This is a genomic window from Pseudomonas sp. CBZ-4, assembly GCF_000346755.1.
Lineage (GTDB): Bacteria > Pseudomonadota > Gammaproteobacteria > Pseudomonadales > Pseudomonadaceae > Aquipseudomonas.
Genome location: NZ_ANNV01000150.1, coordinates 1 through 115,343, shown reverse-complemented (window position 1 = coordinate 115,343; position 115,343 = coordinate 1). Strand labels below are relative to the sequence as shown.

Below are 115,343 nucleotides of genomic sequence, written 5' to 3'. Positions count from 1 at the left end.
TTCGCCGAAGTGATAACGGGTGACGGTTTCCGGATTTTTGAAAGGGGGCTTTTCCAGCAATGCCTTGATCGACTGGCTGGCGGCTTGGGTGGTCACTGGTGTGGACGGCGGCGCATCATCGGCCATGGCATGTCGGCTGAACGGGGTTGATACCAGCACGATCATCAGCAACGCCAGCGGCGCCACGCTGCCCAGGCGTTGACGCAGGCGGCGGAACACCAGCTCCAGGTCCCAGGCTTCCAGAGCGGTGCGGCGATTGAGGTAAAGGCTGAAGCCGCATGCCACGTAGATAGGCTCCCAGAACACCAGGATCAGTGCGTAGAACCCATTGCCCAGGTGTTCCAGCCAGAGCGCCTCTGAACCGGTTGCCAATGCCAGCCGTCGCCAGTCCCAATCCAGTTCAAGTTGTTCGGGTATGAATAAATAAAACAGGGCCATGCAGCCAAGCCACAGGCCCATTTCCAGGTGCATCCCGATAAGAGTCAGCCAGCGCCCGGCCCCGGCGTTGCGTTGCTGCAATACGCCGAGGCGGCGTTGGCGGTCCTTGCCATCCAGGCCTTCGAGTTGGCTGACGGGCATTGCGAAGCTGCGGCTCAGGCTGAAGCGCCGCCAGGTCAGGCTGGCCAGCAATTGGCCTTTGAGCAGGTGCGGCCATTGGCGTACGGCTTGGCCGATACTGGGCGTTTCTGCAAATAAGGTTTTGGACAGGATATACAGCGGCAGACGCTCAAAGGCCGGCTTCAACCACCAGAACAGGAACATGACCATGGAGGGGTACTTCCACAGCAGTGCGGTCAGCAGCGCGAAAATCGGCAATGTCACCAACGCCCAACTGCCCATCAGCAGCCAGCGATGTTCCTGCGCCATGAGCACCCCAAGGTCCATGGCCTCCCTGGAGGTGCGAGGGCGAATCACCACGCTTGCATTACTCAGGCGCATGGCGAGTCCGTCCGGCAAAGATCAGGTAAGTGGCCACCAGCAGCCAGAGCAGGGCGCCCACGAGGTATTTGAGCCACGGCGCAATGCTGGTGGTGGAGGACCAGTAGGCTTCGATAAATGCAGCGATCAGGAGGAACACCATCACGCCGCAGAGCATCTGCACGCTTTGATGGGCCGCCAGCCTCAGGGATTCACCGCGGGTCAGTTGCCCGGGGGCGATCAACGCCCAGCCCAACTGCAGGCCGGCCGCGCCGGCCAGGGCGATGGCGCTGAGTTCAAAGGCACCATGACCGATCACGAATGACCAGAACGTCTGGCCGTAGCCGATTTCGGTGAGGTGCCCGGAGATTGCGCCGATGATCAGGCCGTTGAAAATCAAGAAGAACACACTGCCCAAACCCAGGAGCAAGCCCGCGGCAAAGGTCTGGAAGGCGATGCCTGTGTTGTGCATCACGTAGTAGCCAAACATCATCCAGTCTTCGCTGGACGCGCGCTCGGCGGCCCGCCCGAGGTGGCTGGCAGCAGGGTCATACATGCTTTGCATCTCGGCCACCTGCTGGGGGCTGACGATGCTGTAGATCAGGTCGGGAAACAGGAACACCAGCAGTGCTACGCCCACCAGACTGCCGAAGAACAGCAGGCTGGCGGCCAGCACAAAGCGCCACTGGGCGCGCACCAGGCGAGGGAAGTCCGCGAGTACGAAGCTCAATACCTTCGCCCCCAATTGGCTGCGATGGCGATACAACTGTTGATGGCCACGCAGGGCCAATTGCTGCAGCGGGTCCACCAGGTAACTGCTGTAGCCACGCTCCTGAGCCAGGGCGAGGTGTTGGCACAGGCGTCGATACTGATGGGGGAAGCCGGCCAGGTCACCGGCCTTGGCCTTGCCCTGCTCCAACTGTTCCAGCTGTGCGGCAAAAGCCTGCCATTGGGGCTGGTGGCGGTGTTCGAAAAGGCTCTGTTTCATGTCGGCCCCAATAGCCCACGGGCCACGCCGTTGAGTTGCTCGACGGCGCGGGCCGGAGACACTTGCAAGGGCGTCGCGAGGATGGAGGCGAGTTCGTGAACCCGCTCCGCGGACAGTTCGCCCTGGCGTTCGGCAAAGCCGAGAATGGCGCGCTGCTCGTCGAGGTCCAGGGCGAAAGGCAAGCGCAGGGCGGCGGCCTGGGGCACTTTGGGGCGTGGCAGGGGGCGTTCGTGGTAGATCACCAGGGTGCCGGCGGCCAGGTCGCCGAGCCGTTTGAAATGAGGGTGCTGCAGGCAACTGATGGCCCCGAGAAAATAACCGAAAGGCAGCATGTCGATAAAACGCAGCAGGTTGCGAATCAATGAGGCTGACCAACTGATGGGCGTGCCGTCGTCCTGTACGACACGCAAGCCCATCACCTGTTTACCTGGCGAGCAGCCCTGGTTGAGCACTTCGAACAGCACCATGTACCACCAGCTGACCAGGAACAGCAGCAGCGAACCGATGCCGATGCCGATGTTGCCGAGCAACGCCAGGGGGACGATGAGGATGCCCATGACCAGCCCGCGCAAGCCCAGGTCGAACGCAAAGGCCAATGCACGAGGCGCAAGACCGGCGGGGCGCAGCGGCAGGTCGATGCCCTCCGGGGTCTCGATCTGGTAACGGGTGTCCAATGGGGCTGATGGCATCGCGATCCTTGGCAGTGCTGTATGGCTGGCAGACACGGATGCTAGCAGTGTCGGCGCTGGAAGCAACCACTCAAGCTTTTGCTGGATGTTTGTACAGGCGAGATCGCGCTGGCTTCGAGCGCCTTGCAGCGCCTAGACTTTGCGCATCATCAGCACAGGAACAGCCCGTGACCTCCATTTTCTGGTACGACTATGAAACCACCGGCATCAACCCGCGCAGCGATCGCCCGCTGCAGGTCGCTGGTATTCGCACCGACCTCGAACTGAACGAAGTCGGGCCGCCGGTCAACCTGTACTGCCAACCCAGCGACGATATCCTGCCCCATCCTGCGGCTTGCGCGATCACTGGCATCACCCCCGACATCCTCGCGCAAAAGGGCTTGGCCGAGGCCGACTTCATGACGCGGGTGCACGCGGAGCTGGCAGCCCCCGGTACATGCGGGGCGGGTTACAACACCCTGCGGTTTGACGATGAAATGACGCGCTACAGCCTGTATCGCAACTTTTTCGACCCCTATGCGCGTGAGTGGCAAGGGGGCAACAGCCGCTGGGACTTGATCGACGTGGTACGTACCGCCTATGCCCTGCGCCCGGAAGGCATCGAGTGGCCGCAACAGGACGGGCGCGTCACGCTCAAGCTCGAACGCCTGACCGCGGCCAACGGGATTGACCATGGCCAGGCCCACGATGCCTTGTCCGACGTGCGCGCCACTATCGCGTTGGCGCGCCTGGTGCGGGAAAAACAGCCCAAGCTGTACGACTGGCTGTTCGAACTGCGCAGCAAGCAGCGTGTGATGGACCAGGTACGGCTGCTGCAACCGATGGTGCATATTTCCGGGCGCTTTTCTGCCGAGCGCCATTACCTGGGCGTGGTGCTGCCGTTGGCGTGGCACCCACGCAACCGCAATGCGTTGATCGTGTGCGACCTGGGCCTCGATCCTCAAGGGTTGCTGGACCTGGATGCCGAGACGCTACGCCAGCGCCTTTACACGCGGCGTGATGACCTGGCAGAGGGCGAGTTGCCGGTGCCCCTCAAGTTGCTGCACATCAATCGTTGCCCGGTGGTGGCGCCATTGAGTGTGCTGCGGGCGCAAGATCGCGAGCGGTTGCAATTGGATATGGACAGTTATCAGGCGCGTGCGCTGCGGCTAACTGACGCACAGGAAGTTTGGCGCGACAAGTTGGCGGCGATTTATGCCGAGGAAGATTTTGCGCCGACCCAAGACCCGGAGCAGCAGCTTTATGATGGTTTTATCGGTGATCGTGATCGTCGCTTATGCGAGCAAGTGCGTAACGCCGAACCGGCACAATTAGCGAGCCAGCCGTGGCCTTTCGATGATCATCGCCTACCCGAATTATTATTTCGCTACCGTGCGCGTAACTTTCCGGAGACCTTGAACAGCGAGGAGCAACAACGCTGGAAACTGTTCTGTGCGCAGCGTTTGACTGATTCTGAGTGGGGGGCGCCGATTACCCTTGAGGCATTTAACCAGGCACGGCTGGAGTTGGCGGTAAGTGCTACGCCGTATCAGCTTCAGGTGTTGGATCAGTGGCAGCACTATGCCGATTCTTTAGCGGCACGCTTCAATTTGTAATCGGGGTATTAAAAAACCGGCAATAAAAAACGCCAGCAAGCTGGCGTTTTCAATGTGTCGCGTATCAGGCCTTGGCCCGATGAGGCTTAGCCCAGCAGGGTAGCCCAGCCTTCAACCACGTCACCGCCCCACTTGGCTTTCCACTCTTTCAGCGTTTTGTGGTTGCCACCTTTGGTTTCAATCACTTCGCCGTTGTGCGGGTTCTTGTATTGCTTGACCTTGCGTGCACGCTTGGTGCCGGTAGTTTTCACGGCGCCACGTGGGGCCTTAACTTTCGACTCCGGGTCCAGCAGCGCGATGATGTCACGCAGGGACTTGGAGTATTCACCCATCAGGGTGCGCAGTTTGCCTTCGAATTCCAGCTCAGTTTGCAGCTTGTCGTCTTGGGACAGGTTCTTCAAACGGGCTTGCAGCTCTTTGATAGCTTCTTCGGTGGCGCGGTATTCGTTGATCAGGGACATGTGGACTACCTTATGTAGAGCGCTGATTGACAGGAAGTGGGCCAATAATAGTCAGGCCAAATCCTCAAGTAAACATTTAAGGGTGTATTTATGTGAATTACGTTGAATGTTTGTGGGAGTGCCCTGCGTTCGAATTAATTAATAGGGCGTAGGCGCAAAGATAATTTCCTTAAAACGCCTAACTGCGCAATCTTGCTGTTAAGCGTTCATATAACGGTGGGAAAAACCATGCGCAGTTAAGGGATGTGTCCGGGGTGCAGGCTCAGCATGGGCGCAACGGATACTGCAGTTTTTCTGCGTTGTCGCTAGAATGGCGGCCTTTGCGAAGTTCTGGAGTTTCCCCCTAATGCGCACTTTTCGGCTGGTGATTGCTTGCCCGGACCGGGTTGGTATCGTTGCCAAAGTCAGTAATTTCCTGGCCTCCCACAACGGCTGGATCACCGAGGCGAGCCATCACTCGGACAATCTCAGCGGTTGGTTCTTCATGCGTCACGAGATTCGTGCCGACTCGCTGCCCTTTGGTCTTGATGCCTTCCGCGACGCATTTGCGCCGATTGCCGAAGAGTTTTCGATGACCTGGCACATCACCGACACCGAGCAGAAAAAACGCGTGGTGCTGATGGCCAGTCGCGAATCCCACTGCCTCGCCGACTTGCTGCACCGCTGGCACAGTGACGAGCTGGACTGCGAGATCGCCTGTGTGATTTCCAACCACGATGACCTGCGTAGCATGGTCGAGTGGCATGGCATCCCGTACCACCACGTGCCGGTCAACCCGCAGGACAAGGAGCCGGCCTTTGCCGAAGTCTCCCGCCTGGTCAAGCAGCATGAAGCCGACGTCGTGGTGCTGGCGCGCTACATGCAGATCCTGCCGCCGGAGCTGTGCAGTGAGTACGCGGGCAAGGTGATCAACATTCACCACAGCTTCCTGCCGTCGTTTGTCGGCGCGAAGCCTTATCACCAGGCTTCGCTGCGTGGCGTGAAGTTGATTGGCGCGACGTGCCACTACGTGACCGAAGAGCTGGACGCCGGCCCGATCATCGAGCAGGACGTGGTGCGTGTCAGCCACAGCGACAGCATTGAAGACATGGTGCGCTTCGGCCGTGACGTCGAGAAGATGGTACTGGCCCGTGGCCTGCGCTATCACCTGGAAGACCGCGTATTGGTCCACGGCAACAAGACCGTCGTGTTCTGATCAACGCGTTGTGATTGAAGAATGAAGGGCCTGGGCGTTAAATCGTCCCAGGCCCTTTTTCTTTGCCTGCCATCAAGGAGTGGAGCATGAGCGATCCGCTGGACAAAGCCACGTCCAAAGCCCCGGCGACGTTGGGGGAGGGTTGTTTGAGTCGGTATGACCCGGATGACCTCGACGCTGAAGACGGCACCGAATTTCCGGGTGCCGCCGAGCTGTGGGAGCGTGAGCGGGGCAAGGCCGAAGACGACAAGGCGTAATGGCTTGCCCTTGATGAACATAGGTATCTACACAACTACTGACCTGACAAAACCCGAAGCTCTGGCTCTGGCTCTGGCTCTGGCTCTGGCTCTGGCTCTGGCTTTTGATTTGGCTTTTGATCTTAGGCGCCCCGTTAACCACGCTGGCCGAACGCAGGCTTGAATTCGTGGGTAACCCGGCAGGACGCCGGGTTAGCCGTCCTGGGCCAAGGATGGCCCATGACGGCGGCCCACGGATTCAAGCCGGAGAGAGGGCACACCGAGCCTAGGCGAGGTGCCGAGTGGTGGGGCAAGAGCCCTTTTGGTTACTTTTGGGGCTCTTTTCCAAAAGTGACCCGCCGTAAGGGCGGAACCAATACCAGCCGTTACCTAAATAACGGATATGTACTCCGCCCAAGAAGCCTCAGCGCCTAACACATAGCTATCGCAGGCAAGCCAGCTCCCACATTTTGAACCGGTTTACACCCGGTAAAAATCGCCCGACTGTCAGGCCGTCACGGGAGCAAGCTCCCTCGCCACAGGTCCTGCAGCAATGCTCAAAGTTGTGTCGATACCTATGCCTTGATGGGTCAGATACGGAAACTGCCGACCAACTGCTTCAACCGCCCAGCCTGTTGCTCAAGGTCAGCGCAGGCACGCAAGGTCGATTGCAGGTTTTCCACGCCTTCCTGGTTGAGGGTGTTGATCTCGGTGATGTCCATGTTGATCGACTCCACCACCGAGGTCTGTTCCTCGGTGGCAGTGGCGACCGACTGGTTCATGCCGTCGATCTCGCCGATGCGCTGGGTCACGCTGTTCAGGCGTTCGCCGGCGAGGTTGGCAATCTCCACGCTGTCCTGGCTGTGGCGCTGGCTCTCACTCATGGTGCTGACCGAATCCCGGGCGCCGACTTGCAGCTCTTCGATCATGGTTTGCACCTGTTGCGCCGACTCCTGGGTGCGGTGCGCCAGGTTGCGCACTTCATCGGCGACCACGGCAAACCCGCGTCCCGCTTCCCCGGCACGGGCCGCTTCGATCGCGGCGTTGAGCGCCAGCAGATTGGTTTGCTGGGAGATGCTGGTGATCACTTCAAGGATCTGCCCAATGTTCACCGTTTTGCTGTTAAGTGCCTCGATATTGGTGCTGGAAGCGCTGATCATCGCCGATAGCTGAGTCATCGCCTTGATATTGCGTTCCACGACCTGCTGGCCGTCTTCCGCCAGGTTGCGTGCATCGCTGGCCTGGCTGGAGGCTTGCGCGGCGTTGCGGGCGATTTCCTGGGCGGCGGCGCCCAGTTGGTTGATGGCAGCAGCGACGCTGTTGGTGCGGTTGGCCTGTTCGTCGGAGTTGAGCATCGACGAGTTGGAGGCGCTGACCACGCGCAGGGCCACTTCATTGACCTGCCCGGTGGCCGAGGACACTTCACGGATCGAGGTATGAATGCGCTCGACGAAACGGTTGAAGGCATTGCCCAGGGTGCCGAACTCGTCGTGGTTCTGGATGGTCAGGCGGCGGGTCAGGTCACCCTCGCCATCGGCGATGTCTTGCATGGCACGGGTCATCAGGTGCAGCGGTTGCAGCAGCACGCGGATCAGCATGCCGAGCAGGGCGATGATGATCACCACCGCAATCACCGTCGCGATCACCGCCGAGGTGCGGAATTCGCTGAGCATGGCGAAGGCTTTGTCTTTGTCCACCGAAATGCCGAGGTACCAGTTCACCGACGGCAACCCTTTGATCGGCGTGAAGGTGATGATGTTGTCCTTGCCGTTGGCCTCGACTTCGCTGAAGTCGCTGCTGATTTTCGGGGTGTTGTTTGGATAGACATCGGCCAGGGACTTCATCACCAGGTTCTTGTCCGGGTGTACCAGCACCTTGCCGTCGGCGCTGACCAGGAACGCATAACCCATGCCGCCCAGGTCCAGTGCGCCAATGTTGTCCACCAGGGTTTGCAGGCTCAGGTCACCGCCCACCACACCGATGGCCTGGCCGGCCTTGGTGCTCGGGGTGGCGATGGAAATGATCAACTTGCCGGTCGCCGCATCGATGTAGGGCTCGGTCAGGGTTGAACCGTTGCTGGTCTGGGCGCCCTTGTACCAGGGGCGGGTGCGCGGGTCGAAGCCGTCGGGCATCTTGGTATCGGGGCGGATGGTGAAGGCCCCGCTGCTGTCGCCAACGTAGGTTGCCATGAACGAGGAGGTCAGGCTTTTCTGGTCCAGCAGGCTGGCGACCACGTTGGGTTCCGGGTTGATGGCGATGTTTTGCGCCGCGTTCTCGACCAGCGCAATGCGCCCGCTGAGCCAGGTTTGAATATTGCCGGCGGTGACATCGCCCATTTCATGCAGGTAACTGTTGAGGTTGTTGCGGATCGCGTTGCGTTGCAGGTAGTCGTTGTAGAGGGTAAACAGCGCAAAAGCGGCGACGACGATAAGGGAGGCTGCAAGCAGGATTTTGTGGCTGAAGCGTAGATTTTTATTCATGGCTTGTAGGGTCCGCTAAGGTCTTGATATCCGATGCGCGCCCTTATGGGGGCGCAGAATGGCAGCGTCAAAAAAGGTGTGTTATTGCTTGTGACAGTTCCGCTGGCTCCTGTGGGAACGATCTGACCTATTTTTAGACTTTGTGGGTCTCACATCTGTCTATATCGACCTTGCAGCACTAAAGCTTAACCACGGGTGAGAAAATGTCCGACTTCACGCAACTCCTGATCGGCGCCGACCTTGAAGGCCAGCCCATCGCCCAGGCCATGCGCCTGGCCAACCGTCATGGGCTCATCGCCGGCGCCACCGGCACGGGCAAGACCGTAACCTTGCAGCGCCTGGCCGAAGCGTTCAGCGATGCCGGTGTGGCGGTATTTGCCGCCGACATCAAGGGCGACCTCTGTGGCCTGGGCGCCGCCGCCAACCCACAGGGCAAGGTGGCCGAGCGGATTGCCGGCATGCCTTTCCTCAACTACACGGCCAAGGCATACCCGGTCACGTTGTGGGATATCCACGGGCAGTCCGGTCATCCGTTGCGTACCACTATCAGCGAGATGGGCCCTTTGCTGCTCGGCGCCTTGCTGGAACTCACCGACAGCCAGCAGTCGGCGCTCTACGCGACCTTCAAGGTGGCCGACCGCGAAGGCCTGTTGCTGCTGGATTTGAAGGACCTCAAGGCACTGCTCAACCACCTGCGTTACCACCCGGAACTGCTGGGCGACGATGCGGCGCTGATGACCACCGGCTCCAGCCAGGCACTGCTGCGCCGCCTGGCGGTGCTGGAACAGCAGGGCGCCGAAGCCTTGTTTGGCGAGCCGGCCCTGCAACTCGAAGATATTCTGCAGCCGGCCAGCGACGGCCGGGGGCGCATCCATCTGCTGGATGCCAGTCGCCTGGTGCATGAGTCGCCGAAGGTCTATGCGACCTTCCTGTTATGGCTGTTGGCGGAACTGTTCGAGCAATTGCCGGAGCGCGGCGACGCGGACAAACCGCTGCTGGCGCTGTTTTTCGATGAGGCGCATCTGCTGTTTGCCGATACGCCCAAGGCCCTGCAAGAGCGCCTGGAGCAGGTGGTGCGGCTGATCCGTTCCAAAGGCGTTGGCGTGTATTTCGTCACGCAATCCCCTGGGGACCTGCCGGACACGGTGCTGGCGCAACTCGGCCTGCGTATCCAGCATGGCCTGCGGGCGTTCACCACCAAGGAGCAGAAGTCCCTGCGGGCGGTGGCGGACGGTTTCCGTCCTAACCCGACGTTTGACGCCTTGGCGGTGCTGACCGAATTGGGCACGGGTGAGGCATTGGTGGGGACGTTGCAGGAAAAAGGCACGCCGGAAGTGGTCCAGCGCGTATTGGTTGCGCCGCCGCAATCGCGGATCGGGCCGCTGAGCGAGGCTGAGCGCGCGGCGCTGATCGCCAGTTCGCCGCTTGCAGGGCGCTATGACAAGCCGGTCGATCGTGAATCGGCCTATGAAGTGCTGATGGCGCGTAAGGAGTTGGGGCCGACCGAAGAAGCCAAGCCGGCCGCTGAGGAACCGAGCTTTACCGACAAGGCCGGCGCATTCCTGGGCACCACGGCAGGCAAGGCGCTGAAGTCCGCGATGCAACAGGCCGCCAATCAGATGGGCCGGCAGTTGGTGCGCGGGTTGTTGGGGTCGTTGCTTGGCGGCAGCAAGCGCAAGTAGTGGTTCAGGCCTTCGGCTTGGCGTGGGCGGCGAGCCGTTCCAGTGCGGCGCGCAGGCCTGGGTCGCTGATGCCGTCGGCCGTTGCCTGAATGGTTTCGGCCGCGTTTTCCGACAAGTCCATGGTATGCCCCACCGCGCCTTGCTGGACGGTGGGTGGTTGGACCTTGAACTGGATGCGCATCAGGCTGGCGAACTCATCAAAGGCCATCAATTGCCGTTGCAGGCGTTTTTGCTGGTAGCGCAAGCGGGTCGCCCAATGGCCGTCTGTGACAATTAGCAGCAGGTTACCTTCGCGCCAGGACGCCACGTGACAATGTTCACGTGCAGCGGGTTGCAGCTGGGTTTCGAGCAGGCGTTGCAGATGGCCCAGGCGTTGCGCATGGCCAAAGATGGCTTTCAACGGCTTGGCTTCGCGAAGCAACGCGCCGGGAGCGCGGGCTATTAGGGGGCGAAATGCCATTATTGGACACCTTAAGTAACAGAGCGGCCATCTTAGCAGAAAGCGCCTGAATGCCCCCACGCAACGCATCGGCCGGGCAAAACCTGCGAAATCAATAGGTAACTTCTGTGCTCCATGGGTTGAAGTTCCAGCAAAAGCCCTTATTTTAAACAAGCCCTCTCACAGCACCATGCCAGCATCGGGGAACAACGCCACTTTCCTCACCCACGAATCCGGGTAGAATGCGCGTTCGCATGCGGCCGTGAGGGCTGCTCGGGCCACTCACGGTGCGCCCTCCATCCCTATGTGTGGAAGAACCTGCCGATATGTTTGCGCCTTTGTTAAAGAAACTTTTTGGAAGCAAGAATGAGCGCGAAGTCAAACGCATGCTCAAGACGGTGCAACTGGTCAACGGCTTCGAAGAGCAGATGGTTGCCCTTTCGGACGACCAATTGCGCGCCAAGACCGAAGAGTTCAAGGCCCGCATAGCCAAAGGTGAAACCCTCGACAAGCTGCTTCCCGAAGCCTTTGCGGTCGCCCGTGAAGCCGGTAAGCGTGTCATGGGCATGCGCCACTTCGACGTCCAGTTGATCGGCGGCATGACCTTGCATGAAGGCATGATTGCCGAAATGCGTACCGGTGAAGGCAAGACCCTGGTGGCAACCCTGGGCGTTTACCTCAACGCACTGTCCGGCAAGGGCGTGCACGTTGTGACGGTGAACGACTACCTGGCCCGCCGGGACGCCAACTGGATGCGTCCGCTGTATGAATTCCTTGGCCTGACCGTCGGCGTGGTTACGCCGTTCCAGCCGCCGGAAGAGAAGCGCGCCGCCTACGCTTGCGACATCACCTACGGCACCAACAACGAATTCGGCTTCGACTACCTGCGCGACAACATGGCGTTCAGCATGGATGAAAAATTCCAGCGCGAACTCAACTTTGCCGTGATCGACGAAGTCGACTCCATCCTCATCGACGAAGCCCGTACCCCGCTGATCATCTCCGGCCAGGCCGAAGACAGCTCGCGCCTGTACACCGAGATCAACAAGTTGATCCCGCGCCTGGAGCAGCACATCGAGGAAGTGGAAGGCGTGGTGACCAAAGAAGGTCACTTCTCCATCGACGAGAAGACCCGCCAGGTCGAGCTCAACGAAGCCGGTCACCAGTTCGTCGAAGAGATGCTGACCCAGATCGGCGAACTGGCCGAAGGTGAAAGCCTGTACTCGGCACACAACCTGGGCCTGTTGACCCACGTGTATGCCGGCCTGCGCGCCCACAAGCTGTTCCATCGCAACGTTGAATACATCGTGCAGGACGGCCAGGTTGTACTGGTCGACGAGCACACCGGCCGTACCATGCCGGGTCGTCGCCTGTCCGAAGGCCTGCACCAGGCCATCGAAGCGAAGGAACACCTCAACATCCAGGCTGAAAGCCAGACGTTGGCGTCCACCACCTTCCAGAACTACTTCCGTCTGTACAACAAACTGTCCGGCATGACCGGTACAGCCGACACCGAAGCGTTCGAGTTCCACCAGATCTACAGCCTGGCCGTGATGGTGATCCCACCGAACAAGCCGCTGGCCCGTAAAGACTTCAACGACCTGGTGTTCCTGACGGCCGAAGAGAAATACGCGGCCATCATCAACGACATCAAGGACGGCATGGCCCAGGGTCGTCCGATCCTGGTGGGTACCGCCACCATCGAGACTTCCGAGCACGTATCGAACCTGCTCAACAAGGAAGGCATCGAGCACAAGGTCCTCAACGCCAAGTTCCACGAAAAAGAAGCCGAGATCATCGCCCAGGCCGGTCGCCCAGGCGCACTGACCATCGCCACCAACATGGCCGGTCGTGGTACCGACATCCTGTTGGGCGGCAACTGGGAAGTGGAAGTCGCTTCCCTGGACAACCCGACCCCTGAGCAGATCGCCCAGATCAAGGCTGACTGGCAGAAACGCCACCAGGCCGTGCTGGAATCCGGTGGTTTGCAGGTGATCGCTTCCGAGCGTCACGAATCGCGCCGTATCGACAACCAGCTGCGTGGTCGTGCCGGCCGTCAGGGTGACGCCGGTTCCAGCCGCTTCTACCTGTCCCTGGAAGACAGCCTGATGCGCATCTTCGCCTCGGATCGGGTGAAGAACTTCATGAAGGCCCTGGGCATGCAGTCCGGTGAAGCGATCGAGCACCGCATGGTGACCAACGCCATCGAGAAGGCGCAGCGCAAGGTTGAAGGCCGCAACTTCGATATCCGTAAGCAACTGCTCGAGTTCGATGACGTCAACAACGAACAGCGTAAAGTGATCTATCACATGCGTAACACGTTGCTGGCCGCCGACAACATTGGCGAGACCATCGCCGATTTCCGTCAGGACGTACTCAACGCCACCGTCAGCGCACACATTCCGCCACAATCCCTGCCTGAGCAGTGGGATGTTGCCGGTCTGGAAGCCGCGTTGAAGAGCGACTTTGGCGTGGACTTGCCGGTTCAGCAGTGGCTGGACGAAGACGACCACCTGTACGAAGAAACCCTGCGCGAAAAACTGATGGCCGAACTGCTGGCCGCGTACAACGAGAAAGAAGAGCAGGCGAGTGCCGAAGCACTGCGCACCTTCGAGAAGCAAATCGTACTGCGCGTGCTTGACGACCTGTGGAAAGACCACCTGTCGACCATGGACCACCTGCGTCACGGCATCCACCTGCGTGGCTATGCCCAGAAGAACCCGAAGCAGGAGTACAAGCGCGAGTCGTTCACGCTGTTCTCCGAGCTGCTGGATTCGATCAAGCGCGATTCGATCCGCGTGCTGTCCCACGTTCAGGTGCGTCGTGAAGACCCGATCGAGGAAGAGGCTCGCCTGCGCCAGGAAGCCGAGGCACTGGCGGCGCGCATGCAGTTCCAGCACGACGAAGCACCGGGCCTGGACGCGCCTGAAGTCTTGGGCGAAGAGGTCGATGTGGCCTTGGCTCAGACGCCAGTGCGCAACGACCAGAAACTGGGCCGCAACGAGCTGTGCTACTGCGGTTCGGGCAAGAAGTTCAAACACTGCCACGGCCAGATCGAATAAGATTTCGCCCTGACGCTGCAACACCCCGCGCCGCGACCGGCCTTTGCCGTCGCGGCGTTTTGCCATTAATTTCACCGTCGCTTACGACGGCACACACATCATCTGATTTTTAAGGAGCGCATTCATGGCTGTTGGTCTTGGTCCTTTGCCCACTTTGCACCCGGTTGCCGGTTTTGAACTCGGTATCGCTTCGGCCGGCATCAAGCGTCCGGGGCGTAAAGATGTGGTGGTGATGCGCTGTGCCGAAGGTTCGACGGTCGCGGGTGTGTTCACCCTCAACGCGTTCTGCGCAGCGCCGGTGATCCTGGCCAAGCAACGCGTGGCGGGCACGATCCGCTACCTGCTGACCAACACCGGCAATGCCAACGCGGGCACCGGCGAACCAGGCCTTGTGGCGGCTGCGCGTACCTGCGCCAAGCTGGCCGAGTTGACCGGCGTCGATGCCAGCCAAGTGCTGCCGTATTCCACCGGTGTGATTGGCGAGCCGCTGCCCGTCGAAAAGATCGAAGGCGCCCTGCAAGCCGCGCTGGATGACCTGTCGGTAGACAACTGGGCCGCCGCTGCCACCGGCATCATGACCACCGACACCCTGCCCAAAGGCGCGAGCCGCCAGTTCGTGCACGATGGCGTGACCGTTACCGTGACCGGCATCAGCAAGGGCGCGGGCATGATCCGCCCGAACATGGCCACCATGCTCGGCTACATCGCCACCGACGCCAAGGTTTCCCGCGAGGTGCTGCACAGCCTGATCCTCGACGGCGCGAACAAGTCGTTCAACCGCATCACCATCGATGGCGACACCTCGACCAACGACTGCTGCATGCTGATCGCCACCGGCCAGGCCAACCTGCCGCAAATCACCGAGGCAAGCGGCCCGCTGTTCGCCGCGTTGAAGCAGGCTGTGTTCGAAGTGTGCATGGAAGTGGCCCAGGCCATCGTGCGCGACGGCGAAGGCGCGACCAAATTTGTCACCGTTGCAGTCAACGGCGGCGGCAATCACCAGGAATGCCTGGACGTGGGCTACACCGTGGCCCACTCGCCGCTGATCAAGACCGCGCTGTTTGCTTCCGACCCGAACTGGGGCCGCATCCTCGCCGCCGTTGGCCGTGCCGGCGTGCCAGATCTGGACGTGAGCAAGATCGACGTGTTCCTCGGTGACGTGTGCATCGCCAGCCGTGGCGCCCGTGCTGAAACCTACACCGAAGCCCAGGGCTCGGCGGTGATGCAGCAGGAAGAAATCACCATCCGCATCGAGTTGGGTCGCGGCGATTGCAGCGAAACCATCTGGACCACCGACCTGTCCCACGAGTACGTGAAGATCAACGCGGAATACCGTACCTGATTGCCAAGAGGATAAGCGCGGTGAAACGAGTGCATGTAGCAGCAGCGGTGATCCGTGGTGTCGACGGCAGGATTCTGCTGGCGCGCCGCGCCGATACCCAGCATCAGGGCGGCCTCTGGGAGTTTCCCGGTGGCAAGGTGGAGGCCGGTGAATCGGTCGCCACCGCGCTGTCCCGCGAGTTGCAGGAAGAGTTGGGTATCCAGGTCACCACGGCGCGGCCGTTGATCAAGGTGCAGCATGACTACCCGGACAAACAGGTGTTGCTGGATGTCTGGGAAGTGTCGGCGTTTACCGGCGAGCCACACGGTGCCGAAGGGCAGCCGCTGGAATGGGTCGCCGCGCGGGACTTGCCCAACTACGAATTCCCGGCGGCCAATGCGCCGATTGTGGCGGCGGCGCGTTTGCCGGCCGAATACCTGATCACCCCAGGCGAGCTGGAAACCCCGACGTTGTTGCGCGGCATCCAGAAAGCCATTGCTGGCGGGATCAAGCTGGTTCAACTGCGTGCGCCTAACGGTTACGACCCGAAATACCGTGACCTGGCAGTGGACGCGGTTGGGCTGTGTGCGGGCAAGGCGCAGTTGATGCTCAAGGGGCCATTTGAATGGCTGGGGGATTTTCCTGCGGCCGGCTGGCACATGACCTCGGCGCAACTGCGCAAGTACGCGAGCAAAGGTCGGCCATTGCCGAAGGACCGCTGGCTGGCGGCGTCTTGCCACAATGCCGAAGAACTGGCGCTGGCGGAATTGATGGACGTGGATTTTGTCACGCTGTCGCCGGTGCAGCCGACGCAAACTCATCCTGATGCGCAGCCTTTGGGCTGGGAGCAGGCGGCAGAGTTGATCAGTGGGTTCAGCAAACCGGTGTTTCTGCTGGGTGGGGTTGGGCCGGCCGAGCGGGAGAAGGCTTGGGAGGCGGGAGCCCAAGGCGTTGCGGGAATCCGGGCGTTCTGGCCTGAGGTTTGAGGTGGCTTTGCCGGCCTCATCGCAGGCAAGCCAGCTCCCACATTTTGAATGTATTCACAAACCCAATGTGGGAGCGGGCTTGCCCGCGATAGGGCCGGATCAAACACTACAACATCATCAGTGCGGCTTGGCCGCCGCCTGCCACAAAACCTCCGCAACACCCTGACGCTTGGCAATAATCCGCGCCGCCACAAACAACAAATCCGACAACCGATTGATATACGCCAACCCCACGCCTTCCAACGGCTCAATCGCATTCAACTGCTGGCAGCGTCGCTCCGCAGTGCGCGCCAGGCTGCGGCACACATGGGCCTGGGCGATCAACGCCGAGCCACCGGGCAGGATGAAGTTCTCCAGCGGCCCGACTTCCTCGTTCCAGCGGTCAATTGCCGCTTCCAGCCGATCCACTTCCGCTGCATTCAAGGCCTTGTACACCGGCATTGCCAGTTCGCCGCCGAGGTCAAACAGGCGATGTTGGCAAGGTGTCAGCACCTCGATCACGTCCTTCAATTCAGGATGTTTGCCGCATTGTTCTTCCAGGTTGGCCAGCAACAACCCCAACTGGCTGTTCAGGCTGTCCACCTCGCCAATCGCCTCGACCCGAGGGTGGTCCTTGGGTACGCGGCGGCCGTCGCCAAGGCCGGTTTCGCCTTTGTCACCGGTGCGGGTGTAGATCTTCGACAGGCGAAAGCCCATGGTCATTGCTCCAGTTGAGTCAGTTCGTAAGGTGGCAGTTGGCTGCCGGCCAAGGGCAGGCGCAAGGTGAAGCAGGTGCCTTGGCCGAGGGTGGAGTGCACTTCCATCTGGCCCTTGTGGTTGTTGGTGATGATGAAATACGACACCGATAGGCCAAGCCCGGTGCCCTGGCCGATTTCCTTGGTGGTGAAGAACGGCTCGAAGGTGCGTTTGCGCACGTTTTCACTCATGCCGATGCCGTTGTCTTCCACCTGGATTTCCGCCCACGGCGGGTTGAGGCGCGTGCGCAGGATGATGCGCCCCGGCTCGCGGTCGTCTTCACGCAGGTGGATGGCCTGGGCGGCGTTTTTCAGCAGGTTGAGCAACACTTGTTCAAGCTCGTTGGCGGTGCCGGGCACGGGGCCCAGTTGCGGGTCGAACTGGCGGACGATGGCTTGGCCCTTGAAGTCGAAGCCGATGGTCAGGTCGAAATCATTGCCGGCGATTTCCACGGCCTGATCGATCAGCGCGGGCAGGTCGCACGGCGCCATCTGCCGATTGCTGCGGCGGCTGAAACTGAGCATGTGCGTAACGATTTTCGCCGCCCGCGCACCGGCCTGCTGGATGCCGTCGAGCAGTTGCGGCACTTCGCGGCTGCGCAGGTAACGGTTCACGACCTCCAGTTCCACACCTGCCTGCTCGGCGTGTTCGAGGTTCTTCGGCAGGTCGGGCGAGAGGCGGCGGCGGATGTTCTGCACGTTATGCAGGATCGCCCCCAATGGGTTGTTGATCTCGTGGGCCATGCCAGCGGCCAGTCCGCCGACGGAGAGCATTTTTTCCGACTGCACCATCATCTCTTCCAGGGACAGGCGCTGGGTGATGTCGTCGATACGGATCACCACGCCGCGCCCGGCGCCGCCCATCAGCGGGTAGAAGGTCAGGGCGTAATGCTTGGGTTCGTCGTCCTTGATCCAGGTGACACGCTCGATACGCTCCACGGTGTGCTGTTCAACGGTGGCCTTGATCTGTGGCAGGTACGGTTTGAGGGGCTGGAAGGCGAGGAAGATCGGCTGGTTCAGCGCCTCATCCAGGCGCGTGCCGGAGAGGGCGCTGGCCTCCTGGTTCCACTGGGTGACGTAGAGTTGCTCGTCCAGGGCGATCAGGGCGGACGGCATCGAGTCGATGATGCTGTTGAGGTAGTTCTGGAAGCCCGTCAGCTTTTTCTCGATCTTGCTGCGCACCTGGACTTCGAGTTCCAGTTTGCGGTTCGTGTGGCGGGTTTCTTCGGCCAGGCCCTGGGCTTGGGCGTAAGCTTCTTGGGAATCGTCCCGGGCGCGCTTGAGCTGCTGCTCGCGGGCTTCGATGCGTGACAGCATGGTGTTGAAGGCTTCGGCCAGGCTGCCGATTTCATCGTGGTTGCCACGGCCGGCGCGCAGGGCGTAGTTCTCTTCGCGGGTGACCTGGCGCGACAGTTCTTCCAATTCGTGGATCGGCCGGGTGATCAGGCGCTTGATCTGCCGGGCGATGATCAGCCACAGCAGCACGCTGAAAATCAGGATGCCCAGGCTGGCGGTCAAGGTGCCGGTATAGAACGCCACCGGCAGTTCACTGCTGGCCACCAGCAGCAAGTGCCCGGACGGCTGGCCCGGACGGGGCAGGGTGATGATTTGGTTGCTGCGAAACTCGGTGACGCGCCAGGCTTCGATGTGCCGGTAGTGGTCCGGCAGGTGCAGACGGTCGCCGTGTTGCATCTGCGCCAGGCGGTTGCCTTCACCGTCATACAAGGCTGCGGCGCGCAGGGGCGAGTAGCTGGTCAGCTCATTGAGCAAGGCGTCGGCTTTGGCCGGTGACTCAAGGGCTTCGGCCGCCAGGGCCGGGTTGGACACCAGCCGGCCAATGGCCTGGAGCGCCTGGGGCGCCATGCTTTCCTGGGAGATCCAGTAGGCGGCGCTGATAAAAGTGAGGTTGGCCACCAGCAATACGGTGGTCAGCAGCACCAGCAGGGCGGCCAGCAGTTTCTGCCCGACCGGTAGATTTTCAAGACGCTGGCGCAGCGGCATCAGGGTTTTCCCAGGTGATAGACAGGCGGGCAGGGTAGCGCGTGGCTCAGTCTTGGGGCAATCCGCGTACGCGTAACTGCTCGACCAGGCGCACTTGCAACTGTTGCAGATGGGGCAGGTTCAATTGGTGACGGGCCGCCGCCTGGCAAGCATAGCCCAATAGATAGCTGATTTCGGTGCGCCGGGCATTGGCCACGTCCTGATACATCGAGGAGTAATTGGCCGCGGTCGCTTCGATCACCCGCGTCACTTCGCTGTGCAGGTCCTGGGCGGCGGCGGGTTGGCCGCAGCATTCGAGCAGCTCGCTCAGTTCCGCGCAGAGCGTCGCGACTTCGCACGCGTGGGCCTGCAAGCCGCCGTTGCGGCATTGGTAAAGCACCGTCAGCGGATTGATCGCACAGTTGAGTGCGAGCTTGCGCCACAGGCGGGTGAGGATGTCGGTACTCCAGTCGTGAGGAATTGCGGCAGCGTGCAGGTCTTCCAGCCACAGCGGCGGGGTGGGATGGCCTACGTCACCCAGCCAGGTGTAGCCGTGGCCGGCGAACACCACGCGCCAGTCGCCGTCGCGGAAGGCGCCTTCGGTGCTGGAGGCAAAAATGCAGCGGGCCAGGGGGAATTGGGCGGCCACCGCATCCTGGCTGCCGAGACCGTTTTGCAGGAGGATCAATTCGGCGTCCGCAGCTAAACGCTGTTGCAGCTGTGCGACGGCACCTTGAGCGTCGTAGGCTTTGCACGCGACCAATAGGCGATGGATTGGCTCCGGGCTGTCGGATGTTTCAGCGATCACTGGGTAGGTGTGTGGGATGCCGTGTTCCACCAACGTCAGCCCTGGCCCGGCCTGATAGCTGGCCAGGCGCGTTTTGTCGCGCACTATCAACCTGACCGGCACGCCCGCCCGCGCCAACCGTGTAGCCCACAGGGTGCCAAGGCTGCCGGCGCCGAGAATATGCCAGGTGATCGACATCAGTTTTTGCTCCGTAGGGTCGCCCGCAGTGAACGGGGCGAAAGAACCGCTATAATGCCCCGGCATTTTAGCTCGGGCGCGCTCCATCTCTACTGAGCCCGCCCCTTATATTGGAGAAATGACATGCCTTCGTTCGACGTGGTATCCGAACTGGACAAACACGAAGTCACCAACGCCGTCGAGAACGCCGTCAAGGAACTGGACCGTCGCTATGACTTGAAAGGCAAGGGCAGCTTCGAATTCAAGGAAAAGGACCTGACTGTCAACCTGACCGCTGAAGCCGAATTCCAGCTGGAAGCGATGATCGAGATCCTCAAGCTGTCGTTGGTCAAGCGCAAGATCGATGCGCAGTGCCTGGAAATCAAGGACGCCTACGCCTCCGGCAAGCTGATGAAGCAGGAAGCCGTCCTCAAGGAAGGCATCGACAAGGAGCTGGCGAAGAAAATCGTTGCTCACGTCAAGGACGCCAAGCTGAAAGTCCAGGCGGCCATCCAGGGTGAGCAGGTGCGTATCACCGGCAAGAAGCGTGACGATCTGCAAGAGGCGATCGCCGCCCTGCGCGCCAAGACCTTCGACATGCCGCTGCAGTTCAATAACTTCCGCGACTGATGGCCATTTGGGGAACCTGAAGGCGTTTTTGACGTCCCACGCCCCAGAACCTGCGCCTGCCATTGAGCCCTACGGGGCTCAATTGCGTTACTGGGTACTCAATTTAACGTCGCACACCCGCGAGACAGGAGAATGTAGATGGATTTGAACGCTGAAGTGGATCAACTGATCAAGACGTCGCAGTCTTGGGTTCCGATGATCATGGAGTATGGCAGCCGCGTATTCCTGGCCGTGTTGACCCTGGCCATCGGCTGGTGGCTGATCAACATCTTGACCCACCGGGTGGGGCGCTTGCTGGCCCTGCGTAATGCGGACCTGGCGCTGCAACACTTCATCACCAACCTGGCCAACATCGCGCTGAAAGTGATGCTGATGGTCAACGTGGCCTCGATGATCGGCGTGGCGACCACCTCGTTCGTTGCCGCAATCGGCGCCGCGACCCTGGCCATTGGCCTGGCACTGCAAGGCAGCCTGGCGAACTTCGCCGGTGGCGTGCTGATCCTGTTGTTCCGCCCGTTCCGTATCGGTGACTGGATCGAAGCCCAGGGCACTTCCGGCACCGTCGACAGCATCCAGATCTTCCACACTGTGCTGCGCACGGGCGACAACAAGACGGTCATCATCCCGAACGGCAGCCTGTCCAACGGCATCATCACCAACACCAACCGTCAGCCGACCCGCAAAGTGGTGTTCGACGTGGGCGTGGACTATGACGCCGATCTGCAGAAAGCCCGTGAGGTGCTGCTGGAACTGGCGAAAGACCCGCGCGTACTGGCCGACCCGGCTGCGGTGGCCGTGGTGTCGACCTTGGGCGACAGCTCTATCACGGTTTCCCTGCGTTGCTGGACCAAGACGGCGGATTATTGGGATGTGGTGTTCATGCTCAATGAACTGGCGCGTGACCGTTTGAAGGCCGCCGGGATTGATATCCCGTTTCCGCAGCGGGTTATTCGCGTGATGCAGGAAACGGCCGCGAAGTAATAAGGTGTTGCAGTGTTTAACCTGGTCAAACGGTCAGGTTTAAACTTTTTGATGTCGCTAGTTAGTTAGCTTGCTAGTTAATTTCGCATTGAAATAAAACCGCAATAAAAAAGCCGCTCCCTTGTACACAGGGGAGCGGCTTTTTATTTAAGGCCGAAGCCTTAAACCATCATTGTAATCAAATAGCCGATTACATGATTTTCAGCGGGTACGACACGATCAGACGCAGTTCGTCGATAGACGACGAGCCGTAGTACACACCATCAGACGAACGATAAGTTGCTTGACGTACACGCAGGCTCAGGTCTTTTGCAGGACCGCTCTGGATGACGTACTTGCCTTCGATGTCGCGTTCCCACTCTTTGCCGTTCGACGTGGTTGCGGTGTTGGCGCCGCTACCGGTGATGTAGGCAGCGCCAAAGGTCAGGCCTGGTACACCGAAGGATGCCATATCGAGGTCGTAACGAGCCTTGAACGACTTCTCGCCTTCGGCGTTGAAGTCGGAACGGGCAACGGAGTTGGCCAGGAAGACTGTGCCGCCGCCATCGATACCGTAGCCGTAGTCGCCATCGCCGCTGACCTTCTGAGCCGCCAGGGTGAAGGTGTGCGCGCCGAGGGTGTAGGCACCCTGCAAGCTGAATGCACGGTTGTCGAGCTTGGTCACGTCGTCTTTGTAGGCGCGCTGCAGGCCTTCGCCCGAGCTCTTGGTGTCGTAGATGTTGAAGTCCACGGCCACCGACTGGTCATCTCCCAGGGCGTGAGTCCAGTTGACGTTGGCGTAGAGTTTGCGCCAGTAGTCTTCGACTTTGGAGTAGTAGAGGCTGGTGGTGAACTCTGGAGTCCAGGAGTACACGCCGCCGAAGAAGTTGGCCTGCTTGATGCCTCGGCTGGTTTCAGGGAAGTCGAGGATACTGTCCTTGAAGGTCTGGGACTGCGCGACGCTGGAAGTGAAGTGGCCGCCTTCGAGCTTGAGGCCCTTGATCTCGGTGCTGGTCAGCGAGATACCTTGTGGCAGTTCCGGCAGCAAGCGGCTGTCGTCGGAAGCGAACACAGGTGCGGTGGTGTATTGGTCGCCGATTTTCAGGACAGTATTGGACACGCGGAACTTGATGGCGCCGCCGCCTTTGGAGTAGTCATCCTGGGCGCGACCATCCGAGCCGTTGGGGAACAGGCCGGTGCCGTTACGGCCCTTGCCGCTGTCCAGTTTCACGCCCAGCAGGCCGATCACGTCAACACCCACACCGACGGTGCCTTGGGTGAAGCCCGATTGGTACAGGCCGTTGAAGCCCAGACCGGTCTCGTTCGTGTAGCTCTTGCCGGAATCGTTGTTACGGAAGTCCCGACGGAAGTTCAGCAAACGGGTGTTGATGCTGAAGGAACTGTCGTCAACAAAGCCTTTGGAATCGCTTTGGTCGGATGCCATTGCGAACTGTGAGGTGCCTGCTGAAACAGCCAGGGCGATCATGCTCCACTTCATCACGCGCATCGTGATTTGCTCCTTTGGTTTTTAGGAAGAGTACTGCCGTCCCACCTGTATTTTTGTCTGGGCGGCTCTTTCTTTTTGTGTCGGCGCAAAGGTATATCACGCTGACAATACTTGGCGATACTTGCCTATCTTTCCTTTCAGCTTCTTTACGAGGCTGTCGTAAATTGCTAGATCCGTGTCGCAAATTCACAGTCCTTAATGTAACGGGACTGACAACTTCAATGCTGTTTTCAAACAGTTTTCAACCGTTGAATCCTTCCTTGGCATGCATTGAAACGCTGCTGTTTTTATCGCGTAACACCTACTTCCAGGCAGGGGTTGTTGCCGACGATATGAGTCTGAATGCAACAAGCGTGCACAAAGCGGTAACCGAATGTCATTTTTTCGTGAAAACTGTGATCCCCGTGTAAAAACCGCATAAGCACGGGGTTTTTACGCCGTTTGGTTTGGGCTTGACGCTGGGGTATTACGCCTGTGCATTCATCCGTAAACAGTATCCCAAAGCAAAACGTTACCGGTTCACCCCTTCAAGTGGGTAATTGGCGGATCTCTATGAGGCACAAGTGAGTCATTTTGGTGCGCCCCGCTGAAGCCCGACTTAGCGTAGTCGAAATATCCGCCTGCATCGAAAAGGTGCAGGTCTTTTTGTCGGGTGGCGTCTTCGTCGTGAAGGCGCACGCATTCGAAGGTATGCTGGGCGCCTGAAACTGACCTGCCGAATGGAGTGCCCGCGGTGTTTGCCCTAGACCAACGCCTGCAACAAGACACGCTGGCCATTGGGGATTTCCCCCTGTGCCGCCTGCTGCTGTCCAACGACTCGAATTACCCCTGGTTCATCCTCGTGCCCCGCATCAACGCTATCAGTGAAGTGTTTCAACTGGATGTCGCCGACCAGCAGACTTTGTGGCAAGAGACGACAGCCCTCGCCCAATTGCTGAACGAAGGCCTTGGCGCTGACAAGATGAACATCGGCGCGCTCGGTAACGTGGTCAGCCAGTTGCATGTGCATGTGATCGTGCGCAGGCGCGACGACGCCGCCTGGCCGGCACCGGTATGGGGCAAGCATCCCGCCCGGCCTTACACCGACGCGCAAGTGACGGCCATTCGTGCGCGCCTGCGTGAACTGCTGCCTGCCGACTTTATCTTTACCCAGGGCTGAACCATGGACTTGCAAGACCGCGTCAACGACCTGGAAAGCCGCCTGGCCTTTCAGGACGACACCATCGAAACCCTCAATGACATCCTGGTCACCCAGCAGCGGGCGGTCGAACGCCTGCAAATGCAGATGACCGCGCTGCTCAAGCGCCAGGAAGAAATGGGCGGCCAGTTCGAGACCGCCGAAGAAGAAACCCCGCCGCCTCACTATTGATTGGCGTGCAATAAAAAACCGCGATCCAGCCAGTGCTGGATCGCGGTTTTTTTGTTGCGAAGGTTAAATCAGCGACGCGGCAGTGCCGCGATCACATCTTCAGCTTGCAAGCCCTTGTCGCGGTTCATCACGGAGAACTCCACGCGCTGGCCTTCCACCAGGACGCGATGACCTTCGCCACGGATGGCCCGGAAGTGGACGAAGATATCGTCGCCCGAATCACGGGAAATAAAGCCGAAGCCTTTGGAGGTGTTGAACCACTTGACGGTGCCGGTATCGCGGTTGGTCATGTCGTAGTTTTGCGACGCGGCCGCAGGCGACGAACGGTAGAAGCTGATCGCCAGGTGAAGAACGATGGCGACCACTGCAATCACCAGGCTGAGCAGGATGGCCGGGTGGCCACCGACTTCAGGCATGGGTGCCAGGAGGGTGAGGGTTTGCACGACAACGGTCAGTACCAGCAGCGCGCTGACCAGGTTTTGCAGTTGATGACGTGTGCCTTTGTTCCAGTAAGGAATCACCGGTGCCAGCGTCAGGTTAAGAAGGCCGAACAAGGCCAGGTACAGAGCGTCATGTTGTTGCAGGTAGGGCAGGCTTTCAGGCTGCAGGCTCGGGATAAAGGACAGCAGCAACGCTGCAACGCCCGTTAGCAGGTGGACGATTTTCAACATTTTGATTAACTCACGTTAAGACGGATCACAAGGAAGAGCTGACTGGCACGGTTCGCTTCTGAACAATGGGAGGCGTTGAGCACGTGCGCGGGTATCAGCCTATGTAACGTGCCGCAAACATTAACGGCAGCTACACGCCGTCTATTTAACAGCAAAGGCTGTGCCTACTCAAATCAAGCATTTCAGGGTATTGCGACGGCGTGGGCATTTCTGCGGTAAAAGCTTGTCCTAGACGGGTGTGGGTGTTTTTGAGTGGGGTTTTGAGAGTTTTCCTACATGGTCGGCGGCTAGCCCTGCGTCGGTCAGTACCGGTTGGAAGGGTCAATTTGCCGCATGTCCTGCCTGGGGTCTCGGCTGCACAAGGTCGACTCTCTTGCTAGAGTGGTCCTGCACCTGATCAATGAACGTTCGTCAATTGAAGGGGAAAAACATGGCAATCGATATTGGTATCAGTGAAGAAGACCGTAAATCCATCGTCGATGGGCTTTCGCGGCTGCTGTCCGATACCTACGTACTGTATCTGAAGACCCACAACTTCCATTGGAACGTCACGGGCCCCATGTTTCGTACGCTGCACTTGATGTTTGAAGAGCAGTACAACGAACTGGCGCTGGCGGTGGACTCCATCGCCGAGCGTATCCGTGCCCTGGGCTTCCCGGCACCGGGCGCCTATTCGATCTATGCCCGCCTGTCTTCGATCAAGGAAGAGGAGGGTGTTCCCAGCGCCGAAGAGATGATCAAGCAACTGGTGGCGGGCCAGGAGGCGGTTACCCGTACCGCGCGGGGTATCTTCCCACTGCTCGACAAGGTCAGTGATGAACCGACCGCCGACTTGCTGACCCAACGTATGCAGGTTCACGAAAAAACCGCGTGGATGCTGCGTTCCCTGCTCGAAAATCAGTAAATACGCACCCACAGTGGCGCCGTCCTGGCGCCACTTGCCGTTTCCCTTCGCTTCCTGGCGTTGTCCTACAACTATCAACTCCACGTCTTCTGGTCGCCAGCGTCCTCCTGCTGTTTTATAGGCCCACTGTCCCATGGGACAAGCCCATGGGCTGTTGTTTGGCAATGGAGTGTCAGGTGTATGTCACGCGGAGTGGGTAATGGAGTGATGGAGGCGTGTGGCTTCCATAAGATAAAGGTCGATCCCTTTGCAAAGGGGTTCGACATGGGCCTGGCCAGGCCCTTGTCCCGATCGGTCAGGCTCAACGGGTTTTCCACGTGCCTGCGGCTTGAGCAGATCTATTGGAACATCCTCACGGAAATCGCCAGGATCAATGCCTGTTCCGTCAGTGCGTTGCTGTCTTATGTCGATCGGGAAGTGCATTTGCGTTACGGGGGAGTGAAGAACTTCAGTGGCCTGGTCCGGGTAGTGTGTGTAGTTCATGCTTTAAGGGGCCACGTAGATCCACAGAACCACGGGTAAACCTGCGGCTCCGAGCGCGGCCTGCTGTCCAGGCGGGCCGCGCCTCCGGCACAAAGCCGGCTGCGCTGCCTTGATTTACCCTATATAATCCCGCGCTTTGCTGCGTGTGCCTGGTCTACTCTCCAATGGGCAGGCGTGGCGCAGTAATGATCTGATCGCCGAGACATCGCCATGCCCATGTACGACTATCAATGTGCTTCCTGTGGTCATCAGTTGGAAGCCATTCAGAAGATCAGCGCAGCACCGCTGGTCGATTGCCCAGCCTGCCAGGCGCCGGAGCTCAAGAAGATGTTGTCCATGCCAGGCTTCCGCCTGAGTGGCAGCGGCTGGTACGAGACCGACTTCAAGACCGGCTCGAAGAAGAATCTGGCCGGCGGCGACAAAGCAGACTGAGTTGAACTCTACGCGCAGGCTCCTGCATTATCCGTCCCCTGGCTTAAATGTACGGTGACGAGGCAGGCCTCCACCGAATTTCGAATTACGAGAAGTGAAACCACTACCATGATGCGCAGCCACTATTGCGGCCAACTGAACGAGACCCTGGAAGGTCAGGAAATCACTCTTTGCGGATGGGTTCACCGTCGCCGCGACCACGGCGGGGTAATCTTCCTCGATATCCGTGATCGTGATGGTCTGGCCCAGGTGGTGTTCGACCCGGACCGCGCCGAGAGCTTCGCCGCCGCCGACCGCGTGCGCAGCGAATACGTCGTGAAGATCACCGGCAAGGTGCGCCTGCGTCCGGCCGGTGCCGTGAACAAGAACATGGCTTCTGGCGGCATCGAAGTGCTGGGCTATGAGCTGGAAGTGCTGAACGAGTCGGAAACCCCGCCGTTCCCACTCAACGAGTTCTCCGACGTGGGCGAAGAAACCCGCCTGCGCTACCGCTTCCTCGACCTGCGTCGCCCGGAAATGGCCGAGAAGCTGCGTCTGCGCTCGCGCATGACCACCAGCATCCGCCGCTTCCTCGACGAGAACGGCTTCCTCGACGTAGAAACGCCGATCCTGACCCGGGCCACCCCGGAAGGCGCGCGTGACTACCTGGTGCCGAGCCGCACCCACGCCGGTTCGTTCTTTGCCCTGCCGCAATCGCCGCAGCTGTTCAAGCAGCTGCTGATGGTGGCCGGCTTCGACCGTTACTACCAGATCGCCAAGTGCTTCCGCGACGAAGACCTGCGCGCCGACCGCCAGCCGGAATTCACCCAGATCGACATCGAGACCAGCTTCCTCGATGAAAAAGAGATCATGGGCCTGACCGAGCAAATGATCCGCAACCTGTTCAAGGAAGTGCTGGACCTGGAGTTCGGCGATTTCCCGCACATGACCTTCGAAGAAGCCATGCGCCGCTACGGTTCCGACAAGCCAGACCTGCGTAACCCGCTGGAACTGGTAGACGTTGCCGATCAGCTCAAGGCCGTCGACTTCAAGGTGTTCAGCGGCCCGGCCAACGACCCTAAATGCCGCATCGCCGCCCTGCGTGTACCCGGCGGCGCGAGCATGCCGCGCAAGCAGATCGACGACTACACCAAGTTCGTCGGCATCTACGGTGCCAAGGGCCTGGCGTACATCAAGGTCAACGAGCGCGCCAATGGCGTTGACGGCCTGCAATCGCCGATCGTGAAAAACATCCCGCTGGACAACCTGAACGAGATCCTCGATCGCGTTGGCGCGGTTGACGGCGACATCGTGTTCTTCGGCGCCGACAAGGCCAAGATCGTCAGCGAAGCCCTGGGCGCACTGCGGATCAAGCTGGGTCACGACCTGAACCTGCTGACCTGCGAATGGGCGCCGATGTGGGTCGTTGACTTCCCGATGTTCGAAGAGAACGACGACGGCAGCTTCAGCGCCTTGCACCACCCGTTCACCGCGCCGAAGTGCACGCCGGCCGAGCTGGAAGCCAACCCGGCTGGCGCTCTGTCCCGTGCCTACGACATGGTCTTGAACGGTACTGAGCTGGGTGGCGGTTCGATCCGTATCCATCGCAAGGAAATGCAACAGTCGGTCTTCCGCCTGCTGGGCATCAACGAAGCAGAACAGGAAGAGAAGTTCGGCTTCCTGCTCGACGCCCTGAAATACGGCGCGCCGCCCCACGGTGGCCTGGCTTTCGGCCTGGATCGCCTGGTGATGCTGATGACCGGCGCCCAGTCGATCCGTGAAGTGATCGCCTTCCCGAAAACCCAGAGTGCTGCGGACGTCATGACCCAGGCTCCAGGTGTGGTGGATGCCAAGGCGCTGCGCGAGCTGCACATCCGCCTGCGCGAGACGCCGAAGGCTGAGTAAGGCTGCGGCGTGCAAGCGCATTGAGTTCCACGCAGTCTAAAAAGGCGCATCTTCGGATGCGCCTTTGCGTTACAAGGGTTGCATCCTGCCTGGGGCAGGGTTGACAAGGTTTCTACAGAATTTCGGAGTTGTGTTATGGCTGGCCATTCCAAGTGGGCGAACATCAAGCACCGCAAAGAGCGTCAGGATGCCAAGAAAGGCAAGATCTTCACCAAGTGGATCCGCGAGCTGACCGTCGCTGCCCGCCAGGGCGGTGGTGACCCGGGTTCCAACCCGCGCCTGCGCCTGGCGCTGGACAAGGCTCTCGGCGCCAACATGAGCCGCGACATCATCGACCGCGCCGTGGCCCGTGGTGCCGGCGCTGCCGATACCGACGACATGGTCGAGCTGACCTATGAAGGCTACGGCCCGGGCGGCGTGGCGGTGATGGTCGAGTGCATGACCGACAACCGCAACCGTACGGCCGCGGCGGTGCGCCATGCGTTCAGCAAGTGCGGCGGCAACCTTGGCACTGACGGTTCGGTGGCTTATCTGTTCGAGCGCAAAGGGCAAATCACCTTCGCCCCAGGCACGGACGAAGACGCGCTGATGGAAGCGGCGATGGAAGCGGATGCCGACGACGTGGTGACCAACGAAGATGGTTCGATTGACGTGTTCACTTCGTTTGCCAGCTTCTACGCCGTGCGCAACGCCCTCGAAGCGGCGGGTTTCAAAGGCACTGACGCGGAAATCGTGATGCTGCCGACCACCAGTGCCGAGCTGGACTTGGACGGTGCGCAGAAGGTGCTGAAGCTGCTGGATATGCTGGAAGACCTGGATGATGTGCAGAACGTCTATTCCAACGCAGATATCCCGGAAGACGTAGCTGCACAGCTAGTCTAAGGGTTGATGTAGATCAAAATGTGGGAGCGGGCTTGCCCGCGAATACGGTGTGTCAGTCGCTGAAAATGTTGGCTGACCCACCGCCTTCGCGGGCAAGCCCGCTCCCACAGTTGATCTTCTTTGTCGCAAGAATTGTGTTTACCCAACCCGCAGGCGTTATGACTTTAATCCTAGGTATCGACCCCGGTTCGCGCATCACCGGTTTTGGCGTGGTGCAACAGACCCCGCGCGGCTGCATCTATGTGGCCTCGGGTTGCATCCGTACCGGCGCGGGCGAGTTGGCCGAGCGCCTGCAGATCGTCTATCGCGGCGTGCGTGAAGTGATCCAGACCTACGGGCCGGTGACCATGGGCATCGAAAAGGTGTTCATGGCCAAGAACGCCGATTCGGCGCTCAAGCTTGGCCAGGCCCGTGGCGCTGCCATCGTCGCCGGGGCCGAGGAGGGCATGGAGATCGCCGAGTACACGGCGACGCAGGTCAAGCAGGCCGTGGTCGGTACCGGTGCAGCCAACAAGGAGCAGGTGCAGATGATGGTCATGCACATGCTCAAGCTCACCTCAAAGCCGCAAATCGACGCCTCCGACGCTCTGGCCATCGCCATTTGCCATGCGCACACCCGCTCCAGCCTGTTGCCCCACGGCCTGGGTACGGCACGCAGTCGTGGCGGGCGGCTGCGTCTCTGATAGCATCAGCGCAATCGTTTTTCCCGGTCTGGTCTGTGCCTGACCCTCAAGCTTTAAGGATTTGAACCGTGATTGGACGCTTGCGCGGCACCCTGGCTGAGAAACAGCCGCCGCACCTGATTCTGGATGTCAACGGGTTGGGGTATGAGCTGGAAGTGCCCATGACCACCCTGTATCGCCTGCCGTCGGTCGGCGAGCCGATTACGCTGCACACCCATCTGGTGGTGCGTGAAGATGCGCAATTGCTCTATGGTTTCATTGGCAAGCGCGACCGTGACTTCTTCCGCGAGTTGATTCGCCTCAATGGCGTCGGCCCGAAGCTGGCGCTGGCCTTGATGTCGAGCCTGGAAGTGGATGAACTGGTGCGTGCCGTATCCGCCCAGGACACCTCGGCGCTGACCAAGGTGCCGGGTGTCGGCAAGAAGACTGCCGAGCGCCTGCTGGTGGAACTCAAGGACCGTTTCAAGGCCTGGGAAGTCGTGCCGAGCATGTTTGCCCTGGTGCCGAACCAGCCGGACATGCCAGCGGCCCAGGTCGCCAGCGCCGAGAGCGATGCGGTCAATGCGCTGATTTCCCTGGGCTACAAGCCGCAGGAAGCCAGCAAGGCCGTGTCGGCCATCAAGGACAAGAACCTGAGTGCCGAAGACATGATCCGCCGCGCCCTGAAGGGAATGATTTAAGTGATTGAAGCAGATCGTCTGATCGCGGCCACCGGCCCGCGCGACCGTGAAGAAGTGCAGGACCGCGCCATCCGCCCCCTGAGCCTGGCCGACTACATCGGCCAGCCCACCGTGCGCGAGCAGATGGAGCTGTTTATCCAGGCCGCGCGCGGGCGCAGTGAGTCGTTGGACCACACGTTGATCTTCGGCCCACCGGGCTTGGGCAAGACCACGCTGGCCAATATCATCGCCCAGGAAATGGGCGTGTCGATCAAGTCCACCTCCGGCCCGGTGCTGGAGCGTCCGGGTGATCTGGCGGCGCTGCTGACCAATCTTGAGCCGCACGACGTGCTGTTTATCGACGAGATCCACCGGCTGTCGCCGATCGTCGAGGAAGTGCTGTACCCGGCCATGGAAGACTTCCAGCTCGACATCATGATCGGCGAAGGCCCGGCGGCGCGCTCGATCAAGCTCGACCTGCCGCCCTTCACACTGGTGGGTGCCACCACCCGCGCAGGCATGCTGACCAACCCGTTGCGAGACCGTTTCGGCATTGTTCAACGTCTAGAGTTCTATAGCACCGCAGACCTGGCGACCATCGTCAGCCGTTCGGCGGGCATTCTCGGCTTGCCGCTGGACCCGGAAGGCGCGTTCGAAATCGCCCGGCGTGCCCGTGGCACACCGCGGATCGCCAACCGTTTGCTGCGCCGCGTACGTGACTTTGCCGAAGTGCGCGCCAAGGGCCATATCACCAAGGCCGTGGCCGACCTGGCCTTGAACCTGCTGGATGTGGATGAACACGGCTTCGATCATCAGGATCGGCGTCTACTCTTGACCATGATCGAGAAGTTCGACGGCGGCCCGGTGGGCGTCGACAGCCTGGCGGCCGCGATCAGCGAAGAGCGCCACACGATCGAGGATGTGCTGGAACCGTACCTGATCCAGCAGGGTTACATCATGCGCACCCCAAGGGGCCGAGTGGTGACGCGGCATGCCTACCTGCACTTTGGGTTAAACATTCCGTCACGATTGGGTGAGATGCCCGTGGTAGACGAATTCCTCGATGCAGTGGACGATTAAAAGCATTACGCAAGTCGATTTATTCGACGTTTGTGCTGTCCTAGTGGCTGGTGTCGTCATTCAGTCAGTGGAAATGTTTCAGGGAATGAAAAAACAGTTGCCCAGCCGGATTGGCAACCTGAGGAGTAAGCACTAGAGTATGCGCGCGCAAAACGGGGATCAGTCGTTCGCACATCGCTGTCGCGTTTATTACGAGGACACCGATGCGGGCGGCATCGTGTATTACGTCAATTATCTCAAGTTCATGGAGCGGGCTCGCACCGAGCGGCTACGGGAGCTGGGCTTTGCCCAATCCCAGCTGGTAGGGGAGGACCTGTTGTTTGTCGTGCATTCCAGCGAGGCGCGGTATCACGCGCCGGCGCGGTTGGACGATGAACTGCTGGTCAGCGCTGAAGTAATCGAATTGAACCGTGTCAGCCTGCGCTTTAAACAGCAGGTCAGGCGGGCAACGGATGCAACGCTGCTCTGTGAGGGGCAGTTCCTGGTGGCTTGTGTGCGCACCAATAGTTTGAAACCCCGGGCCATTCCCGAAGCTCTACGTGCGGCCTTTGCCGGCGTAAGCGGCGCGGGTAAACAATCAAAGCAGGAGATTTAGCGTGGAACCTACCGTCGTCGACCATTCCTCCATGTGGAGCCTGGTCAGCAATGCCAGTGTCGTGGTTCAACTGGTAATGCTGACCCTGGTAGCCGCATCGGTTACCTCTTGGGTCATGATTTTTCAGCGCAGCAACCTGCTGCGTGCCGGTCGACGTGCCCTGGAGAGCTTTGAAGAGCGCTTCTGGTCGGGTATCGACCTGTCCAAGCTGTACCGCCAGGCGGGCAGCAACCCGGACCCGGATTCGGGCGTCGAGCAGATCTTCCGCGCCGGTTTCAAGGAATTCTCCCGTCTGCGCCAGCAGCCAGGCGTTGACCCGGAAGCCGTGATGGAAGGCGTGGCCCGCGCCATGCGCGTGGCCATCTCCCGCGAAGAAGAGAAGCTTGAGCAAAGCCTGCCGTTCCTCGCAACCGTCGGTTCCGTGAGCCCGTACATCGGCCTGTTCGGTACCGTGTGGGGGATCATGAACTCCTTCCGCGGCCTGGCCCAGGCCCAGCAAGCGACCCTGGCCACCGTGGCCCCGGGTATCGCCGAAGCCCTGATCGCCACCGCGATCGGCCTGTTCGCTGCTATCCCCGCAGTAATTGCCTACAACCGTTTTGCTGCCACCAGCGAAACCCTGATTGGCCGTTACTACACCTTCGCCGATGAATTCCAGGCGATCCTGCACCGTAAAGTGCACACCAGCGAAGAATAAGCAGGTAATTCACAATGGCTTTAATCGCTCGAGCTCGCAAAAAGCGCAAGCCGGTCGCCGAGATGAACGTAGTGCCCTACATCGACGTGATGCTGGTACTGCTGGTTATCTTCATGGTGACCGCGCCGATGCTCAATCAGGGCGTGAAGGTTGATCTGCCCAAGGTTTCCAGCGAAGCCTTGCCGCAAGACAACAACACCCAGGTCCTGACCATTTCGATCAAGGCTGACAAGACCTACTACTGGAACCTTGGCAGCGAAGTCGATACCCAGAAACAGCAGGACAAGGCCATGACCTTGCCGCAGATGACCGACGCGGTGACCAAGATCATCCGCTCCGGCAACGAAGGCGGCAAGCACACCCAGGTGTTCATTCGTGGCGACAAGGTTGTCGACTACGGCTCTGTCATGGGCGCCATGGGCGGGCTGCAGAAGGCCGGCGTCGGTAACGTTGGCTTGATTACCGAGGCGCCCTGATGCAGCAGCAGCGAGAGCCGTCCGCCTCGGAAAGCTACTTCTGGCCTAGCGTCTGGGCAATTGCCCTGCACGTCCTGGTGTTTGGCATGCTGTTCGTCAGCTTTGCCATGACCCCGGACCTGCCGCCAGCCAAGCCGATCGTGCAGGCGACCCTGTATCAGCTGAAATCGAAAAGCCAGGCCACCACCCAGACCAATCAGAAGATTGCGGGTGAGGCCCAGAAGTCGGCTGCGCGCCAGACTGAAGTCGAACAGATGGAACAGAAAAAGGTCGAGCAGGAAGCGGTGAAGGCTGCTGCGGAACAAAAGAAAGAAGAGGCGGCTCAAAAGGCCGAGGAATCGAAAAAGGCTGACGAAGCGAAGAAGGCCGACGAGGCGAAAAAGGCTGATGAAGCCAAGAAAGCCGAGAAAGCTGCCGAAGCCAAAAAAGCCGAAGAGAAACAATTGGCTGATATAGCCAAGAAGAAATCTGAAGAAGAAGCCAAGAAAGCTGCCGAAGAAGAGGCCAAGAAAAAGGCCGCTGAGGAAGCCAAGAAGAAAATAGTCGAAGACGCGAAGAAGAAAGCCGCCGAAGACGCCAAGAAAAAAGCTGAAGCAGACGAGGCGAAGAAGAAAGTCGCCGATGATGCGAAGAAGAAAGCTGCCGCCGACGCCACCAAGAAAAAGGCTCAGGAAGCAGCACGCAAATCCGCCGAAGAGAAAAAGGCCCAGGCCTTGGCAGATTTGCTTTCCGACACGCCGCAGCGTCAGCAAGCCTTGGCCGATGAACGTGGTGATGAAGTCGCGGGCAGTTTCGACGACCTGATTCGGGCACGGGCAGCAGAGGGTTGGACGCGTCCACCTTCGGCACGCAAAGGCATGACAGTAGTGCTGCAGATCGGCATGTTGCCGGACGGTACGGTGACTTCGGTCAGCGTGGCCAAGTCCAGTGGCGATGGTTCGTTCGACAGTTCGGCGGTTGCAGCGGTCAAGAACATTGGCCGGTTGACCGAGATGCAGGGAATGAAACCAAGCGACTTCGCTCCCTATCGTTCATTCAAGATGACATTCACACCTGAGGATCTAGCCTTGTGAGAAACCTTCTTCGAGGAATGCTTGTCGTTATTTGCTGTATGGCAGGGATAGCGGCGGCGGATGAAAAAAACATCCTGGTCACCAGCGGTAGCGATCGGGCCACCCCGATCGCGGTAGTACCGTTTGGCTGGCAGGGCGGCAGCGTGCTGCCGGACGACATGGCCCAGATCGTCAGTGACGACCTGCGCAATTCCGGTTACTACGCGCCGATTCCAAAAGGCAACATGATCAGCCAGCCGAACCAGGCCAGCGAAGTTGTGTTCCGCGACTGGAAAGCCGTGGGCGCGCAGTACCTGATGGTCGGCAATATCGTGCCAGCCGGTGGTCGCCTGCAGATCCAGTACACCTTGTTCAACGTGGCCACCGAGCAGCAGGTCTTGACCGGCAGCGTGTCGGGCACAGCTGAACAACTGCGTGACATGGCTCACTACATTTCGGACCAGTCGTTTGAAAAGCTCACCGGTATCAAGGGTGCTTTCTCGACGCGTCTGCTTTATGTAACGGCTGAGCGTTTCTCGGTAGACAACACGCGCTACACCTTGCAGCGTTCGGACTACGACGGTGCTCGCGCCGTGACCCTGCTGCAATCCCGTGAGCCGATCCTGTCGCCGCGTTTTGCGCCGGACGGCAAGCGTATTGCCTACGTGTCCTTTGAACAGAAGCGTCCGCGCATCTTCGTCCAGCACATCGATACTGGCCGTCGTGAGCAGATCACCAACTTCGAAGGCCTCAACGGCGCGCCAGCCTGGTCGCCGGATGGTTCGCGCCTGGCGTTCGTGCTGTCCAAGGATGGCAACCCGGATATCTACGTGATGAACATGGCTTCGCGCCAGATCTCCCGCGTGACCAGCGGCCCAGGTATCAACACCGAGCCGTTCTGGGGCAAGGATGGCTCGACCATCTACTTCACTTCCGACCGTGGCGGCAAGCCACAGGTCTACAAGGCAAGCGTGGGCGGCGGTGGTGCGGAACGTGTGACCTTTATTGGTAACTACAACGCCAATCCGAAGCTTTCGGCTGATGAAAAGACGTTGGTGATGATTCACCGTCAGGATGGTTTCACTAATTTCCGGGTTGCGGCCCAGGATTTGCAGCGCGGAACCGTAAAAATCCTCACAGATACCAACCTTGATGAGTCAGCCACTGTTGCGCCCAACGGCACCATGGTAATCTACGCCACCCGCCAGCAGGGCCGGGGAGTCTTGATGCTCGTATCCATTAATGGACGCGTAAGGCTCCCACTTCCTACCGCTCAAGGCGAAGTCAGAGAACCATCCTGGTCCCCTTACCTGAACTGACGCGGCGCTACAAAAAGAAGTACTTAACACACTGGGGTTCATTAGGAGTTTCACGATGGAAATGCTGAAGTTTGGTAAGTTTGCTGCTCTGGCTCTGGCTCTGTCCGTAGCCGTTGGTTGCTCGTCTAAAGGCGGCGACAATGCCGGTGAAGGCGCAGCTGTTGATCCAAACGCTGGTTACGGCGCTAACACTGGTGCAGTTGACGGCTCCCTGAGCGAAGAAGCTGCTCTGCGCGCTATCACCACTTTCTACTTCGAATACGACAGTTCGGACCTGAAACCAGAAGCCATGCGCGCTCTGGACGTTCACGCGAAGGACCTGAAAGCTAACGGCGCTCGCGTTGTTCTGGAAGGTAACACCGACGAACGTGGTACTCGTGAGTACAACATGGCACTGGGCGAGCGTCGTGCGAAAGCCGTTCAGCGCTACCTGGTACTGCAAGGTGTTGCTCCAGGCCAACTGGAACTGGTTTCCTACGGTAAAGAGCGTCCAGTTGCTACTGGCCACGACGAGCAGTCCTGGGCTCAAAACCGTCGCGTCGAACTGCGTAAGTAATTCGTCATGCGAACGTGCCGTCGTGCTCTAACTGTATTGGCTCTCAGCCTCGCTCCGCTTGCGGTGTGGGCTGCGGTTCCTGTGGAAGATAGCAACTCTGGCTATAACAATAGCGGGAGCAGTTATCCGCCAGCGGGTTATGGCACGAACGGCGCCTATGCGGGGGGAGCGGCTACGTCCGCTCCCTCGGCACAGGGCGAACTGTTCAACCAGCTGCAACGCATGCAGGATCAATTGGCGCAGCAGCAAGGCACCATTGAAATTCTGCAAAATGAAGTGCGTCAGCTGAAGCAAGAAGGCCTGGAGCGTTACCAGGATCTTGATCGACGCATTGGAGCCGGCGTTGCACCTGCCGCAACTCCTGATAATTCTTCTGTCGGTGGCGCGCCTAGCGCAGCCATCGGCGGCGCAGCAGCAGGGGCGGCTGCCAGCCAAGCCCCTGCCGCGAGCAGCGAACCGGGTGATCCTGCGAAGGAAAAGCTGTATTACGATGCAGCCTTCGACCTGATCAAGGCCAAGGACTTCGATAAAGCCAGCCAGGCATTTAGCGCTTTCCTGCGCAAATACCCGAACAGCCAGTACGCGGGCAATGCCCAATACTGGTTGGGCGAGGTCAACCTGGCCAAAGGTGATCTCCAGGGCGCTGGCCAGGCATTTGCCAAGGTCAGCCAACTGTATCCCAAGCATGCCAAGGTGCCAGATTCGCTGTACAAACTCGCTGATGTAGAACGCCGCCTGGGTCATACCGACAAGGTCAAAGGCATTCTGCAGCAAGTGGTTGCCCAGTATCCGGGGACTTCCGCTGCCCAGTTGGCCCAACGGGATCTGCAACGCTTGTAAGCAAAGCAGCCCGTTTAGAAGAAACCCGCGCCTGGCGCGGGTTTTTTCGTTAGAATCCACGCCCTTTTATGAAACACGCTTTTGGGGGCCCACGCGTTGGCGGGGTTTCTTGAAGTGCCTGACGGAGGCGGACAGCCTGTTTAGCTGTTACGCCCGTGGCGACTATGCAAGACACATTACGTATCACCGAAGTTTTTTACTCGTTGCAGGGTGAAACGCGCACCGCTGGCCTGCCCACCGTATTTGTGCGCCTGACCGGTTGCCCGCTGCGCTGCCAATACTGTGACAGCGCCTACGCCTTCAGTGGCGGCACTGTGCGCACCCTCGACGACATCCTCGAACAGGTTGCCGGCTTCCGGCCACGCTACGTCTGCGTGACGGGCGGTGAGCCCCTGGCGCAACCCAATGCCATCCCCTTGCTCAAGCAGTTGTGCGACGCCGGTTACGAGGTGTCCCTGGAAACCAGCGGCGCCCTGGATATTTCTGCGGTCGACCCACGTGTAAGCCGGGTCGTCGATCTCAAGACCCCAGGTTCCAAGGAGTCGCATCGCAACCTCTACGAGAACATGGACTTGCTGACGGCCAACGATCAGGTCAAGTTCGTTATCTGTTCCCGTGACGATTACGACTGGGCGAGCTCCAAGCTGATCCAGTACGGCCTGGACCGTCGCGCAGGCGAGGTGCTTTTTTCTCCCAGCCACCACGACCTGAACGCCCGCGACCTTGCCGACTGGGTCGTGGCGGACAACCTACCGGTGCGCCTGCAATTGCAGTTGCACAAATACCTTTGGAACGACGAGCCAGGACGCTGACATGACTGCACAAACCAACGATCAAAAACGCGCCGTAATCCTGCTGTCCGGCGGCCTCGACTCCGCCACCGTAGTCGCGATGGCTCAAGCTGAAGGCTACAGCTGCTATACCATGAGTTTCGACTACGGCCAGCGCCATCGTGCCGAACTCAACGCCGCTGCCCGTGTAGCGCGCGACATGGGCGTGGTCGAACACAAGGTCATCGGCCTGAACCTCAACGGCATCGGCGGTTCTGCCCTGACCGACAGCAGCATCGACGTGCCGGAAGCGCCGAGTGAAGGCATTCCGATCACCTACGTGCCGGCGCGCAACACGGTGTTCCTGTCCCTGGCCCTCGGCTGGGCAGAAGTGCTCAACGCCCGCGACATCTTTATCGGCGTCAACGCCGTGGATTATTCCGGCTACCCGGACTGCCGCCCGGAATTCGTCGAGTCGTTCGAACGCATGGCCAACCTGGCGACAAAGGCCGGTGTAGAAGGGCAGGGCTTCCGCATCCTGGCGCCGCTGCAAAACCTCAGCAAAGCCGATATCGTCAAGGCTGGTGTAGGACTTGGCGTCGATTACTCGCTGACAGTTTCCTGCTACCAGGCGGACGATGACGGCCGTGCTTGTGGGAAATGCGACAGCTGCCGACTGCGTGCAGAAGGCTTCCAAGCGGCCGGAATTACGGACCCAACGCGTTATTTCTGATTTATTTAAAATAAGGTGTTGAATAATCCTTAGAAATCAGTATTATACGCGCCACCACACAGCGGGTCGTTAGCTCAGTTGGTAGAGCAGTTGGCTTTTAACCAATTGGTCGTAGGTTCGAATCCCACACGACCCACCATTTTTGGCGGTTTAGAAAATCCGGAAGGCCCACGCAAGTGAGGATTTCCGGGTTTTTTTTTGTCCGCGATTTAGCGCGGTCTACCTGGCTGGGCCATTTCGCAAAAGTCGATAGCCCCACGTCAGGAAGACCCCATGCGTCACCTCAACCACATCACCCGCGCATTCCAAACCTCGTCCATCGGCGACATCACCTTCCATTTCGACCCCCGCCATCAGCCTGAACTGTCCACCCTGGTCCAGCGCTTCCTCGCCGCACCGCACCAACACACCACCCTCGACCTACCCGAAGCCACCCGCGGCGTGTTCCTGCTGGAGGGCGAGCGCCGATGGGTGTTGAAGCACAACAAGCTTGAGCACTGGAAAAAACAGCTGCAAAACTACCTGGGGCTCAAGCGCGCGTTCGGCCTGCACGATTTGACCAACGAGTTCATCAACCTGTCCGTGGTGTCTGCCAAGTCCGCCAGCGTGCCGCGTGTCGCCGGGTTCGGCTATAAAACACGCTTCCCGTTCCTGAAAGAGGAATACCTGCTGGTGGGTTTTTTTGAAGATCATTGCAGCGTGGATGATCGACTGATCGCGCACCCGGAGCAGGCCGGTGAGCTGCTTCCACGGGTCTTCCGATTGTTTGCGCAGATGCTCGCCGAAGGGTTTGTGCACATGGATCCGCACCCCAAGAATATTTTGATCGCACCGGACGGCCAGCTACGCCTGATCGATTTTGAGTGCTGCGCCCATTCGGTGATCGATCACGATTTCAGCCTGGGTTTCCTGATGGGCTATTTCTATCACTTCTGGATCAAGCGCTTCGTCACCCTCGACGCCTATCGTGTGCTCTGTGAGCGCTACCTGATGGACGAGCAGCCGAACCTGCAACGCGCCACCTTCGATCCGGTATTCGAACGCTTCCTCACCCACAAAGTCTCGCGCACCACACGCTACAGCATTCTCACCAACCCCAAGGCCCAGGCCGCCTTCAAGCTGGCTCCCGCCACTCACCCTTGACGCACTCAGCGGCGTTTGCCAAACACTGACTTCGGCGTCTTGCCGAAGAATCGCGTAAACGCCGCGCTGAAGTTGTTCGGGAATTTGTACCCCACCTGGTAGGCCGCCTGCGCCACCTGGCAGCCGCTTTCCAGCAGGGTGTAGGCCTTGCGCATGCGAATCTCGTTGAGCATGCGGTGCGGGGTGGAGTTGAAGCGGTAGTGCAGGCCTTCCTTGAGCTTGAACTCGTTGAGCCCAACCGCCGCACAGAGATAGGGGATGGTCAGCGGTTGGTCCATCTGCTCGATCATGATGTCGCGCGCACGCTCCAGTTTCTCGATGTCGGTGGCGCTGAATTGCAGGCTTTCCGGGAGGGTGGCGGGGCTCAGCAACTTGAGCTGTTCGGAGAGCAGGCTCAGGGTGTGGATATGCATGTCCAGCGTGCCGGTCACGCCGTGGTTGAGGTAGCGGGTGAGGGCGCTGGCATGGCTGGCACTGGCGGCCGAGGTCTTCTGGAAGGCCAGTTGGCGCACGTTGCCGTTGCCGAGGATCTGCTGGGTACGCTGCTCGCCGATGTACTTGTTGAGCATGCTCTCGCCAATCAACAGGCGCAGTTGCGACACCGTCGCGCCAGCTTCATAGCAGCGCTCGCCCAGGCTGAGCTGGAACGACGTGATGGTGGTGAAGCCCGCCCTGAACGACACCGCCGCGCCATCTGCACCCTTATAGCCAGAATCACCCTGCATGCCGAAGGTAATCACCAGCATGTGGCGGTTGTGCGGGCTGACGGTTTCTTCAATCAGGTTACGCGTCGGGCGATAGCGCGAGCGCACCACCATCAGGTCGTCATCGAAGCTCAGGCGTTCCGAATAGCACTCGCCCAGCTCTTCCGGCAACTGCTGGCGCATCCAGCCGCAGTCTTGCGTGCTGACCAGCCGCGAGTGCGTTGACGCGACTCGATACGACTGGGAAATCTTTTGTAAAGCCGACACGTTCAACGCCCTCCCTAGATTTGGCTCCGATTCGCATATGGATTGATCCGAAATCCATACGGACATACATGATAAGCATTCGCATTAATGAATAGCATGTTTCCCCATCAACTGCCATCGCCACGACGCGGCCATGGGGCGAATCATTGAAGGGGAAAGCGTTTGAACACAGGGGTTTTCAGCGGTGTGCTGGTGTGTTGCCTGGGCAGTGCAAGCGTTGCCGTGGCACAGACCGAACTGGCACCGGTCAAGGTCACGGCCAACAAGATCGAGCAGGCGCAGGAAGAAGTCCCGGCGAGCCTGTCGGTGATCACCGGCGAAGACCTGCGCAAAGGCAACATTGACGACCTGGAACGCCTGGCCCGTACCACGCCGGGCTTCACCTTCCAGCCGTTCGGCCAGTCCGGCACCAACTTGCCGGTGGTGCGTGGCCTGAGTTCCGGGGCGACGGCGTTTTCTTCCTCGATGCTGATGCTCGTGGACGGCGTACCGACCCTGATGGGGCAGGGCTTCGACCACAACCTGCTGGGCGTCGAGCGCATCGAGATCCTGCGCGGTCCGCAGTCCACCCTGTACGGGCGCAACGCCGAAGCCGGGGTGCTGAGCATTCACACCCGCCAGCCCGGCGATACGCCTTACGCGCGCCTCGAAGCCGGCACCGGCAGCCGCGACCTGCGCACGCTGAGCGCGGACGCCAGCACGGCGTTGGTGCCCGGCACCTTGTATGCCGGCGTGTCCGGCCAATGGCGCGAGCAGGACGGCTTTATCGACAATGCCTATAAAGGCGGCCAGGCCGATGACCGTGAGCGCCACAGCGCGCGCATGGTGCTGCGTTGGACGCCAACCCTGGCCACCGACGTCAACCTGCGCTACAGCCGCCAGGACTACCGCGACGGCGGCTCACAATGGGGCGCCGCCACCTCGACCCGGCGCGAAGTGCGTTCCGGCACGCCCAGCTGGAACCACTCCAGCGGCCGCAGCCTGTCGCTGGACGTGCAGCACACCTTCGACTCCGGCGTGACACTGCGCTCCATCACCGCCCGCAACGACTTCTACGACCGCCTGCAACAAGACACCGACTTCCAGCCGGCCGACCAACTGCACCTGGCCCGCGACTACCACTTCAACACCCTGTCCCAGGAATTCCGCCTCGAAGGCCAGTGGCACGACAACCAGTGGCTGCTCGGCGCCTATGCCGACCGTGACGACCACGACCTGTCCTATCAGCAAAAACTGCCTCTGCGCCTGACCGAGACCGCCAGTCAGTTGGGCGGCAACACCAGCGCACTCTTCGGCCAATGGCTGATGCCCCTGGCCGAGCGCTGGACTCTCACCCTCGGCGCCCGTGCCGAGCAGGACAACGTGCACATCGACCCCGCCATCGGCACCCGCCAGAGCGCCAGCTGGCAACGCTTCACCCCCAAGGCCGCGCTGCAATACGAATGGCAGCCCGACGCCTACGTCTACGCCAGCTATGCCGAAGGCTTCCGCGCCGGCGGCTTCAACGCCTTCTCCAGCGCCGCCAACTACCCCGGCTACGACCCGGAAAAAGTCAAAACCTACGAACTCGGTGCCAAGGGGTGGCTCGCCGACAAACGCCTGCGCTACTCGGCCGCGGTGTACTTGATGGACGTGCGCGACATGCAGGTGCAGCAGATCATCCAGCCCGGCGTGGTGTACATCACCAACGCCGCCACCGCGCGTTCCACCGGGCTTGAATTGGAGGCCGACTACCTCGTCGCCGACAACTGGCGCCTGGTCAGTTCCGTGGGCCTGAACCGCACGCGCTTCAAGCAGTTCAGCGAAGGCAGCAGCGACTACAAGGGCAATCACAACCCCTACGCGCCGGACCTCACCGGCCACCTCAGCCTGCGCTACGACGCGCCTGCCGGCTGGTACGCCCAGGGCGGTGTCAGCGCCGTCGGCAAGACCTACCTCGACGCCGCCAACCAATACAGCCGTGGCGGCTACGGCCTGATCGACCTGACGGCCGGCTACGACTTCAGCCACTACGGCATCAGTGCCTACGTGAACAACGCCGCCGACAAGCGCTACGACGCCGTCGGCTACCTGAATGGCACCACCCGCGTGTACAGCCCGGGCCGCGAAGTCGGCCTGCGGCTCAGCTATGAACTGTGAGCGATAACCCTATGAACCTGTCCACCCCACATGCCCTGCAACCTTTCTGGGACCTGACCCTGTCCGCCGTGCGCGCCGACGCCCTGCGCATCGCGCTGGAATGGAAACTCTTCGACCTGCTGCAAGTGCCCACCTCGGCCCACCTGGTCGCCCGGCAACTGGAACTCGACCCGGCCAACACCGGCTTCTGGCTCGAAGCCCTGTGGAGCATGGACCTGCTCCAGCGCGACGAACGCCAGCCGCCGCTGTACCGCAACACGCCGGTGGCCAGCGACTACCTGCGCAGCGATGCCACGGACTATTGCGGCGATGCCTGGACCTTTCGCCTGCGCGGCATGCGCCGTTTCGGCAGTCAACTGGGCGAGCAAGTGCGCGCCGGCCAGCCCGACAGCCAGCCCACCGACATGACCACCACCATCGACAACTGGACCGCCGCCGCGCGCCTGCAAATCGCCCAGGAGCAGCGCGCCGTCACCGTTGACGTGGCCCTGCGTCTGACAGCCCTGGTCCCCGAGTTCAGCCAGGCGCGCCGCCTGCTCGACCTTGGCGGCGGCCCCGGCCTGGTGGCAATTGCCCTGGTGCGTGACAACCCGCTGCTCAGCGGCGAAGTCTTCGACTTCGAAAAAACCGTTGAAGTGGCCGCCGCCAACATCCAGCGCGCCGGCCTCGAACAACGCCTCGGCGTGCGCGGCGGCAACCTGGCCAGCGACCCGATTGGCGACGGCTACGACGTGATCTGGTGTTCCTCGGTGCTGCACTTCGTCCCGGACCTGCGCGCCACACTGGCCAAGATCCACGCTGCCTTGCGCCCTGGCGGCGTGCTGATCAGCGCCCACGCCGAGATCCCCGCCGACCCGGAACACGCCCAGCGTGTGATGCCGTATTACCTGTCGATGCAGATGCTCGGCCGCCATGTCACCGAGGCCGGCGGCCTGAGTGACGCCTTGCAACAGGCCGGCTTCAGCCACATCGACAGCTACCCCGAAGTGGCCTTCGCCGTGGCACCCGTCTCGGTGCTGGTCGCCCGCCGGAGCGCCTCATGAACCCTTCCATGTGGCGTCTGCAATTGCTGTTTGGCTGGCTCGGTTTTGTGCTGGTGGTGCCGAGCATCTACCTGCTGCTTGGCCTGCCGTTGGTGATGCGCGAACACGGCTGGTCGGGCACCGACATCGGCCTGTTCCAGCTCGCCGGGTTGCCGGCGGTGTTCAAATTCCTGCTGGCGTTGCCCGTGCAGCGCTATCGCTTCCAGCGTGGGCATTACCGCAACTGGGCGATGCTGCTGTGCCTGCTGCTGGCGGTGCTGCTGGTAGCGGCCAGCCAACTGTCGATCACCGGCAACCCGCTGTACCTGTTCGGCCTGGCGTTCGCCGCCTCGGTGCTGGCGACCTGGGCCGATATTCCGGTCAACGCCCTGGCGATCAAATTGCTGCCGCAATCGGAGCAAGTGCGCGCCGGCAGCATCCGTTCGGCCGCGCTGTTTCTCGGCGCGATTGTCGGCGCTGGCGTGATGCTGCTGGTGCAGAGCCGCTGGGGCTGGCAAGCGCCGTTCCTGTTGATGGCCGGCGGTTTGCTGCTGGCGTTGCTGGCCCTGGTCTGGCTGCGTGAAGGCGACGCACAAGCGCCCAACAGCCAGCCGGTCAACCCGGCGCTGGCCGACTGGTCGGGTTACTTCCGCCAACCCGGCGCACGCCTGTGGACCTGGGTGCTGCTGACCAGTTTCCCGTTTGTCGGCGCGGCGTGGCTGTACCTCAAGCCGCTGCTGCTGGACCAGGGCATGGTCGCGCCGAAAGTCGCGCTGATCGCCGGCGTCGGCGGCGGCGTGGTCGGCGCCGTGGCCAGCTTGCTTGGCGGGCGCTTGATCCAGCGCATCGGCCCGGGCCGCGCGATTCCGCTGTTTATGTTGTGGGCGTTGATTTCGTTATTAGCACTGACCGCCGCTGTCGGCCTGCGCGCCGACATGGTCTGGCTGGTGGCGGCGGCGTTCCTGCTGGCGACGGCCATGGGCGCGGTATCGACCCTGGTCTTCGCCCTGATGATGTTTTTCTCCCGCGAGCATCGCCAGGCCGCCGACTACGGCTTGCAGGCCAGCCTGTTCGTGTTGACGCGCATGTTGGTGCCGATCGGCGCAGGCGTGCTGCTCGACCGCAGCGGCCACGTCGGCATGCTCGCCGGCCTGTCGCTGGCGATGGCCCTGGTGTGCGGCGTGGCCGTGCTGGGTCGGCGCTCGATTGCCTTGGCTACCGGCGATCAGCAGCGGCCGGTCATTTGATCCTCAGTTTGATTTGAATAGGGATAGGTTCATGAAGGCCACGTTAGGAATCTGCTTGATTACCCAGGCGCAGCCGCTGATTGAGGACGTGACGTTTGTCATCGAGCATTTGCAGGCCGGTTTGCAACCGCTGCCGAATGCCGCTGACTGGCCCGTGACCGCTGGCGATTGCGAAGAGATGCACCAGGCCCTGGGCCCCCGGCCGCACAGCGAGGCGGTGCTGGAAACCCTGATGGTCCAGGCCCAGCGCTACCTGCAAGGCAGCCCGGCGCATGCGGCGGCGTTGCCGGACATGTGGCTGATGAGCTTCGATTCGGTGGCGGCTGCGCAGGCCCGCTTGCGTCAGCAAAGCCCGCCACTGTCCAACGAGCTGTTCATCCTCGACCTTGGCGAACAGGCCGAGGCGGGTGTGGACGACCCGTTCGACGCGCTGATCGCCGCCGCGCCGAATGCACGCCTGTCACCCCATTCGGCCGTGCTGTACTGCGCCTTGTCGGCCTTGCCGGGCTGGATGAACCGCGTCGGCGGCAACCGCCACCTGCGCGTGGCCAACGACGACCGCGCCGCGCGCCGTGCCGATCTGCTGCGCATCATCCTCGACCATCTGGAGCATGCGCACTTCAACCGCTTGCTCGCCCGTTCCATCAGCGGGCCGTTGCTTTCGGTGAGCCTGGCCACCGAGGTCACGCGCTTCATGCACAGCCGCTGGCAGGAACGCTGGGACTTTCACGCCTACACCGGTTCGATGGTCGCGGGCCTGATCCAGTCGATGCAGCAGAACGTCGCCGGTACTGGCGTGCGTTGCCTCAGCGGCTGCAACGAACACAGCCTCGCCGTGGGCGCCATGGCCGGCTGGCAACTGTTTGGCCGTGCCTATGTGATCACCGTGACCTCGGGCATGATCGACGAGTTTCGCGGCACCCTGGCCAACCTCAAGCGTATCGGCGCGCCGGGCCTGATCATCTGCGCCGACAGCCCGGAAAACGTCTGGTACGCGTTCCAGGGCACCCACGACAACGACAACGACGGGCGCCAGGTCATCGAAGCCAAGGGCTTGCGCCAGGTGTTCATCCGCAAGGTCGAAGAGATCGGCGCCTGCCTGGAACAAGCCTTCGCCATGCTCGCCGAACGTGCCGAGCCGGTGTTTATCCTGGCCACCCAAGGCGTGCTCGAATCCCGCCCGCAAGTGCCGCTGAATGTGACGCTGCCGGCCTTGCCATCGACTGCCGAAGTGACTCTCGGCAGCGCGCAAATCGAGGCGCTGGACCAGGCCTTGGACCTGATCAACCGCCAGCCGCTGCACCTGCTCTGGCAGTGCGGCAAGCTCAACGAACAGCAGCGCCGACGCGTGCATGCCCTGGCCGAACGCGGCGCGATTGCGCTGTCCGACAGCATCACCCAGCCGGGCAGCGTCGGCCCGTATCACCAGGGCCGCAAGGTGCCGAACTACCTCGGGCCGCTGTCGTTGTATGGCTTCAGTCGCCGGGTCTACCAGTTCGTGCACACCGACCACGAACTCAACGGGCCGCACAGCCACTGCGTGTTCTTCCTCAAGGGCAAGGTCGACCAGGCCGCCACGCCGTTCTCCGAAGGCAAGCTCAAGCGCCAGTTGCGCGTGGTGCAGGTCAACCATGAGCCGCGGCACCTGTCGCCATTTACCGACCTGGCGCTGGACGTGCCGCTCGACGTGTTCCTCGACCACATCGAGCGCGGCTTGCAGGTCGAGCCGGTGGTGCTGGCCCTGCGCCGCGCCAAGCTGGCGCAAGTGGCTGCCACCAGCGAAAGCGTGGCGGCGGACCATATCGAAACCCTGCCGATGACCGCCAACTACTTCTTCCGCCGCCTCGGCAACCTGGTGCGCGAGTTGATCGAGCAGCACGACTACCGCTACATCGGCGTGTACGACGTCGGCCGTGGCGCCATCTCGGCGTTGCGCAACGTGCCGCGCACCGACCCGGGGTTCTCCGGCTGGTACGGCCGCGCGCTGATGGGCGATGGCCTGATGGCCTTGCCGTATATCGCCATGACCGGCAGCGGCAACGTGCTGGCGTTTGTCGGCGACGGCGCCCGGGCGTTGGTGCCGGACATCGAAGCGCGCCTGGCCCAAGGCCTGACCGATCCTGCGCGCAACGTGACCTTGTTCTACCTCAGCAACGGCGTGCTCTCGCTGATCCAGACCTACCTCGACAAACGCTACGCCCACAACGGCGCGCACCAGGTCGCGGTCAGCACCCGCGCCGCCGCGACGCAGCCCGTGCAGCGCATCGGCACGATCAACCTGCACCGCGAGCGCCTGGTGAGCTTCGATGAAGCGCACCTGCGCAGCGCCCTGACCCAACCCGGGCAACTGAATATTTTCGACGTGTTGCTGGCCCACAACTCGGAAGGCGACGGCTTGAGCCTGGTCTCCGAAACCGCCTGGAACCGTCAATGAAACACCAAGGATACGCTCCCATGAAATTCGGCTTTATCGCTCACCCGACTTCCATCGCGCTGCAACGCCAAGTGAAGATCATCGACCTGCTCGACCGCACGCTCGCCGAGCAGGATCGCGGCTATCAGCCCGAACTGTGGCAACCGCGCAACCTGGTGCCGTTCGCCGATTTCGGGCGCATCGTCAGCGCCACCGGCGCCACCTGCGAAGGCATCCTGCATTACCTGCCACTGACCGCCGAGCAGATGCTCAGCCAGCCGCGCAGCATTGCCGCGCGGGTGCTGGACGGTGTGAACAGCCTCAAGGAGCAGGGCGCCCATCTGGTTGGCCTCGGCGGCTTCACGGCCATCGTCGGCAACCGTGGTTTGCAGACCCAGGAGCGCAGCGGCGTGGCGGTCACCACCGGTAATTCGCTGACCGCTTACGCCGCCTACAAGAACGTGCTGGAAGCCATGCAGCGCCTCGACGTAGACCCGGCCGACAGCGAAGTCGCGGTGGTCGGTTACCCCGGTTCCATCGCCCTGGTCATCGCCAAGTTGCTTGCGCGCCACGGCTGTCGCCTGCGCCTTGTGCATCGCGGCAGCGTCGAGCAAGGCCTGGAAAGCCTGGCCTATCTGCCGGGAGAGATGCACGCCCAGGTGCGCCTCACCGCCGAGATCGAAAGCTGCTACGACGACGTGCGTTTCTACGTCGCCGCCACGTCCAGCGGCGGGGTGATCGACCCGTATCGCCTGGCCCCCGGCGCGGTGGTGATCGACGCCGCATTGCCCCGCGATGTGCTGGCGTTCAACCACGACCGCAACGACATCCTGATCGTCGACGGCGGCCTGGTATCGGCCAGCGACGCGGTGCATTTCGGCACCGAAAACCTGGGCCTCGCGCCGAAGAAATTCCTCAACGGCTGCCTCGCCGAAACCCTGGTGCTGGCCCTGGAAGGGCGTGCCGAGGCATTCTCCATCGGGCGTGAATTGCCTGAAGAAAAAGTCCTGGAAATCGGCCGCATCGCCGAGCTGCACGGCTTCTCGCCGTCGCCCATGGCCTCCTACGGCGAGCGCCTGCGCGACGAAGACTTCCAGCCCCTGCGCCGCTTCCACCGCCGCCAGGACGTGGCGCCACCCGCCGACCTGCGCGCCGAAGCCCTGCGCTGCTTCGGCCAGCACATCAACCCGGTGCTGCGCGAGTTCTACCAGTTCAACCATATCGAGCGCGTCTTCACTCAAGGCGAAGGCTGCTGGCTCACCGACCTGGACGGCGGCCGCTACCTGGATTTCGTCGCCGGCTACGGCTGCCTGAACACCGGGCACAACCACCCCAAGGTCAACCAGGCGTTGCAGGCATTCCTGCAAAACCAGCACCCGACCTTTGTGCAGTACGTGTCGGTGCCGCTGCACACCAGCCTGCTCGCCCAGCGCCTGAGCGAACTGGCGCCGGGAGACCTGGAGCGGGTGTTCTTCAGCAACTCCGGCACCGAGGCCATCGAAGCCGCGTTGAAATTGGCCATGGCCGCGATGAGCCGCCCGCGTGTGCTGTATTGCGACAACGGCTACCACGGCAAAACCCTCGGCGCGCTGTCGGTGACCGGCCGCGACAAACACCGCGACCCGTTCAAGCCGCTGCTGTCGCGCTGCGATTCGATTCCCTTTGGCGACCTGCACGCCCTGGAAAGCGCCCTGGAACAAGGCGATGTCGGCGCGTTCATCCTTGAGCCCATCCAGGGCGAAGGCGGCGTGATCTTCCCGCCGGCGGGTTATCTGCAACAGGTGCGGGCGCTGTGCACCGCCCACGATTGCGTGATGATCCTCGACGAAATCCAGACCGGCCTCGGCCGCACCGGCAAGCTGTTTGCCTGCGAATGGGAAGGGGTGGTGCCGGACATTCTGGTGCTGTCCAAATCGCTTTCCGGCGGCGCCGTACCGATCGGCGCGACGCTGTCCAGCGCAGCGCTGTGGGACCGCGCCTACGGCAGCATCGACACCTTTGCCCTGCACACCTCGACTTTCGGCGGCGGCAACTTCGCCTCGGCGTCGGCCCTCGCCACTTTGGAGGTGATCGCCAACGAAGACCTGGCCGGCAACGCGGCGCGGGTCGGTGCGCAACTCAAGGAAGCCCTGAGTGAAGCGGTCAGCGGCTACCCGTTCATCCGTGAAGTGCGCGGCCAGGGCCTGATGATCGCCATCGAGTTCGAGTACAGCTACAAGGGCGGCGTGGAGGCATTTGTGCGCGAGTTTGCCAGCCGCATGCCGGGCAACGCGGCGGGCACCTATCGCATGCTGTCGGGCAAGGCCAAGCGGCATATCGACGAGGCCATCAGCGAGATCGAGAAAAACTTCGAGGAGATGTTCGTGCTGCGCTTCGTCAGCAAACTGTCCCGGGAGCACGGCGTGTTGACCTTCGTTACCGCCAACAACAACCGGGTCATGCGCATCCAGCCGCCGCTGGTGCTCAGCGAGTCCGAGGCGCGGCATTTTGTGCAGGCGTTCAGCGCGGTGTGCATGGACATGTCGACCTTCCTCGGCTGACGTCCTGACTCAAAGCCCTCCCATGAGGGCTTTGAGTTTATTTAAACGCATACAAAAATATCCCTTATGAATATGAATGTCCTGATTTGTTGAATTGATTAAACCAAGTGTTTACTTGAGAATCACTTGCATTCAGAAACAGGTATTCGTGATGAAACTTCCTGCACTTGTAGAGCCACTTGCCCAACTAAGTAACGACGAAATAACCCGTTATAGTCGGCACTTGTTGATTCCCGATGTCGGCATGGACGGCCAGCGCCGTTTAAAGACCAGCAAAGTGTTGGTCATTGGTGCCGGTGGTCTCGGTTCGCCCGCGTTGTTGTACTTGGCGGCGGCCGGTATCGGCACCTTGGGCCTTATCGATTTTGACGTGGTGGACGAATCCAACCTGCAGCGCCAGGTGATCCACCGCGTCGCCACCGTCGGCCAATTGAAGGTCGACAGCGCCGCCGCCGCGATCCGCGATCTGAACCCCCATGTGCAGGTCAACTGCTACAACCTGCGCCTGGAATCGGAAACCGCCGTGCAGTTGTTCAGCGAGTACGACCTGATCCTCGACGGCACCGACAACTTCGCCACCCGCTACCTGGTCAACGACGCCTGCGTGCTGGCCGGCAAGCCGTACGTGTGGGGTTCGATCTACCGTTTCGAGGGCCAGGCCTCGGTGTTCTGGGAAGATGCTCCCGGCGGCGTCGGCCTCAACTACCGCGACCTCTACCCCGAGCCGCCGCCACCGGAACTGGCGCCGTCCTGCTCCGAAGGCGGGGTGCTGGGCATCCTCTGCGCGTCGATTGGCGCGATCATGGCCACCGAGGCAGTGAAGCTGATCACCGGCATCGGCGAAAGCCTGCTGGGCCGATTGATGGTCTATGACGCGCTGGAAATGTCCTACCGGCAAATGCCGCTGCGCCGGGCGCCGGGCCGTCAGCCGATTACCGCCCTCAGCGATTACCAGGCGTTCTGCGGCCTGTTGGCGCCCCACGGCGTGCAGCCGTCGGACATCCCGTCCATCAGCGCCCGCGAGCTGCACGCCCTGCGTGAACGCCGGGAAAACCTGCTGCTGATCGACGTGCGGGAACAGACCGAATGGGACATCGTGCGCATCCCCGGCGCGCAACATATCCCCAAGGGCCCGAACACTGCGCACGTCATCGAAACCCGCTTCGGCAAGCACGCCAACCTGGTGCTGCATTGCAAATCCGGCATGCGTTCCAAGGCGGTCTTGCTGGAGTTGCAGCAGCGCGGCTTCAGCAACGTGCGCAACCTCGACGGCGGCGTGCTGGCCTGGGTGCGTGATGTCGAACCGACGTTGCCGAGCTACTGACCGCCATGTTGAAGCTGCGTGCCGGCCTGCTGGAGGCCATGCTGGAACAGGCGCACCGCGATCACCCGCAGGAAACCTGCGGCATCATCGCCGCGCCGGTGGGCGAGCCAACCGCCGAACGCCTGGTGGCGATGGAGAACGCGGCGCGCTCCGCAACGTTCTTCAGCTTCGCCCCCAAGCAGCAATTGGCGGTGTGGCGCGAACTGGATGAACGGGACGAGGAGTGCCGGGTGATCTACCACTCCCACACCGCCAGCGTGGCCTACCCCAGTGCGGAAGATGTGAGTTATGCCGGTGATGCATCGGTGCACTACGTCATTATTTCAACACTGCCGGAAGTTGAAGTTGCAGTGCGCAGTTTTCGTATCGTGCAACGCAGAGTGACTGAAGAAGTTATCTGCATCGTTAATTAAACCGAAGTTAATCAATGGGCCAACTAAGGCCCAGGGAGTTCTGCATGTCGATTTCCGTGATGGTGCCCACTTTGTTGCGCTCTTTTACCCAGGATCAGAAGCGCGTGGAAGTGCACGGCAACACAGTTCTGGAAGTGATCGAACAGATGGAACGTGAGTATCCAGGCGTCAAGGATCGCCTGATCGGCGACGGCCAGGTGCATCGCTTCGTGAACATCTACGTCAACGATGACGACATCCGTTTCGCCGACAACCTGGGCACCGCGCTCAAGGCCGGCGACGCCATCACCATCCTGCCGGCCGTCGCGGGCGGCTGATCGGCGAACACGTCTCAGGGCTGGCGCGGCGTACCTCACCCGAGGTCGCGCGCGCAGCGATCACTCACCTTTCTGGCGAATGTCGAATGTCTGCACTTCTACACGGCTGTAGCCTCAGCGGCACGTTTACCGGCGCATCGGCCGGGATGGCCAGCTTGGCCGCGTCCCTGCGCTACCAGGCGACGGCGCTGGGCCTGGCGCCCCACGACAGCGACAGGCGCGATGCCATGTGCATCGGCCTGCATCATCCTGACCTCAAGTCGGTGCAGGGCGTGATTCAGGGCTGGGCCGACGGCACGTCCGCCGGCGCCACCGAACACACGCTGCAAGCGGCCTGCGGCCTGATGTCGGTGCACGGCCGCGCCAGCGGCAAGGCGCAGGGGCTGGGGGTGGATTACGTCTCCACCCTCGGCGCCAGCCTCGCGCTGCAAGGCGTGTTGGCCGCTGCCGTCGGGCAATTGCGCGGCGGTGATTTCAGCCGCGTGGACACGTCCATGGCCGGTGCCGGCGTGTTGAGCATCGCCCAATACCTGGCCGGTGCCACGGCGGGCGCTGAAGCCGAACGCCTGCTGCCCGGGGCGACGTGCGCGAAGAATCGCCCGCCGTTCATGTCGGCTGACGGCGTGTATTTTGAGTTGGAAACCCTCGACGCCGAACCTTGGCGGCGCTTCTGGGCGCAGGTCGGCATCGACGGCGAACAGGCCGGGCAGGGCTGGAAAGCCTTCCTGCTGCGCTATGCCAAAGCCGTCGCGCCGATGCCGCCGGTGTTCCGTCAGGCCATGGCGCGCTTGTCCATGGCGCGCATCACTGCGTTGTGCGCTTTGAGCGGCATGGCGGTGTGCCCGTTGCGCAGCCTTGCCGAGCGCCGTGGCGATGCGGACCTGCCCGCGCAAATCGCCCAAGGCCCGTGGAGTTTTGCCGTCGCTGCCGGCGGCCAGCCACTGCGCGCCCTCGACAACCCGGCGCTGCCGTTGAGCGGCCTCACCGTGATCGAATCCTGCCGGCGTATCCAGGGCCCGCTGGCCGGGCATCTGCTGGCGCTGCTGGGCGCCGAAGTGATCCGTCTCGAATTGCCCGGCGGTGATCCGTTGCGCGGCATGCCGCCGTGTGTGGATGGCGTGTCGGTGCGCTTCGATGCGCTGAACCGGCACAAGCAGGTGCGCGAGTTGGATATCAAGTCCCGCGCCGGTCGCGACGAACTGTTTGAGCGCGTGCGTGACGCCGATGTGTTCCTGCACAACTGGGCGCCGGGCAAGGCCGCCGAGCTGGGCTTGGACAGCAGCGACCTGATGCGCGTCAACCCGGCGCTGGTGTACGCCTACGCCGGTGGCTGGGGCCACGACCGCCCGGGCGAACCGCTACCCGGCACCGACTTTATGGTGCAGGCGTGGTCCGGTGTCGGCGCACAGATCGGCCAGGCGTCGGCCACGCCGGGTGGTTCGTTGTTCACCGTGCTCGATGTGCTCGGCGGTGTGGTCGCGGCGCAAGGCGTGAGTGCGGCATTGCTGCACCGGGCCCTCAGCGGCCAGGGCGCGCGCGTCGATAGCTCGTTGCTCGGCGCCGCCAACCTGCTGACGGTGCAGGACGTGCGCGCAGCAAGCCTGCTCAAGGGCGTCTACCCGACTGCCGACGGTGTGCTGGCCATCGACTGCCAGACCGCGCAGCAACTTGAACAACTGGAAAACATCCTCGCCTGCGACCTGCACAACGCTCCTGAAACGCGTGACGCAGCCATCCGCAGCGCCTTGGCGTCGCAACCCGCCGCTACCTGGCAACAGGTGCTGGGCGCCGCCGATATCCCGGCCTCAGTGGCCGTAGAAGACCTGTCAGCCCTGGCTCAAGACAGGCGATTGAAGACGTGTTTAAGCGTGAATGCCTATACCTCGGTCAACGCTCACTGGAGTTTTCGATGAATAACGCAGGCATTATCGATCTGGTTCCCGCCGCTGTGCGCAGCGTGTGGGAACAGGACGGCACCTACCCCAACCGTTCGGTCTACCAACTGTTTCGCGAGCACGCCGAGCGTGATCCGCACAAACCGGCGGTGCTCGAACCCGACAGCCGCATCACCTACGGCGAGCTGCACGCCGCGGCGCTGCGCATGGCTGCCAGTTTGCGCAACGCGGGCATCGTTGCCGGCGACGTGGTGGCGTACCAACTGACCAACAGCTGGCGCAGCTGCGCCATCGACCTCGCCGCTGCGGCGCTGGGCGCGGTGGTCGCGCCGTTTCCACCGGGGCGCGGCAGCCTCGACATCCAATCCCTGGTGCGCCGTTGCGATGCGCGCGCGGTGATCGTGCCGGCGCAGTACGCCGGCATCGATTTGTGCCAGGTCATCGAAGCCCTGCGCCCGACGCTGTTGTCGCTGCGCGTGCTGATCGTCGAAGGCGAGGCGCGCAAAGGCTGGCTGAGCCTTGCGCAGATGTTCCAGGCCGAGCCCCTGAGCGAAGCGCAATTGCCCGAGGTGTGCCCGAATTCTCCGGTGCGCTTGCTGGTGTCCTCCGGCACCGAGTCGGAGCCTAAATTGGTCGCCTATTCCCACAACGCCCTGGTCGGCGGGCGCGGGCGTTTCCTGCAACGCGTGCACCCCGAGGGCGGTACGTTCCGTGGCCTGTACCTGGTGCCGCTGGGTTCGTCGTTTGGTTCGACCGCCACCTTTGGCAGCCTGTCCTGGCTCGGCGGTTCGATTGCGGTGCTGCCGCAGTTCGATGTCGCGGCGGCCATCGACGCCATCGCCCAATTGCGCCCGACCCACATCCTCGGCGTGCCGACCATGCTGCAACGTATCGCCGCCGATGCGCGGTTGGCGCAGGTGGATAAATCCAGCCTGCTCGGCCTGATCTGCGGCGGTTCGCTGATCGACGAAGTCACCGTGCGCCGCTGTGTCGAGGCGTTCGGTTGCGGCTTTATCAGCCTCTACGGTTCCGCCGATGGGGTGAACTGTCACAACACCCTCGACGATGCGCTGGACGTGGTGTTCTACAGCGTCGGCCGGCCGAACCCAGCGGTGTGTGCGATCAAGATCTTTGACGAAGACGGCGTGGAATTGCCCCAGGGCAGCGTCGGCGAAATCAAGGCGCGCGGCCCGTTGAGCCCGATGCAGTACGTCAACGCGCCGGAGCTCGACGCGCAGTACCGCGACGCCGAAGGCTGGGTGAACACCGGCGACCTCGGTTACATCGACAGCGACGGCTACCTGATTTTGGCCGGGCGCAAGAAAGACATCATCATCCGCGGCGGCGCGAACATCAGCCCGGTGCAGATCGAAACCCTCGCCACCAGCCACCCGGATGTGGTCAGCGTCGCCTGCGTCGCGGTGCCCGACCCGGACCTCGGCCAGCGCGTGTGCATCTGCGTGACCTTGCGTGACGGCGCGCCGCGTTTCTCCCTCAGCGAGTTGACCGACTACCTGCGCGAGCAAGGGCTGGAAGTGAACAAGCTGCCGGAATACCTGCGCTTCTATCGCCAGTTGCCGCTGACGCCAGCGGGCAAGATCGACAAGAAATCCCTGGCCGCCGAAGTGGCGTTCCTCGAAAGCGGGGCGGGCATCGCATGTTAAGGGCGCAGCGGGTACGGCAGTTTGTCGATGAGCGCATCATCCCTTTGGAAGGCGAGTTGGCCAGCAACCCGCAGTTGCTGGCCGAGCTGAGCGAGCAGGCGCGGGCCGAAGGGTTGTGGGGCAATTTTTATCCGCAAACCGGCGGTAGCCTGCGCGAGTATCTGGCGGTGGCCGAGCAGGAGGGGCGTTCGGAATACGCCCCGGCGATCTTTGGCGATGACGCCACCCTGGATCTGCATATGCTCAGCCGCCACGCCAGCGAGGCGGTGCGCCAGCGTTTCCTGGAGCCGTTGGCGTGTGGGGCGATGGTGTCCAGTTACGGCATGTCCGAGCCGGACAGCATCGGCTCGATCCCGGCGACCATCACCGCGCAGGCGGAACTGATCGACGGCCAGTGGCGCTTGAATGGGCGCAAGTGGTTTATCTGCCGCGCCGAGCGGGCGGCGTTGGTCACGGTAGTGGCGCAGACGGCGCAGGGCTTGTCGATGTTCCTGGTGCCGGCGGATGCGCCGGGGTTTCGCGTGGTGCGGCCGTTGTCGATCCTTGGCCGTTTCAGTGGCCAGGGCGAGTTGGCCTTTGACGATGTGCCGGTGGCGCCCAGCTATGTGCTGGGCCAGCCGGGGCAAGGGCTGGCGCTGATGCAGGAGCGCCTGGGGCTGGGACGCATCCTGCGCTCGGTGCATTGGCTGGGGTTGGCGCAGCGTTGTTTTGACCTGATGTGCGCGCGTATTCATTCGCCCCGTGGCCAACAGGCGCGCCTGGCGGACAAGCAGTTGGTGCGCCTGCGGGTGTTCACTGTGTACCAGGCCATCGCCAGTGCGCGGTTGTTGTTGCAGGACGCGGCGGCCAAGCGTGATGCGGGCGTGGCCAACAGCGTTGAAGTGAATATCGCCAAGGTCGCGGCGTCCCAGGCGTTGAGCGCGGCGGCGGATTCGGCGATCCAGATCATGGGCGCCGAAGGCTTGAGCGCGTGGTCGCCACTGCCGGGGATCTACAACACGGCGCGCACCACGCACATTCTCGACGGCACCGACGATGCGCTGATCAGTGCAGTCGGCCGGCAGCTGCTCGACAGCTGTGGCGTGGACGGGTTGGACTTCGACCAGCCGTCGTCGGGAGCGCGGGGATGAGCAATAGCCTGTGGTTGCGCGTGGTGCTGACCTGCGCCATGGCCCTGCCGATGCTGATCTTCTACGCGGTCGGCACCCTGGGCCCGCTGATGGTCGCCGACCTTGGCGTGCCGACGCCATGGCTCGGTTGGTTGATCACCAGCACCTTTGGTTTTGCCGCGTTGCTGTCGTTGTGGGCCGGGCCGCTGGTGAATTGGCTGGGCAGTCGGCGCGGTTTGGCGTTGTTGTTTTGGAGCACGGCGTGTTCCTACAGCCTGCTCGCCGCTTTGCCGGGATTTGCGGGTGTGGTGCTGGCGCTGACGGTGTGCGGCATCGCCCAGGCGTTGGCCAACCCGGTGACCAATCTGCTGATTGCCGAGCGCGTGGAGCCAGCGTTCAAGGCGGCGGTGGTGGGGTTGAAGCAGTCCGGGGTGCAAGTCTCAGCGTTGTTTGCCGGTGCGTTGTTGCCGGGCTTGGCGCTGGGTTTTGGTTGGCGCGGGGCCTTGGCTTGCCTGCTGCTGCCAGCGTTGTTGCTGGCGGTGTTGGGGCCGCGTGTGGCGCCAGCGTCGTCGGCGCGTAAACCACTGAGCTTGCGGGTGGCACGGCCGACTGGGCGCCTGGCTGTGTTGATGAGTATCCAGTTGTGCGTGGGCGTGGTGTTGTCGTCCTTCGTGACTTTTCTCGGTGTGTTCGCCGCCGGGCAGGGCATGTCGGCCACGGCCATCGGTGGCTTGATCGCCGGCTTTGGCGTGATGGGCATTGTCGCGCGCACGCTGTTGACGCCGTTGGGCGCGCGCATGGCCGATGAGTCGTGGCTGTTGCTGGTGTTGCTGCTGCTGGCGAGCGTGGCGTTGTGGCTGACGTCCCAGGCTACGCCCGCGCGTCACTGGCTGTTGTGGGCCGGTGCGCTGGGCATGGGCCTGACGGCGGTGGCGACCAATGCCATCGCCATGAGCATGGTGCTGCGTGACCCCGGTTTCGGCGCACCAGCGCCCTCGGCCGGTCTACTCTCGGTGGGCTTTTTCGGCGGGTTTGCGCTGGGCCCGCCGTTGTTCGGGTTGGTGTTTGGCCAATCCTGGTGGATGCCCATCGGCGTGGTGCTGCTGGCCTGTGGGCTTAGCCTGGTGTTGACGCGGGTGCGTGCTGCGCCGGGTTTGCAGGTGGTCAAATGAGTGCGTTTGAAGTGTTGGACCGGCCGCTCAACAGTGCCGAGACGCAGCGCGCCATCGAGGCACTTCTGTCTCGACTGGAGCAGATCGAGGCGGTTTGTGGTGAGGGTTTCCCGCTGTACAACGACGGCGCCTGGAAAGTCTCGGCCGGTGGCTCGTGGCTGGGTGGTTTCTGGGCGGGTGTGTGGTGGCTGCGCGCGGTTCATTACGGGCGCCAGGCGGATCGGCAGCACGCGCTGAGGATTGCCGAACGCCTGCGGGACAAGCTCGACAGCGACACCCATCACCGCGCCCTGATCTTCTGGTACGGCGCCGGTCTTGGTGCGCAGTTGTTGGCGGATTCCGAGGCTGCCGCACTGGCGGGCGAGGCCGCACAGCGACTGGCCCATGGGTTTGATCCGGTGTTGTGTTGCATCCCCTTGGGCCGAGAAATGGGCGGTGGCGCGCTGGGTGATCGGTGCTTGAGCATCGACCCGTTGGTGGCGACGTTAAACCTGTTCGCATTGGGCAACACCCCTGACTTGCTGAGTTTGGGGCGCCAGCACTTGCAGACGTCGTTTCGCGCCTGTGCGGGCGCGGATGGCGCCTGGAGCAGTCACGCACTTCATGAACAAGGCCAATGGCACGCGGGCGACCCGGCGGGCGACTGGTCCCGTGGGCAAGCCTGGGCCATGCTCGGCCTCGGCGTTGGTGCGCGTCTGTACGGTGTGCCGTTTCGCGAGGACGCCCAGCGCGCCAGCCAATACTGGCTGCGCAGCCGCTCGGTGCAAGCACCGCTCAATCGCCAGGCTCAGCCCGACGGGCCAAACGATCCGTGTGCCGCCGCCATGGCTTCGCTGGCCCTGCAAGCACAGGCGCTGGAGCAAGCCGATGGGCAGCTGTTGCAGCAGGAGGCAGGGCGTTTGCTGGCGGCTATCGTGCGCAGTGGCGACTTTGTCGAAGGGCGTTTCAGCGGGCATTGTTATCGCACGTCGGCGACGACAGAGCAGAAGGTGGAATCGGCCTGTGGCAGCTTCTTTTTGCTGGCGGCGCTGATGGCTTGGGCGGGGGAGTTGGATGCTCGGGTGATCTGAGCCCCCGTCTGCGCCTACGGATAGAAACCAGCGGGTCACGATCAGGTTAAAAAGTCATAAAAAGAAGCGCTAAATCAGTCAAAGTCTTTGAAATGGCTATGATTGTCCGACAATTTCGCGCATGAAAAACTCTTCATAATCGCTCCCCTCGAAGGTTGGTAGTTTTCTCCCCGCTGCCCAACAATTCGAGTCCTAATAATGAATAAAAAAACTCTTAAAAGCGCTCTGGCGCTCGCCATTTCGCTTGCCTCTACACCGCTGTTCGCCGGAGGTTTTGCCCTCAACGAACAAAGCATCAGTTCGATGGGTACAGGCTACGCCGGTCGCTCGTCCTCGGCCGATGACGCCAGTACGGTGTTCGGCAACCCGGCCGGTATGGCGCGCATCAAACAGAATGAAGTGAGCATCGGTGCGACCTACCTCGATGCCAAATCCAACATCAAGGACGCCAGTTCCTCCCAGGGCGGCGCCGACAACCCAGGTACCAACAAAGGCGACATGGTCCCCGGCATTGCCGTGCCGATGGGTTACCTGGTGACGCCGATCGACGAACACTGGGCGTTTGGCCTGGGGGTCTACGCACCGTTTGGCCTGGTGACCGACTACGAGCACAGCTTCCAGGGCAATGGCTTTGGCAATAAGAGCAAGGTCCAGGTCATCACCGTGCAACCGACGGTCAGCTACGCGTTCAACGACAAGGTGTCGGTAGGTTTCGGCCCGACCTTCAACAAGATCAGCGGCGAGTTGGACTCCAAGGTGCCTGCGTTTGGCCTGGGCACGGAAACGGCCAAGATCAAGGGCGATGACACCGCAATGGGCTTCAACGCCGGGATTCTGGTGCAGGCCCTGGACACGACCCGCGTTGGCGTCACCTACCATTCGCAAGTGGTCTATCACCTGAGTGGCCATACCAACGCTTCGGGTGTGCTGTCCGACCTGCTGGACGGTGGGCCGCAGAAGTATGACGCCAAGCTGAACGTCACCACGCCATCCTCCGTGGACTTCTCGGTTACCCATCAGTTGAGCGATGCCCTGACCCTCTACGTGGGCAGCACCTACACCCGCTGGAGCCAGTTGAAAAAGATCACGGTCAACAACAGCGGTGTGTCCGATATTACCGCTGAGCTGGCCGGCCTGGATTCCATCACCGAAGAGCAGCACTGGCATGACACCTGGTCCCACGCGATTGGCCTGTCGTATCAGCTCAACCAGCAACTGGTGTTGCGCACGGGCTTCTCCGTGGACCAGACCCCGACCAACAACACCAATCGCTCTGTGCGTATTCCTACAGGTGATCGCACCGTCTTCAGCCTGGGTGCCGGCTGGACGCCCGTGGATAACCTGACCTTTGACGTGGCCTATTCCTACCTGAAGGAGGAGCCGATCAAGGTCCGCGACAACAACCCGCAGTTGCAGCTGACCTACGACGCCAAGTACGAAAACAGCGCCAACGGCTTTGGGGGTTCGGTCACTTATCGCTTCTGACCTGTGCAAACATGAAACGGCAAGGCCCATCACTGGACCTTGCCGTTTTTTTTGCCCGACAGGCGTGCCACTGGATGCCAGATTTGGCTTTTGAAACGATTGGATATTCTGTAGCCTTGCGCAGCTTCACCCGTGCTTGATGAACAAAAACACTTCGTCCGGCGGCGCCCGAAAGGCTCCAGAGCCGGTGGTACACTCGACTTTCGCGCTACTGCGCCTGCAGGTCTTGCGAACATGACGCACATTTCCGAACGCCTTCTGGTTCAAGCCCACCTCGACGCCAAGCAGCCCAAGGCCCTCAGCGCCGACGAAGAGGCGAGCCTGCGCGCCGCCATCGCCGCCGAGCTTAAAGCCCAGGACGCGGTGCTGGTGGCCCACTTCTACTGCGACCCGGTGATCCAGGCCCTGGCCGAAGAAACCGGTGGCTGTGTTTCCGACTCCCTGGAAATGGCCCGCTTCGGCGCCGCCCACCCGGCCAAGACCGTACTGGTCGCCGGCGTGCGGTTCATGGGCGAGACGGCCAAGATCCTCACCCCGGAAAAACGCATCCTCATGCCGACCCTGGAAGCCACGTGCTCCCTCGACCTGGGTTGCCCGGTGGACGAATTTTCGGCGTTTTGCGACCAGCATCCCGAGCGCACCGTGGTGGTCTACGCCAACACCTCGGCGGCGGTCAAAGCCCGCGCGGATTGGGTGGTGACGTCCAGCTGCGCGCTGGAAATCGTCGAGAGCCTGATGGACAACGGCGAGACCATTATCTGGGGCCCGGACAAGCACCTGGGCACCTACATCCAGCGCCAGACCGGTGCCGACATGCTGCTGTGGGACGGTGCGTGCATCGTCCACGAAGAGTTCAAGTCCAAGCAGTTGGAAGACATGAAGGCGCTGTACCCGGACGCCGCGATCCTGGTGCACCCGGAATCGCCGACCGCCGTGATCGAACTGGCGGACGCCGTGGGTTCCACCAGCCAATTGATCGCGGCTGCCCAGCGTTTGCCGAACAAGACGTTTATCGTGGCCACCGACCGCGGCATCTTCTACAAGATGCAGCAGTTGTGCCCGGACAAGGTGTTTGTCGAAGCGCCCACCGCCGGCAACGGCGCGGCATGCCGCAGTTGCGCGCACTGCCCGTGGATGGCGATGAATACGCTGGAGCGGACGTTGCAGTGCCTGCGTGAGGGCAGTAACGAGATCTTTGTCGAACCGTCGGTGATTCCGCAGGCGGTGCGGCCGCTCAAGCGCATGCTGGATTTCACCCAGGCGGCGCGGTTGAAGTTGGTGGGCAACGCCTGACCTTGTTGTGAACACGGTTAAAACTGTGGGAGCTGGCTTGCCTGCGATAGCGTCAGTCCAGTCGATGCACTATTGACTGATAGACCGCTATCGCAGGCAAGCCAGCTCCCACAGTTGTTTTGTGTCGCTCCAACTTACTTTTTTTGCTTCGGGATCCGCACCAACTGCGTATCCGAATAGATGTCATGCCAGCTGCGCTTTTGCTTATCAAACAGCGACCAGACAAACCCCAGCCCCACGCACAACCACGATGCAATCGACACCACAAACCGCAGCAGCGCCTGCCACAGGCTGATGCGCGAGCCATCCGCGTTCTGCACGCGCACGCCCCACACCTGCATGCCCAGGGTCTGCCCGGAATGGGTCCAGAACTTGGCGAAGAAACCAAACACCACAAACAGCAGAATCGTTGACAGCAGCGGGTCGCCGTCCAGCGCGCCGGATTCGGTGAGGGTGCGCATCCTGGCTTCGCCGATAAACGCCATCCACACCAGCTTGTAGATAAACGCGGTGACGATCAGCAGCGCGGTGCACAGCAAGAAGTCATAGAACATCGCTGCCAGACGACGGCCCAGGCCAACGGCGGGAAATTCGCCCTGGGGGCTCAGCAGGGATTTGGACATGGCAGGCTCTCTGGAGAAAAAACCCATAGTACGGAATAACGCCCATAAAAAAGCCCCTGATGTCATATCAGGGGCTTTTTGTCGCAGGAAGGATCAGCCTTCTGCTTGTACTTCGTCTGCTTGCAGGCCTTTTTGGCCCTGGACCGAGACGAAGGTCACTTTCTGGCCTTCTTTCAGGCTCTTGAAGCCGTTGCCTTGAATAGCGCGGAAATGCACGAACAGATCCGGGCCGCTTTCTGGAGTGATAAAACCAAACCCTTTCTCGTCGTTAAACCACTTGACGGTGCCGCTCTGACGTTTGCTATCCGACATTTTCTTATTTCCTTGACGCTAAAAATTAATGACAGCCTCTTTCGCATGAAAGAGTACTGGGCTGGATTGCAGGAAAGTAAGACGTCGAACGGGTTGTAGCGCAACTACTTCAGCTACTGCCCAGGTCCAGGTTCAAAGCGACCCATGCAAACACAGTGGGCAAACTCTACGCCAACTAATAGAGAAAATACAAGCCCTGCCAAAACCCCAGCGTTTGCTCGGCTTTATGACACTTTTGTCACCGCGGTGGATTCGGCTTATTCGATAGAGTTGATCACTTGTTATAGGTTATCCCCTATTAAATTGACTATCGTCAATGCACTGTTTTATGGCGGCTGCGTTACAAATTAGTGCGCGTTAACGCAGCCGCGTTACTTATAGAAACAGTCAATCAGCCGCGATAGTAACGTTGCGGCACAAATGGCATTTTACTTACACGAAGTGGCACCTTTTTCCCACGTACCAACGCAGACACTTCCGTATCCAGTGCCGTGAATGCGCTGTCCAGGTACCCCATGGCCAGCGGGCCGCCGAGGGTCGGGCCAAAACCGCCGCTGCACACGTTGCCGATCACGGTGCCGTGTTCGTCGACGATCTCTGCGCCTTCACGCACCGGCGTACGCTCTTGGGGCAGCAGGCCCACACGCTTGCCGCTCACACCGGTTTGCTGCTGGGTAAAGATGCGATCGGCGCCCGGGAAACCACCGGCACGCGGGCCATCGGCGCGACGGGCCTTGGAGATCGCCCACAACAGGCTGGCTTCGATGGGGGTGGTCTCGGCGTTCATGTCGTGGCCGTACAGGCACAGGCCGGCTTCCAGGCGCAGGGAATCGCGGGCGCCCAGGCCGATGGCCTGTACTTCGGTCTCGGCCAGCAGGCTGCGGGCCAGGCTTTCGGCGTTGGCGGCGGGCACGGAGATTTCAAAGCCGTCTTCACCCGTGTAGCCCGAACGGCTGACGTAGCACTCCACACCCAGCAGGCGCAGGGTGGCGAACTGCATGAAGGTCATCTTGGTCACTTCCGGTGCGAGGCGCGCCAGCACCTTCACCGCCGCCGGGCCTTGCAGGGCGAGCAGGGCGCGTTCTTCGAACAGCGGCTCGATGCTGCACTGTTCGCCAATGTGTGTGCGCAGGTGCGCCAGGTCCTGGTCCTTGCACGCGGCATTGACCACCAGGAACAGCTCGTCGTTACCCAGGTTGGCCACCATCAGGTCGTCGAGGATGCCGCCTTGGTCATTGGTGAACATCGCATAACGCTGCATGCCCACCGGCAGGTCGATGATGTCGACCGGTACCAGGGTTTCCAGGGCCTTGGCGGCATTCGCGCCAGTGAGGCGGATCTGGCCCATGTGGGACACGTCGAACAGCCCGGCCTGATCACGGGTGTGCAGGTGTTCCTTCATCACGCCCAACGGGTATTGCACCGGCATGTCGTAGCCGGCGAAGGGCACCATGCGCGCGCCGAGTTCGAGGTGCAGGGCGTGCAATGGGGTTTTCAACAGGGTTTCGGTGGACATGTTCAGCTCCTGAAAAACGTGCTGGCGCGCCTTGAGGCGTCAGCACTCGATAATGTTGACCGCCAAACCGCCACGGGCGGTTTCCTTGTATTTGCTTTTCATATCGGCGCCGGTCTGGCGCATGGTGCGGATGACCTTGTCGAGGGACACAAAGTGCTGCCCGTCGCCGCGCAAGGCCATGCGCACCGCATTGATGGCTTTCACCGAGCCCATTGCGTTGCGCTCGATGCACGGCACCTGCACCAGCCCGCCAATCGGGTCGCAGGTCAGGCCGAGGTTGTGTTCCATGCCGATCTCGGCGGCGTTTTCCACCTGGGACACCGTGCCGCCTAACACTTCGCACAGGGCGCCGGCGGCCATGGAGCAGGCCACACCGACTTCGCCCTGGCAGCCGACTTCGGCGCCGGAGATCGAGGCGTTTTCCTTGTAGAGAATGCCAATGGCGGCGGCGGTGAGCAGGAAGCGCACCACGCCATCTTCATTCGCACCGGGGATAAAGCGCATGTAGTAATGCAGCACGGCCGGCACAATCCCGGCCGCGCCGTTGGTGGGCGCCGTCACCACGCGCCCGCCGTTGGCGTTTTCTTCGTTGACGGCCAGCGCGTACAGGTTGACCCAGTCCAGCACCGACAGCGGATCCCGCAGCGCCGACTCCGGGTGCTTGCACAGTTGCCGATGCAACGCCGCCGCACGGCGCTTGACCTTCAAGCCGCCGGGCAAGATGCCTTCGTTGCGACAGCCCGCATCCACGCAGTCCTGCATGACCTGCCAGATCTTCAGCAACCCGGCGCGGGTTTCCGCTTCGGGGCGCCAGGCACTTTCGTTGGTCAGCATGACCTGGCTGATGGACAGCCCGTACGTCGTGCAATGGCCGAGCAAGTCCTTGGCGTGCTTGAACGGGAAGGTCAGCGGTGTGGCATCTTCGACGATGCGGTCGGCGCCGGCGGCGTCTTCATCCACCACAAAACCACCGCCGACCGAGTAGTACTCACGGCTGCGGATCTGGATGTTGGTGGCGTCGAAAGCACGAAAGATCATGCCGTTGGGATGGTAGGCGAGGGGTTTGCGGATCATCGCCAGGTGTTCTTTCTCGTTGAACGCAATGCTGTGTTCACCGAGCAAATTCAGGCGGCCGTCCTTGCGCATCTGCGCCAGGCGGGCGGCCACGGTTTCGGTATTCACGGTGTCGGGGTGTTCGCCTTCCAGGCCCAGCAACACGGCCTTGTCGCTGCCGTGGCCTTTGCCAGTGGCGCCCAACGAGCCATAGAGCTCCACCTTGACGCAGGTGGTGGTGCCCAGCAGGTGGTCGCGCTTGAGGCCCTCGACGAATCGAGCGGCGGCGCGCATCGGGCCAACGGTGTGGGAACTGGAGGGGCCGATGCCAATCTTGAACAGGTCGAACACGCTTAAAGACATGAGTTGTTCTCCGGTTTCTTATTATTTTCTGGATGGACTCGGTCTAACTGTGGAGGAGGTCCATGTGGGAGCTGGCTTGCCTGCGATAGCAGTGGGTCAGGCAACATCTCTGTCACTGATACACCGCTATCGCAGGCAAGCCAGCTCCCACATTGAATCGTGTTCCGTCAGTCAGGTTTACGCGTAGCTCTCGATCGACGGGCAGGCGCACACCAGGTTGCGATCACCAAACACGTTGTCCACCCGCCCAACCGGCGGCCAGTACTTGCCTTCGATCAACGACGGCACCGGGTACACCGCCTGCTCGCGGGTGTAGGGGTGCGTCCACTCGCTCACCAATTCAGCGGCGGTGTGTGGCGCGTTTTTCAGCGGGTTGTCGTCCTTGTCCAGGGTGCCGTTTTCCACCGCGCGGATTTCTTCGCGGATGGCGATCATGGCGTTGCAGAAGCGGTCCAGTTCTTCCTTGGATTCGCTTTCGGTCGGCTCGATCATCAAGGTGCCGGCCACCGGGAACGACATGGTCGGTGCGTGGAAACCGAAGTCGATCAAACGCTTGGCCACGTCATCCACGCTGATGCTGCTGCTGTCTTTCAGTGGGCGCAGGTCGAGGATGCATTCATGTGCCACCAGGCCGTTGCTGCCGGTGTAGAGCACGGGGTAGTGCTCTTCGAGGCGACGGGAGATGTAGTTGGCGTTCAGGATCGCCAGTTGCGAAGCGCGCTTGAGGCCTGCGCCGCCCATCATGCTGATGTACATCCAGGTGATCGGCAAAATGCTCGCGCTGCCGAACGGCGCCGCGCACACCGCGCCTTCCTTGCGTTCCATGGCCGCGTGGCCTGGCAGGAACGGCGTGAGGTGCGACTTCACGCCAATCGGGCCAACGCCCGGGCCGCCACCGCCGTGGGGAATGCAGAAGGTCTTGTGCAGGTTCAGGTGGGACACGTCGCCGCCGAACTTGCCCGGTGCGCACAGGCCGACCATGGCGTTCATGTTGGCGCCGTCGATGTACACCTGGCCGCCGTTGTCGTGAATGATCCCGCAGATTTCGCGGATACCTTCTTCGAACACGCCGTGGGTGGACGGGTAGGTGATCATCAGCGCAGCGAGGTGCTCGCGGTGCTCGATGGCCTTGGCGCGCAGGTCTTCGATGTCGACGTTGCCGCGTGCATCGCAGGCGGTGACGACCACGCGCATACCGGCCATGTTGGCGGTCGCCGGGTTGGTGCCGTGGGCCGACGACGGGATCAGGCAGATGTCGCGACGTTCATCGCCACGGCTCTGGTGATAGGCACGGATCGCCAGCAAGCCGGCGTACTCACCCTGGGAACCGGCGTTCGGTTGCAGCGAGATCGCGTCGTAGCCGGTGGCGGCGCAGAGCATGGCTTCCAGGTCGCTGGTCAGCTCCAGGTAGCCGGCGCTTTGCTCGGCCGGGGCGAACGGGTGCAGGGCGCCGAACTCGGCCCAGGTCACCGGGATCATTTCGCTGGCGGCGTTGAGCTTCATGGTGCAGGAGCCCAGCGGGATCATGGTGCGGTCCAGCGCCAGGTCCTTGTCGGCCAGCTTGCGCAGGTAGCGCATCAGCTCGGTTTCCGAGTGATAACGGTTGAACACCGGGTGGCTGAGCACGGGCGACTGGCGCAGCAGGGCAGCGGGCAGGGTGCTTTCAGTCTCGGTGAAGGCGGGCAGTGCCTTGCCGTCGGCGAAGATCGACCACAGCGTTTCGATATCAGCCTGGTTGGTGGTTTCATCCACGGAAACGCCAAGACGCTCACCGTCCACCACACGCAGGTTGATGCGCTGGGCGCGGGCCTTGTCGTGCAGCGCGGCGGTGTTGGCGCCGGTGTTGAGGGTGAGGGTGTCGAAGAAGTTTTCCTGCTCGACCTTCAAGCCCAGGGCGGTCAGGCCCTTGGCCAGGATCGCGGTCAGCTGGTGCACGCGCTGGGCGATCTGGGTCAGGCCTTTGGGGCCGTGGTACACGGCGTACATGCTGGCGATGTTGGCCAGCAGCACCTGGGCGGTGCAGATGTTCGACGTGGCTTTCTCGCGGCGGATATGTTGCTCGCGGGTCTGCATGGCCAGGCGCAGGGCCGGCTTGCCGAAACGGTCGACGGATACACCGACCAGGCGGCCCGGCATGTCGCGCTTGAACGCATCCTTGGTGGAGAAGTACGCCGCGTGCGGGCCACCAAAGCCCAGCGGCACGCCGAAGCGTTGCGCGCTGCCGATGGCCACGTCGGCGCCGAACTCACCCGGCGGAGCGAGCAGGGTCAGGGCCAGCAGGTCGGCGGCCACGGCCACCAGGGCGTTGGCGGCGTGGAAGCGCTCGGTCAGTGCGCGGTAGTCGAACACGTCACCGTTGCTTGCCGGGTATTGCAGCAGGGCGCCGAAGAACGGGCTGACGTCGGTCAATTCGCGCTCATCGCCTACGACTACTTCAATGCCCAGTGGCTCGGCACGAGTGCGCAGCACGTCGAGGGTTTGCGGGTGGCTGTGGATCGAGGCGAAGAAGGCGTTGCTGCCCTTGTTCTTGCTCAGGCGCTTGCAGAAGGTCATGGCTTCGGCGGCGGCGGTGGCTTCGTCCAGCAGGGAGGCGTTGGCGATCGGCAGGCCGGTGAGGTCGCTGATCAGGGTCTGGAAGTTCAGCAGCGCTTCCAGGCGGCCCTGGGAAATTTCGGGTTGATACGGCGTGTAGGCGGTGTACCAGGCCGGGTTTTCCAGGAGGTTGCGCAGGATCGGCGACGGCGTATGGCAGTTGTAGTAGCCCTGGCCGATGTAGGTCTTGAACAGCTGGTTCTTGCCGGCGATGGCCTTGATCTTGGCCAGGGCTTCGGCTTCGCTCAGGCCGTCTTCCAGGCCGAGCACGCTGGTGCCCTTGATGCTTTCCGGGATCACGCTGGCGCTCAGGGCTTCGAGGGAGTCAAAACCCAGGCTGGCGAGCATCTGCTGCTCGTCTTCCGCACGCGGGCCGATGTGGCGGGCGATGAATTCGTTGGCGGTGGTCAGTTGAACGGTCATTGCGCGCTCCTCAAGCTTCGGCGTTGGCTTTGATCAGGCGGTCGTACGCGTCCTGATCCAACAGTTTAGCTACCGCGCCGGCATCGGCCGGTTTAAAGCGGAAGAACCAGCCTTCGCCCATCGGGTCTTCGTTGACCAGTTCCGGGCTGTCGCTCAACTTGTCGTTCACTTCCAGTACTTCGCCCTCAAGCGGCATGTACACGCCGCTGGCGGCCTTGACCGACTCCACGGTGGACGCTTCGTCGCCCTTGTCGTAGGCCTGCAACTCCGGCAGTTGCACGAAAACCACATCACCCAGCGCGTTCTGTGCGAAAGCGGTGATACCCACGGTGACGCTGCCGTCAGCTTCGGCGCGCAGCCATTCGTGATCTTCAGTGAAACGCAACTCGCTCATGGAAACTCCTCAGGGCCAGATTCGTCTGGTGGACGGAATAATGGGGAGTTGCTTAGCAAGATCGCGGCCAAGGTTGTTAAATTGTTATAAATCAACAAGTTAGCAAAATTGGTTATAGCCTTATGCATTGAGGGTGTAGCGATTTCGCTACAGTTCTGCACAGGAAAAAAAGCCTATGCGGATCAAAGCCTTGCATGGCACGCAAAAAACAGGGTTGTAGCGATATCGTTACGCTGTAGCGCTATCGGTACACTGGATGTCGTTCTCAGACCCAAAATTGGAATGCGATCACTGTGGGAGCTGGCTTGCCTGCGATAGCATCACCGCAGTATCACTGAAAGACCGAGTTGCCGGTATCGCAGGCAAGTCAGCTCCCACAAAAGCCTGCTCCACATGTTGAGCTGTGTTTTTGTCAGGGCTTGCTGGGAATGCCGTACTTGCGCAGGCGATGGGCGATGGCGGTATGCGACGTTTGCAAGCGGCTGGCTAGCTGCCGAGTCGAGGGATAGCTGGTGTAGAGCTTCTCCAGCAGGCTGCGCTCGAAGTCTTCCACGGCCTGTTCCAGGCTGTCGACTTCGTTGTCGCCCTGGCGCGCCACCGAGGTGCCGGCGATGTCGAGGTCGCCGATGTCCACCAGGCTGCTTTCGCAGATGGCGGCGGCGCGGAAGATCACGTTCTGCAACTGGCGCACGTTGCCCGGCCAGCGGTTGCCCAGCAGCGCCGGGTAGGTGCCCGGCGCGAGACGGCAGACCGGGCGCTGGATCTGCGCACAGGCCTGCTGCATGAAGTAGCGCGCCAGCAGCAGGATGTCCTGGCCGCGTTGGCGCAGCGGTGGCACTTCGACGTTGAGCACGTTGAGGCGATAGAACAGGTCTTCGCGAAAAGTGCCCTCGCTGACCATCTTTTCCAGGTCGCGGTGGGTGGCGCTGAGGATGCGCACGTTGACCTTCACCTCACGGTCGCCCCCGACGCGGCGGAAGCTGCCGTCATTGAGAAAGCGCAGCAGCTTGGCCTGCAAGTAAGGCGACATCTCGCCGATCTCATCGAGAAACACCGTGCCCTGGTTGGCCAGTTCCATCAGCCCCGGCTTGCCGCCACGTTGCGCGCCGGTAAACGCGCCCGGCGCGTAGCCGAACAACTCGCTCTCGGCGAGGTTCTCCGGCAACGCCGCGCAGTTCAATGCCAGGAACGGTGCACTGTGGCGCGCACTGCTGGCGTGACAGGCCCGCGCCACCAGCTCTTTGCCGGTGCCGGTCTCGCCCTGGATCAACAGCGGTGCATCCAGCGCCGCCACCCGCTGCGCCCGCGCCTTGAGGGTACGGATCACCGGCGATTCGCCAAGCAGCGCATCAAAGCCTTCGGCATGGTCGTGGTGCAGCGCCGACAGTTGTTCGCCGATGCGGTTGGGTTGGTAGAGGGTCAGCAGGGCGCCGGCGTCGGTGATCGGCGTGGCGTCCAGCAGCAGGGTCTGGCCGTTGACGCTGATCTCGCGCAGCGGCAAGCGAAAGCCATGCTCCAGCAAGGTCGCCAGCAGCGCCGGGTCGTTGAACAGCTCGCCGATGCTTTCGCCGGCCGGCTCGCGCCCGTACAGCGCGATCAAGGCCGGGTTGGCCAGCAGGATCTTGCCCGCGCTGTCCAGGGCCAGCACCGGGTCGGTCATGGCGGCCAGCAGGGCGTCGAGTTGCAGGTGGCGGCGCTGGCCGGGGAGGATGTCCACCACGGTGACGGCCTGTACGCCGTGCACGCTGAAGAGGGCGTCGCGCAGTTCTTCGAGCACCTCGGCGCTGAGGGTCGGCGCGTCGATGTAGACGTTGGGCGGCACCATCTCCACCGCATCCAGGTTGAGATTGCGCCCACCGAGCAGGGCCAGGACTTCCTGGGTGATGCCGACGCGGTCGATGAAGCTGACGTGGATACGCATGGGGCGAATCTGGATTCTGGCGAGCGAGAGGCGGCCAGTATGCCTGACGGGCGATGGAGATCAAAAAATGTGGGAGCTGGCTTGCCTGCGATGGCGGTGGAGCAGTGATATTGATGTCGCCTGACACTCCGCTATCGCAGGCAAGCCAGCTCCCACACAAGCCAGCTCCCACATTTGTCCTGTTTTGCCTATGAGAGAAGGGTCATTCCAGGTGTTCAGGCTTGACCGGATCACCGGGCTTCACATCCAACTGATGCCGCACATCCTCGAACATCAGGTCGTACTGCTTGTGCATCGAGCCGTTGAGCACCGCGACCTTCGGCATCCCGTACTTCTGCGCGATGTTCATCGCATGCCGGGCAAAGTCGAACGCCTGGTCCTTGGGCAGGAAAAACTCCTCCTTGAGGTCCTTGCCCTGCACCGAGCCATGCAGCTTGAAGAGCATGCCCTTGCCTTCCTTGGGGTCCTGGCTGACTTCGTAGTCGATGCACAGGTTGTAGCTGTAGTCATTGGCATTGAGCGCATGACGTTCAACGTGCAGGTGACCCGGTTCAAAGATGGCCATAGGCGTTTCTCCTCAACTTCACAGGTAGGTGATGCCAGGTTTTGCCGTGCTGATGCGTGTACCGGCGCTGCCCTGGACGATCGCTTCGATGTCCGAGAGTGAACCGATGACGGCGGTTTTGCCAGTCTTGCGGGCGAACTCGCAGGCCGCTTGCACCTTGGGCCCCATGGAGCCGGCGGCGAAGCCGAGTTTTTCGATGTCGTCGGGGTGGGCCTGGCCGATGGCTTTCTGGGTCGGCTTGCCGTAGTCGATAAAGGCGGCGTTGACGTCGGTGGCGATCACCAGCAAGTCGGCTTCCAGTTGCGACGCCAGCAGCGACGAACACAGGTCCTTGTCGATCACCGCTTCGATGCCCTTGAGCTTGCCGTCTTCGCCGTACAGGGTCGGGATGCCGCCACCGCCGGCGCAGATCACGATGCTGCTTTTTTCCAGCAGCCACTTGATCGGGCGGATTTCAAAGATGCGTTTTGGCCGCGGGCTGGCCACCACACGGCGATATTTGTCGCCGTCCGGGGCAATCGCCCAGCCTTTTTCGGCGGCGAGTTGTTCCGCTTCGGCCTTGGAGTACACGGGGCCGATGGGCTTGGTCGGGTTTTTGAAAGCGGGGTCGTTGGCGTCCACTTCGACCTGGGTGAGCAGGGTGGCGAAGGGCACTTCGAAGTCCAGCAGGTTGCCCAGTTCCTGTTCGATGATGTAGCCGATCATGCCTTCGGTCTCGGCGCCGAGCACGTCCAGCGGGTACGGCGACACCTGGGTGTAGGCCGCCGCCTGCAACGACAGCAGGCCGACTTGCGGGCCATTGCCGTGGGCGATGACGAGTTCGTTGCCGGGGTGGATCTTGGCGATCTGTTCGGTGGCAATTCGGATATTGGCGCGTTGGTTGTCCGCAGTCATGGGTTCACCACGGCGGAGCAGGGCGTTCCCGCCCAGTGCAACGACGATACGCATAGCAATTGTCCTTCCATAAATTCTGATGAAGGAACGCGGTCAATGTGGGAGCCGGGCTTGCCCGCGATGGCATCACCTCGGTCTACCTGAACGACCGAGTTGCCTGCATCGCAGGCAAGCCAGCTCCCACATTGACCGTGTTGAGTCAGTGGGAGCTGTGGATTACAGGTCAGCCAGGGTGGAGACCAAAATCGCCTTGATGGTGTGCATGCGGTTTTCCGCCTGCTCGAAGGCAATACACGCCGGCGATTCGAACACGTCGTCCGTCACTTCAATGCCATTGGCCAGGTGCGGATACTGTTCGGCAATCTGCTTGCCGATCTTGGTATCGCTGTTGTGGAACGCCGGCAGGCAGTGCATGAACTTGGTGCGTGGGTTGCCGGTGGCTTTCATCAGTTCGGCGTTCACCTGGTACGGCAGCAGTTGCTCGATACGTTCGGCCCAGGCTTCCACCGGTTCACCCATCGATACCCAGACGTCGGTGTGGATGAAGTCCACGCCTTTCACCGCGGCCTTCGGGTCTTCGGTGAGGGTGATGCGTGCACCACTTTCTTCCGCGTATTTCTTGCAGCGGCTCACCAGGTCATCGTGAGGCCACAGGGCTTTTGGCGCGCAGATGCGCACGTCCATGCCCAGCTTGGAACCCACCAGCAGCAGCGAATTGCCCATGTTGTTGCGCGCATCGCCCAGGTAGGCGTAGCTGATCTCGTGGATCGGCTTGTCGGCGTGTTCACGCATGGTCAGCACGTCGGCGATCATCTGGGTCGGGTGGTATTCATCGGTCAGGCCGTTGAACACCGGCACGCCGGCGAACTTGGCCAGTTCTTCGACGATTTCCTGCTTGAAGCCACGGTACTCAATGGCGTCGTACATGCGCCCGAGCACGCGGGCGGTGTCTTTCATGCTTTCCTTGTGGCCGATCTGCGACGAACCCGGGTCGATGTAGGTGACGTTGGCGCCCTGGTCATAGGCGGCCACTTCGAAGGCACATCGGGTGCGGGTCGAGGTTTTTTCGAAGATCAGCGCAATGTTGTTGCCTTTGAGGTGCTGCTGTTCGGTGCCGGTGTACTTGGCGCGCTTGAGGTCGCGGGACAGGTCCAGCAGGTAGCGCAGCTCGCGCGGGGTGTGGTGTTCCAGGCTGAGCAGGCTGCGGTTGTGGATGTTGAACGCCATGATGATTCTCCTTGGATTCGGTAATCGGCCCGGTCGGCGCGGGATATGCGCCGCCGGGTGGATGGTCGTCTAGTAGTCGATAGGGTCGCGGATGATCGGGCAGGTCATGCAGTGGCCGCCGCCACGGCCCCGGCCCAGTTCACCGGCGCTGATGGTGATCACTTCCACACCGGCCTTGCGCAGCAGGGTGTTGGTGTAGGTGTTGCGGTCGTAGCCGATGACCACGCCAGGCTCCACGGCCACCACGTTGTTGCCGTCGTCCCACTGCTCGCGTTCGGCGGCGAAGGCGTTGCCGCCGGTTTCCACCACGCGCAGGGCCTTGAGGCCGAGGGCGGCGGCGACGGTGTCGAGGAAGTTGGATTTCTCACGAGTGATGTCGATGCCGTGGGGTTTGCTTTCGTCAGGGCGCAGGGTGAAGGCGACGATCTGGTTGACCACTTCGGGGAAGATGGTCACGAGGTCGCGGTCGCAGAAGCTGAACACGGTGTCCAGGTGCATCGCGGCGCGGGATTTTGGCAGGCCGGCGACGATGACCTTTTCCACGGCCTTGTTCTTGAACAGGTTGCGCGCCAGTTGGCCGATGGCCTGGTGGGACGAGCGCTCGCCCATGCCGATCAACACCACGCCGTTGCCGATTGGCATCACGTCACCGCCTTCCAGGGTGGAAGCGCCGTGTTCTTCATCGGGGTTGCCGTACCAGATTTCGAAATCAGCGTTGGTGAACTCGGGGTGGAATTTGTAGATGGCGGTGGTCAGCAGGGTTTCCTGACGTCGCGCCGGCCAGTACATCGGGTTCAGCGTCACGCCGCCGTAGATCCAGCAGGTGGTGTCACGGGTGAACTGGGTGTTGGGCAGCGGCGGCAGGATGAAGCTGGCGTGGCCGAGGAAGTCGCGGAACATCTCGATGGTCTTGCCGCCGAATTGGCTTGGCAGGTCATCAGCGGATACGCCACCGATGAGGAACTCGGCGGTCTTGCGCGGCTCCAGGCTGCGCAGCCACGAGCCGACTTCATTGACCAGGCCCAGGCCGACGGTATTGGCGGTGATCTTGCGCTCCAGGATCCAGTCCAGCGCTTCAGGGATGGCGACGATGTCGGTGAGCAGGTTGTGCATTTCCAGCACATCAATATCCCGCTCGCGCATCTTGGTCACGAAGTCGAAGTGGTCACGCTTGGCCTGGGCCACCCACAGCACGTCATCGAACAGCAGTTCATCGCAGTTGTTGGGGGTCAGCCGCTGGTGGGCCAAGCCTGGGGAGCACACCATGACTTTGCGCAGTTTGCCGGCTTCGGAATGTACGCCGTACTTCACTTTTTCCGTGGTCATTACAGATCCTCCAGTGAACAAAAAGATTCAGGTGTTACAGGGTCAGGAAGCCGTCGTAGAGCCCATAGGCCGCCACCAGGGCGCCAATGACCACTGCGGCGAAGATCAACTTCTCGACATTGGTGAAAATCGGTTTGCCCAGTTCACGCTTGGCCTTGGCGAACAGGATCGCGCCGGGGGCGTAGAGCAGGGCGGAAAGCAGCAGGTATTTGGTGCCACCGGCGTAGAGCAGCCAGATCGCATAGATCAGGGCGATGGCGCCGATGAACAGGTCTTTCTTGCGCTCCTTGAGGGCGTTTTCGTAGGTCTCGCCGCGCACCGCCAGCAGCAGGGCGTAGGCCGCCGACCACAGGTAGGGCACCAGGATCATCGAAGTGGCGAGGTAGATCAGCGACAGGTAGGTGCTGGCGGAGAACAGCGTGATGATCAGGAACAGCTGCACCATCGCGTTGGTCAGCCACAGGGCGTTGACCGGCACGTGGTTGGCGTTTTCCTTGCGCAGGAACTCCGGCATGGTGTGGTCCTTGGCGGCGGCGAACATGATCTCCGCACACAGCAGCACCCACGACAGCAGCGCCCCCAGCAGCGAGATGATCAACCCGACGCTGATCAGCACCGCGCCCCAGTGACCCACCACGTGCTCCAGCACAGCGGCCATCGACGGGTTCTGCAGCTTGGCCAGTTCCGGTTGGGTCATGATCCCCAGGGACAGCACGTTCACCAGCATCAGGAACAGCAGCACGGTGATAAAGCCGATCACGGTGGCCTTGCCGACGTCGGAGCGTTTTTCCGCACGGGACGAGAAGATGCTCGCGCCCTCGATACCGATAAACACCCACACGGTGACCAGCATCATGTTGCGCACCTGGTTCATCACGCTGCCCAGGTCGGGGTTCTTCACGCCCCAGATGTCCGCGGTGAAGATTTCCAGCTTGAACGCGAACAGCGCGATCAACACGAACAGCACCAGCGGCACGACCTTGGCGACGGTGGTCACCAGGTTGATGAAGGCCGCTTCCTTGATCCCGCGCAGTACCAGAAAATGCACGGCCCACAGCAGCGCCGAGGCACCGATCACGGCCGCTGGCGTGTTGCCCTCGCCGAAGATCGGGAAGAAGTAACCCAAGGTGCTGAACAGCAAGACGAAGTAACCGACGTTGCCCAGCCAGGCGCTGATCCAGTAACCCCAGGCGGACGAAAAGCCCATGTAATCGCCGAAACCGGCCTTGGCGTAGGCGTACACACCGCCGTCGAGGTCGGGCTTGCGGTTGGCGAGGGTCTGGAACACAAAAGCGAGGGTCAACATGCCGATGGCGGTAATCACCCAACCAATCAACACCGCGCCGACATCGGCGCTGGCGGCCATGTTTTGTGGCAGAGAGAAGATCCCGCCACCAATCATCGAGCCGACGACAAGTGCAACCAGTGCACCTAGCCTAAGTTTTCCGGGAGTGTCAGACATTGCGTGACTCCAATGCAGGAGAAGAGAGACCACAGAATAATTCTGTGCGCTATTCAAACAGCTGACTCAGATCACTTCATTGGCACATTCCATTGTGAATTAATGACTTAGGATGGAATCCCTTGGGCAATACAAAGACGCGGGAAGGCGCTTTCCAGAGCGGTTTCGCCGTTGTTGTTAATCATTTAGTCAGGGGCATGGACGTTTGAAGCTAGCCCCTTTTCCCGGAAGTGCAAACTTTTTGAACGAAGTTTCACAAAAGCGCTATAAGCGTTAAGTTTTGTGCAGTATTTAAAATCTAAATAAGCCTAAACTTCACGGCGCGACATGCTTTTCGGTTATGAACATGTCTGTTTTATCGCCTTCTCTAATAAACGCTACCCTCGCTGAGTTAATTAGTTGAGTGCACAGTTGTCAGCTCAAACACTTGTTAATCCAGGAGTCGCCATGTCCCAACCGGCCCAGAAACTTCGACTTGGCGCCCTGATCGCCCTGGTGGTGGGATCGATGATTGGCGGGGGGATTTTTTCCCTGCCACAAAACATGGCCGCCCGTGCCGAAGTGGGCGCCGTGTTGATCGGCTGGGGGATCACCGCCGTGGGCATGCTGACCCTGGCGTTTGTGTTCCAGACCCTGGCCAACCGCAAGCCCGAGCTGGATTCCGGGGTGTATGCCTACGCCAAGGCGGGGTTTGGCGACTACATGGGTTTCTCGTCTGCCTGGGGGTACTGGATCAGCGCGTGGATGGGTAACGTCGGTTACTTCGTGTTGCTGTTCAGCACCCTGGGCTACTTCTTCCCGGTGTTTGGCCAGGGCAACACGCCGGTGGCCATCGGCTGTGCGTCGCTGTTGCTGTGGGCGGTGCATTTCCTGGTGATGCGCGGGATCAAGGAAGCGGCGTTTATCAACCTGATCACCACCGTGGCGAAGATCGTGCCGTTGCTGATGTTTATCGTGATCGCCGCCGTGGCGTTCGAGGCGGATATTTTTACCCGTGATATCTGGGGCCTGGGCAACCCGCAGCTGGGCGACGTGGTGGACCAGGTGCGCAACATGATGCTGGTCACCGTGTTTGTGTTTATCGGCATCGAAGGCGCCAGCGTGTATTCCGCGCGGGCCGAGAAACGCTCGGATGTGGGCCGCGCCACGGTGATCGGCTTTCTCGGCGTGCTGGCGTTGCTGGTGCTGGTAAATGTGTTGTCCCTGGGCATCATGAGCCAGCCTGAGCTGGCACAACTGCAAAACCCGTCCCTGGCGGGCGTGCTGGAACATATCGTCGGGCCGTGGGGCGCCATGGCGATCAGCCTCGGCCTGGCCGTGTCGCTGCTCGGCGCGTTGCTGTCATGGGCGTTGCTCTGCGCCGAAATCCTCTACGCCACCGCCCATGACAAGACCATGCCGGCGTTTCTGAAAAAGGAAAACGCCAATCAGGTGCCGGTCAATGCGCTGTGGCTGACCAATGTGATGATCCAGATCTTCCTGGTGATCACGCTGTTTTCCCACAGCACCTACACCACCCTGATCTACCTGGCCTCGTCGATGATCCTGGTGCCGTACCTGTGGTCGGCGGCCTATGCGGTGCTGTTGAGCGGACGTGGCGAGACCTATGAGGGTGCCCATGGCCAGCGCATGAAGGACTTGCTGGTGGCCCTGATTGCCCTGGGCTATGCGGTGTGGCTGTTGTATGCCGGTGGTTTGAAATACTTGCTGTTGTCGGCGCTGCTGTATGCGCCGGGTGTGATCCTGTTTGCCTTGGCCAAGCGTGAGCAGGGCCAGCCGTTGTTTACCCACATGGAAAAGGGCATTTTCAGCTGTGTGATTGCTGGTGCCGGGTTGGCGGCGTATGGGCTGTATAGCGGGGTGTTGACGTTGTGAGACTGGCCTTTGCGCCGCCCTACGATTGGGCGTCGTTGAGTCGGGGGGGGGTGATAGTGACTGTAAGGGCCCCATCGCAGGCAAGCCAGTTCCCACATTTTTGATTTGTGAACACGTTCAAATGTGGGAGCTGGCTTGCCTGCGATAGCGATTTTCAGGTCACCACTGAGCCCGGTGTGACCCCAATTCCCCAGCCGGCAAATCCCACTGCAACGGCGTGCCGCTGATCGTCACCGGCGCCAGCAACCGATGGGCCGGCCCCCAGGCCGTCTGCTCCACCAGCAAACCTTGATCACTTGCCTGCTCCGCCCGCAACGCCGCTTGCGCCGGCACTTGCCCAGCCTCTACCAGCAACGCCGCCGTGCGCGCCAGCGACAAGCGCGCCGAACCGCCGCATCCGGTGTTCAAGCGCTCGCTCAAGGCCTGGATCGCACTGGCCGCCATCAAGTACCCGGTGGCGTGATCCAGCGCCTGCAACGGCAGCGGCACCGGTTTATCCGCCTGTTTCCAGGCCATCCCCGCATCGGCAATCCCGCTGCTCATCTGCACCAGGCTGTCGAACCCGCGGCGATTGCGCCACGGGCCGCTCCAGCCGTAGGCATTGAGGCTCACGTCGATCAGGCCCGGGGCGATCTGCTGTAATTCAGTGGCGGTGTAGCCCAGGTGTTCCAGGGCGTCGGCGCGGTAGCCGTGGAACAGAATGTCAGTGTCCTTGAGGAGTGCTTCGAATACCTGCCGGCCCTCGGGGCTTTTCAGGTCGAGGCGCGCGCAGCGTTTGCCCAGGGTCATTTCCGGCACCACGCCGGCTTCGTCCCAGGTCGGCGAATCGATGCGCAGCACGTCGGCGCCAAGGCCGGCGAGGAAGCGACTGGCCACCGGGCCGGCCAGGACGCGGGTCAGGTCGAGCACTTTGATGCCCGCCAGTGGCCGTGCGACCGAGCCGGGCCAGGGTGTGTCGGTGGTGGCTGTGAACGTCTGGCGTTGCACCAAGGCTTCGGCATTTACCGCCAACCCTTGTGGGTGGGCTTGCCACGCCTGCCATGTGCGCATCTGCGCGGCACAGCCGCCTTCATCGACAATTGCCTGCTCCAGTTCGGCGGCGTTCCATTGGGCAACCTTGCTGGCCATTTCGTCGCGGTCGGCGACCTTGCCGAGGATACGTTCGGCGGCCGCACGGTGATGAGGTGCGTTGGTGTGCAGGCGAATCCAGCCATCGGCGCTGGCGTAATCGCCGGCCACCGGGTCCCACAGCGGCGGTACTTGCCAGCCCAGCGGGCGGATCGAGGACGAGAACCAGAAGGAGGCGAGGCGCCGGTCCACGCTGACACCGGGCAAACGCCCGGTCTGTTGCTGGATCAACTGCGCCACCGCCTGGCCCGCAGCGCCGAGGCTGGCGCTGGCCAGTTCGGTGACGGCAAAGGCCGAGGGCAGGGCGCCGGCCTCGGTAACGGCCAGCGGGGTGTGGGGTAGCGCGAGTGCGGCTTGGATGGGAGTCAGCAGGTCAGTCATCAAAGGCCCTCCGTAAGAGAAGGGCCACTATAGAGGATCATCCTGTGGGTGTGACAACCCCAGGCTCCAGCGGTAGCTCGATGCTGGCGATAAACCCGCCGCCCGGGTGATTGGCCAGGATCAGGCTGCCACCGTGACGCTCGGCCGCGCGGCGCGCGATCGCCAGGCCCAGGCCGTGGCCTTGGGCGGTCTGGCCGGGGGCGCGGTAAAACGGTTCGCCCAGTTGGCTCAGGTGCTCGGCGTCGACGCCGGGGCCGTGGTCGCGCACGCTGATCAGGATGCGCTCGCCCTGGCGCTGGGCATGCAATTCGATGGGCTGTTGCGCTGGGTTGAAGCGCTGGGCATTGCGCAGCAGGTTGTCCACGGCGCGTTCGATCATGGTCGGCCAGCCCTTGAGGTGCAGGTCGCTGTCGCCGCTCAGTTGCACCTTTTGCTCGGGGGCGCTGAGCAGGGCGTCTTTTTGCAGGGCCTTGAGCAACGGGTCGAGATCGACGTCCTCGGCGCTGGCGTTGTCGGCATCGACGCGGGCCAGGACGAGGATTTCACTGATCAAGGCTTCGAGGCGGTCGCATTCGCGGGTCAGGCGCGGCCAGAGTTTTTCCCGTTCTTCGGGGCTGGCGCGTTCGGCCAGGGCCAGGGCGATGCGCAGGCGGGCCAGGGGCGAGCGCAGTTCGTGGGAGACGTCGCGCAGCAATTGGCGCTGGCTGCCGATCAGGCTTTGCAGGCGCGCGCCCATGCGGTTGAAGTCGGTGGCGAGCACGCCGAACTCATCGCGGCGGTTGGCCAGGCGTGCCAGGCTGTTTTGCTGGTAGGTGGCCTGGCCGAGGTCATGCACCGCGCCGCGCAAACGGCTCAAGGGGCGGGTGATGGACAGCGTCACCAGCAAGCTGAACAACGTCAGCACCACCAGGGCAATCGCCAGCGCGCTCAATGGCCACAACAGGCTGCTGCGGTGCCAGGCGTCCAGTTCCGGGTGGGGGATGCGGTAGATCAGCAGGTAGGTGTCGCCGGTTTTTTCGCTGGTGTACTCGGCGGTCAGGCGGCGCCACGGCAGATGGCCGTCTTTGCTGTCATTTTGCCGGGCTTCGAATGCGGCCGAGCGCCGCGGGAACGTGCCACGCACCACCGGTTCGCCGCTTTCGTTGAGCACCTGCACGTCGATGTGGTACTGGCGCTTGCGCTGTTGCAGCAACTCCTGGGCGGCGTCTTCGCCCTGGGATTCGTAGAGTTGCGCCCATTCTTCGGGCAGGTTGGCGAGGCCGGGGTGGCGGCTGAGAATCCAGCCGTCCTGGTTGAGCATGTGCCCGAGCAGGATCGACAACCCGGCAACCAGAGCGATGGCCAGCCAGAAACTGGCCAGGATCCGCCAGAACAATGAGCGCACAGGAAACCCTCAAACAGGAAAAGCCCAGTGGCGGTGGCCACTGGGCTGGAAGCGTCAACGCGTGGGCATTATTGCGCTTTTTGCGGCTGTTGCGCTTTCCAGGCCTGGAATTCCTTCCACTCGGCACGGCGCTCGGCTTGTTTCTTGACGATCTCGTCGAATTTCTTCTGTTGATCGGGTTTCAGCACGGCGCGGATATCCGCCTGGGTTTTCTGCTTGCCGGCGGCGATCTCGTCCTGCATGGCTTTCTGCTCAGCGGCCGGGAGCTTGTCCAGGTACTTTTTGGTCAGGTCTTTGCGAGCGTGCCATTGGTCGCCCATCAGCTTGCCGATTTGCTCGCGCTGCTCTTTGCTCAAGTCCAGCTGGCTGAAGGGGCCGCCTTTGCCACGCGGACCGTGTTCACCGCCGTGGCCCGGGCCGCCCATCATGTGGCCTTCCGGGCCGCCCATCGGGCCGCGGCCGTCGGGCATTGCGGCCATGGCAACGGTGGGCAGGGCAGCGGCGAACATCAAAGCGATAAGGGTCTTGCGCATGGTGATTCTCCTGTCTCTATTCCGGTGAGTCCGGATGTGAGTAGATTACGGAGATGAAGGTCAGCGGCAGTCAGGGGAGCGTAAAGCTTGGGTAAAGAGGGGGTTGGCGGGAGCTGACAAAACTGTTGAGGCGGATGAGGTCGAGTGTGGGAGCTGGCTTGCCTGCGATACAGGCAACTCGGTCTGTCAGTTAAATCCAGGTGATGCTATCGCAGCGGTGCGGCGATCCGACAAGCCAGCTCCCACAGGAAACCAGTATTCCCAGGAGAGCTGTGCAGTGCCTAGAGGCTGTAGTAGTAACCACGGCTACGCAACGCCACGATCCGTGGCCGGCCATCCGGGTGCGGGCCGATCTTTTTGCGCAGGTTGCTGACGTGCATGTCCAGGCTGCGATCGTAAAGCGTCAGCTTGCGACCCAGGGCGATCTGCGCCAGTTCCTGTTTGTCCAGTGGCTCGCCGGGCTGGCGCAGCAAGGCTTCCAGCAGGCGGCTTTCGGAGACGGTGAGGGTGAATTCCTGCTCGTCGATGCTGACCACGCCGCGCACCGGGCTGAAGCACAGGTCGCCCAGTTCCATCTGCGTCGAGACAGCCGCGGGGTGGCTGCGGCGCAGTACCGCGCGCAGGCGCGCGGTCAGTTCGCGAGGGTCACAAGGCTTGGCCAGGTAGTCGTCGGCGCCGAGTTCCAGGCCGAGGATGCGGTCCAGCGGTTCGCCCCGGGCCGACAGCATGAGCACGGGCAAGTCCGGGTGGTCGCTGCGCAATTGCTTGAGCAGCTCCAGGCCGCTGCCATCGGGCAGCATCACATCCAGCACCACGGCGGCAGGCGCCGTGTCGGCCAAGGCTTTACGCGCACTCAAGCCGTCATGGCAGGCGCGCACCTGGAAGCCTTCCTGGCTCAACCAACTGGTCAGCAGCTCACAGAGCTCCTGGTCATCATCTATCAGTAACAGCTCGCTCATGACTCACTCAATTTAGCCATTGTCGACGGCGACGGTGCCCACCGCTGGCGAAGATCCCGCACAGCAAGGCGATCAGTGCGACGGCCCCACCGGTGACAAACCACTGTTGTTGCTCGGTCAGCCAACGGGTCAAGGCACCGCCCTGTGTCTCTTTGAGTTGCTGGGACAGGCGTTGGTTCTCTTGGCGAAGGCGACTTAGTTGCGCGCTTTCGCGGGTGGCATCCGCATTCTGCAGTTGCTTGCTCAGTTCTTCACGTTGCCGCTCGCTGTCTTTCAAGCGTTGCTGCAACTCGCTGATCTGGCTGCCGGCACTCAACGACAGCGGCGTCGAATTGCCGGTATTCGGGGTTTCTTCAGCGTGGGCCGTAGCCCCGATCATTACCACTGCCAACAGACACAACTGACGTAAGCGCATCGGAACTCCTGATTCCACACGAATATTCAGGACGTTGTCGGCAGGTTACCGAGAATAATGAGCAATAAGCTGTGTGCCGAACGCAATCGGTTCGGCACAAGCTCGGGTCAAGGCAGGACTTGCTTGAACGGCTTGATCACCACGTCGGCATAAACGCCGGCGGCGATATACGGATCGGCCTTGGCCCAGGCCTGGGCGTCAGCCAGGGACGCAAACTCGGCGACGATCAGGCTACCGGTGAAACCGGCGTCGGCCGGGTCATTGCTGTCTACGGCCGGGTGCGGGCCGGCCAGGACGAGGCGGCCTTCGGCTTGCAGCTGCTTGAGGCGCTCGACATGGGCGGGGCGCACGCTCAGGCGTTTTTCCAGCGAGTTGGCGACGTCGGTGGCAATGATGGCGTAGAGCATGTCAGTCCTCGGTTTTTGGCGTGGTAGGAGCGGTGTCATGCAGGTGGCGCGACAGGTAGATGCCCTGGCCGACCAGGAACAATACGGTCATGCCCAGGCTGCCGAACACTTTGAAGTCGACCCAGTAGTCCTGGAACGTAAAGGCCACGAACAGGTTGGCGGCGCCGCAGAACAGGAAAAACACGATCCAGGCGACGTTCAAGCGTGTCCACACCGGCTCCGGCAGGGTCAGCGCATGGCCCATGATCCGCTTGATCAGCAGGCGGTCACCGATGAAGTGGCTGCCGATAAAGACCAGGGCGAACAGCCAGTTGACCACCGGCGCTTTCCATTTGAGGAAGGTTTCGCTGTGGAAGGCCAGGGTCAGGCCGCCGAAGACCAGGCAGGCGACCAGGGTCAGCCATTGGCTTTTTTCCAGCTTGCGCTGGGAGATGAAGATGGCGCCGTAGACGGCGATGGAACTGATGATCAGGACGGCGGTGGCGCTGTAGATGCCTCCGAAGGACACCGGGTGGCCGGCGATATCGATGACCCGGGGGTCGATTTTGGTAACGATGAAAAACAGCAACAGCGGGATGAAGTCGATGAATTGTTTCACAGTAAGAGCCAGAAGCTGGATGTGGCGGCATAATAACAAACATCCTAGGTAGCGAAAGCGCCAGCTGACTTGAGGTTACACATCCCCGTGAATGTTGATTTGCACTGCCACAGCACGGCCTCCGACGGCGCCCTGGCGCCCGCGGTACTGGTTGCGCGTGCGTTTGAAAAAGGCGTGCGAGTCCTGTCGTTGACCGACCACGACACCCTCGAAGGCCTCGACGAAGCTCGCGAAGCCGCGCAGGCCCTGGGCATGCAACTGGTCAACGGCGTGGAATTGTCCTGCACCTGGGGCGGCGCCACCATTCATGTGCTCGGCTACGGTTTCGACCAGACGGCCGCGCCGCTGGTGGCCGCCATCGCCGCTTTGCACGATGGCCGCTGGCTGCGCTCCGAAGAAATCAGCCGCAAACTCAGCCTCAAGGGCATGCCCAACGCCCTCGACGGCGCCCGGGCGATCCAGCAGGAACTCGGTGACAGCGGCAACGCCCCGGCCCGCCCGCACTTCGCCGACTGGATGGTGCGCGAGGGGTTCGTCAAGGACCGCGCCGAGGCCTTCCGCAAATGGCTGGGCGCCGGCAAGCTGGGTGACGTCAAGCAACACTGGCCGACCCTCGAAGACACCGTCGCCACCTTGCGCGCCGCCGGGGCCTGGGTCAGCCTGGCGCACCCGTGGCATTACGATTTCACCCGCAGCAAGCGTCGCAAGCTGATCAGCGACTATATTGGAGCGGGCGGCCACGCGATCGAAGTGGTCAATGGGCATCAACCCGCTGAACAGGTCGGCAGCCTGGCTATTCTTGCCCGCGAATTTGGTCTGCTGGTCAGCGCCGGCAGTGATTTTCATGGCCCAGGTGGGTGGTCCGAAATCGGCGAGTATCGCCAGGTACCTGAAGACCTGCCGCTCTTGTCGGGGCGATTCAAGCATGACCCCATTACTGCCACCGTCTGAACAGGTAGAACACGTGAGTCAATTCTTCCAGATTCACCCGGAGAACCCCCAGGCGCGCCTGATCAAACAGGCCGTGGAGATCATTCGCGCCGGTGGCGTGGTGATCTATCCAACGGATTCGTCCTACGCCATCGGTTGCCAGATCGGCGACAAGGGCGCGGTCGAGCGTGTACGACGCCTGCGTCAATTGGACGACAAGCACAACTTCGCGCTGATCTGCAGCGACCTGTCCCAGTTGGGCCTGTTCGCCAAGGTCGACACCGGCACCTTCCGCCTGCTCAAGGCGCACACGCCGGGGCCCTACACCTTTATTCTCAACGCCACCCGCGAAGTGCCGCGCCTGTTGCTGCACCCGAAGAAACGCACCATCGGCCTGCGGGTGCCCGAGCATCCCATCGCCCTGGCGTTGCTGGCGGAGCTGGGCGAACCGCTGATGAGCGTGTCGCTGATCATGCCCGGTGACAGCGAGCCGCTGGAAGATCCGTACGAAATGCGCCAGCTCCTGGAAAAACAGGTCGACCTGATCATCGACGGTGGTTTCGGCGGCAACAAGGCCTCCACCGTGATCAACCTGGCCGATGGCGAGCCGGAAGTGATCCGCGTCGGTTGCGGCGATCCGGCGCCGTTCATGGTCGAGGCCTGAATGTCCGCCGTGGAAACCGTCGATAGCCAGGCCGGCGCCCAGCAGGAACTGCCGTTTGCCATGGTGTATGGCCAGGCCGTGCTGGAAATGCCGCTGGACCTGTACATTCCGCCGGATGCGCTGGAAGTCTTCCTCGAAGCCTTCGAAGGCCCGCTGGACTTGCTGCTGTACCTGATCCGCAAGCAGAACATCAACATCCTCGACATCCCGGTGGCGGAAATCACCCGCCAGTACATGGGCTATGTGGAATTGATGCAGTCGGTGCGCCTGGAACTGGCCGCCGAGTACCTGGTGATGGCCGCCATGCTCGCCGAGATCAAGTCGCGCATGCTGCTGCCGCGTTCGGAGACGGTGGAAGCCGAGGAAGACGACCCGCGCGCCGAGCTGATCCGCCGCCTGCAAGAGTACGAGCGCTTCAAGGCGGCTGCCGAAGGTATCGATGGCTTGAGCCGCGTCGGCCGCGATGTGGTGGTGCCCAAGCTGGATGCCCCCGAGGCCCGCGCGCGCAAGTTGTTGCCGGATGTGAGCCTGGAAGAACTGCTGATGTCCATGGCCGAGGTGCTGCGCCGTGGCGATATGTTTGAGAGCCACCAGGTCAGCCGCGAGGCGCTGTCGACCCGCGAGCGCATGAGCGATGTGCTGGAACGCCTCAAGGGCGGTGGTTTCGTGCCGTTTGTCGAGCTGTTCACCAAAGAAGAAGGGCGCCTGGGGGTAGTGGTGACCTTTATGGCGGTGCTTGAACTGGTCAAGGAATCCTTGGTCGAGCTGGTCCAGAATGAGCCTTTTGCGGCTATCCACGTGCGGGCGCGAGCCGAATAAAGAGCTGAATCGATGAATCTGACTGAACCCCGCGAACTGGCCCCGTTGCTGGAGGCGTTTCTACTGGCCTCGGGCAAGCCGCAATCCCTGGAACGCCTGTTCGAACTCTTTGAAGAAGCCGAACGCCCCGAGCCGCCGGTGTTCAAGAAGGCGCTGGAGATCCTGCGCAAATCCTGCGACGGCCGCGCCTTTGAGCTGCGGGAAGTGGCGTCGGGCTATCGCCTGCAGATCCGTGAGAAGTTTTCCCCATGGGTCGGCCGCTTGTGGGAAGAGCGCCCGCAGCGTTATTCGCGGGCGATGCTGGAGACCATGGCGCTGATCGCCTATCGCCAGCCGATCACCCGGGGCGAGATCGAGGACGTGCGGGGTGTGGCGGTCAACAGTCATATCGTCAAGACACTGCTGGAGCGCGAGTGGATTCGCATCGTTGGTTACCGTGACGTGCCCGGTAAGCCGGCGATGTTTGCCACCACCAAGGTGTTTCTTGACCACTTCAACCTGAAAAACCTCGACGACTTGCCGCCGCTGGCCGAGTTGCGCGAGATGGAACCAGACCCGGTGCTGGACTTCGACGACGCGCCGGTGCCCGCCAGCCTGCAAGAGCTGGCGGATGCCAGCGCCGAGCCGGAAGAGCCGAAGGACGAAACCAGTTTCCACACCTTGTTGCTGGAATTGGATGACATGGAGCAGGGCATCAAGACTGACTTTGATGACTTGCTGCGTGATGGTGCCGTCGAGCCTGAGGCCCCTGAAAACGTTGAGCCCGAGCCCGAGCCAGAGCCTGAACCCGAAGAAGATATTCTCGGTGTGGCCGAAGCCCGCGAAAAACTCCTGGCCGCCGTCGCCGCCCTCGAACAGCCGGCCCTGAGCGACGAAGAAGCCGAAGCCCGTGCACTGGCTGAAGCCATCGAAGCTGAACGACGCGAGTTCGAAGACTGACCCAATCCGGCAAACACTGCTGAACCCCTGTGGGAGCTGGCTTGCCTGCGATAGCATCACCCAGGTCTCCCTGAAACCCCGAGGCGCCTGTATCGCAGGCAAGCCAGCTCCCACAAAAGCCAGCTCCCACAAGGATGGAGGGCGGCACCGGTCGGCGGAAAAGTGAACGACTTGAGGCTTATCAACTAGTCTCTGATGCGCAATGCGCGCCATACGCGTATGATTCGCGACCCTTCGCCGACCTCTTCGGCCAAGACCCTGCTTTCAACACTCTTCAGGCCACGCCTGAATCGACCCACCGGGAGGTGCTTAAGATGAACGACAAAGACCAGAACGACAGCCAGGAAATCGGCCCAGCAGGTGAAAAACTGCAAAAGGTGCTGGCGCGTATCGGCGTGGGCTCGCGCCGCGACGTCGAAGCCTGGATCACCCAGAAGCGCATCAAGGTCAACGGCGTCGAGGCCACCCTCGGCCAGCGTGTCGACCTGCACGATGCAATCACCATCGATGGCAAGGTCATCAAGCGTGAAGAGGCCGCCGAATCGGTGCGCCGCGTGATCATGTACAACAAGCCCGATGGCGAAATCTGCACCCGTGACGACCCGGAAGGCCGTCCGACCGTGTTCGACAAGATGCCTAAGCCCAAAGAAGGCCGCTGGATCAACATCGGTCGCCTCGACATCAACACCACCGGCTTGCTGATGTTCACCACCGACGGTGAACTGGCCAACCGCCTGATGCACCCGTCCTACGAGATGGACCGCGAATACGCCGTGCGTGTCCGTGGCGAAGTCGATGACGAGATGATCGAGCGCTTGAAAGCCGGCGTGGTGCTGGAAGACGGCCCGGCCAAGTTCACCGACATCAAGCAGGCGCCAGGCGGCGAAGGCTTCAACCACTGGTACCACTGCGTGGTGATGGAAGGCCGCAACCGTGAAGTGCGTCGCCTGTGGGAATCCCAGGGCCTGGTGGTCAGCCGCCTGAAGCGCGTGCGTTTCGGCCCGGTGTTCCTGAACTCCGACCTGCCGATGGGCCGCTGGCGCGAAATGAGCCAGTACGAAGTCGACATCCTCAGTGCCGAAGTGGGCCTGACGCCGGTGGCCATGCCGCAGATGAACGCCAAGAGCAAAGACAAGCTTGAGCGTATGCAGCGTAAATCGTCGCGTCCTGTTGCGCGTGCCGAGCGCGTTGCGCGGACCGTGCGCCCGGCGCTGGATGCGCCGGCCACGGGCGGGCGTATTTCCCGCCAGCCGCACATCGAAGGCGAGCGTCGTCCAACCGCGCCATCGCGCCAGGAAGGCGAACGTGCTCCACGCACGCCGCGTCCGGCCCCGGCCGGTGGTCGCAGCAACCGTGGCGAAGCCGAACGCCCGGCCGACAACGCCAGCACCAAGCGTCCAGCCAAGCCAGCGGCGAACAAGCGCCCTGGCCCGAAACTGGTCGCGGACGAGCCGTCGGGCAAGCGCCGTGGCGCGCCGGCCGGTTCGGGTCAGCGTCCTGGTTTTGGTCGCAAGAAGCCTTGAAGGCAGCGGCTAGTTTTTAGCGGCAAGCTGCAAGAAACAACGCCAACCTTCGGGTTGGCGTTTTTTTTTGCCTTGAATTTGAAATGCAATCAAACCTGTGGGAGCGGGCTCGCCTGCGATGGCGGTGGATCAGCCAAAGCTGCTTTAACTGAACGAGCGCCATCGCGGGCAAGCCCGCTCCCACAGTTGATCTCCAGTGTCTGTAACGTCTGTGTTCCGCTCTGTAACGAATAATTTACGGCTTTGCCCTGTTTTTATTAGGGCGGGTGGTGCTGTAAGGATTAGCTTACAGTTTTGGTCCGTGACGACAGGGCTCGGCCTGAAGCTTGTCTGCGTGTACAATCCGCCGCGTTTTACTGTGACCCCCCTTGCGTACCCACGCAAAAGGCCAAGACCCAGGGTTTGCCTACCCTGATCACTCCGCCTGGCCACGAGCCGGACGGGTTCGATTTCGTCACAGATAAAAACAAACAGGTGACGCATGACCGATATAAACACGCTGTATTCCTGGTGCCTGCGCTGGGGTTTGAGCGGCGCTGCTTGAGTCGAGATTCGAGCGAGCGACCTGCATTCAACATCATCAAACCTTGCGTGAGACCCTTTTCATGAGTGGACCCCATTCCTCTTCAGGCGAGCTGAAACGCGGCCTGAAAAATCGTCATATCCAGCTGATCGCCCTCGGTGGCGCCATCGGCACCGGCCTGTTCCTCGGTTCGGCCGGGGTGCTCAAATCCGCCGGTCCGTCGATGATCCTGGGCTATGCCATCTGCGGCTTTATCGCCTTCATGATCATGCGCCAACTCGGCGAGATGATCGTCGAAGAGCCGGTTGCCGGCTCCTTCAGCCACTTTGCCCACAAGTACTGGGGCGGTTTCGCCGGCTTCCTGTCGGGTTGGAACTGCTGGATCCTGTACATTCTCGTGGGCATGTCGGAGCTGACGGCTGTCGGCAAATACGTGCACTACTGGTGGCCGGAGATCCCGACCTGGGTCTCGGCGGCGGCGTTCTTCGTGCTGATCAACCTGATCAACCTGGCCAACGTCAAAGTCTTCGGTGAAGCCGAGTTCTGGTTTGCCATCATCAAGGTGGTGGCCATTGTCGGCATGATCGCCCTGGGCAGCTATTTGCTGGTCAGCGGCAGCGGCGGCCCGCAAGCCTCGGTGAGCAACCTGTGGGAACACGGTGGCTTCTTCCCCCACGGCGTGGGCGGTCTGGTGATGGCCATGGCGATCATCATGTTCTCCTTCGGCGGCCTGGAAATGCTCGGTTTCACCGCGGCCGAGGCTGACCAGCCACGCACGGTGATCCCGAAAGCGATCAATCAGGTGATCTACCGCATCCTGATCTTCTACATCGGTGCCCTGGTGGTGCTGCTGTCGCTGACCCCGTGGGACGCGCTGCTGACCACCCTCAATGCCTCCGGCGATGCCTACAGCGGCAGCCCGTTTGTACAGGTGTTCTCGATGCTGGGCAGCAACACCGCGGCGCACATCCTCAACTTCGTGGTACTGACGGCGGCGCTGTCGGTGTACAACAGCGGCACCTACTGCAACAGCCGCATGCTGCTGGGCATGGCCGAGCAGGGCGATGCGCCCAAGGCACTGGCGAAGATCGACAAACGTGGCGTGCCGGTGCGCTCGATCCTCGCCTCGGCGGCAGTCACCCTGGTGGCGGTGCTGATGAACTACCTGATCCCGCAACACGCGCTGGAACTGCTGATGTCCCTGGTAGTGGCCACGTTGGTGATCAACTGGGCGATGATCAGCTTTTCCCACTTCAAGTTCCGCCAGCACATGAACCGCACAGGCCAGGTGCCGCTGTTCAAGGCTCTGTGGTACCCGTACGGCAACTACCTCTGCCTGGCGTTCGTGGCGTTTATCCTGGTGGTCATGCTGATGATCCCGGGGATCCAGGTGTCGGTGTACGCGATCCCGGTGTGGGTGGCGTTTATGGCGGTGTGTTACTGGGTCAAGAACAAGCGCAAGGCGCAGGCAGCCCTGAGCACAACGGGGACAGTTCTGGAGTAGGAACCTTCCCGTAAACGGAAAACCCGGCGCTTGCCGGGTTTTTTGTTGGCGTTGACGGGGTAGACTCGCGCCTCGTTTTAATTGGCTACAGGCTCGGAGGCCCCATGCACCACACCGACATCGACGGCGGCACCCTGCAACGTGCTGACCTGGAAGACCTGATCGACCAGCACAACGGCCCTTTGCGCCTGATCGGCGTGGACCTGAGCGGTGCCGACCTGTCGCGCATGGTGCTCGATCACTGGATCTTCGAACGCTGCATCCTTGTCCAGACCTCTTTCCTCGGCGCCCGCCTGGAAGGCACCCAGTGGAAAAGCTGCCGCGCCAGCCTCGCGATCTTCGAAGCGGCCAACCTGCTGGAAGCGCAGTTCCACAGTTGCGACCTGAACAACACCCGCTGGCAGCGCAGCAAGCTGCCCCAGGCGAGTTTCGAGCACTGCAAGCTGACCGGTGCCAACTTCACCCATTGCGCGTCGCTGGGCCTGAGTTTCAGCAAGACCCGGCTCAACAGTGCGTTCCTGTCTGGGTTGTCGTTTGCGCGCACGGTGCTGAATAACCTGGATTTCTCCGACAGCGATTTGTCGGATGCAGACTTTCGCAAGGCTGAATTGATTGACTGCAGCCTCGCCCACGCCCGTATCAACGGCGCCAATTTTGCCGGTGCCGACCTGCGGGGCGCGGATTTGAGCGGGTTTCGCCTCAATGATGCCAAACTGTTCAAAGGCGCCGTGATTTCCAAAGCCCAGGCGTCGATGTTGTTGTCCGAGTTGGGCTTGTCCGTTGCCTAGGGTTTTTGATTGATGCTGGTGATTTCCAACAATGTGCAGCTGCCGGATGCCGAGATCGAGCTGACCGCGATTCGCGCCCAGGGCGCCGGTGGGCAGAACGTCAACAAGGTGTCGAGCGCGGTGCACCTGCGGTTTGATATTCCGGCGTCGTCGCTGCCTGAGTTCTACAAGGAGCGGCTGCTGGCGCTGCGCGACAGTCGCATCACCAGCGAGGGTGTGCTGGTGCTCAAGGCCCAGCAATATCGGACCCAGGAGCAGAATCGCGCGGATGCGCTGGAGCGCCTGGTGGAGCTGATCCTCAGTGCCACCAAGGTCGAGAAGAAGCGCCGTCCGACCAAGCCCACCCTGGGCTCGAAAAAACGCCGGCTGGAATCCAAGACCAAACGCGGCAGCATCAAGGCCGGGCGCGGCAAGGTCGACTTCTAGTCACCGCGCGCCTCACGGGCCTTGGGCGCTTGCCGGTACAGGTAGACGCTCAGCAGCAAACCACCGAGGGCGGCGAGGGCGGCGAACAGGAAGATCGACGCAAAGCCGAACCCTGCCGCCACCGCCCCGGCCAACGGGCCGGTGATCCCCAACGACAAGTCGATGAACAGCGAGTAAGCCCCCACCGCCGAGCCACGGCTGGACGCCGGCACCAGGTTGACCGCCTCGACGCCCAGCGCCGGAAACACCAGGGAAAAGCCAAACCCGCTCAAGGCCGCGCCGGCCAGGGCCAGGTTGGCGTCCGGCCCCAGCCACAACAGCAGCAGGCCGAGGATTTCCACGGACAGGCAGGCAATCGCCACGCGAAAGCCGCCGATCCGGTTGATCAGGTTGCCAAACAGCAGGCGTGCGCCGATAAAACTGGCGCCGAACAGGCTCAGGGCCCACACGGCGTTGTCCCAGTGCTGGGTGGTGTAATACAGGGTGATAAAGGTGGCGATGGTGCCGAAGCCGATGGAGCCCAGCGCCAACGCACAACCGTGGGGCAACACGCGGCCCAGCACATTCATGAAGGGCAGGCGCACGCCAGCGACGATGGGCGCGGGCTCCTTCTTCCAGGCCAGTAGCAGGCCGATGATCGCCAGCAGGATGATGCTGACGCCCATGCTCCACAGCCCGAGATGGCTGACCAGCAGCACCCCCAGCGGCGCGCCGACGGCGAGGGCGCCGTAGCTGGCGATGCCGTTCCAGGAAATGACCTTGGCCGTATTGGCCGCGCCGACACGGCCGATGCCCCAGCCGATGGCGCCCGAGCCGACCAGGCTCTCCGCGCTGCCCAAGACCAGGCGGCCAATCAACAGGCTACCGAGGCTGACGGCCGGCAAGCTGGCAAACCACGCCGCCAACAGCATGAACACGCCGCTCAAGCCGCAGCCCGCCAAGCCGATCACCACGGCGCGCTTGCTGCCCAGGTTGTCGATGATCTTGCCGGCGTACGGGCGGCTGAGCAGGGTGGCCAGGTATTGCACGCTGATCACCAACCCGGCAATCACGGCGCCGTAGCCCAGCGTGCTGTGGACATAGCCCGGCAATACGGCGAGGGGAATGCCGATATTCAGGTAGCCGATAAAGGTGAACAACACGATGGAAACAACTTGCAGCGTGACCGCCATGGGGCGCTGGGTATCTGGCATGGGAGAGGTCCACAGTCGCAGCAGGTAAAGATAGGCTGCTAATGATACCGGTGGTTGGGCGCGTGCAGGGCGGTAAATCGCAAAAACGTCAGATCAAAAAGACATCAGGGCTGGGCGGGGGCGAGCAGTTGAGTGGTGACCAGGGCGGCCAGGGCGTTTTCCTGGGTGCCGAAGCGCTGGAGCAGAAGGGCTTGTTTGTCCGCGCTGAGGCGGTTCCATACGTCGACCATCTGCAAGGCAGCGTCGAGCACGGCGGTGTCTGGGGTGTCGGTCATGGGGGTATCCAGGTCTGTTCAGGCAGTGTGGAAAGCGCTCAAAGCTGCGCTTTCCACACGGTCTGGTACGGCGTCAGTCCTGGCTTTCGCTGTCGACTGGTTTGGCTTCTTTGGCCTCAGGCTGTTTGTCGCTGGCCTGCTGCGGTGTTGGCTGCTCAGTTTCGTGCAGGCTTGGGAAGGGGAGATTAGGTATCTCGTGCATCGTCGTCGCTCCTCGCAAGGTCTGTTTTTTTCAATCGCAGGTGATTCCGCGCTCTCAAAAAGCCTTGGCAGGATACAGCACTGCAAATGACAAAAAGAATTTTATGTCGGCGGATGTCGGAACTTTCATTCTTTAACGCAAGTGACATGAGGTCACAGGGCTAGAACGGCACCTTGCCGAGGATCATGTCGCGATACATCACAAAATCCCCCAATAAGCTGTAGAACGGGTGCTTGAACGTCGCTGGACGGTTCTTTTCGAAGAAGAAGTGGCCGATCCAGGCAAAGCTGTAGCCGGCAATCGGTATGGCCAGCAGCAAGCCCAACGAACCGCGACCAATGGCGTAGGCCAGGAGGCCAATCACCAACGTGGTACCGATAAAGTGCAGGCGCCGGCAGGTGCTGTTGCCGTGCTCTTTCAGGTAATAGGGGTAGAACTCAGCGAAGCTATTGAATTGCTTGACGTTTTCCACGATGACCGGCCCTTTGATTGTTGTGCCGCCCAACAGATGTTCGGCGGGGAGCTTATTTGAGTCTAGAGTGATCAGTGGTAACAGCCAGTGACAATAGATGCCACTTTAGTATCCTTGGCTTTCCTGGCTGCCGTTTTAAGCCTGCTTTATTAAGAAGACGCCATGAGCGAACGAACAACTTCTGCAAGCTGGGCGATGGGGATAGTCAAGGCATTGGAGATGGACGGCCTGGATTGCCGAGCCTTGTTCAAGCAGCTGGGCCTGGACTACAGCGCCCTGAGCGATCCCGATGCGCGGTTCCCGCAAGACTCCATGACCCGCCTGTGGCAGCGGGCGGTGGAGCTGTCGGGCAACCCGGCGATTGGCTTGAACATGGGCAAAGTGGTGCGCCCTGCATCGTTTCATGTGGCGGGGTATGCACTGATGTCCAGCAACACGCTGGCCGAAGGCTTTATGCGCCTGGTGCGTTACCAGCGGATCATTGCGGAAAGCGCCGACCTGAGTTTCCGATTGTTGGCTGAAGGCTATGCGCTGATTCTGACGGTGCATGGCGATCATCTGCCACCCACCCGGCAAAGCGCCGAAGCCTCGCTGGCCAGCGCCCTGGCCCTGTGCGGCTGGCTGACCGGGCGCACCCTGGAGCCGCGCAAGGTGCTGTTGCAAGGCGATCAGCCAGCGGACCTGGCGCCCTATAAACAAGCGTTCCATGCGCCCCTGGAGTTCAACGCGCCGTATGACGCGCTGATTTTCGAGCGCGCCGACATGGATGCGCCGCTGCCCACCGCCAACGAAGCCATGGCGCTGCTGCATGATCGGTTTGCCGGGGAATACCTGGCACGCTTTTCGGAAAGCCGCGTGACCCACAAGGCGCGCCAGGTGCTGTGCCGCCTGCTGCCTCAGGGCGAGCCCAAGCGTGAGGTGGTGGCCCAGACCCTGCACCTGTCCCAGCGCACCTTGCAGCGGCGCTTGCAGGAGGAGGGCACCAGTTTCCAGACCTTGCTCGACGACACCCGTCGCGAACTGGCCGAGCAATACCTGGCGCAGCCGAGCATGACCTTGCTGGAAATTGCCTACCTGTTGGGGTTTGCCGATCCGAGCAACTTCTTCCGCGCGTTTCGCCGCTGGTTCGATGCCACGCCCGGCGAATACCGGGCGCGGTTGCTGGAAGCGACGGCGATCAGTGGCGCCAGAACGCCGGAATACACAGCACAAACACTGTAATGATCTCCAGCCGGCCCAGCAGCATGCCCAGCGACAGGATCCACTTGGCCGCGTCCGGCAGGCTGGCGAAGTTGCCGGCCGGGCCGATGGTTTCCCCCAGGCCCGGGCCGACGCCGGACACGGTGCTGGCGGCGCCGGTCAGCGCGGTCATCCAGTCCAGGCCGAGCAGCGACAGGGCCAGGGCGATGGCGCAGATGGTGATGGCGAAGAAAAACGAGAAGGTCAGGATCGAACGCACGATTTCTTCGTCGAGACGATGGCCGTTGTACTTCTGCTTGATCACCGCGCGGGGGTGAATCAGTTGGTTCAAGTTGGCCTTGAGCAGGATGTAGGCGACCTGGAAGCGGAAGATCTTGATCCCGCCGGCCGTGGAGCCCGAGCAACCGCCGATAAAGCCCAGGTAGAAAAACAGCATCAGTGAGAAGTTGCCCCACAGGCTGTAGTCCCCCAGTGCGAAGCCGGTGGTGGTGACCACCGAGGTCACGTTCAGCGCCACGTGGCGCAGGGCGTCCAGCCAATGCAGGTTGGTGGTCCACCAGTACCAGGTGCCGAGCACCAGCCAGGTCACCAGCAGCAAACCGAGCAAACCCTGCACCTGCTGGTCCTTGATCAATGCCTTGCGGTTGCCGCGCAACGTGGCGACATACAAGGTAAACGGCAAGCTGCCGAGGATCATCACCACCACGGCGACCCAATGCACCGCCGGTTGCTTCCAGTGGGCCAGGGATTCATCGGAGGTGGAAAAACCGCCGGTGGAAATCGCCGACATCGCATGGTTGATCGCATCGAACAACCCCATCCCGGCCCACCAGAACGCCAGGCTGCCAAGGATGGTGATGCCCACGTACGCCGCCACGATCAGCCGCGCCACCATGTGCGAGCGCGGCATGACCTTTTCCGAGCGGTCGGAGGATTCGGTCTGGAACAGACGCATGCCACCGATGCGCAGCAGCGGCAGGATCGCCACCGCCATGCCGATAAAGCCGATGCCCCCCAGCCAGTGCAGCAGCGAGCGCCACATCAGGATGCCCGGGGACATGCTGTCCAGCCCGCTCAATACGGTGGAGCCGGTGGCGGTGATGCCGGACATGCTTTCAAAGAACGAGTCGGTGTAGCTGATGTGCTGGGTCAGCAGGAACGGCAGCGCGGCAAAGATGCACACCACCACCCAGCTGGTGACGGTCAGCAGGTACATGTCCCGTGGACGCAGGTGCACGTGTTCGGGGCGCCCGGGGATGACCAGGGCCAGGCCGGCGAGAAAGGTGATCATGCTGGCCCACAGGAACGAAGGCAGGTCTTGGGTGCGTTCGAAGATCACCAGGGTGGCCATGGGCACGACCATGGCGATCGCGAGGGTGATCAGGAAGATGCCGATGATGAAACCGATGATGCGTAGGGTCGGCAACGCCATGAAGTGAGCTCGGGTGATTGGGCAGAGGCGCCATTCTACCTAGGGCGCAGAGCATGTAAACCGGGGCCGGAACGACGCAGGTCAACTGTGGGAGCTGGCTTGCCTGCGATAGCGGTGTATCAGTTGATAAAGGTGTGACTGACCCACCGCTATCGCAGGCAAGCCAGCTCCCACAGGTGTATGGGGTGGCTGAGAGTAGGCGCATAAAAAAGGCGACCCGAAGGTCGCCTTTTTTCAACTCGGCGTTGATCAGAACTCGTGATCAGCGTTATCCGGGTTCAGGTCGCTGATGCCCAGCTTGCCCGCAGCGGCTTCGATCGAACCGGTCTGCTTGACCAGTGCGGCGATGGCGTCGCGTACGATCTGGTTGCCCGCGTCGTTACCGGCGGCGATCAGCTGGTCGTAGTGCTCACCTTTGCCAGCGTGATCAACCATGACCTGGATCTTCGCTTCGGTCGCCGCCAGGTCAGCCTTCAAGGCGCTGTCGGCAGCCGGGTCGGCCTTGGCCACCAGGGACGACAGGCTGGCGCCGGTCATCTTGCTGCCGTCGGCGCGGGTGTACTCGCCCAGGTAGACGTTGCGGATGCCCTTGGCGTCGTAGAAGTGCGAGTTGTGGGTGTTGTCGCTGAAGCAGTCCTGCTCGTCTTCCGGCGAGTTGGCTTCCAGGGAAACCTTCATGCGCTCACCGGCCAGCTCGCCGAGGGACAGGCTGCCCATGCCGAACAGCATTTTGCGCAGGCCGTCGGTGGCAGGTTCTGCCTCCAGGGTGGCGCGGTAGTTGTCGGCGACGTTTGGCTTCCAGTTGCCGACCATTTCTTCGAGGTCGCTGACCAGCAGCTGGGTCACGGCGCTCAGGTAGGCGCGGCGACGCTCGTTGTGGCCGCCCGTGGCGCCGTCACCGGTCAGGTAGTCCGAGGCCGGACGGTTGCCGGCGCCAGGGCCGGTGCCGTTGAGGTCTTGGCCCCAGAGCAGGAACTCGATGGCGTGGTAGCCGGTGGCGACGTTGGCTTCGGAACCGCCCAGCTCATTGAGGCTGGCGAGTTTTTCCGGGGTGATTTCCTTCACATCGACTTTGTCTTCGCCGACCTGGATCTCGGTGTTGGCGATGATGTTGGCGGTGGCGCCCGGGTTGCCCAGGGCGTGTTCGTAGGACTTGTCGACGTAGTCGATCAGGCCTTCGTCCAGTGGCCAGGCGTTCACCTGGCCTTCCCAGTCGTCGATGATGGTGTTGCCGAAGCGGAACACTTCGCTCTGCAGGTATGGCACGCGGGCGGCAACCCAGGCGGCGCGGGCGGCTTTCAGGGTTTCGTCGCTGGGCTTGGCGAGGAACGCGTCGATCGCGGTTTGCAGGGTTTTTGCGGTGGATTCGGCGTCGCTGTAGACCGCGAACACCATGTCAGCGTAATGCGCGACCACCGCCTTGGCGGCTGCTTCGTCAACCTGGCCGGCAGGGGTGGCAGCCGCTGGAGCGGTAGTGCTGGCAGCCGGGGTCGGCGCCTGTGGCGCGGCGGCCTTGTCTTTACCTTCGCCGCAACCGGCGAGAGAAATGGCAATGGCCAGCAGACTGGCGGTGGCCAGGGGCATACGAATCATGGCGAACATCCTGCTTCGGTTGTTGATAGGGCGCGCGGGGGAGCGCAAAACTGCGACATAATGCGAAAGATTTGCATTTTGTGTAAAGGCTTAAACGCGGGAAATATTCAGTATCGTTTTCCCGGTTCAAAGAATCGCGGCGTTATTGCGCTCGGACTGTTTCAAAAAAGCCGCCAACTCCCGGGCCGGCAGCGGTTTGCTGTAGTGATAACCCTGCCCCTCGTGGCAGCCCTCGGAGATGATGTACGCCTCCTGCTCGGCGGTTTCCACGCCTTCGGCGATCACCTGCATGCCCAGGCTTTTGCCCAGCTGGATGATGGCTCGCACGATGGTGGCATCGTCGTCGTCATCCAGCAGGTCCTGGACGAAGCTCTTGTCGATCTTGATCTTGTCCAACGGCAGGCTTTTCAGGTAGCTGAGGGATGAATAGCCGGTGCCGAAGTCGTCGATGGCGATCAACGCCCCGGAGCGGCGCAGGCTCAGCAGGTGTTGGGCGGCGGTGCTGATGTCTTCCATCAGGCCGGTTTCGGTGACTTCCAGCTCCAGGCTGCGCGGCGGCAGGCGGTAGATCTGCATCAGGTTGTTGACCACCCGCGGCAGCTCGGTGTGGTGCAACTGCACGGTGGACAGGTTGACCGCCATGCGCAACTCGGTGAAACCCTGGTCATGCCATTCGCGCAACTGCCGGCAGGCCTGGTCCAACACCCATTCGCCAATCGCAATGATGGTGCCGTTCTGTTCGGCCAGCGGGATGAACAGGTCGGGCGGCACCAGGCCGTGCTCCGGGTGCTGCCAGCGGATCAGCGCTTCGACGCCCACCACGCGATGCTCGCGGTAGCTGATCTGCGGTTGGTACACCAGGTGAAACTGGTTGCGGCTCAGGGCGTCGCGCAGGTCTTTTTCCAGTTCGCGGCGGCGGCGCATTTCGCTGTCCACGCTGGCGATATAAAACTGGTAGCGATTGCGTGAGCGGCTCTTGGCCAGGGTCATGGTCTGCTCGGCTTTTTGCAGCAGCTTCTCGGTGCTGTCGCCGTCTTCCGGGAACAAGGTGATGCCGATGGTGGCGCGCAGGCGGATCTGCTCGCGGTCGAGGGCGAACTCCGCTTCCAGGTCGTCGAGGATGCTTTGCGCCAGTTCGGCGGCTTCGTAGGGCTGGTCGATGTCGGCTTGCACCAGGGCGAACTGGTCGCCCCCCAGGCGGGCCAGGGCGCCGAGGCGGCCACTGTGGGCGCGTAAACGGTCGGCCAGGGCCAGCAGCAGTTGGTCGCCGGCCTGGTAGGTGAACTGCTCGTTGACGCTTTTGAAGTCATCCAGGCCCACACACAGTACGGCCACGCGACGTTGCCGGCGGCCGGCGTCGATGAGGATCTTGTCCAGTTGCTCCTGCAGCTTCTGGCGATTGGGCAAACCGGTCAGGAAGTCATACTGCGCCATGCGCCGCAGGCTGCTCTCGGCCTCGTGACGCAGGTGGGTGTTGCGTTCAATGGATTCGAGCAACTGGTTGGCAGTGTTGATCCACAGTCCCAGTTCATTGCGCTCATGGCCCTTGAGCTGGGGGATCTTGTGTTCGCTGGGACGGTCCGGGTTGATCGACGTCAGGTGTTCGATAATCCGCGACAACGGCTTGGTCAGCAGCCAGTGATAGACCAGGTACAGCACCAGGCCCATGGCCAGGGCGCGCAGCACCCCGGAAATAAAGATGATCACCGAGCTGACAATAAAGCCCTTGCCGTAGGTGGCGGTGTCGAGGGTGATGCTCAAATCGCCGTAATACTCGCTGTACGGGCCTTTGCCGACCAGGGCAGTGGTGAACGTGCGTTCCTGGCCCAGAATCAGGTCGGTCAACCAGCGGCCGGGGGATTGCTGCAAGGCGCGGCTTTTTTCCGCAAGCATGGTTTCGTTGGGATGGCCGATGGACGCCATGCGCACGGCGTCGTCCTGGAACAGGCCCTCGATGACCTGCATGCCCATCTCGCGATCAAGGCTGTAGACGGCCTGGGTCGAGGGGTCGCGGAACATGTCGAGGATACGCTGGGCGTCGCTGGCCACGGCCTGGCGCGTCTTATAGGCGTCAAAAACGATCTGCGCCACGCTGAGCGCCACACCCACGACCAATGCCGAGAGCAGCACAACCCGTAGCAACTTCACCGACAAGCTGTTTTTGAGTTCCAGCTTCAAAGGGTTATTCCTTGTTCCATGCGGGTAGCCTCAATATGCCATGAGTATTGGCAATCTCGTGATGGCAGTCAAAGGGACATTCGGGCAATCACACAAACTTACGAAAGATGGAACCAGCTCCGTGAGATTTGCCACTGAGGCGACGAGAGGAATACACCTCTCGTTCTAATTCGGAGTATTGACTTATGTTGACGGCATTGGGTGTAGGTGGAGGAGCAGCGGCTGCTGCGGCATTGGCCCCCGTTGTACTGCCACTGGCTGGTCAAGCGGCGAGCATGGCGGTGGATGTTGCGAAACAAGCGGTGGGCGGTGTTTTAAACGCGGTGGGTGGTGCGACGAATCAGCAGCAAATCAAATTTTGATGGATGAGGCTTGCTGCTGACCTTGGAAGGGGGCGCAGGGTTGAATCTGCGTCACCTTTTCCTTCGTAACCCGCACGCCTGGACGGCCCAGGCATCAGGCGGGAGTACTGGCCACCTGGCGTTTACAGATTGAAGGTAATCGTCTGCTTTGCCTCTGCTGGCGGGCTGGCAAAATTCACGGGTTCGGTTGGCGAACCCGTGCTTTCACCCGCTATCTTTTTTGCTGCGGCATCTGCAAACGGTTGCAGCAGTGGCGCGATCGCCTTGACCACATCGCCCACCACAGGCAGCGCTGCCTTCAACAGGTCGCCGACGACAGGGAGTGCTGACAGTGCGTTTATAGTCATCGTAAATTCTCCGATACGTATATGGGATAAGTCTGTCTCGGTGAATGTGTGGTGGGAGAGATTGGCGAAGTTCCTGCGCAAGATGCGACATTCTGTAAGGCACAAAAAAGCCCGGCATTCGCCGGGCTCTTTCTACTGCAAGCGTTGCTTAGGCAGTGAAGGTCTTGCCTTCGAACTGCTCAGCCACGAACTTCCAGTTGACCAGGTTCCAGAACGCTTCCACATACTTTGGACGCACGTTGCGGTAGTCGATGTAGTAAGCGTGTTCCCAGACGTCGCAGGTCAGCAGCGGGGTATCGCCATTGGTCAGCGGGTTGCCGGCGCCGATGGTGCTGGCCAGGGCCAGGGAACCGTCAGCCTTTTTCACCAGCCAGCCCCAACCGGAACCGAAGGTGCCGACGGACGTCTTGGTGAACTCTTCCTTGAACTTGTCGAACGAACCGAACGCAGCGTTGATGGCTTCAGCCAGCGCGCCGGTTGGTTGGCCGCCGGCGTTTGGCGCCAGGCAGTTCCAGTAGAAGGTGTGGTTCCAGACCTGAGCGGCGTTGTTGAAGATGCCGCCCGAAGAAGACTTGACGATCTCTTCCAGGGTCTTGCCTTCGAACTCGGTGCCAGGCACCAGGTTGTTCAGGTTCACGACGTAGGTGTTGTGGTGCTTGTCGTGGTGGAATTCCAAGGTTTCCTTGGAAATGTGCGGCTGCAGGGCATCGTGTGCGTAGGGCAGCGGCGGCAATTCGAAAGCCATGATGATTCTCCTAATCAGGTCAGTTGCGGTGAGCGCAAGGCCGATCACGGGCGGCCAAACAAGCGCCGGGGAGTTTGTACTCTTTGCGGCGCAGGGGCAGGATCATAGCACCGGGGGTGCGGCAAAACCACGCAACAACTGTGTGGGATAGAGGTTCCAGAGCGTTTTGGAATATTCGTCAGGCGGCGATCAATTGATAGGCCACGCTGAACATCATTACCGCCACCAACAGGTCCAACAGGCGCCAAGTGGCCGGCCGCGCCAGCCACGGTGCCAGCCATGCCGCACCGAGGGCCAGGGTGGCGAACCACAGGAACGATGCACTGGCCGCCCCGGCCACGTAGGCGCCGGGCTCGGTTTGTTGTGCGCCGAGTGAGCCGATCAGCAGCACCGTGTCCAGATAGACGTGGGGATTGAGCAGCGTCACTGCCAAAGCGCTGAGCATCACGGCACGCAGTGAGCGGGTCTTCAGGTTGCCGCCTTGCTCCAGGCTCTGCCGGGAAAACGCCCGGCGCAGCGCCAGGGTGCCGTACCACAACAGGAACGCCGCGCCGCCCCAGCGGGCAATCGCCAGCAGCAGCGGGTTTTGCGCCAGCACCGTGGCCAGGCCGAACACCCCGGCGGCCACCAACAACGCATCGCACACCACGCACAACGCCGCCACGGGCAAGTGATGCTCACGGCGCAGGCTTTGCGCGAGGACAAAGGCGTTCTGGGTGCCGATGGCCATGATCAAACCGAGGGCCACCAACAGGCCGTTAACATAGCTTTGCCACATAGGATTTACTCCGCGCCTGCCGCCAGTTGCCGCAGTACTTGCATCGCGCGTTCAGCATCGGCGCGGCCAACGAACAGGTGATCGTGGTAATAACCGGCAATCACATTGCAACTGATGCCGGCCTGGCCCAGTGCACTGGCGAACGCGGCGGTGAGGCCCACGGCTTCCAGGGCCGAATGCACGTTCAGGGTGATCCACGCGGCGACGTAGTCGAAGGCCAGGCCCGCCTGTTCCGCCTGCTGGCGCTCGACGATGACCGTCAGGCCTTCCCTCTCGCGAAAGCTGCCGATCACTTCGCAACCCGTCGGGATACGCTGGTCGGGCAGGGTGCAGAACACATAATCGCCGTCATTCAGCTGCGGGCTCATGCTGCGTAGCAGGGTTGCCAGGGCGGTTTCGCCAGCCATGTGAAGTTCCTTGAATAGAGAGAAGCAATGCTGGTCATTCTCACGGGCTAAGCTGTATAAGAAAAACCAATATTGCTGATCGCTCATTAGAGAAACTGATGTTCGACTATAAATTGCTTTCCGCTCTGGCAGCGGTGGTGGAACAGGCCGGCTTCGAGCGCGGCGCCCAGGTGCTCGGGGTGTCGCAATCGGCGATCTCCCAGCGCATCAAATTGCTGGAGGCGCGCATCGGCCAACCGGTGCTGGTACGCGCCACGCCGCCGACGCCCACCGACATCGGCCGGCGCCTGCTCAACCATGTGCAGCAGGTGCGCCTGCTGGAGCGCGACCTGCAAAGCCAGGTGCCAGCGCTGGACGCAGAGGGCATGCCCGAACGCCTGCGCATCGCCCTGAATGCCGACAGCCTCGCCACCTGGTGGGCCGAGGCCGTCAGCGTGTTTTGTGCCGAGCAACACCTGTTGCTGGACCTGGTGGTAGAAGACCAGACCGTCGGCCTCAAGCGCATGCGTGCCGGCGAAGTGGCGGCGTGTATCTGCGCCAGCGAGCGTCCCGTGGCCGGGGCCCGCAGTTTGTTGCTCGGCGCCATGCGTTACCGTGCGCTGGCCAGTCCGGCCTTTATCGCCCGGCACTTTCCCGAGGGTGTACGCGCCGACCAACTCGCGCGCACGCCGGCATTGGTGTTTGGCCCGGATGATTTTCTGCAACATCGCTACCTCGCGTCTCTCGGCGTGGACGGCGGTTTCGAACACCATTTGTGCCCGTCGTCCGAAGGCTTTATCCGCCTCGCCGAGGCCGGGCTCGGCTGGGGCCTGGTGCCGGAATTGCAGGTGCGCGACCAACTGGAAAAGGGCGTGTTGGTGGAGTTGTTGCCAGATAAGCCCATCGACGTGCCGCTGTACTGGCATCATTGGCGCAGTGGCGGGCAACTGTTGGGCTTGTTGACCGACCATCTGGCCCAGGCGTGTGGCCAATGGTTGGTGCCGTTGGAGTGATGGCGCGCGTCAAGGCAACAGCGATGAAAAACGAAAGAGCACGGAGTAATACATGAAAATTCTGGTCACCGGCGCAAGCGGCTTCATTGGCGGGCGCTTTGCGCGTTTCGCCCTGGAGCAAGGCCTGGACGTACGGGTCAACGGGCGGCGTGCCGAAGGTGTGGAACACCTGGTCAGGCGCGGCGCCGAGTTTATCCAGGGTGATTTGAATGATGCCGACCTGGTGCGCGACCTGTGCCGCGACGTCGAAGCCGTGGTGCATTGCGCCGGCGCCGTGGGGCTGTGGGGCAAGTATCAGGACTTCCATCAAGGCAATGTGCTGGTGACCGAGAATGTCGTCGAGGCCTGCCTTAAACAGCGGGTCGGACGCTTGGTCCACCTGTCGTCGCCGTCGATCTACTTTGACGGCCGCGACCATCTGGGCCTGACCGAAGAGCAAGTGCCCAAGCGCTTCAAGCATCCTTATGCGGCGACCAAATACCTGGCCGAGCAAAAAGTCTTTGGTGCGCAGGAATTCGGCCTTGAAGTGCTGGCCCTGCGCCCGCGCTTTGTCACCGGCGCCGGTGACATGAGCATCTTCCCGCGCCTGCTGAAGATGCAGCGCAAGAACCGCCTGGCCATCGTCGGCGACGGTTTGAACAAAGTCGATTTCACCAGCGTGCACAACCTCAACGAAGCCTTGCTCAGCAGTTTGCTCGCCACCGGCTCGGCGTTGGGCAAGGCCTACAACATCAGCAACGGCACCCCGGTGCCCGTGTGGGATGTGGTGAACTACGTGATGCGCCAAATGGAATTGCCGCAGGTGAAACGTTACCGGTCCTACGGCTTGTCCTACAGCGTGGCGGCGCTCAATGAAGCATTCTGTGCGATGTGGCCGGGGCGCCCGGAGCCGGCGCTGTCGCGTTTGGGCATGCAGGTGATGAACAAAGATTTCACCCTCGATATCAGCCGTGCCAGGCATTATCTGGACTACGAGCCCAAGGTCAGCCTGTGGACCGCCCTCGACGAGTTTTGCAGCTGGTGGAAGGCCCAGGATCCGGGGCTGAAATAAGGTCACAACAGGCAACACATCGGGAACCGAATTCGTGGTTCCGGGTCGATCAGAGCAACAGGACAGCGGTTTATACTCCCGCCGCTCGCCACCTCACCGATTCAGGGTTGATTCATGCGTAACGATGCCAAAGACGATTTCGACAACGTTCCCAGCCTGCGGGCCGACCTGGGGGATGACGACGATTTCGAACCTACCCCCGCCACGTCGGTGCGCTCGCGCAGCACGCCGGTGGTCAAGGTCAAGAGCGCCAGCACCGGGCCATTGTGGGCCTTGGTCGGCGCCTTGTTGATCGCCTTTGCCGGCCTGGCCTGGTGGAGCTTCCAGCAGATCTCCCTGATGGGCCAGCAACTGGTCGCGACCCAGGAAAGCTTTGCGCGCATCAGCGAAGAAGCGGCGGGGCGCCTGCAGGATATTTCCGGCAAGGTCGTCGCCAGTGAAGCCAGTGTGAACAACGGCAGCGAAGCGCTGAAGTTGCAGATCCGCCAGTTGGAAACCCAGTTGCTCGAACAGGGCAAGCAACAGGTTGGCGTGGCCGGCCAGGCCACCGAGCTGGACAAGCGCTTGGCACAGATGAGCGCCAGCACCACCGAGCTGTCGAGTGCCAACAGCAAGCTGCAAGGCCAGGTCCAGGCCCTGACCGACGCCGTGGCCACCCTGAAAGCGGCGCAAGGTGATGCGGCCAGGCGCGATGCCGAATTCAAGGAGCTGGTGGCCGATGTGGCCGCGCTGAAGAAGCAAGGCAACCCCAGTGCGGCCATTGCCCGTCTGGAGCAGGACCTGGTGGTGCTCAAGAGCGCCCAGGACAACCAGCCGGCCAACAGCGATGCGCCGACCAACAAGGAGTTCGATGTGTTCCGCATCCAGACCACCCGCAACATCACCACGTTGCAGAGCCAGGTGCAGAACCTGCACCAACGGCTCAGTGAGCCGGCGAAGGTCATTCCGCTGAGCCAGTGATCACCTGCCAGCAGGTGCTCAACCTGTTGGAGCGGGCTTGTGTGGGAGCTGGCTTGCCTGCGATGGCGGTGGGTCAGTCAGCACATTGGATCCTGATAGACCGCTATCGCAGGCAAGCCAGCTCCCACAGTTGTATTGGGGTCGAGAGTTGAAGAAGTGTCACTGCTTGGTGACATTTCCCATCCCCTTCGTTACTTGCCCCCCGGGCCCCCTTGTTTAGACTCCGGTCATCCCACAAACAATAATAAGGGCCACCCATGACCACCCAACCTCTGCCTGCCAGCAGTTGGCTGAACGCGCCTGCCCATCACGCCTGGCTGGCGGCCGAAGGCCAGCGCCTGCTGGCCTTCGCCAAGGCTTCGCGACTGCCCGACGGTTTCGGCAACCTGGACGAAAAAGGCCAGTTGCCAGCCGATGCCCACGGCGAAACCATGAACACCGCCCGCATGACCCACAGCTTCGCCATGGCCCACGCCCTGGGGGTGCCGGGTTACGCCGACCTGGTCGCCCACGGTGTCACCGCCCTCAGCGGGCCCTTAAAGGATGCTGAACATGGTGGCTGGTTTGCCACGCCCCACGCCCTCGACGGCAACCGTGGCAAGGCCGCGTACCTGCACGCCTTCGTGGCGCTGGCCGCCAGCTCTGCGGTAGTCGCTGGCGCGCCCGGTGCACAGAACCTGCTCAACGACGCCATCCATATCATCGACCAGTTCTTCTGGAGTGAAGAAGAAGGCGTGATGCTCGAATCCTTCGCCCAGGACTGGAGCGGGGTCGAAGCCTATCGCGGTGCCAACAGCAACATGCACGCCACCGAGGCGTTCCTCGCCCTGGCCGATGTGACCGGTGAAACACGCTGGCTGGACCGCGCGCTGCGGATCGTCGAGCGGGTGATCCACACCCACGCTGCCGCCAACCAATTCATGGTGATCGAGCATTTCGACAACCAATGGCAACCCCAACTCGACTACAACCAAGACAACCCCGCCGACGGCTTCCGCCCCTACGGCATCACCCCCGGCCACGGTTTTGAGTGGGCGCGGCTGGTGCTGCACCTGGAAGCCGCGCGCCGACAAGCCGGGCTGGTCACGCCGGATTGGCTGTTGACCGACGCCAAGGGCCTGTTCGCCAGCGCGTGTGAATACGCCTGGGCCGTCGATGGTGCCCCCGGCATCGTCTATACCCTCGACTGGAACCACCGCCCGGTGGTGCGTGAGCGCCTGCACTGGACCCACGCCGAAGCCAGCGCCGCCGCCCAGGCCTTGCTCAAACGCACCGGTGAGTTGCACTACGAAACCTGGTATCGGCGCGTCTGGGAATTCTGCGAAACCCATTTCATCGACCGCATCCACGGCAGCTGGCACCACGAACTCAGCCCGCACAACCAGCCCAGCAGCACCATCTGGGGCGGCAAGCCGGACCTGTACCATGCCTGGCAAGCGGTGGTGCTGCCTGCGCTACCCTTGGCACCCAGCATGGCCAGTGCCATCGGGGATGGGCGCTATGTCACCAGCTGGTGACATTTGTACGTCCCTTTGTTACCTGCGCCGCAAAAATCCATGTTTAAACTCCGTGCAGCGCAAGCTCTAGACTTGCATGCATAACAACAAAAAAAGGTACTCAGATGAACGCGATTAATCGCCTCGCCGTCGCTATTTCCATTGCCTCGTTGTTTCCCCTCACTGCATTTGCCGCCGACTCCAAAGGCACGGTCGAAGTGGTGCATTGGTGGACCTCTGGCGGTGAAAAGGCGGCTGTAGATGTCCTGAAGGCCCAAGTCGAGAAAGACGGTTTCACCTGGAAAGACGGCGCCGTTGCCGGTGGCGGTGGTGCCACGGCCATGACCGTGCTGAAAAGCCGCGCAGTTGCCGGCAACCCACCCGGCGTTGCCCAGATCAAAGGCCCCGATATCCAGGAATGGGCGTCCACCGGCCTGCTCGACACCGACGTGCTCAAAGACGTCGCCAAAGAAGAAAAGTGGGACTCCCTGCTCGACAAGAAAGTCTCCGATACCGTGAAGTTCGACGGTGACTACGTCGCCGTACCGGTCAACATCCACCGCGTGAACTGGCTGTGGATCAATCCGGAAGTCTTCAAGAAAGCCGGGATCACCAAGAACCCGACCACCCTCGAAGAATTCTACGCCGCCGGCGACAAGCTCAAAGCCGCGGGCTTCATCGCGCTCGCCCACGGTGGCCAGCCTTGGCAGGACAGCACTGTATTCGAAGCTGTCGTCCTCTCGGTGATGGGTGCCGATGGCTACAAGAAAGCCCTGGTGGACCTGGACAACGCCGCGCTGACCGGCCCGGAAATGGTCAAGTCCCTCACCGAGCTGAAAAAAGTCGCGACCTATATGGACGTTGACGGCAAAGGCCAGGACTGGAACCTCGAAGCGGGCAAAGTCATCAACGGCAAGGCCGGCATGCAGATCATGGGTGACTGGGCCAAGTCCGAATGGACCGCCGCGAAGAAAGTCGCTGGCAAGGACTACGAGTGCGTAGCCTTCCCGGGAACCGACAAGGCGTTCACCTACAACATCGACTCCCTGGCGGTGTTCAAGCAGAAAGACAAAGGCACTGCTGCCGGCCAGCAGGACATTGCCAAAGTCGTGCTGGGTGAAAACTTCCAGAAAGTGTTCAGCATCAACAAAGGCTCGATCCCTGTTCGTAACGACATGCTCCATGAAATGGACAAGCTCGGCTTCGACTCCTGCGCCCAGACCGCTGCCAAGGACTTCCTCGCGGATGCCAAGACTGGCGGCCTGCAACCAAGCATGGCGCACAACATGGCCACCAACCTGGCGGTGCAAGGTGCGTTCTTTGACGTCGTGACCAACTTCCTCAACGACCCGAAAGCCGACCCGGCCGACACCGCCAAGAAGCTGGGCGCTGCGATCAAGTCTGCCAAGTAACGTCTGGTACCGGCTTTCTGTGGGAGCCGGGCTTGCCCGCGATGCAGGCACCTCGGTGTATCGGTTACACCGAGGTGACGCCATCGCAGGCAAGCCAGCTCCCACATAAGCCGCGTTCCATCAGAGAGTCACCCTGTAGTCCTTTTTCCCTGTATTGGATTTCCCCATGAGTTCTGTTGCTGTGTTCAGCAAAGCCTCGCCGTTCGATGCACTGCAGCGCTGGCTACCGAAATTGGTGCTGGCGCCAAGCATGTTCATCGTGTTGGTGGGCTTCTACGGCTACATCCTGTGGACGTTTGTGCTGTCGTTCACCACGTCCACCTTCCTGCCCAGCTACAAGTGGGCGGGCCTGGCGCAATACGAGCGCCTGTTCGACAACGACCGCTGGTGGGTGGCGAGCAAGAACCTGGCGCTGTTTGGCGGCATGTTTATCGGCATCACGTTGGTGATCGGTGTACTGCTGGCGGTGTTCCTCGACCAGCGTATCCGTCGCGAAGGCTTTATCCGCACCATTTACCTGTACCCGATGGCGCTGTCGATGATCGTCACCGGTACGGCCTGGAAATGGCTGCTCAACCCGGGCATGGGCCTGGACAAACTCCTGCGGGACTGGGGCTGGGAAGGCTTCCGTCTCGACTGGCTGATCGACCCGGATCGCGTGGTCTACTGCCTGGTGATCGCCGCTGTGTGGCAAGCCTCGGGCTTTATCATGGCGATGTTTCTCGCCGGCCTGCGTGGGGTTGATCAGTCGATCATCCGCGCCGCGCAGATCGACGGTGCCAGCCTGCCGCGCATCTACTGGAGCGTGGTGCTGCCAAGCCTGCGCCCGGTGTTCTTCAGTGCGGTGATGATCCTCGCGCACATTGCGATCAAGAGCTTCGACCTGGTGGCGGCGATGACCGCCGGTGGCCCGGGCTATTCGTCCGACCTGCCGGCGATGTTCATGTATTCGTTCACCTTCAGCCGTGGCCAGATGGGCATGGGCTCGGCCAGTGCCATCCTGATGCTCGGTGCGATCCTCGCGATCATCGTGCCTTACCTCTACTCCGAGCTGAGGACCAAACGTAATGACTAGTCTCGCCTCCAAACCTGCCATCAGCCTGAGTCGCATCGCGATCTACGCGGTGCTGATCCTCGCCGTGCTGCTGTACCTGGTGCCGCTGGTGGTGATGCTGCTCACCAGCTTCAAGACCCCGGATGACATCAGCAACGGCAACCTGCTGAGCTGGCCGACCGTGGTCACCGGCATCGGCTGGGTCAAGGCCTGGGCCACGGTGGACGGTTACTTCTGGAACTCGATCAAGATCACCGTTCCGGCCGTACTGATCTCCACCGCCATCGGCGCGTTGAACGGCTATGTGCTGTCGTTCTGGCGCTTCAAAGGTTCGCAGTTGTTCTTCGGCCTGCTGTTGTTCGGCTGCTTCCTGCCGTTCCAGACCGTGCTGCTGCCGGCGTCGTTCACCCTGGGCAAGATGGGCCTGGCCAGCACCACCACCGGCCTGGTGTTTATCCATGTGGTCTACGGCCTGGCGTTCACCACGCTGTTCTTCCGTAACTACTACGTGAGCATTCCCGATGCACTGGTGAAGGCCGCACGCCTGGATGGCGCAGGATTTTTCACTATCTTTCGTCGAATCATCCTGCCGATGTCCACCCCGATCATCATGGTCTGCCTGATCTGGCAATTTACCCAGATCTGGAACGACTTCCTGTTCGGTGTGGTGTTCTCCAGTGGCGACTCGCAGCCCATCACGGTGGCGCTGAACAACCTGGTCAACACCAGCACCGGGGCCAAGGAATATAACGTGGATATGGCAGCGGCGATGATCGCCGGGTTGCCGACCCTGCTGGTCTATGTGATCGCAGGCAAGTATTTCGTGCGCGGCCTCACGGCCGGCGCGGTCAAGGGGTAATCATGGCTACGCTTGAACTTCGCAATGTAAACAAGACCTATGGCCCCGGCCTGCCCGACACCTTGAAGAATATCGAGCTGTCGATCAAGGAAGGCGAATTCCTGATCCTGGTCGGCCCTTCGGGTTGCGGCAAATCCACGCTGATGAACTGCATCGCTGGCCTGGAGACCATCACCGGCGGCGCGATCATGATCGGCGATCAGGACGTCAGCGGCATGAGCCCCAAGGATCGCGACATCGCCATGGTGTTCCAGTCCTACGCGCTGTACCCGACCATGAGCGTGCGCGAAAACATCGAGTTCGGCCTGAAAATTCGCAAGATGCCCCAGGCTGACATCGACACCGAAGTGGCGCGCGTGGCCAAGCTGTTGCAGATCGAACACCTGCTCAACCGCAAGCCGGGCCAGCTGTCCGGTGGCCAGCAACAACGTGTGGCCATGGGCCGCGCCCTGGCACGCCGGCCGAAGATCTACCTGTTCGACGAACCGCTGTCCAACCTCGACGCCAAGCTGCGCGTCGAGATGCGCACCGAAATGAAACTGATGCACCAGCGTCTGAAAACCACCACCGTCTACGTCACCCACGACCAGATCGAAGCGATGACCCTGGGCGACAAAGTGGCGGTGATGAAGGATGGCATCATCCAGCAGTTCGGCACGCCGAAAGACATCTACAACAACCCGGCCAACCAGTTCGTGGCGAGCTTTATCGGCTCGCCGCCGATGAACTTCGTGCCCCTGCGCCTGCAGCGCAAGGACGGTCGCCTGGTGGCCCTGCTCGACAGCGGCCAGGCCCGCTGCGAGCTGGCGCTGAACGTGACCGATGCCGGCCTGGAAGACCGCGACGTGATCCTCGGCCTGCGCCCGGAGCAAATCATGCTGGCGGCGGGCGAGGGTGACAGTGCGTCGAGCATTCGTGCCGAAGTGCAGGTCACCGAGCCGACCGGCCCGGACACCCTGGTCTTCGTGCAGCTCAATGACACCAAGGTCTGCTGCCGCCTGGCACCCGACGTGGCACCGCAGGTGGGCGAGACCCTGACCCTGCAATTCGATCCATCCAAGGTGTTGCTGTTCGACGCCAATACCGGTGAGCGTCTGGGCACTGTGCAGTCACAGCCTACTCCTGTGGGAGCCGGGCTTGCCCGCGATGGCATCAGCGCGTTGTAACTGAAGGACCGAGTTGCCTGCATCGCGGGCAAGCCCGGCTCCCACAAAAGAAGATAAGTTGTTGTTTTAGATAAAAAAAGTAAACCGCGTTAGATAAAAACAGTTTAATAACAATAAAGACGAGGATGTAGGGATGAAAAAGCAACACAACACTACCCGGCTGATCTGCCAACTGTCAGCGGCAGCAGCCCTGGTTTTGTCCGCCAATGCGATGGCGGACGAAGCATTCAGCGCCGATTCCAAGTGGATGACCGGCGATTGGGGCGGCGAACGAACCAAGCTCATCGAGCAAGGTATCGATATCAAGGCTGACTACGTCGGCGAAATGGGCTACAACGCCCACGGCGGCTACAACACCGACAAGACCGGTCGCTACTCCGACCAGTTCGGCTTGGGCGTGGCGCTGGACCTGCAAAAACTGTGGGGCTGGGACAACACCCAGGCCAAGATCCAGTTGACCAACCGTAATGGCCAGAACATCTCCAACGACCGTATTGGCGACCCGCGTGCCGGCACGCTGAGTTCGTCGATGGAAGTCTACGGTCGTGGCCACATGGTGCGCCTGACCCAGTTCTGGATTCAGCACCAGATGTTCGACAACAAGCTGGACGTGAAACTCGGCTACTTCGGCGAAGGCGAAGATTTCAACACCTTCCCGTGCGACTTCCAGAACCTGTCGTTCTGCGGTTCCCAAGTCGGCAACTACGTGAGCACCTGGTACAACTGGCCGGTCAGCCAGGCGGCAATCCGCGTGAAGTACCACATCACGCCTGAGCTGTACGCACAAATCGGTGCGTACAACCAGAACCCGTCGCAGCTGGAGCACGGCAACGGCTTCAAGCTCAGCGGCAGCGGCACCAAGGGCACCGTGATCCCGGTGGAATTGGTCTGGTCGCCGAAGGTCAATAACCTGCCGGGCGAATACCGTGTGGGTTACTACAAAAGCGCCGCCGAGGCTTCTGACGTACGTGAAGACGTCAATGGCAACGATGCTGCGACCACGCGCGCGGACTACCGCACCCACAGCAGCAAAAAAGGCTACTGGTTCGTTGCACAGCAGCAACTCACCACCCATAACGGCGACGCTTCCCGTGGTCTGAACATCGCGGCCAACGCCACGTTCCACGACAAGGAAACCAACACCGTCGACAATTACCAGTCGCTGATGCTGGTGTACAAAGGTCCATTCGACGCGCGTCCAAAAGATGACGTCGGCATTGGCGCGGCGCGTCTGCACGTCAACAACGACGTGAAGAAAAACGCCGAGCTGCTCAACGCCTCCAACGGCGTGAGCGACTACGACAACCCGCTGTACACGCCGATCCGCGAGACCGAGTACAACTTCGAAATCAACTACGGTTTCCACGTCACCAACTGGCTGACCGTGCGTCCCAACCTGCAATACGTCGTGCAACCTGGCGGCGTGGATAAAGTCGACAACGCGCTGGTGGCTGGCCTGAAAATTCAGTCTACGTTCTAACGCTGTTGCGATAAGCTCCTTCTCTCTGTGCGCATTTTGCGGGTAGCCATGGCTATCCGCTTTTTTTTGGGGAAGGGGAGCACATCCCCTGTGGGAGCTGGCTTGCCTGCGATGCAGGCGACGCGGTGCAGCAGGCAAACCGCGTTGATGCCATCGCAGGCAAGCCAGCTCCCACAAAGACATTCAGGACTGTGGCAAATGCACGAGCAACCGCTGCAACGCTTTTTCAAATCCCTGCGTGAACAGCCAGTGTTCGCCTGGGAGCGCTTCCAGATGCGCGACGTATTGGTGATCGACCACCCGCTGTGCCAGGCAGTGTTCAGTCGCCAGGGCGCGCAACTGTTGCACTTTCAACCCACGGGGCAAAAACCCTGGCTGTGGTGCGCGGCGAAGTGGCCGCAAGTCGGCGCCATCCGCGGCGGCGTGCCGGTGTGCTGGCCGTGGTATGGCCGTCACCCCAGCGAAAACGCGTGGCCGTCCCATGGCTGGGCACGCTTGATCGACTGGAAACTGCTCGACAGCAGCACCGACGACGACGGCGTGCGTCTGCACTGGCAATTGCAGCTGTGCGACTGGCAGGTGGACCTGCACGCGCACCTGGGCGACACCCTGGAACTGCGCCTGAGCACCGAGCATCAGGACGAGCTGCCGTGCCAATTGAGCCATGCTTTGCATGCCTATTGGCGTATTGGTCACGTCGATGAGATAGCGCTGTCTGGGCTCGACGGAGCGCAGGGTTACGACCAACTCAGCCGCCAGGCTTGCCAGCAGGAAGGCGAGTTGCGGGTGGACGGTGGGTGCCAGCGGGTGTTCCAGCATGACGGTGAATTGCAGCTCAAGGACCACGCCTGGCAGCGCGAACTGTGCATCGACACCGGCGACAGCGCCGACACCGTGGTGTGGCATCCGGGCAGCCGACCGTTGTTGGGCGTGAGCTTCAACGAGGCGTCGGGGTTTGTGTGTGTGGAGTCGGCGATGGCCAGTGCAAGCCTGGCGCCGGGGGAGAGGGCGCATTTGAGTTTGCAGGCGCGGGCTGGGGTTTAGCGGTGTGGCTGCTGGCCCCATCGCGGGCAAGCCCGCTCCCACAGGGGAA

The 115,343-nt window shown here is 61.6% G+C and carries 106 protein-coding genes, 1 tRNA gene and 1 pseudogene (1 of these 108 running past the window's edge); 66 read left to right on the top strand and 42 right to left on the bottom strand.

What is annotated here, in order from left to right; all coding sequences use genetic code 11:
- The 3 genes in view from B348_RS0121195 to B348_RS0121185 are tightly spaced (each overlapping or abutting the next) and all read right to left on the bottom strand, a layout consistent with a single transcriptional unit that may run on beyond the window.
- On the bottom strand, positions 1–939 hold the 5' portion of the coding sequence (locus B348_RS0121195; RefSeq protein ID WP_026136961.1) for a DUF4129 domain-containing protein. 591 nt of this gene lie to the left of the window's left edge; only the first 939 of its 1,530 coding nucleotides appear in the window; it begins with the start codon at positions 937–939; its stop codon lies beyond the left edge, outside the window.
- A complete protein-coding gene (locus tag B348_RS0121190; protein ID WP_017738050.1) occupies positions 926–1,906 on the bottom strand; it encodes a stage II sporulation protein M in 981 nt (326 codons plus the stop codon). The genes B348_RS0121195 and B348_RS0121190 overlap by 14 nt, the downstream gene beginning before the upstream one ends.
- Positions 1,903–2,595, bottom strand: a complete 693-nt coding sequence (locus tag B348_RS0121185; protein WP_026136960.1) for an RDD family protein — start codon at positions 2,593–2,595, stop codon at positions 1,903–1,905. The genes B348_RS0121190 and B348_RS0121185 overlap by 4 nt, the downstream gene beginning before the upstream one ends.
- Before the next feature lie 167 nt (positions 2,596–2,762).
- On the opposite strand from B348_RS0121185, the gene sbcB reads away from it, so the two are divergent.
- Positions 2,763–4,190, top strand: a complete 1,428-nt coding sequence (gene sbcB / locus B348_RS0121180; RefSeq protein ID WP_017738048.1) for an exodeoxyribonuclease I — start codon at positions 2,763–2,765, stop codon at positions 4,188–4,190.
- Positions 4,191–4,276: 86 nt separating this feature from the next.
- On the opposite strand, the gene mvaT is transcribed toward sbcB, so the two are convergent.
- Positions 4,277–4,651: a histone-like nucleoid-structuring protein MvaT gene (mvaT, locus tag B348_RS0121175; protein ID WP_005790963.1), complete on the bottom strand. Its 375-nt coding sequence runs from the start codon at positions 4,649–4,651 to the stop codon at positions 4,277–4,279.
- Positions 4,652–4,997: 346 nt separating this feature from the next.
- Between mvaT and purU the strand changes: the two genes are divergently transcribed.
- Positions 4,998–5,846, top strand: a complete 849-nt coding sequence (gene purU, locus B348_RS0121170; RefSeq protein ID WP_017738047.1) for a formyltetrahydrofolate deformylase — start codon at positions 4,998–5,000, stop codon at positions 5,844–5,846.
- 86 nt (positions 5,847–5,932) lie between these two features.
- Positions 5,933–6,103, top strand: coding sequence for a hypothetical protein (locus B348_RS1000000131800; RefSeq protein ID WP_017738046.1), 171 nt, complete (start codon positions 5,933–5,935; stop codon positions 6,101–6,103).
- Between the two features lie 569 nt (positions 6,104–6,672).
- Here the strand turns inward: B348_RS1000000131800 and B348_RS1000000132255 are convergent.
- The gene (locus B348_RS1000000132255; protein ID WP_370695332.1) at positions 6,673–7,437 is read right to left on the bottom strand and encodes a methyl-accepting chemotaxis protein; all 765 of its coding nucleotides are present in this window, start codon (positions 7,435–7,437) and stop codon (positions 6,673–6,675) included.
- Between the two features lie 93 nt (positions 7,438–7,530).
- Positions 7,531–8,562: pseudogene (locus B348_RS1000000132250) on the bottom strand (cache domain-containing protein); the annotation flags it as partial.
- Between the two features lie 203 nt (positions 8,563–8,765).
- Here B348_RS1000000132250 and B348_RS0121155 point away from each other — a divergent pair.
- On the top strand, positions 8,766–10,244 hold the full coding sequence (locus tag B348_RS0121155) for a helicase HerA-like domain-containing protein (protein ID WP_017738044.1): 1,479 nt from the start codon (positions 8,766–8,768) through the stop codon (positions 10,242–10,244).
- A 4-nt stretch (positions 10,245–10,248) separates the two neighbouring features.
- On the opposite strand, the gene B348_RS0121150 is transcribed toward B348_RS0121155, so the two are convergent.
- Complete coding sequence (locus tag B348_RS0121150; RefSeq protein ID WP_026136959.1) at positions 10,249–10,704, bottom strand: DUF721 domain-containing protein; 456 nt, start codon at positions 10,702–10,704, stop codon at positions 10,249–10,251.
- A gap of 305 nt (positions 10,705–11,009) precedes the next feature.
- On the opposite strand from B348_RS0121150, the gene secA reads away from it, so the two are divergent.
- The 3 genes from secA to B348_RS0121135 all read left to right on the top strand — a co-directional run bounded on the left by secA (position 11,010) and on the right by B348_RS0121135 (position 16,052).
- A complete protein-coding gene (secA, locus tag B348_RS0121145) occupies positions 11,010–13,745 on the top strand; it encodes a preprotein translocase subunit SecA (RefSeq protein WP_017738042.1) in 2,736 nt (911 codons plus the stop codon).
- Positions 13,746–13,869: 124 nt separating this feature from the next.
- Entirely contained in the window at positions 13,870–15,087 is a 1,218-nt protein-coding gene (argJ, locus tag B348_RS0121140; RefSeq protein ID WP_026136958.1) for a bifunctional glutamate N-acetyltransferase/amino-acid acetyltransferase ArgJ, read from the top strand.
- A 20-nt stretch (positions 15,088–15,107) separates the two neighbouring features.
- The gene (locus B348_RS0121135; RefSeq protein ID WP_026136957.1) at positions 15,108–16,052 is read left to right on the top strand and encodes a Nudix family hydrolase; all 945 of its coding nucleotides are present in this window, start codon (positions 15,108–15,110) and stop codon (positions 16,050–16,052) included.
- 117 nt (positions 16,053–16,169) lie between these two features.
- Here B348_RS0121135 and B348_RS0121130 read toward each other — a convergent pair whose 3' ends face one another.
- The 3 genes from B348_RS0121130 to B348_RS0121120 are packed head-to-tail and all read right to left on the bottom strand — an operon-like array spanning position 16,170 to position 19,751.
- Complete coding sequence (locus tag B348_RS0121130; RefSeq protein ID WP_017738039.1) at positions 16,170–16,748, bottom strand: cob(I)yrinic acid a,c-diamide adenosyltransferase; 579 nt, start codon at positions 16,746–16,748, stop codon at positions 16,170–16,172.
- A 2-nt stretch (positions 16,749–16,750) separates the two neighbouring features.
- Positions 16,751–18,787, bottom strand: a complete 2,037-nt coding sequence (locus B348_RS0121125) for a PAS domain-containing sensor histidine kinase (RefSeq protein WP_017738038.1) — start codon at positions 18,785–18,787, stop codon at positions 16,751–16,753.
- 46 nt (positions 18,788–18,833) lie between these two features.
- Positions 18,834–19,751 (bottom strand): putative 2-dehydropantoate 2-reductase, encoded by a 918-nt coding sequence (locus B348_RS0121120; RefSeq protein ID WP_017738037.1) that lies wholly within the window; start codon positions 19,749–19,751, stop codon positions 18,834–18,836.
- A 123-nt stretch (positions 19,752–19,874) separates the two neighbouring features.
- Between B348_RS0121120 and B348_RS0121115 the strand changes: the two genes are divergently transcribed.
- Together B348_RS0121115 and B348_RS0121110 are read left to right on the top strand one after the other, a co-directional pair.
- Positions 19,875–20,360, top strand: a complete 486-nt coding sequence (locus tag B348_RS0121115) for a YajQ family cyclic di-GMP-binding protein (RefSeq protein ID WP_017738036.1) — start codon at positions 19,875–19,877, stop codon at positions 20,358–20,360.
- Positions 20,361–20,498: 138 nt separating this feature from the next.
- Positions 20,499–21,341, top strand: coding sequence for a mechanosensitive ion channel family protein (locus tag B348_RS0121110; RefSeq protein WP_017738035.1), 843 nt, complete (start codon positions 20,499–20,501; stop codon positions 21,339–21,341).
- A 190-nt stretch (positions 21,342–21,531) separates the two neighbouring features.
- On the opposite strand, the gene B348_RS0121105 is transcribed toward B348_RS0121110, so the two are convergent.
- Complete coding sequence (locus B348_RS0121105; protein WP_017738034.1) at positions 21,532–22,827, bottom strand: OprD family porin; 1,296 nt, start codon at positions 22,825–22,827, stop codon at positions 21,532–21,534.
- Between the two features lie 733 nt (positions 22,828–23,560).
- On the opposite strand from B348_RS0121105, the gene B348_RS0121100 reads away from it, so the two are divergent.
- Together B348_RS0121100 and B348_RS0121095 are read left to right on the top strand one after the other, a co-directional pair.
- The gene (locus B348_RS0121100; protein ID WP_017738033.1) at positions 23,561–23,986 is read left to right on the top strand and encodes an HIT domain-containing protein; all 426 of its coding nucleotides are present in this window, start codon (positions 23,561–23,563) and stop codon (positions 23,984–23,986) included.
- A gap of 3 nt (positions 23,987–23,989) precedes the next feature.
- Positions 23,990–24,196: a SlyX family protein gene (locus B348_RS0121095; protein ID WP_017738032.1), complete on the top strand. Its 207-nt coding sequence runs from the start codon at positions 23,990–23,992 to the stop codon at positions 24,194–24,196.
- Positions 24,197–24,264: 68 nt separating this feature from the next.
- Here B348_RS0121095 and B348_RS1000000132095 read toward each other — a convergent pair whose 3' ends face one another.
- Complete coding sequence (locus B348_RS1000000132095) at positions 24,265–24,867, bottom strand: cold-shock protein (protein WP_005790922.1); 603 nt, start codon at positions 24,865–24,867, stop codon at positions 24,265–24,267.
- Positions 24,868–25,297: 430 nt separating this feature from the next.
- Between B348_RS1000000132095 and B348_RS0121085 the strand changes: the two genes are divergently transcribed.
- The 19 genes from B348_RS0121085 (at position 25,298) to B348_RS0120995 (ending at position 40,055) form a co-directional block, all read left to right on the top strand.
- On the top strand, positions 25,298–25,771 hold the full coding sequence (locus tag B348_RS0121085) for a Dps family protein (RefSeq protein ID WP_003193874.1): 474 nt from the start codon (positions 25,298–25,300) through the stop codon (positions 25,769–25,771).
- Positions 25,772–25,951: 180 nt separating this feature from the next.
- A complete protein-coding gene (locus B348_RS0121080) occupies positions 25,952–26,293 on the top strand; it encodes a ribbon-helix-helix domain-containing protein (RefSeq protein WP_026136956.1) in 342 nt (113 codons plus the stop codon).
- Positions 26,294–26,464: 171 nt separating this feature from the next.
- Positions 26,465–26,686, top strand: a complete 222-nt coding sequence (locus B348_RS0121075; RefSeq protein WP_010208103.1) for an FmdB family zinc ribbon protein — start codon at positions 26,465–26,467, stop codon at positions 26,684–26,686.
- Positions 26,687–26,794: 108 nt separating this feature from the next.
- Complete coding sequence (gene aspS, locus B348_RS0121070) at positions 26,795–28,570, top strand: aspartate--tRNA ligase (protein WP_017738029.1); 1,776 nt, start codon at positions 26,795–26,797, stop codon at positions 28,568–28,570.
- A gap of 135 nt (positions 28,571–28,705) precedes the next feature.
- Positions 28,706–29,452 carry a YebC/PmpR family DNA-binding transcriptional regulator gene (locus tag B348_RS0121065; protein WP_017738028.1) on the top strand — a complete coding sequence of 249 codons (747 nt, stop codon included), beginning with the start codon at positions 28,706–28,708 and terminating at the stop codon, positions 29,450–29,452.
- A gap of 158 nt (positions 29,453–29,610) precedes the next feature.
- Positions 29,611–30,135, top strand: coding sequence for a crossover junction endodeoxyribonuclease RuvC (gene ruvC / locus B348_RS0121060; protein ID WP_005790910.1), 525 nt, complete (start codon positions 29,611–29,613; stop codon positions 30,133–30,135).
- Positions 30,136–30,203: 68 nt separating this feature from the next.
- Positions 30,204–30,815 (top strand): Holliday junction branch migration protein RuvA, encoded by a 612-nt coding sequence (gene ruvA, locus B348_RS0121055; protein ID WP_003193868.1) that lies wholly within the window; start codon positions 30,204–30,206, stop codon positions 30,813–30,815.
- Entirely contained in the window at positions 30,816–31,874 is a 1,059-nt protein-coding gene (gene ruvB, locus B348_RS0121050; RefSeq protein WP_015885611.1) for a Holliday junction branch migration DNA helicase RuvB, read from the top strand.
- A 139-nt stretch (positions 31,875–32,013) separates the two neighbouring features.
- Positions 32,014–32,469 carry a tol-pal system-associated acyl-CoA thioesterase gene (ybgC, locus tag B348_RS0121045; RefSeq protein WP_017738027.1) on the top strand — a complete coding sequence of 152 codons (456 nt, stop codon included), beginning with the start codon at positions 32,014–32,016 and terminating at the stop codon, positions 32,467–32,469.
- A gap of 1 nt (position 32,470) precedes the next feature.
- The gene (tolQ, locus tag B348_RS0121040) at positions 32,471–33,166 is read left to right on the top strand and encodes a protein TolQ (RefSeq protein ID WP_015885609.1); all 696 of its coding nucleotides are present in this window, start codon (positions 32,471–32,473) and stop codon (positions 33,164–33,166) included.
- Between the two features lie 23 nt (positions 33,167–33,189).
- A complete protein-coding gene (gene tolR, locus B348_RS0121035) occupies positions 33,190–33,642 on the top strand; it encodes a protein TolR (RefSeq protein WP_161630238.1) in 453 nt (150 codons plus the stop codon).
- On the top strand, positions 33,642–34,715 hold the full coding sequence (tolA, locus tag B348_RS0121030) for a cell envelope integrity protein TolA (protein WP_017738026.1): 1,074 nt from the start codon (positions 33,642–33,644) through the stop codon (positions 34,713–34,715). The genes tolR and tolA overlap by 1 nt, the downstream gene beginning before the upstream one ends.
- A gap of 17 nt (positions 34,716–34,732) precedes the next feature.
- A complete protein-coding gene (gene tolB / locus B348_RS0121025; protein ID WP_032865025.1) occupies positions 34,733–36,013 on the top strand; it encodes a Tol-Pal system beta propeller repeat protein TolB in 1,281 nt (426 codons plus the stop codon).
- Between the two features lie 55 nt (positions 36,014–36,068).
- A complete protein-coding gene (gene pal, locus B348_RS0121020; protein ID WP_003209827.1) occupies positions 36,069–36,569 on the top strand; it encodes a peptidoglycan-associated lipoprotein Pal in 501 nt (166 codons plus the stop codon).
- Positions 36,570–36,575: 6 nt separating this feature from the next.
- Positions 36,576–37,409 carry a tol-pal system protein YbgF gene (gene ybgF, locus B348_RS0121015; RefSeq protein WP_026136954.1) on the top strand — a complete coding sequence of 278 codons (834 nt, stop codon included), beginning with the start codon at positions 36,576–36,578 and terminating at the stop codon, positions 37,407–37,409.
- Between the two features lie 164 nt (positions 37,410–37,573).
- A complete protein-coding gene (gene queE / locus B348_RS0121010; protein WP_017738023.1) occupies positions 37,574–38,221 on the top strand; it encodes a 7-carboxy-7-deazaguanine synthase QueE in 648 nt (215 codons plus the stop codon).
- 1 nt (position 38,222) lies between these two features.
- A complete protein-coding gene (gene queC, locus B348_RS0121005) occupies positions 38,223–38,912 on the top strand; it encodes a 7-cyano-7-deazaguanine synthase QueC (protein ID WP_017738022.1) in 690 nt (229 codons plus the stop codon).
- A 63-nt stretch (positions 38,913–38,975) separates the two neighbouring features.
- Positions 38,976–39,051: transfer RNA gene (locus B348_RS0121000), tRNA-Lys, on the top strand.
- Positions 39,052–39,185: 134 nt separating this feature from the next.
- A complete protein-coding gene (locus B348_RS0120995; RefSeq protein WP_017738021.1) occupies positions 39,186–40,055 on the top strand; it encodes a phosphotransferase in 870 nt (289 codons plus the stop codon).
- 5 nt (positions 40,056–40,060) lie between these two features.
- On the opposite strand, the gene B348_RS0120990 is transcribed toward B348_RS0120995, so the two are convergent.
- On the bottom strand, positions 40,061–41,026 hold the full coding sequence (locus tag B348_RS0120990; protein ID WP_026136953.1) for an AraC family transcriptional regulator: 966 nt from the start codon (positions 41,024–41,026) through the stop codon (positions 40,061–40,063).
- 162 nt (positions 41,027–41,188) lie between these two features.
- On the opposite strand from B348_RS0120990, the gene B348_RS0120985 reads away from it, so the two are divergent.
- The 15 genes from B348_RS0120985 (at position 41,189) to nadA (ending at position 62,129) form a co-directional block, all read left to right on the top strand.
- Entirely contained in the window at positions 41,189–43,165 is a 1,977-nt protein-coding gene (locus tag B348_RS0120985; protein WP_017738019.1) for a TonB-dependent receptor, read from the top strand.
- A gap of 11 nt (positions 43,166–43,176) precedes the next feature.
- Entirely contained in the window at positions 43,177–44,208 is a 1,032-nt protein-coding gene (locus B348_RS0120980; protein ID WP_017738018.1) for a methyltransferase, read from the top strand.
- On the top strand, positions 44,205–45,434 hold the full coding sequence (locus B348_RS0120975; protein ID WP_032865024.1) for an MFS transporter: 1,230 nt from the start codon (positions 44,205–44,207) through the stop codon (positions 45,432–45,434). The genes B348_RS0120980 and B348_RS0120975 overlap by 4 nt, the downstream gene beginning before the upstream one ends.
- A gap of 31 nt (positions 45,435–45,465) precedes the next feature.
- Entirely contained in the window at positions 45,466–47,868 is a 2,403-nt protein-coding gene (locus tag B348_RS0120970) for a decarboxylase (RefSeq protein ID WP_026136952.1), read from the top strand.
- A gap of 20 nt (positions 47,869–47,888) precedes the next feature.
- Positions 47,889–50,387: an aminotransferase class III-fold pyridoxal phosphate-dependent enzyme gene (locus tag B348_RS0120965; RefSeq protein ID WP_017738015.1), complete on the top strand. Its 2,499-nt coding sequence runs from the start codon at positions 47,889–47,891 to the stop codon at positions 50,385–50,387.
- 151 nt (positions 50,388–50,538) lie between these two features.
- Complete coding sequence (gene moeB / locus B348_RS0120960; RefSeq protein WP_026136951.1) at positions 50,539–51,711, top strand: molybdopterin-synthase adenylyltransferase MoeB; 1,173 nt, start codon at positions 50,539–50,541, stop codon at positions 51,709–51,711.
- Positions 51,712–51,716: 5 nt separating this feature from the next.
- Positions 51,717–52,124 (top strand): Mov34/MPN/PAD-1 family protein, encoded by a 408-nt coding sequence (locus tag B348_RS0120955; protein WP_017738013.1) that lies wholly within the window; start codon positions 51,717–51,719, stop codon positions 52,122–52,124.
- 44 nt (positions 52,125–52,168) lie between these two features.
- The gene (locus tag B348_RS0120950; RefSeq protein WP_017738012.1) at positions 52,169–52,441 is read left to right on the top strand and encodes a MoaD family protein; all 273 of its coding nucleotides are present in this window, start codon (positions 52,169–52,171) and stop codon (positions 52,439–52,441) included.
- Positions 52,442–52,527: 86 nt separating this feature from the next.
- Positions 52,528–54,354 carry a CoA transferase gene (locus B348_RS0120945; RefSeq protein WP_026136950.1) on the top strand — a complete coding sequence of 609 codons (1,827 nt, stop codon included), beginning with the start codon at positions 52,528–52,530 and terminating at the stop codon, positions 54,352–54,354.
- Entirely contained in the window at positions 54,351–56,000 is a 1,650-nt protein-coding gene (locus B348_RS0120940; protein WP_017738010.1) for a class I adenylate-forming enzyme family protein, read from the top strand. The genes B348_RS0120945 and B348_RS0120940 overlap by 4 nt, the downstream gene beginning before the upstream one ends.
- A complete protein-coding gene (locus tag B348_RS0120935) occupies positions 55,994–57,130 on the top strand; it encodes an acyl-CoA dehydrogenase family protein (protein ID WP_032865023.1) in 1,137 nt (378 codons plus the stop codon). The genes B348_RS0120940 and B348_RS0120935 overlap by 7 nt, the downstream gene beginning before the upstream one ends.
- Positions 57,127–58,281: an MFS transporter gene (locus tag B348_RS0120930; RefSeq protein WP_017738008.1), complete on the top strand. Its 1,155-nt coding sequence runs from the start codon at positions 57,127–57,129 to the stop codon at positions 58,279–58,281. Before B348_RS0120935 ends, B348_RS0120930 begins: the two co-directional genes overlap by 4 nt.
- Positions 58,278–59,351 carry a hypothetical protein gene (locus B348_RS0120925; protein ID WP_017738007.1) on the top strand — a complete coding sequence of 358 codons (1,074 nt, stop codon included), beginning with the start codon at positions 58,278–58,280 and terminating at the stop codon, positions 59,349–59,351. Before B348_RS0120930 ends, B348_RS0120925 begins: the two co-directional genes overlap by 4 nt.
- Positions 59,352–59,549: 198 nt before the next feature.
- A complete protein-coding gene (locus tag B348_RS0120920; protein WP_026136949.1) occupies positions 59,550–60,836 on the top strand; it encodes an OmpP1/FadL family transporter in 1,287 nt (428 codons plus the stop codon).
- A 234-nt stretch (positions 60,837–61,070) separates the two neighbouring features.
- Entirely contained in the window at positions 61,071–62,129 is a 1,059-nt protein-coding gene (nadA, locus tag B348_RS0120915; RefSeq protein ID WP_017738005.1) for a quinolinate synthase NadA, read from the top strand.
- Positions 62,130–62,263: 134 nt separating this feature from the next.
- On the opposite strand, the gene B348_RS0120910 is transcribed toward nadA, so the two are convergent.
- From B348_RS0120910 to arcD (B348_RS0120855), 12 genes are all read right to left on the bottom strand, one after another.
- Complete coding sequence (locus tag B348_RS0120910; protein WP_017738004.1) at positions 62,264–62,752, bottom strand: RDD family protein; 489 nt, start codon at positions 62,750–62,752, stop codon at positions 62,264–62,266.
- 93 nt (positions 62,753–62,845) lie between these two features.
- Positions 62,846–63,064 (bottom strand): cold-shock protein, encoded by a 219-nt coding sequence (locus tag B348_RS0120905; protein ID WP_003193835.1) that lies wholly within the window; start codon positions 63,062–63,064, stop codon positions 62,846–62,848.
- Between the two features lie 391 nt (positions 63,065–63,455).
- Positions 63,456–64,580: a glycine cleavage system aminomethyltransferase GcvT gene (gene gcvT / locus B348_RS0120900; protein ID WP_017738003.1), complete on the bottom strand. Its 1,125-nt coding sequence runs from the start codon at positions 64,578–64,580 to the stop codon at positions 63,456–63,458.
- A gap of 39 nt (positions 64,581–64,619) precedes the next feature.
- Entirely contained in the window at positions 64,620–65,996 is a 1,377-nt protein-coding gene (locus B348_RS0120895) for an L-serine ammonia-lyase (RefSeq protein ID WP_017738002.1), read from the bottom strand.
- Positions 65,997–66,173: 177 nt separating this feature from the next.
- A complete protein-coding gene (gene gcvP, locus B348_RS0120890) occupies positions 66,174–69,011 on the bottom strand; it encodes an aminomethyl-transferring glycine dehydrogenase (protein ID WP_017738001.1) in 2,838 nt (945 codons plus the stop codon).
- Between the two features lie 10 nt (positions 69,012–69,021).
- Positions 69,022–69,405: a glycine cleavage system protein GcvH gene (gcvH, locus tag B348_RS0120885; protein ID WP_017738000.1), complete on the bottom strand. Its 384-nt coding sequence runs from the start codon at positions 69,403–69,405 to the stop codon at positions 69,022–69,024.
- A 412-nt stretch (positions 69,406–69,817) separates the two neighbouring features.
- Positions 69,818–71,326 carry a sigma-54-dependent transcriptional regulator gene (locus B348_RS0120880; RefSeq protein WP_017737999.1) on the bottom strand — a complete coding sequence of 503 codons (1,509 nt, stop codon included), beginning with the start codon at positions 71,324–71,326 and terminating at the stop codon, positions 69,818–69,820.
- Between the two features lie 202 nt (positions 71,327–71,528).
- On the bottom strand, positions 71,529–71,891 hold the full coding sequence (locus tag B348_RS0120875) for a DUF5064 family protein (RefSeq protein ID WP_017737998.1): 363 nt from the start codon (positions 71,889–71,891) through the stop codon (positions 71,529–71,531).
- A gap of 18 nt (positions 71,892–71,909) precedes the next feature.
- The gene (gene arcC, locus B348_RS0120870) at positions 71,910–72,839 is read right to left on the bottom strand and encodes a carbamate kinase (protein ID WP_017737997.1); all 930 of its coding nucleotides are present in this window, start codon (positions 72,837–72,839) and stop codon (positions 71,910–71,912) included.
- Positions 72,840–73,001: 162 nt separating this feature from the next.
- Positions 73,002–74,012, bottom strand: a complete 1,011-nt coding sequence (locus tag B348_RS0120865; protein WP_017737996.1) for an ornithine carbamoyltransferase — start codon at positions 74,010–74,012, stop codon at positions 73,002–73,004.
- 69 nt (positions 74,013–74,081) lie between these two features.
- The gene (gene arcA, locus B348_RS0120860) at positions 74,082–75,338 is read right to left on the bottom strand and encodes an arginine deiminase (protein ID WP_017737995.1); all 1,257 of its coding nucleotides are present in this window, start codon (positions 75,336–75,338) and stop codon (positions 74,082–74,084) included.
- A gap of 34 nt (positions 75,339–75,372) precedes the next feature.
- Positions 75,373–76,800, bottom strand: a complete 1,428-nt coding sequence (gene arcD, locus B348_RS0120855; protein WP_026136948.1) for an arginine-ornithine antiporter — start codon at positions 76,798–76,800, stop codon at positions 75,373–75,375.
- Between the two features lie 447 nt (positions 76,801–77,247).
- Here arcD (B348_RS0120855) and arcD (B348_RS0120850) point away from each other — a divergent pair, with 447 nt between their 5' ends.
- A complete protein-coding gene (arcD, locus tag B348_RS0120850) occupies positions 77,248–78,675 on the top strand; it encodes an arginine-ornithine antiporter (protein WP_017737993.1) in 1,428 nt (475 codons plus the stop codon).
- A gap of 159 nt (positions 78,676–78,834) precedes the next feature.
- Here arcD (B348_RS0120850) and B348_RS0120845 read toward each other — a convergent pair whose 3' ends face one another.
- The 7 genes from B348_RS0120845 to B348_RS0120815 all read right to left on the bottom strand — a co-directional run bounded on the left by B348_RS0120845 (position 78,835) and on the right by B348_RS0120815 (position 84,480).
- Positions 78,835–80,184 (bottom strand): CoA transferase, encoded by a 1,350-nt coding sequence (locus B348_RS0120845; RefSeq protein ID WP_017737992.1) that lies wholly within the window; start codon positions 80,182–80,184, stop codon positions 78,835–78,837.
- Between the two features lie 37 nt (positions 80,185–80,221).
- Positions 80,222–81,568: a HAMP domain-containing sensor histidine kinase gene (locus B348_RS0120840; RefSeq protein WP_017737991.1), complete on the bottom strand. Its 1,347-nt coding sequence runs from the start codon at positions 81,566–81,568 to the stop codon at positions 80,222–80,224.
- A 68-nt stretch (positions 81,569–81,636) separates the two neighbouring features.
- Positions 81,637–82,101 carry a Spy/CpxP family protein refolding chaperone gene (locus B348_RS0120835; RefSeq protein ID WP_017737990.1) on the bottom strand — a complete coding sequence of 155 codons (465 nt, stop codon included), beginning with the start codon at positions 82,099–82,101 and terminating at the stop codon, positions 81,637–81,639.
- A 281-nt stretch (positions 82,102–82,382) separates the two neighbouring features.
- Positions 82,383–83,060 (bottom strand): response regulator transcription factor, encoded by a 678-nt coding sequence (locus B348_RS0120830; RefSeq protein ID WP_017737989.1) that lies wholly within the window; start codon positions 83,058–83,060, stop codon positions 82,383–82,385.
- Between the two features lie 7 nt (positions 83,061–83,067).
- Positions 83,068–83,475 (bottom strand): translation initiation factor 2, encoded by a 408-nt coding sequence (locus tag B348_RS0120825; protein WP_017737988.1) that lies wholly within the window; start codon positions 83,473–83,475, stop codon positions 83,068–83,070.
- 107 nt (positions 83,476–83,582) lie between these two features.
- Complete coding sequence (locus tag B348_RS0120820) at positions 83,583–83,882, bottom strand: YciI family protein (RefSeq protein WP_017737987.1); 300 nt, start codon at positions 83,880–83,882, stop codon at positions 83,583–83,585.
- Position 83,883: 1 nt separating this feature from the next.
- Complete coding sequence (locus tag B348_RS0120815; RefSeq protein WP_017737986.1) at positions 83,884–84,480, bottom strand: septation protein A; 597 nt, start codon at positions 84,478–84,480, stop codon at positions 83,884–83,886.
- Between the two features lie 87 nt (positions 84,481–84,567).
- Here B348_RS0120815 and B348_RS0120810 point away from each other — a divergent pair, with 87 nt between their 5' ends.
- The 8 genes from B348_RS0120810 (at position 84,568) to arfB (ending at position 92,596) form a co-directional block, all read left to right on the top strand.
- Positions 84,568–85,431: a PHP domain-containing protein gene (locus tag B348_RS0120810; RefSeq protein ID WP_017737985.1), complete on the top strand. Its 864-nt coding sequence runs from the start codon at positions 84,568–84,570 to the stop codon at positions 85,429–85,431.
- A gap of 13 nt (positions 85,432–85,444) precedes the next feature.
- Positions 85,445–86,074: an L-threonylcarbamoyladenylate synthase gene (locus B348_RS0120805; protein ID WP_017737984.1), complete on the top strand. Its 630-nt coding sequence runs from the start codon at positions 85,445–85,447 to the stop codon at positions 86,072–86,074.
- Between the two features lie 120 nt (positions 86,075–86,194).
- On the top strand, positions 86,195–86,893 hold the full coding sequence (locus tag B348_RS0120800) for a ScpA family protein (RefSeq protein WP_177325347.1): 699 nt from the start codon (positions 86,195–86,197) through the stop codon (positions 86,891–86,893).
- A gap of 12 nt (positions 86,894–86,905) precedes the next feature.
- Positions 86,906–87,832 carry an SMC-Scp complex subunit ScpB gene (gene scpB / locus B348_RS0120795; protein ID WP_017737982.1) on the top strand — a complete coding sequence of 309 codons (927 nt, stop codon included), beginning with the start codon at positions 86,906–86,908 and terminating at the stop codon, positions 87,830–87,832.
- Between the two features lie 314 nt (positions 87,833–88,146).
- Entirely contained in the window at positions 88,147–89,355 is a 1,209-nt protein-coding gene (gene rluB, locus B348_RS0120790) for a 23S rRNA pseudouridine(2605) synthase RluB (protein ID WP_017737981.1), read from the top strand.
- 605 nt (positions 89,356–89,960) lie between these two features.
- On the top strand, positions 89,961–91,382 hold the full coding sequence (locus tag B348_RS0120785) for an amino acid permease (RefSeq protein ID WP_017737980.1): 1,422 nt from the start codon (positions 89,961–89,963) through the stop codon (positions 91,380–91,382).
- A gap of 104 nt (positions 91,383–91,486) precedes the next feature.
- The gene (locus B348_RS0120780; RefSeq protein ID WP_017737979.1) at positions 91,487–92,170 is read left to right on the top strand and encodes a pentapeptide repeat-containing protein; all 684 of its coding nucleotides are present in this window, start codon (positions 91,487–91,489) and stop codon (positions 92,168–92,170) included.
- A 12-nt stretch (positions 92,171–92,182) separates the two neighbouring features.
- A complete protein-coding gene (gene arfB / locus B348_RS0120775) occupies positions 92,183–92,596 on the top strand; it encodes an alternative ribosome rescue aminoacyl-tRNA hydrolase ArfB (RefSeq protein ID WP_017737978.1) in 414 nt (137 codons plus the stop codon).
- Here arfB and B348_RS0120770 read toward each other — a convergent pair.
- The 3 genes from B348_RS0120770 to B348_RS0120755 all read right to left on the bottom strand — a co-directional run bounded on the left by B348_RS0120770 (position 92,593) and on the right by B348_RS0120755 (position 94,738).
- Positions 92,593–93,789, bottom strand: coding sequence for an MFS transporter (locus tag B348_RS0120770; RefSeq protein WP_017737977.1), 1,197 nt, complete (start codon positions 93,787–93,789; stop codon positions 92,593–92,595). The two genes, arfB and B348_RS0120770, sit on opposite strands and share 4 nt — an antisense overlap.
- A 104-nt stretch (positions 93,790–93,893) precedes the next feature.
- The gene (locus B348_RS1000000131795) at positions 93,894–94,064 is read right to left on the bottom strand and encodes a hypothetical protein (RefSeq protein ID WP_017737976.1); all 171 of its coding nucleotides are present in this window, start codon (positions 94,062–94,064) and stop codon (positions 93,894–93,896) included.
- Between the two features lie 362 nt (positions 94,065–94,426).
- Positions 94,427–94,738, bottom strand: coding sequence for a DUF962 domain-containing protein (locus B348_RS0120755; RefSeq protein ID WP_026136947.1), 312 nt, complete (start codon positions 94,736–94,738; stop codon positions 94,427–94,429).
- Between the two features lie 162 nt (positions 94,739–94,900).
- On the opposite strand from B348_RS0120755, the gene B348_RS0120750 reads away from it, so the two are divergent.
- Positions 94,901–95,959, top strand: a complete 1,059-nt coding sequence (locus B348_RS0120750; RefSeq protein ID WP_026136946.1) for an AraC family transcriptional regulator — start codon at positions 94,901–94,903, stop codon at positions 95,957–95,959.
- Here the strand turns inward: B348_RS0120750 and B348_RS0120745 are convergent.
- The 3 genes from B348_RS0120745 to B348_RS0120735 form a co-directional block, all read right to left on the bottom strand.
- Positions 95,916–97,370, bottom strand: a complete 1,455-nt coding sequence (locus tag B348_RS0120745) for a TrkH family potassium uptake protein (RefSeq protein ID WP_017737972.1) — start codon at positions 97,368–97,370, stop codon at positions 95,916–95,918. The two genes, B348_RS0120750 and B348_RS0120745, sit on opposite strands and share 44 nt — an antisense overlap.
- A gap of 249 nt (positions 97,371–97,619) precedes the next feature.
- The gene (locus tag B348_RS0120740) at positions 97,620–98,963 is read right to left on the bottom strand and encodes an imelysin family protein (RefSeq protein WP_017737971.1); all 1,344 of its coding nucleotides are present in this window, start codon (positions 98,961–98,963) and stop codon (positions 97,620–97,622) included.
- A 126-nt stretch (positions 98,964–99,089) separates the two neighbouring features.
- Entirely contained in the window at positions 99,090–101,141 is a 2,052-nt protein-coding gene (locus tag B348_RS0120735) for a bifunctional diguanylate cyclase/phosphodiesterase (protein ID WP_017737970.1), read from the bottom strand.
- A gap of 185 nt (positions 101,142–101,326) precedes the next feature.
- Here B348_RS0120735 and B348_RS1000000131790 point away from each other — a divergent pair, with 185 nt between their 5' ends.
- Positions 101,327–101,503 (top strand): hypothetical protein, encoded by a 177-nt coding sequence (locus B348_RS1000000131790; protein WP_177325346.1) that lies wholly within the window; start codon positions 101,327–101,329, stop codon positions 101,501–101,503.
- A gap of 122 nt (positions 101,504–101,625) precedes the next feature.
- Here B348_RS1000000131790 and B348_RS0120730 read toward each other — a convergent pair whose 3' ends face one another.
- From B348_RS0120730 to B348_RS0120715, 4 genes are all read right to left on the bottom strand, one after another.
- A complete protein-coding gene (locus tag B348_RS0120730) occupies positions 101,626–101,850 on the bottom strand; it encodes a hypothetical protein (RefSeq protein WP_026136945.1) in 225 nt (74 codons plus the stop codon).
- A 148-nt stretch (positions 101,851–101,998) separates the two neighbouring features.
- Positions 101,999–102,595, bottom strand: coding sequence for a superoxide dismutase (locus tag B348_RS0120725; RefSeq protein WP_016975406.1), 597 nt, complete (start codon positions 102,593–102,595; stop codon positions 101,999–102,001).
- 178 nt (positions 102,596–102,773) lie between these two features.
- The gene (locus B348_RS0120720; RefSeq protein ID WP_017737968.1) at positions 102,774–103,373 is read right to left on the bottom strand and encodes a LysE/ArgO family amino acid transporter; all 600 of its coding nucleotides are present in this window, start codon (positions 103,371–103,373) and stop codon (positions 102,774–102,776) included.
- A 5-nt stretch (positions 103,374–103,378) separates the two neighbouring features.
- The gene (locus B348_RS0120715) at positions 103,379–103,780 is read right to left on the bottom strand and encodes an ACT domain-containing protein (RefSeq protein ID WP_017737967.1); all 402 of its coding nucleotides are present in this window, start codon (positions 103,778–103,780) and stop codon (positions 103,379–103,381) included.
- A gap of 98 nt (positions 103,781–103,878) precedes the next feature.
- Between B348_RS0120715 and B348_RS0120710 the strand changes: the two genes are divergently transcribed.
- The 10 genes from B348_RS0120710 to B348_RS0120665 all read left to right on the top strand — a co-directional run bounded on the left by B348_RS0120710 (position 103,879) and on the right by B348_RS0120665 (position 115,294).
- Positions 103,879–104,772, top strand: a complete 894-nt coding sequence (locus B348_RS0120710) for a LysR family transcriptional regulator ArgP (protein WP_017737966.1) — start codon at positions 103,879–103,881, stop codon at positions 104,770–104,772.
- A gap of 52 nt (positions 104,773–104,824) precedes the next feature.
- Entirely contained in the window at positions 104,825–105,823 is a 999-nt protein-coding gene (locus tag B348_RS0120705) for an NAD(P)-dependent oxidoreductase (RefSeq protein WP_017737965.1), read from the top strand.
- A 114-nt stretch (positions 105,824–105,937) separates the two neighbouring features.
- The gene (locus B348_RS0120700; protein WP_017737964.1) at positions 105,938–106,783 is read left to right on the top strand and encodes an ATPase; all 846 of its coding nucleotides are present in this window, start codon (positions 105,938–105,940) and stop codon (positions 106,781–106,783) included.
- Positions 106,784–107,040: 257 nt separating this feature from the next.
- Positions 107,041–108,300, top strand: a complete 1,260-nt coding sequence (locus B348_RS0120695; protein ID WP_017737963.1) for an AGE family epimerase/isomerase — start codon at positions 107,041–107,043, stop codon at positions 108,298–108,300.
- Positions 108,301–108,404: 104 nt separating this feature from the next.
- On the top strand, positions 108,405–109,691 hold the full coding sequence (locus B348_RS0120690; RefSeq protein WP_017737962.1) for an ABC transporter substrate-binding protein: 1,287 nt from the start codon (positions 108,405–108,407) through the stop codon (positions 109,689–109,691).
- A 166-nt stretch (positions 109,692–109,857) separates the two neighbouring features.
- Entirely contained in the window at positions 109,858–110,766 is a 909-nt protein-coding gene (locus tag B348_RS0120685) for a carbohydrate ABC transporter permease (protein WP_026136944.1), read from the top strand.
- The gene (locus B348_RS0120680) at positions 110,759–111,604 is read left to right on the top strand and encodes a carbohydrate ABC transporter permease (protein ID WP_017737960.1); all 846 of its coding nucleotides are present in this window, start codon (positions 110,759–110,761) and stop codon (positions 111,602–111,604) included. The genes B348_RS0120685 and B348_RS0120680 overlap by 8 nt, the downstream gene beginning before the upstream one ends.
- A 2-nt stretch (positions 111,605–111,606) precedes the next feature.
- Positions 111,607–112,770, top strand: coding sequence for an ABC transporter ATP-binding protein (locus B348_RS0120675; protein WP_017737959.1), 1,164 nt, complete (start codon positions 111,607–111,609; stop codon positions 112,768–112,770).
- A gap of 133 nt (positions 112,771–112,903) precedes the next feature.
- Complete coding sequence (locus B348_RS0120670; RefSeq protein WP_017737958.1) at positions 112,904–114,250, top strand: carbohydrate porin; 1,347 nt, start codon at positions 112,904–112,906, stop codon at positions 114,248–114,250.
- A 198-nt stretch (positions 114,251–114,448) separates the two neighbouring features.
- On the top strand, positions 114,449–115,294 hold the full coding sequence (locus B348_RS0120665; protein WP_017737957.1) for a D-hexose-6-phosphate mutarotase: 846 nt from the start codon (positions 114,449–114,451) through the stop codon (positions 115,292–115,294).
- Positions 115,295–115,343: the final 49 nt, after the last annotated feature.

Coding starts and splice junctions, on each gene's coding strand:
- B348_RS0121190 (WP_017738050.1), bottom strand. CDS start 1,906: ATGAAACAGAGCCTTTTCGAACACCGCCACCAGCCCCAATGGCAGGCT.
- B348_RS0121185 (WP_026136960.1), bottom strand. CDS start 2,595: ATGCCATCAGCCCCATTGGACACCCGTTACCAGATCGAGACCCCGGAG.
- mvaT (WP_005790963.1), bottom strand. CDS start 4,651: ATGTCCCTGATCAACGAATACCGCGCCACCGAAGAAGCTATCAAAGAG.
- purU (WP_017738047.1), top strand. CDS start 4,998: ATGCGCACTTTTCGGCTGGTGATTGCTTGCCCGGACCGGGTTGGTATC.
- B348_RS1000000131800 (WP_017738046.1), top strand. CDS start 5,933: ATGAGCGATCCGCTGGACAAAGCCACGTCCAAAGCCCCGGCGACGTTG.
- B348_RS1000000132255 (WP_370695332.1), bottom strand. CDS start 7,437: ATGCTCAACTCCGACGAACAGGCCAACCGCACCAACAGCGTCGCTGCT.
- B348_RS0121155 (WP_017738044.1), top strand. CDS start 8,766: ATGTCCGACTTCACGCAACTCCTGATCGGCGCCGACCTTGAAGGCCAG.
- B348_RS0121150 (WP_026136959.1), bottom strand. CDS start 10,704: ATGGCATTTCGCCCCCTAATAGCCCGCGCTCCCGGCGCGTTGCTTCGC.
- secA (WP_017738042.1), top strand. CDS start 11,010: ATGTTTGCGCCTTTGTTAAAGAAACTTTTTGGAAGCAAGAATGAGCGC.
- argJ (WP_026136958.1), top strand. CDS start 13,870: ATGGCTGTTGGTCTTGGTCCTTTGCCCACTTTGCACCCGGTTGCCGGT.
- B348_RS0121130 (WP_017738039.1), bottom strand. CDS start 16,748: ATGGGCTTTCGCCTGTCGAAGATCTACACCCGCACCGGTGACAAAGGC.
- B348_RS0121125 (WP_017738038.1), bottom strand. CDS start 18,787: ATGCCGCTGCGCCAGCGTCTTGAAAATCTACCGGTCGGGCAGAAACTG.
- B348_RS0121120 (WP_017738037.1), bottom strand. CDS start 19,751: ATGTCGATCACCTGGCATATTCTCGGCGCCGGCAGCCTTGGCACCCTG.
- B348_RS0121115 (WP_017738036.1), top strand. CDS start 19,875: ATGCCTTCGTTCGACGTGGTATCCGAACTGGACAAACACGAAGTCACC.
- B348_RS0121110 (WP_017738035.1), top strand. CDS start 20,499: ATGGATTTGAACGCTGAAGTGGATCAACTGATCAAGACGTCGCAGTCT.
- B348_RS0121105 (WP_017738034.1), bottom strand. CDS start 22,827: ATGCGCGTGATGAAGTGGAGCATGATCGCCCTGGCTGTTTCAGCAGGC.
- B348_RS0121095 (WP_017738032.1), top strand. CDS start 23,990: ATGGACTTGCAAGACCGCGTCAACGACCTGGAAAGCCGCCTGGCCTTT.
- B348_RS1000000132095 (WP_005790922.1), bottom strand. CDS start 24,867: ATGTTGAAAATCGTCCACCTGCTAACGGGCGTTGCAGCGTTGCTGCTG.
- B348_RS0121085 (WP_003193874.1), top strand. CDS start 25,298: ATGGCAATCGATATTGGTATCAGTGAAGAAGACCGTAAATCCATCGTC.
- B348_RS0121080 (WP_026136956.1), top strand. CDS start 25,952: ATGTCACGCGGAGTGGGTAATGGAGTGATGGAGGCGTGTGGCTTCCAT.
- B348_RS0121075 (WP_010208103.1), top strand. CDS start 26,465: ATGCCCATGTACGACTATCAATGTGCTTCCTGTGGTCATCAGTTGGAA.
- aspS (WP_017738029.1), top strand. CDS start 26,795: ATGATGCGCAGCCACTATTGCGGCCAACTGAACGAGACCCTGGAAGGT.
- B348_RS0121065 (WP_017738028.1), top strand. CDS start 28,706: ATGGCTGGCCATTCCAAGTGGGCGAACATCAAGCACCGCAAAGAGCGT.
- ruvC (WP_005790910.1), top strand. CDS start 29,611: ATGACTTTAATCCTAGGTATCGACCCCGGTTCGCGCATCACCGGTTTT.
- ybgC (WP_017738027.1), top strand. CDS start 32,014: ATGCGCGCGCAAAACGGGGATCAGTCGTTCGCACATCGCTGTCGCGTT.
- tolA (WP_017738026.1), top strand. CDS start 33,642: ATGCAGCAGCAGCGAGAGCCGTCCGCCTCGGAAAGCTACTTCTGGCCT.
- tolB (WP_032865025.1), top strand. CDS start 34,733: ATGCTTGTCGTTATTTGCTGTATGGCAGGGATAGCGGCGGCGGATGAA.
- pal (WP_003209827.1), top strand. CDS start 36,069: ATGGAAATGCTGAAGTTTGGTAAGTTTGCTGCTCTGGCTCTGGCTCTG.
- ybgF (WP_026136954.1), top strand. CDS start 36,576: ATGCGAACGTGCCGTCGTGCTCTAACTGTATTGGCTCTCAGCCTCGCT.
- queE (WP_017738023.1), top strand. CDS start 37,574: ATGCAAGACACATTACGTATCACCGAAGTTTTTTACTCGTTGCAGGGT.
- queC (WP_017738022.1), top strand. CDS start 38,223: ATGACTGCACAAACCAACGATCAAAAACGCGCCGTAATCCTGCTGTCC.
- B348_RS0120995 (WP_017738021.1), top strand. CDS start 39,186: ATGCGTCACCTCAACCACATCACCCGCGCATTCCAAACCTCGTCCATC.
- B348_RS0120980 (WP_017738018.1), top strand. CDS start 43,177: ATGAACCTGTCCACCCCACATGCCCTGCAACCTTTCTGGGACCTGACC.
- B348_RS0120975 (WP_032865024.1), top strand. CDS start 44,205: ATGAACCCTTCCATGTGGCGTCTGCAATTGCTGTTTGGCTGGCTCGGT.
- B348_RS0120970 (WP_026136952.1), top strand. CDS start 45,466: ATGAAGGCCACGTTAGGAATCTGCTTGATTACCCAGGCGCAGCCGCTG.
- B348_RS0120965 (WP_017738015.1), top strand. CDS start 47,889: ATGAAATTCGGCTTTATCGCTCACCCGACTTCCATCGCGCTGCAACGC.
- moeB (WP_026136951.1), top strand. CDS start 50,539: ATGAAACTTCCTGCACTTGTAGAGCCACTTGCCCAACTAAGTAACGAC.
- B348_RS0120955 (WP_017738013.1), top strand. CDS start 51,717: ATGTTGAAGCTGCGTGCCGGCCTGCTGGAGGCCATGCTGGAACAGGCG.
- B348_RS0120950 (WP_017738012.1), top strand. CDS start 52,169: ATGTCGATTTCCGTGATGGTGCCCACTTTGTTGCGCTCTTTTACCCAG.
- B348_RS0120945 (WP_026136950.1), top strand. CDS start 52,528: ATGTCTGCACTTCTACACGGCTGTAGCCTCAGCGGCACGTTTACCGGC.
- B348_RS0120940 (WP_017738010.1), top strand. CDS start 54,351: ATGAATAACGCAGGCATTATCGATCTGGTTCCCGCCGCTGTGCGCAGC.
- B348_RS0120935 (WP_032865023.1), top strand. CDS start 55,994: ATGTTAAGGGCGCAGCGGGTACGGCAGTTTGTCGATGAGCGCATCATC.
- B348_RS0120930 (WP_017738008.1), top strand. CDS start 57,127: ATGAGCAATAGCCTGTGGTTGCGCGTGGTGCTGACCTGCGCCATGGCC.
- B348_RS0120925 (WP_017738007.1), top strand. CDS start 58,278: ATGAGTGCGTTTGAAGTGTTGGACCGGCCGCTCAACAGTGCCGAGACG.
- B348_RS0120920 (WP_026136949.1), top strand. CDS start 59,550: ATGAATAAAAAAACTCTTAAAAGCGCTCTGGCGCTCGCCATTTCGCTT.
- nadA (WP_017738005.1), top strand. CDS start 61,071: ATGACGCACATTTCCGAACGCCTTCTGGTTCAAGCCCACCTCGACGCC.
- B348_RS0120910 (WP_017738004.1), bottom strand. CDS start 62,752: ATGTCCAAATCCCTGCTGAGCCCCCAGGGCGAATTTCCCGCCGTTGGC.
- B348_RS0120905 (WP_003193835.1), bottom strand. CDS start 63,064: ATGTCGGATAGCAAACGTCAGAGCGGCACCGTCAAGTGGTTTAACGAC.
- gcvT (WP_017738003.1), bottom strand. CDS start 64,580: ATGTCCACCGAAACCCTGTTGAAAACCCCATTGCACGCCCTGCACCTC.
- B348_RS0120895 (WP_017738002.1), bottom strand. CDS start 65,996: ATGTCTTTAAGCGTGTTCGACCTGTTCAAGATTGGCATCGGCCCCTCC.
- gcvP (WP_017738001.1), bottom strand. CDS start 69,011: ATGACCGTTCAACTGACCACCGCCAACGAATTCATCGCCCGCCACATC.
- gcvH (WP_017738000.1), bottom strand. CDS start 69,405: ATGAGCGAGTTGCGTTTCACTGAAGATCACGAATGGCTGCGCGCCGAA.
- B348_RS0120880 (WP_017737999.1), bottom strand. CDS start 71,326: ATGCGTATCCACGTCAGCTTCATCGACCGCGTCGGCATCACCCAGGAA.
- B348_RS0120875 (WP_017737998.1), bottom strand. CDS start 71,891: ATGGCCATCTTTGAACCGGGTCACCTGCACGTTGAACGTCATGCGCTC.
- arcC (WP_017737997.1), bottom strand. CDS start 72,839: ATGCGTATCGTCGTTGCACTGGGCGGGAACGCCCTGCTCCGCCGTGGT.
- B348_RS0120865 (WP_017737996.1), bottom strand. CDS start 74,012: ATGGCGTTCAACATCCACAACCGCAGCCTGCTCAGCCTGGAACACCAC.
- arcA (WP_017737995.1), bottom strand. CDS start 75,338: ATGACCACGGAAAAAGTGAAGTACGGCGTACATTCCGAAGCCGGCAAA.
- arcD (WP_026136948.1), bottom strand. CDS start 76,800: ATGTCTGACACTCCCGGAAAACTTAGGCTAGGTGCACTGGTTGCACTT.
- arcD (WP_017737993.1), top strand. CDS start 77,248: ATGTCCCAACCGGCCCAGAAACTTCGACTTGGCGCCCTGATCGCCCTG.
- B348_RS0120845 (WP_017737992.1), bottom strand. CDS start 80,184: ATGACTGACCTGCTGACTCCCATCCAAGCCGCACTCGCGCTACCCCAC.
- B348_RS0120835 (WP_017737990.1), bottom strand. CDS start 82,101: ATGCGCAAGACCCTTATCGCTTTGATGTTCGCCGCTGCCCTGCCCACC.
- B348_RS0120830 (WP_017737989.1), bottom strand. CDS start 83,060: ATGAGCGAGCTGTTACTGATAGATGATGACCAGGAGCTCTGTGAGCTG.
- B348_RS0120825 (WP_017737988.1), bottom strand. CDS start 83,475: ATGCGCTTACGTCAGTTGTGTCTGTTGGCAGTGGTAATGATCGGGGCT.
- B348_RS0120820 (WP_017737987.1), bottom strand. CDS start 83,882: ATGCTCTACGCCATCATTGCCACCGACGTCGCCAACTCGCTGGAAAAA.
- scpB (WP_017737982.1), top strand. CDS start 86,906: ATGAATCTGACTGAACCCCGCGAACTGGCCCCGTTGCTGGAGGCGTTT.
- rluB (WP_017737981.1), top strand. CDS start 88,147: ATGAACGACAAAGACCAGAACGACAGCCAGGAAATCGGCCCAGCAGGT.
- B348_RS0120785 (WP_017737980.1), top strand. CDS start 89,961: ATGAGTGGACCCCATTCCTCTTCAGGCGAGCTGAAACGCGGCCTGAAA.
- B348_RS0120780 (WP_017737979.1), top strand. CDS start 91,487: ATGCACCACACCGACATCGACGGCGGCACCCTGCAACGTGCTGACCTG.
- arfB (WP_017737978.1), top strand. CDS start 92,183: ATGCTGGTGATTTCCAACAATGTGCAGCTGCCGGATGCCGAGATCGAG.
- B348_RS0120770 (WP_017737977.1), bottom strand. CDS start 93,789: ATGCCAGATACCCAGCGCCCCATGGCGGTCACGCTGCAAGTTGTTTCC.
- B348_RS1000000131795 (WP_017737976.1), bottom strand. CDS start 94,064: ATGACCGACACCCCAGACACCGCCGTGCTCGACGCTGCCTTGCAGATG.
- B348_RS0120750 (WP_026136946.1), top strand. CDS start 94,901: ATGAGCGAACGAACAACTTCTGCAAGCTGGGCGATGGGGATAGTCAAG.
- B348_RS0120745 (WP_017737972.1), bottom strand. CDS start 97,370: ATGGCGTTGCCGACCCTACGCATCATCGGTTTCATCATCGGCATCTTC.
- B348_RS0120740 (WP_017737971.1), bottom strand. CDS start 98,963: ATGATTCGTATGCCCCTGGCCACCGCCAGTCTGCTGGCCATTGCCATT.
- B348_RS1000000131790 (WP_177325346.1), top strand. CDS start 101,327: ATGTTGACGGCATTGGGTGTAGGTGGAGGAGCAGCGGCTGCTGCGGCA.
- B348_RS0120730 (WP_026136945.1), bottom strand. CDS start 101,850: ATGACTATAAACGCACTGTCAGCACTCCCTGTCGTCGGCGACCTGTTG.
- B348_RS0120725 (WP_016975406.1), bottom strand. CDS start 102,595: ATGGCTTTCGAATTGCCGCCGCTGCCCTACGCACACGATGCCCTGCAG.
- B348_RS0120720 (WP_017737968.1), bottom strand. CDS start 103,373: ATGTGGCAAAGCTATGTTAACGGCCTGTTGGTGGCCCTCGGTTTGATC.
- B348_RS0120715 (WP_017737967.1), bottom strand. CDS start 103,780: ATGGCTGGCGAAACCGCCCTGGCAACCCTGCTACGCAGCATGAGCCCG.
- B348_RS0120710 (WP_017737966.1), top strand. CDS start 103,879: ATGTTCGACTATAAATTGCTTTCCGCTCTGGCAGCGGTGGTGGAACAG.
- B348_RS0120705 (WP_017737965.1), top strand. CDS start 104,825: ATGAAAATTCTGGTCACCGGCGCAAGCGGCTTCATTGGCGGGCGCTTT.
- B348_RS0120700 (WP_017737964.1), top strand. CDS start 105,938: ATGCGTAACGATGCCAAAGACGATTTCGACAACGTTCCCAGCCTGCGG.
- B348_RS0120695 (WP_017737963.1), top strand. CDS start 107,041: ATGACCACCCAACCTCTGCCTGCCAGCAGTTGGCTGAACGCGCCTGCC.
- B348_RS0120690 (WP_017737962.1), top strand. CDS start 108,405: ATGAACGCGATTAATCGCCTCGCCGTCGCTATTTCCATTGCCTCGTTG.
- B348_RS0120685 (WP_026136944.1), top strand. CDS start 109,858: ATGAGTTCTGTTGCTGTGTTCAGCAAAGCCTCGCCGTTCGATGCACTG.
- B348_RS0120680 (WP_017737960.1), top strand. CDS start 110,759: ATGACTAGTCTCGCCTCCAAACCTGCCATCAGCCTGAGTCGCATCGCG.
- B348_RS0120675 (WP_017737959.1), top strand. CDS start 111,607: ATGGCTACGCTTGAACTTCGCAATGTAAACAAGACCTATGGCCCCGGC.
- B348_RS0120670 (WP_017737958.1), top strand. CDS start 112,904: ATGAAAAAGCAACACAACACTACCCGGCTGATCTGCCAACTGTCAGCG.
- B348_RS0120665 (WP_017737957.1), top strand. CDS start 114,449: ATGCACGAGCAACCGCTGCAACGCTTTTTCAAATCCCTGCGTGAACAG.